This window comes from Streptomyces beigongshangae, assembly GCF_019710745.1.
Classification (GTDB): Bacteria; Actinomycetota; Actinomycetes; order Streptomycetales; family Streptomycetaceae; genus Streptomyces; species Streptomyces beigongshangae.
Genome location: NZ_JAHKJW010000015.1, coordinates 57,672 through 170,801, shown reverse-complemented (window position 1 = coordinate 170,801; position 113,130 = coordinate 57,672). Strand labels below are relative to the sequence as shown.

Sequence of the window (113,130 nt, the reverse complement as noted above, 5' to 3'; positions counted from 1 at the left end):
CCGCGCCCACGGCGCCGGACCCGGCTGAGGCCGCGGCCGCCCCAGCCGCGGCCGCCCCTGCCGGCGCGCAGGAGGTCAAGGCGAGGCCCGGTCCGGACGCGGACCCGAAGTTCGCGAAGCTGAAGAAGGACGTGGGGCACAAGAAACGCACACTGGCGGCCTCCCACCCGCCGCCGCGGACCGAGGCGGCCGCGGCGCAGGACGCGGCCCTGCCGCCCAAGGACGACGCCGAGGCGCAGGGCAAGACCGCCAACGCCGAGCAGATGAACGAGGCCGAGCCCAAGGAGTTCGACAAGGACGCGTTCATCAGGGCGGTCGAGAAGGCGATCGCCGACAAGGCGCCCAAGAACCTGGACGAGGCGGACAAGTTCGCCGACTCGGGCAAGGCCGACGAGGTCCGCGCGGAGGTGGACGGCAAGGTCGGCGAGGGAAAGTCGGACTCGGCCCAGCAGATCGCCACCACGACCGCCGCGCCGCCCGACACCTCGGCGGCCGTGCCCAAGAAGGTCGTACCGATGACCGCGGACCGGCCGCCCGGCGCTCCGGGGGCACCCGATGCGGCACAGGCCGTACCGGACAAGCTGCCGCCGTCGGCCACCGATCTGTCCGCCGGCCCCGCGGCCGTCGACCGGCAGATGGCCGGCGCCCAGGTCACCGAGACCCAGCTCCAGAAGTCCAACGAGCCCACCTTCAGGAAGGCGCTGGGCGAGAAGAAGGCCGCCGAGCGCCATTCCGCGGTGGCGCCCGGCAGGATGCGCGGGCACGAGAAGAAGGAGCTGAACTCCGCCACCGCGCGGGCGAAGCGGCTGGGCACCGCGGCGATGGGGGCGATGGGGGCCCGGCGGAATCTGACCGGGCAGCAGGTCGACGCGGGCAAGGGCGGCGCGAAGGGCCGGGACGAGGAGAAGAGGGTCCAGGTCACGACGCTGCTGCAAGGCGTCTTCGACACGATGCAGAAGGACGTCCAGGGCATCCTGGACGGGCTGGACAAACTGGTCGACACCCAGTTCAGCCGGGGCGAGAAGCAGGCGCGGGACGCCTTCACCGCCGAGCACAAGCGGAAGATGGAGGAGTACAAGGACCGCCGGTACTCGGGCTGGGACGGCAAGGCTCGCTGGCTGCGGGACCTGTTCGCCGGGCTGCCCAAGGAAGCCGACACGATCTTCGAGGAGGCGCGCGCCAACTACGTACGCCGGATGCGCCAGGTCATCTCCGACGTCGCCGACACGATCGGCGCGGAGCTGAACCGGGCGAAGCGGCGTATCGCGCAGGGCCGGACCGAGATGCGGGACGCGGTGCAGAAGCTGCCCGCCGACCTGCGGGCGATCGGCCGGCAGGCGGCGGCCGAGTTCACCGACAAGTTCGACGAACTCACCCGGTCCGTGGACGACAAGGGCACCGAGCTCGTCGACACCCTCGCCACCAAGTACACCGACGCGCTGAAGTCCGTCGACGACGAGATCGCGGCGGAGAAGGAGAAGAACAAGGGCCTGGTCGCCAAGGCCGTGGACGCGGTCAAGGGCGTCATCAACACCATCATCGAGCTGAAGAACCTGCTGCTGTCGGTGCTGGCGAAGGCCGCGCAGGCGGTGATGCTGATCCTCAAGGACCCGATCGGCTTCCTGAAGAACCTGGTGACGGCGGTCGGCGCGGGCCTGAAGCTGTTCCTGCGCAACATCGGTCGCCACCTGCAGCAGGGCATCATGTCCTGGCTGCTGGGCAGGACGGCAGAGGCCGGCATCCAGCTGCCCGCGAAATTCGACACCCAGGGCATCGTGACGATGCTCGGCTCGCTGGCCGGCCTGACCTGGACCAGCATCCGCTCCAGGATCGTGCGCAAGGTCCCGGGGATGGAACCGGCCGTCACGGCGGCGGAGACGTCGGTCCCGCTGGTCGCGGAGGTCCGCAAACGCGGCGTCGCCGGCATGTGGAACGACCTCAAGTCCCGCGTCGGCGACCTGAAGAAGGACCTCCTGGACAAGGTGATCAAGTACGTCACCCCCACGATCGTCCAGGCCGGGATCATGTGGGTGCTCTCACTGCTCAACCCGGCGTCCGCGTTCGTCCGCGCGGTCAAGCTCATCATCGACATCGTCACGTTCGTGGTCACGCAGGCCCGCCAGATCTTCGAGTTCGTGAACGCGGTGCTGGACGCGGTCATCGCGATCGCCCGGGGCGGCAGCGGAGGCGTCCCCGCCCTGATCGAACGCGCCCTGGCCCGCTCCGTCCCGGTCCTCCTGGGCTTCCTCGCGGCCCTGGTGGGCGTAGGCGGCATCGCCTCGAAGGTCAAACAGATCGTCCAGACCCTGACCAAGCCGGTGAACCGCGCGGTGGACTGGGTGATCGACAAGATCGTGGGGCTGGTGAAGAAGCTCTGGGCCAAGATGGCGTCGAAGTTCAAGAAGAAGGACAAGCGCACGACGCAACAGCAGAAAGAGGCCCTGGACGCCTCGCTCCGCGACGCGCGCGGGCTGGTGAAACCGGACTCGACCGTCGACCGTGTACGCAAGGGACTGCCGGCGATCCGCCGCCGTCACAAGTTGTCGTCCCTCACCCTCGTCGTCGAAGGGGGTGAAGGCCATCAGGGCTCCGGGTCCGACCGGACGAGCAGAATCACGACCATTCACTTCGAGGCGGTGATCAACCCTCGCAGGAAGAGTCCTCCGGACCAGATCAAAGGTGGCGGCCCCGGCCTCTACAAGGCGAAGAAGACCGGACCCAACGCCTTCACGGGGAAATACGCGGACCTCGTTCCCGCGGCCTGGAGCAGGTACGACGCCCTGCGCCCCGTCGACAAGCATCCCGGTAACGCCTTCCTCAACCGCGCCAACGGCAATGTCCCGCGCCCGGCGGGTACCTATACCGTCCCCAGCGGCGCCACCGGCGGTGCCCAGTTCACGGCCACCTGGCGAGCGGAGCTGACTCGCCTCAAGGAAGTGGAAAAGGACGCCCTCATCGCAAAGAATCCCAGCTGGAAGGTGGCGGGGAGTCGCCACCTGGCAGAGAACGGCGCCAAGAACGAGGTGGCCCGACGGTACGGGATGCACTGGCTGGAGTTGTGGCTGGACGGGAGCCGGCGCTGGGAGGAGCACCACATCAACCCGGTCAACTGGGGCGGCTCCAACGACCTCCACAACCTGATCTTCATCAGGAACCACCAGCACAGCCCGATCACGACATTCTTCGAGAACTGGCTCAAGCCCGAAATCAAGAAGGACATTCCCTAGGTGCTGCATGAGCGGACATGAAAATCTTGTGAACGAAGCGCTCGCTTCCGAGGCGGCGGGGGATGCAGCCCGCGCCGAGCAGGCGGTCCGGGCCCTGCTCGCCGCCGGTCCCGGGGCACTGCGCAGCGTCCTCGACATCGCCGGGGAGCGCGCGGACCGCCATCACCCCCTGCTCCATGAAGTCGTCCGACGCAGCACCGCTCCCGAGGCCGTTCCCGTCCTGCTCGCACACACCGGCACGGGACCCTTCGCTCTGGTCTCGGCCGTCCTGTGGGCGCTGGCCCGCAGCGACGGTTCCGAAGGACCGGACGAGGTCGAGGCCGTCCTCGCCGACCGCACGGCGCCGCACAGTGCCCGGGCAGCGGCGGCAGAAGCCCTCCAAGGGGTGGTCCGTCCGGCAACGGCCGAGGTCCTCCGTGCGGTCCTCGCGGAACAGCGCCGCGAGGCGACCGACCCGCAGTGGCCCCTGCTGCTGGTCGAGGCGGCCATNGCGAGGCGACCGACCCGCAGTGGCCCCTGCTGCTGGTCGAGGCGGCCATCGCGCTCTCGTCGACCGGCGACCACAGCGGAGCGGCGGCCGTCCGCCCCCTCCTGGCCCATCGCTCCGAATCGGGCCGGGCCCTCGCCGTCGGCGCCTTCCGGTGGGTCCTTGACGAGGACACCCTGCACCGGTTGACGCAGGCGCTCACCGACCCGGGCGCCGAGGTCCGTCGGGCAGCCGTCGACCCCGTCTTCCTCATCGGGTCGCCCGCGGCCGCCGACTTGCTGCTGCGGAGCGCCCGGGAAGACCCGGACAACCAGGTCCGGTACAACGCTCTGATCCGTTTCGGCGACCTCGCGGGCCTCGCCCTGAGCGGCGATCCGCAGGAGGTGCCGTTCGCGGACGAGCAGTGGCGGGAACTGCGGGACACCCTGGACCCGACGGTTTGCCACCGCTTCGGCGTGCCCGTCGCCCTCACCGATCTGATCGAGGAGTTCACCGACGAGGAGCGCTTGCGGATCTCCATCGCCGCGGAACTACAGGTCCTCACCGGCGTCGACGTCCCCGCCTCGTACGCCCGGCACGGCCTCGAAGCGGCTCTGCATTCCGTACGCGATGTCCCGTTCACCCCTGGCCGAATCCACAAGTGGGGCCGTCCCCGGCCGATGCCGCCCCCGAGCCGGGAATAGGGTCCGGGGATTGGTCATGGAGCAGTCCCACGCTTCGGTGCCACGATCGCCAGGGGCGGTGACATGGTCGGCGCCGTACGAAGGGCCGACCTGACCACTGCCGCGTTGCCCGTCTGGTCATGAACTGCCAGGAGCATCGGTCCTCCTGAGGCCGGATGGTGCGCCGCACGGGCCAGCGCCGCGTTGCTCACGGCCACGGGTGCCACGGCCGCCGGTTTGACCTGGCGGGCGGCCGTCCCTGCGTCCTGCGCACGGGCCGGCGGCACAGGTGCCACCAACCGGTGCAGCGACAGTGGTGGTTCGGTGGGCAGCATCCGTGTCACCCCTGGGACATGTCGTCGAGCAGATGGGCGTGAGGGCCGAGTTCGGCCGGGCGGAGCAGGCGGGCCTCTCGTTGGAACTGGCGGGCCACGCCCTGTACCACGTGGCGCATGCCGATCGTAGCGCTGTCGGTGTCCGCCGCCGCCAGTGCCGCGGTGCGGGCCGCGGCGGCGATGCCCGCGCCCGTCATGTCCAGGCGGGCCAGGACGTCCAGGTCCACGTCGGGGGCGAGCGGGGCCTCCGGGGGGAAGGCCAGGCGCCACAGCCGGCGGCGCTCCGGCGCGGTCGGGCGGGGGAAGTGGACCACGAAGTGGAAGCGGCGCGTGAACGCCGGGTCGATGTTGTCCTTCAGGTTGCTGGTGAGGATCACCAGTCCGTCGCTCGCCTCCAGGCGTTGCAGGAGGTAGCCGATCTCCAGGTTGGCGTAGCGGTCCGTGCCGTGCTTCACCTCCCCGCGCTTGCCGAACAGGGAGTCGGCCTCGTCGAAGAGCAGCACCGCCTGGCTCTCCTCCGCCTGCCGGAACGCCGCCTCCATGTTCTTCTCCGTCTCCCCCACCCACTTCGACACGACCTGGGCGAGGTCCACCTTCAGCAGTTCCAGGCCCAGCATGCCGGTGACGATCTCCGCCGACATCGTCTTGCCCGTGCCCGGTTCCCCCGTGAAGAGTGCCTTGACGCCGCCGTGCGCCGTGCGGCGGGCGAAGCCCCACGTCTCGGCGATGCGCGGCCAGGCGCGGCAGGCGGAGGCGATCTCCAGGATCTGGTTCAGCTGGGCCTCGGGCAGGACCAGGTCCTCGACGGTGCGCCGCGGCACGAGGGCCTGGACGCCGCTGCCGCTGCGGCCGCGGGTGACCGTGGCGATGGCGGGTTCGACGTGGCGGGAGACGGGTTCCGGGCGGCCGTTGCCGGCCAGCCGGGCGCCGGCGCCGGCGACCGCCGCCACCGCGCGCAGTTCGCCTCCGCTCATCCGGTAGCGGGTGGCCAGGTCCTCCAGGAGAGGGCCCTCCAGGGCCGGCAGCGCGGACGACCACATGGCGCGCCGGTCGGTCAGGGCCGGTACGGGGACCGTGAGTTCGGCGTACGCACGGGACGCCAGGAGGCCCGCGGGGCGCCAGGGCCTCAGCCCCGTCAGGCACACCGGTACGCGGGAGTGGAGCAGCGCGGCCGACACCAGCTCGGCATGCTGCCCGTACTGCCCGTGCTGCCCGTGCTGTCCGTCGGGCGGTCCGCCGTGCAGGTCGTCCGTCGGGATCCACAGCACCGCGCCCAGCGCCGCCGCCGTCCGCAGATCGGTCCAGGGGTCCGCCGTCAGCTGCCGCAGCGGTGCTCCCGCCGCCCGCGCCAGGGCCTGTACGGCGTCGAGCTGGCCGTCCGGCGGGGACCCCCAGAGCCCGGCCAGGTCGATGTCGCCTGCTCCCAGCGCGCGGCCGAGCCGGACGAGGCGGTCCGAGGACAGGTGCGGGGCGCGTACGCGGGGGTCCGGCTCCGCCACCTCGCCGGGGTCGTGGCCGAGCAGACCGACGTCGCCGGTCCAGCCCAGCAGGAACTCCAGTACGCCCGGCCCCAGGAGCAGCTCCTGGGAGAGTTCGATCGCGGCCTCTCCGTGGGCGCGCAGGAGGCCGTACCGGCGCAGGGGTCCGGTCGGGCCGAGGGTGCGGCGCAGGGCGAGCCGGGCCGCCGCGCTTCCGGCGCCGTCCGTGTCCCCCGCACCCGCCGTGTCCCCCGCACCCGCCGTGCCCGCCGTGCCGAGCGCGCCCACCGTGACCAGCAGTTCGACACTCGGCAGCCGCCGGTTCAGGTTGTCCACGATGTAGGCGTAGATCCGCTCGTACCCGCGGTCCAGTTCGGGTGCGGCGACGAGGAGCAGTGCGTCCTGGTCGGCACGGGTCAGACCGAACCGGGTGGCCAGCGCGTCCAGCGGGAGGGTGGCGCCCGCGGCGGACACACGCCGTCTGAGCAGTTGCTCGGACTCCGGCTCGGGGTGCTGCGGTGTGCGGGGCCCGGTCATGGCCTCCGTCAGGCCGTGGACCTCGTCGAGGAGGACACCGACCTGCTCGTCGGTCACGCAGTACGGCGTGAGGTCCGGCCGGGTGAGTCTGGCCGCGATCCGTGCCTGCCGTTCGACGGCGGTGCGCAGGGCCCGGTGCAGGGCCCCCAGGCGGATCCGCAGATGTTCGGCCGCCGGTTCTCCCATGTCCGTCGCCCTTCCCGTCGCCCTTCCCGCAGTCCTCCCCGTCATCCTCCCCGTCACCCGCCCGAGAACGTCAGGGTCCGGCCGGCCAGCCACACCACGTCGGGGACGTCGGTGAGCAGTCCGCCGCGCAGCAGGTCGGCGTGGCGGCGGCCCAGCGGGACGCGCACCCGTACGGCGTCGGCCTCGAAGCGGACCGTGGCGTCCAGGTCGGCGAAGCGGTCCAGGGCCGGCAGGGGGTGCGGTGTCTCCCGGCCGCGCCACAGCGTCCAGGCGATCGTGGACAGGCCCAGTGCCGCGGCCAGGGTGACGGTCCGCTCCAGGGAGCCGTCGTCCGCGAGCGGTACCGCCCTCCGTTCCACGGTCAGCGCGGTGACCAGGTCCGCGAGCCGTGCCGCGTGGCCGGGCAGTTCCGCGGCGAGCCGTGGGTCCGGGGGCCGGTCTCCCGCCGCCCACAGCGGAGGGCGCAGGGGCAGCCGGGTCACCGGGTCGCCACGCAGGGGCGGTACGGCGGTCGTGAACGGCACGCCCGCCGCCGCCAGTTCGCGCATCGCCCCGGACGGGAGGGGGCCTTCGCAGATCAGTACGGGCGGTCGTCCGCACGTCCGCCAGTACGGCAGGAGCCGTGCGGTGTCCTCCGCCCAGGCGATCGGGAACATGCCCTGGGCGTCGACGAGGAGCAGCCCGTCGTCCGTCCCGGTGATCAGCAGGGGGTCGGCGGGGTCGTGGCCCCGGCACACCGAGAGCGCCAGGACGCCGTCCAGGAGCGGGAGCGCGGGACGCGCGCGCCGGGCGAAGTCGGTGAGGTCCTCCTCGGGCACGGGCGGGTCGAGGCCGGCAAAGGCGGCCGCCGCCACCCTGTCCTGCTCGGTGCGGCGCCAGCCCCGCGGGGTGGCGCCCAGCACCTTGTACGCCAGGGCGGCCGCGAACAGCGGTGCCCGGCCGGCCAGTTCGATGCCCGCCAGGGCGGGCCCGACCGCGTCGAGGTATCCGATCCGCGCCAGCGGTCCGGCGAGCAGGAACGGCAGCACGGAGCAGACCCGCACCTCCTGCCCGGGAGCGCACGGCACCGGGGCGCCCCCAACCGGCCGGGGCGGCTCCCCGGCGGCCCGGTCCGGCTGCCCCGGGCCGTCCGGCCCCGCGGACAGGGACCGTACGAGCCCGGTGATCTCCTCGCGGGTCGCCGACGCGGCGTGATCCGCCAGGAGCCGGTTCGGGTCCGCTCCGGGGGCGGTGGCGCGCAGGTGCCCGGGCAGCGCCCCCGCGGTACCGGCCAGGAGGGCCCGCCGGGCGAGTTCGGCGAACAGCGGACCGGCCGACGCGTCGTCCTCCGCGAGCAGGGCAAGGAGGTAGACACGCAGCGACCGGTCGGGGAGGAGTGCCAGGAACGCGTCCAGTTCGTCGCGCTCGGCGAGTTCGCGGAAGAGCGCGGCGGCCGGTGGCGCGGCCCACGGCGGCCGGGCCGGGGCGAAGGACTCCCCGAACGGCACCGGCCGCGCGGCGGACGCGTCCACCGGTGGTTCCGCCCCGCCCGCCGGGGTGATCCGCACCTCGGCGGGCGTCCCGTCCGGCCGGACGGTGACGGTCACCGGTTCGGTGATCTCCACGTCCGGGCCGTCGCCCGCGAGCTGCTGCGCGAAGTGGTCCCGCAGCGCCTCGGGGAGGGCGTCGACGACCTGGTCTACCAGGGCGCGCGGGTCCGGTCCCCAGCTCCAGCCACCGCTGCGGACCACCGTCACCGTGCAGTGGCGCACCGCGATCTCCCCGGTCGCCCGGGGGCCGGGTGCGGTCATGTCCGTGCCGTCCTCTCCGGTTCCGTCTTCTCCGATCTCACCTTCTCCAGCCGGCCCGCCCAGCCGCTCACCAGTACCAGCACCCCGTACGGGGTGTCCTTGTCGAGGGTCACCGGCAGTTTCACCTCGTTCCGGCCGGCGGGGATCTCCCCCGCGAGCACATGGGTGACCTGGTCGTCGCAGACCAGTGCGGTCAGCCGGGCGGTGGAGGGGACGGGTGCGGGCAGGGTGACGGTGAGGTCCTTCGCCGTCAGCAGGATCCCGTCCTTCCACGCCTGCAGGCGCAGCAGCGCCGGCTTCGGGCCGGAGCCGCTCCCGGACCCCTGCTCGACCGCGAAGGCCGACGGCTCGTCGAACGCGCCCGGTTCGGCGTCCACGGCCGCCACGGCCAGGTTCCGCGCGTCGACCGGGAGGGTCGCGGTGCGGCCGGCGCCGAGGAGGACCCGCAGGGGCAGGACGGGGCCGACGAGTGCGGCGGGGTCGGTCGCCGGGGCTTCGGCGCCGGTGAGCGCCAGCGCGCCCAGGACATGGCCGGTGTCGGGCGCGTACACGACGCAGAGGGTCATGTCAGCCACCGCCGTTCGTCACGGGGAGCGTCGTCGTCAGCATCGTCGGCCACCGCCGTTCGTCGTGGAGAACACCGTCGCCGGCATCGTCAGCCACCGCCGTTCGTCGCCGGGACCGCCGCCACGACGAGGAAGTCGACCGCGCCGGGCCGCTCGACGACCTCGCCCGGGGCGTTCAGGGGGTCGTACAGGCGTGCCCGGCACCGCACGCGCAGGTCGGCGTCGACGGTCGCCTCCGCGGGGACGTGGAGCACCGACTCCTCCCGGGCGGGCGAAACGCGCGGGGTCAGGTGGACGTGCACGAGGGCCCGGCCGTCGGCGACCTGTTCCGCCGTGATGCCCGCGGGCAGCGGCAGGAGCATGCCGTCGGTGGCCGTCCCCGAGGTCACGAGGGTGCTGCCGACCGGCATCCGGCCGCTGAAGCTGCCCTCGATCGTCAGGTTGCCGTTGGCCGCCACGGTCATCAGCGGAGCGACCGTGCCACTGCCCTGGTACAGGCCGAAGACCAGACTGGGCTGGTCGCCGCCGGACAGGACGATCGCGGGCCTGCCCTCCTGCACCGCCGTGCCCGTGCGCAGGGTCAGTGCGCCCGACTGGGCCGAGACGGTGTCCGCGCGCACCCCGGCGAAGCGCACGGGGACGCCGCGGGCCCTGGTCGCGACGCCGCCGAAGTGGCCGTCCGTCCAGTGGACGTAGCCGAGGAGGACGAGCCAGCGCACCGGCGGGTCGGCGGGGGCGGCGCCGATCGCCGGCGGCCGCTGGCCGTCGACCAGCAGTTCGTCGCCGAGCCGCCCGAAGAGGATCTGGTACGACTCCTCCACCCGCGTCCTCGCCCCCGTGCCCCCGCACGAGTCCGGCCGGGGCGGCGCGGCCGGCTCGCGGTCGACGGCGGCGAGGAAGACCGGGTAGGGCTCGTCCTGCGCGTCCTGCGCCGAGCTCGCGCCGTTGACCTCCTCGAAGTCGCTCTCCCGCAGCACGACCGGTTCGGTGAGGACCAGCTCGCGGCCGGTGCCGTCGACGGCGTACCCCGCCGACACGCTCACCTCCACGTGGCGTGCGCCCGTCACCGGGTCGGTGCGCGGCTCCGTGACGAGGGCGAGTCCTTCCGCGATCCCCCAGTCGTGCAGGTGGCGCGCGTGCCGGCCGGACAGGCCGCGCGCGTACTCCACCGTGGCCGACAGGTCCGCGGCGGCGAGCACCTGCCCTTCGGAGAAGACAGGGCGCAGCGGGCCCGTCATGGCGTCTCACCGGGCTTCCGGTTGCGGGGCGACCTGGCCCGCTTCGCCGGAGGGACGGCCGGACCGGGCGGTTCGGCCGGATCAGCCGGATCAGCCGGATCGGCCGGATCCGTGGGTGGCTCGTCGTCGCCCCGCGGTGCGCTCTCGAGTTCCTCCAGGCGGGAACCGAGCCGTTCCGGCACCCGCTCCGCCACCCGGGCCACCTGCTGCTGCGCGCTGCCCAGCTGGGCCCGCAGACCCTCCAGCGCCGCTGTCAGGTCCGTGACCCGCGTCCTGAGCACGGCCAGTTCCTGCATGCTGTCGGTCACTTCGCTGGGGGTCGTGTAGACCTGCTCGTGCAGGGACTTGGGCGGGGTCTCGCCGGGGGCCGGGGTGAGCAGCAGGGAGAGCATCTCCTCCAGGTCCCCGGTGCGCGGCCAGTCACCGAGCAGCCCTTCGGCGTACGGACGCGAGACGGGGCCCTGCGACGACAGCTGCGGTTCCCCCTCGCACGGCGGGGGCTCGCAGCACAGCCGCTCGGCCAGCTCCCGCAGCCGGTAGAGCTTGGGCAGCCACTCCCCGTACGCCGATCCGCCCGGCAGCACCTGTTCCCGGGTGGCGGAGCAGATCCGTACGACGTCGCAGCCCTTCAGTTCGATCCGCGCGAGCAGGACGTCGGGGTCGGTGCTGTCGCCGCACGGCGGGTTCAGCGTGGCGCACGCCGTGTCGGTCACGAACCGGCGTACCGCCGCGGTCAGCCCGGCGGCCGCCTTGGCGATCCACCGGAGTTCCGCGGGGGTGGTGCGCTCCACGCTGTCCGGTGGCGGGGACGGCAGCGGCGGCGGTACGTCGAGGGCGGCGACCTTCGTGCGCAGCGTGCAGTCGCCGACGCCGGGGCCCTCCTCCAGACGGCCGAGGAGCCACTTGCGGATCAGGACGAGGTCGGCGCGGAACTCCACCCGCAGTGCGTGGCCGAGCGGTGTGCCCTGGGCCAGCAGGCGGACTTCCAGCGGGGCCTCCGCGTCCCCGCCCTCGGGTACGACCCGTGCCGCGGTCTCGGTGACCACCGTGCGGGCGAGCGAGCGGCGCAGCGGGTCCGCCGGCCACGCGGCCTCCCAGTCCGCGTCGCCCAGCCGGGCGCAGGCCGTGCCGAGCACCCGCCGGGCCTCCTGGACGGACGCGAGCTCCTGGTGCGTGCGTGTGAGTTCGTCCTGTCCGGCGCGGTCGTGGGTGTCGAACCGGGCGACGGCGCCGGCCAGTGCGCGGACGTGCTCCGCCATCTCCCGGGCGGCGGACGGCGGCGGCGCCCCCTCCCCGGCGGCGTTCTCACGCAGCCAGGCCAGCCCGTCGGTGTACCGCTTCGCGTCGGCGTCGTCGAACCGGAACGGGCGGTCCGTGCCGAGGAACGCGGCGAACAGGGCGTCGGTGTAGAAGCCGAGCCGCCGGTCGCGGTCGCGGGCCTCGTCGGCCCGGCGCACGGGGCCGAGTCCGGCGAGCAGCCTGGTGCCCGGGTTGTGGCGGTGGTCCTCGAAGTCACCGTGCCTGACGAGGAACCGGTAGCCCTCCCGGACCCGGGAGGGGACGCACCCCGGAGAGGGGCAGGGCTCCTCCGTGGCGTACGGGGCCACCGGGTCGACCGGCAGTTCCCGGTAGCGCACGAAGAGGCCGTAGCCGCGTGCGCCGTCGCCGTCGCAGGGGTCCTCGCAGTCCACCCCGAGGGCGGCGACGCGCTGCTCCCGCACCAGGGCCTGCACGTCGACCTTCTCGGCGCAGGACACCACGATGTCGTTGCCCGAGCTGTCGAGGGCGTGTCCGGGCTGCACCGTCACGGTGCCGCCGCCACAGGGCGCGCAGCCGACGTCGAGTCCGCAGACGACGCCCGGCCCGGACAGGGACCGGTTGTGCAGCCTGTCCTTCGCCGTCATGTAGTCGACGAGCAGACCGAGGTCGTCCTCGGTCAGCAGTTGCCCTGCGAAGAAGCGGGGGCGCACGAAGGCGGAGGCACGGGTGGCGTCGCCCCCGCATCCGCATCCGCAGTCGGTTCGCATGATCAGCGCTCCTTCACGAAGAACCAGCTCTCGAAGACGTCCCCGCCCACACCGGTGCCGGACGTCCAGGGCCCGACACCGGACGGCGGGACGTCGTGTCCCCCGTGTCCGGCCGTCTCCGCCGGGGGGTCGGCCGTACCGGCCGGGTCGGTCGCACCGGTCGTGCCGGCCGGGTCAGGGGTGCCGGTGGTGCCCGCGTCCCGGTGGTGCGTGTCGATCAGCGGTACGCGCCCGCCGACGTGGGTGCCGTCGACCGGGCGGCGGCAGCGGTCCAGGACGAACGCGGTCCGGACGGTGACCAGCACGCGATCACCGTCCTGCAGCGACTCGCGCGTCGTCTGCCGGTAACGGAACTCCCGGGTGAACTCGCCGCAGTCGTCGCCCGGTTCGGCGAATCTGCCACCCATGTACCAGGTCGAGGCGTTGCGGCCGCTGCCGCCCTCGATCACCTGGAGATCGACCACGCCGGGGCGCAGCGAGTCGGTCCGGACGTCGTCGGAGAACCGCACCACCAGTCCGGCGTCCTCGTCCTGGGTGCCGAGCAGGGCCCTGGCCTCGTCGACGGTGTAGGTGTGCCCGTGGATCCAGTTGACGCCGGTCACCACCGTGGGGACGTGCCGGCCGAACGGGCGGCGGACGTCCATGCGGATCCGGTCCTCGCGCACCGGTTCGTGCCGGTCCGCGCAGTCGATCCTGGCCAGCCAGAGCACCTCGTGCCCGCACGGGGAGCAGCAGGTGTCGCAGCGTTCGTCGACCGGGGGCTCGCACCCGGTGACGCGTACCGTGTAACACTCCTCCGTCCAGCCGTACTCGCAGTCCGGGCTCTCCGCGCAGGCGTCGTCGTAGACGGCGCGGGTGGCCTCCACGGCCCGCTCGGCGTACCGGATGCCGACCCAGACCGTGTCGGTGTCGCGTTCGTCCCGGGGCAGCGCCTTCCACAGGTCGACGACGCAACCGCCGCGCACCACGACCTCGTTGCCGTCGCAGTCCACGGCGAGACCGGGGGTGAGCCGCACCCTGGCCCGGTGCCGGGTGCGCTCCGCGTCCGTGTCGTCCCGGTCGCCCTGGTCGGTCTGCCGGGTCCCTTCGGCCCGCCCCGTCTGCCCCGTTTGCTCCGCCCGCTCCGCCCGCTCCGTCTGCTCCGTCTGCTCCGTCTGCTCCGTCCGGTGGTCGTCGTGATCGTGTCCCGCCGGCTCCACCAGCAGGCCGCACACCACGCCGTACCCGAGCAGGTACCGCATGCGCAGCTTCAGCTTCTCGCGGTGGTACTCCTGTTCACGCTGGAAGTCCCTGGCGCCCAGCATCTGGCCGTGGAAGTACCGCAGCCTGCGCAGCGGCGGCGCGTCGAACCCCTCCGGCCCTCGCGTCCCTGTCTCCGTCATCGCTGTCCTCTCACCATGCCTGCGTATGCACACCGACGGCGGAGGCGACTCCCACGCCCACCCCTCGGCGCGGCCCTCTCGGCCCTGGTCCGATCACCCCGTCGCGGCCCAGCCGCAGCGGGTGTCCGCCGCCCAGTACGGGCGGCGGCAGTGGTACGAACGCCGTGTCCACACCGACGGTGGACCGCGAGCCGACCACGAAGCCCCCGCGCCCGGTCCGTACCGACCCCACCGTGTGCGCCGGCGCCTGCCGCTCCACCAGCCGCCGCAGTGCCCGCTCGTCCACCGTCGCGGTGGGCAGGAGCACCCGGAACCGGTGCGCGTGCGCGGTGAGCGGGTCGCCGTCCGGTGCTCCGAAGGCGCGCAGCGGCGCCGCGCCCAGCGGCGAACCACCGATCCGGAACCGGCTCGCCGACCGGCTGAACAGCCGTACGGAGCCCAGTCCCGGCCCTCGTCCCTGCCTCTGTCCCTGTTCCTGTCCCGTGGGACCGACGGCCTCGCGCAACGACGCCCACCGGCGGTCCGCCGCCAGCTCGTCGACGACCGGGCACACCCCGAACACGATGCGTACGGCCTCCTTCAGCGCCCACGGCGTGCCCCGGCGCCGGTACAGCTCCGGGGCCGCCTCCAGCAGCGCGCGCCGGGTCCGGGCGTCCCAGCCGGCCTCGAAGGACAGCCCCAGCAGTCCGGCCAGCCACGGCAGCACCCGGTCGGGGGCACCGGCCGGGTCGAGGAGCGCCGGATACCGTTCGACGACCCGGTCGAGGTCGGCGAGCGAGGCGTCGAACAGGGACAGGAAGCGCTCGGTGAAGTCGTCGGCCGCCGGGTCCACGCGGTAGGCGGGCGGTAGCAGTTCGGCGCTGGTGGACCGGGGCAGGTCCAGGCGGATCCGGCGTACGACCGGGGTCGCGCCGCCGTCCCCGGTGAGCCGCAGCCGCAGCCGCAGGAGGCGGCCGGGCGGCTGGTCGACGAGGAAGTCCGTGACTCCGGGAGGCGCCGTCTGCCAGTCGCTCTCCTCGTACCGGTCGTCCTCGGAGACCACGACCGCGACCGCGACCGCTGTACCGGCGGGCACCTCGGCGTCCACGCGGACGCGGTGCCAGCGGCACCGTGAGACACCGCTGTCGATCGGTCCGGTGAGGAGCGAGCCGCTGGTCGCATAAGGCGCGGTCGCCGTCGGCGGGGTGGTGCGTGGCCGCCCCCGCCAGGTGTGACAGGTGGTCACGGTGCCGTCCGGGGCGGCCTCCCGCAGGCAGAACCCTTCCTCGTCCACCGAGACGAGCGCCGACGGGGGCAGTGCCGCGGCGAGTTCCCCGACGGTGGCGGTGCGGAAGGCGCCGCGCCGCCTCCCCCCGCCCGTGGTGCCCCGGTGGACCGTCAGCCGGCCGTGGTCGTCGGTGAGCAGCCAGACGGTCCGGCCCGGCCCGGCGCGCAGCCCGGCGACCTCTCCTCGCACGCCGGTGCGCAGCACACCGCGGAAGGCGCCCGTCGAGTCGAACCGGCGCAGGTCCGTGTCGCCGCGGCGGGCGACGAGGACCCCCTCCCCGGCGGTGAGCGCGGCCCACCGGGGCCCGTCGGTCTCGATGACACCGGCGAGTTGCTCCCCCTCCCAGCGCCACACCAGCACCCGGTCGCCGTCCACCACGGCCAGCCGGTGGTCCCGCGCGGCGACGGAGACGGGCTCGCGCAGCGGCCCGGGGCCGCACGCGTTCGGCCGTACGGGGATCCAGGTGCCGGTGCCGGCGTCGCGGCGCAGCAGCTTCGGCCCGTCCGGGACGAGCAGGTACCAGGAGCGGGGGGCGTGGCCCGGCGCGAGGCGAGGGTCGGGGAACCAGGGCAGCAGCTGCTCCCTGGTGGGTCCGTCCGGTGCGGGACCGCGGTGGGCCAGCCGGAGGCCGGCCGGGTCGTCGAACCCGACGATGCCGTCCGCGCCCGGCTCGCCGCCGGCCGGCTCCTCCCAGCCGACGTGGGCGTCGAGGAGGCGGAAGGTCGCGGGGTGCGGGGTGCACGTCATGTCCGGTCTCCTACCGGGATCAGCAGCGGGCGTTCCGGCCAGAGGAGGGTGTGGGGCGGGATCGCGTGGTCGGTGCAGGCCGGCTGCCGTACGCCGTCGACGACGAGCGAGAGCCGGGACACGGCCAGGACGCCGTCGGCCGCGAGGAGCCGCCGCACCAGCGGCGTGTGCCGCAGCGCGCCGCCGAACGGCCAGCCCGCGCCGTTCTCGCCGCCGGTGAGCGGGTCCAGGTAGGTACGGATCGCGTCGCCCGCCCCGGCCAGGACGGCGGCGCGGTCGAGGTCCGGGTCGAGGGCGACCCATGCCTCCACGGCGACCCTCCGGTACGGCGCGGGGGCGGCGACCACGGTGACGCCGGCCGGGGCGGCCTCGCGGGTCAGGTACGCGGTGACGGCCCGCAGCGTGGCGGCGGTGGGCACCGGTGGCTCACCGGTGCCGCCGTCCGGCGGTACGACGAGGACTCCCACGACGCCCGGGATGCGCGTTCCGGCCAGCCCGGGGTGCAGGCCCGCCACGCCCTGGGCGCGGGCCACCGACGCGCCGGGGGCCTGCGTGGCGAGGAGGCCGTAGTCGGCCGGCGCCACGGCCCGCCCCCGGGCCCGCAGCTGGCCGACGCCCCGGCGCATCGCGTCGGCGTCGGGCTCGGCGTCCGTGCCCCCCGTGGCCGGGAAGGGGTTGGTGACGCCGGTGACGAACGGCAGCGCGGTCACCACCCCGTTGACGGCACCGGCCCGTACGGCGCCGGCGCTGCCGCCGCCGACCCGGTAGCGCACGGCCCGTACGTTGCGGAAGCCGGGCGGGACGGCCGCGCCGTTGACGCCGTCCCCGAAGGTCACCTCACCGCTCGCGTGGTCCACGGTGAAGACCCGGTCGTCGGCGCCGTGGGCGGCCAGGCTCTCCACCTCCCGCCAGCGGGAGGGACGGCCCGCCGTGGTGCCGAACACGTCGCCGTCCCCGTCGTCGTCGACCTCGATGACGACGGATCCGGCGAGGACGGGCGTCTGGCTGAGCAGCATCCTGCGCAGGCCGTCGGCCTCCGGCGTCCGTACCGGTTGCAGCGGTTCGTCCCGGAACGTGCGGGCGGCGGTGGCCGCGACCGTGTTGAGCCGCAGGCCGGACAGTACGGGCGCCGGGCCGCCGAAGGTGCCGTGGGCGATCCGCAGCCGCAGCCAGCGCAGCCGGGGCCGGGCCCGGGAGCCGGGCGGACTGCCCGGCTCCCAGGAGCGCGGGACCCTGAGTTCGACGGTCCCGTCGGTGCTCAGGCCGCCCGTGGAGTCGCGCACCAGTTCCGCGGGCACCAGCCGGGTGCCGTCGAGGACGTCCCAGCGCAGCAGCGGCGCGGGCGGCAGCGGAAGGGGCGCCGGGCCGCCGGAGTCCACGGGCGCCGGGGACGCGGCGACGAGCACGAAGCCCAGCGAGAGGCGGGGCCGGGGGGCGGCGGTCGCGGCGAGGCCGATCCACAGGCCGTTGCCGGGCTCCGGGTCCCGGCCGAACGGCGCGAACGGGCGGCCGGGGCCCGCGGGTCCGAGCGGCAGGTCCTCCAGCGTCCCGGACTCCTGGACCGCGAGCGCGCCCAGGGTCGCCGGGGTGACGTACAGGTCCTGGTCCGTCTCGTAGAAGACCTGGCCCGACGGGGTGGAGGCCACGCTCTGGAAGCCGGCGGGCACCAGTACGGAGGCGCCGTCCGGCGGGTTCGCGCTGAACTCCAGCAGCGCGGCGGCCGCGCCGGCGGGCCGCCTGCGCACCCCCGCCGTGGCCAGGTGCTCGGCCAGCACCTTCTCCGGCAGCCGGTTGACGCGGGAGAGCACGGGTTCGGCCAGGGTGCCGAAGAGGCGTACGAGCGCCACACCGGCGTCCTGCCGGTCGGGGTCGGTCCAGTCCGGGGTGTACCCGGCGATCCGTCCGCGTACGGCGGCGCGGACCGCCTCCCGGGTCGCCTCGACCAGTTCCGGCTGGACTCCGGAGGGTCCGGGTCCCGGGACGACGTCCCCCTCGGTCCGCGCGTCCTTCTCCCACCACGGTCCGCCCGTCATAGCAGCCCCTCCCCCGGTTCGGCGGCGGGCACGACCCGGGTGCGGACCGACCGCAGCACGGGCAGTTCACCGGCGTCCAGCCGCACTTCGTCGCAGTCCTCCCGCGGGTCGGCCCCGTCGAGTCCGATCGCCACCCCGGCGACGTCCGCGAGGTCGCCCAGGGCCCGCTGCGCGGCCCGCAGGACGGCCGACGGGCGCAGCGCCTCCCCGAACGGCCAGCCCTCCTGTTCCTCGCCGCCGACGAGCGGATCGAGGAAGCGGCGCAGTGCGGCGGTGACCACGCCGGACACCCGGGCGCGGTCGGCCGGGCCGCCGGACAGGTCGACGCGGAGCGTCACGTCGCGGTAGCGGGGTCCGCGCACGAACACCTCGGAGGTGAGCAGCCGGGCCTCGTCGAGCCGGGCGGTGACCGCGCACAGCATGCCCGGGTCGGGCCGCGGCGCGGCGGCGAAGTCCTCCCGGTCCGGGTCGGTCCGGGGGGCCGACGGGACGATGCGGACGGTCACCGCGCCGGGCACCGGGTCGCACGGGAAACCCGGGTGCTCGCCGGGGGAGGCGTGGGCGCGGGCGACCGCGACGCCCGGGGTCGTCCGGGCGAGGGTGACGAAGTCGTCCGCGGTGACCGCGCGGGTCACCTCACCGAGGGAGGCGGCCGCGCGCCGTCGTGCGGCGGCGACCGTCTCGGGTTCCTCGCCGCCCTCGGCCCGTACGAGGTTGGCGGCCGAGAGCGCGCCGATCTCCGCCGGGGTGTCGGGGGTCGCGGTCCAGTTGCCGGTCAGCCCGCCGTTGCCCTCCCGGCCGCCGCCGAGCACGTAGTCGACCACGACGTCGGGGGCGGGGGCGGGGTCCGGGTGCGGGATGCGGGCGGTGAGTCCGTCGCCGAAGACCACCGCGCCCTCGGTCCGGTCCAGCAGGTACACGCGGTCGGCAGGCGTGCCGAAGGTGAAGTCCGGTACGGGCGACCAGTCGTCGCCGGCCAGGCGTACGTCCGCTTCGAGGAGACGGCCGGCGGCGTCCGGCAGGACGAGGTGCTGGCCGGGGAGTTTGAGCCATGCGTGGATCTGCTCCGCCAGGCCGGCGCCCCGTGCCGTGTACGACCGGCGGTGGCGGGCGGTGGAGACGTTGACGGCGAGCGCGGTCAGCAGGGGTGCTGTCGCGTACGTCGCGGCCCGCGTCGACACCGTCACGCCGCGGTCCCGGGTGGTCCAGCCGGCGGGCGGGTGCAGCCGGACGATCCCCGACCGCCGCAGTCCGCCGGTGCCGTCCTCGACCTTCTCGAACGGGCCCGACAGGCCGGTGTCCGGCCGGAACCAGGACCAGGTCAGCTCCGCGGGCGGCGGTACGCCGTCGACCGCACGGGGCAGCCAGGACGCCGCGGAGGCGGCCGGGGCGTCCAGTTCGAGAAGGAGGCTGATCGGGCCGGGCGCGGGCTCCGCCCCGGTGAGCGGCAGGGTGAACCGTGCCTGCGCGGGTGCGCCGTCGCCCGCCAGGAGCGCGACGCCCCGGCGGGCCCGCAGGTCCGCGGTGCGGTCGCGGTCGGTCCACACCGTGACCGCTGCGTCCGCGCCGTCCGCGCCGTCCACGGCGAGCGGAAGGACGGTGACGTCGTCGTCGAGGGTGAAGACGACGCGTCCCGTGGGGTCGCGGGTCAGCGCCGTCCCGGCGGGGACGACCGGGACGGCCGTGTCCGGCTGCCGGGCGGACAGGCGCAGCACCGTGGCCGCGGGCCGGGCGGGGCGCGGCGGTTCGAGTCCGAGCAGCCGCAGGATGGCGACAACCAGTGCGTCGGGTGCCTGGTCGAGCCAGTACAGCCGCTGTTCGAGGAGGTGGGCGAAGAGTTCGAGGAGGGTGACGCCGGGGTCGGCGGGTGCGTGCAGGGTCCAGGTGCCGTCCGACTCGGCGGGGATGCGCCGGCGGACGGCCGCCATCATGTCGGCCCAGGTGAGGTCGTCGAGCTTCGGTGCGGGCAGGGTCACGGCGTGCTCCCCGCGGGGCCGGTGAGACCGGTGAGGCCGACGTAGAAGGGGAACACCAGGTTCGCCTTGGTGTTGCTGCGCCGGACGCGGTAGACGACCGAGACGGTGACCCGCGACTCGTCGGCCGGGTCGGTCTCCGCGCGCACCTCGTCGAGTTCCACCCGGGGCTCGTCGGCGCGCACGGCCTCGGCGATCGAGTTCTCCAGATCGCGCAGGCTCTGCACGCTGCCGGGCGCGAACAGCGACTCCTGTGCGCGGGTGCCGAACCCGGGCCGCATGACGCGTTCGCCCCGGCCGGTGAGCAGCAGCGCCCGCAGGCAGTGTTCGATGCTCTCCTCGCCGACGGCGTAGCCGAGCCGTCCGGTCTCGTCGGGCAGGAGCGGGAAGCGCCAGCCCGTTCCGAGGAACTCCGCGCTCATGCCGTCCTCGCCTTCTTGGCCAGTACGGCGGGGGTGAGGGGCGCGGCCGGCGGGCCGGTCGGCCCGGCGGCAGAGGGGTGGACGTGGGTGTTGAACGCCGTCAGCAGCGCATTGCCGAGCACGAGCGGTTCGGTGGCGCCGGCGCCGAGTTCGATGGAGGAGGAGTCGACGGTCACCTTCGGCGCCTTGAGTGTGATCTCCCCCTGCGCGGACACGGTCACGCTGCCGCCCTCGGCGGCGGTGATCCGGATCTCCCTGCCCCGGTCGTCCAGTTCCACCACGTGCCCGGCGGCCGAGGTGATCCGGACGGCGGCCTGGGACGCGGTGTCGTCCAGGAGCACCTGGTGGCCGTGTTTCGTCCGGATCGTCTTCTGGTCGCGTCCCTGCGTGCGCGCGGTGGGCGGCCTGTCCCGGCCGTTGTACAGGCCGCCCAGGACGACGGGGAAACGCATGTCGCCGTGGACGAACCCGACGAGCACCTCGTCGCCCGTCTCGGGGACGAACACGGCGCCGTAGCCGTTGCCCGCGTACAGCTGGCTCACCCGGCACCAGTCGGTGACGGTGGTGGTGTCGAACCACGGGAAGCTCAGCTTGACCCGGGCCTCGTCGTCACCGTCGCTCTCCACGACGAGCGCTTCGACGACCCCGTAGTACCGCTTGTCGGCGGAGCGGGCCCGTGGCGTGGTCCTGGCCGTCACTGGTCCCCCTGGTGGATGCGTCGTCCGGTGAACTGGGTGAAGAAACCACTGGTGTTGAGCGTGTGCTCGACCCGCTTGACGAAGTACGTGCCGGAGAACCGGCGGCCGAGTCCGTAGATCTCCAGGTTGTCGCCGGGCCGCAGCTCGGGCAGGCCGGCCACCTTGCCGGTCGCGGTGATGAACTCGTAGGCGCGTTCGCGCAGCAGGCTGACCGCCAGTTCGCGGGCCTCCTGGTCGCTGGTGACGGGCGCGTCGACCATGACCTCCTGGCGGCCTCCGAGCGTGGACTCGGCGGCCTCGGGTCCGCTCTGGCCGTCGGCCGTGTTCTGTCCGGCCGGGAGGTTCTCGGCGGTCGCGGTGAACGCGATCGGCTGTTTGGCACGGGGGTCCCAGCCGCGCACGGTGACCTTGCTGACCTGCTGGGAGATCGTCATCGTCGGGGTGAACTCGATCAGGTTGGGGACGAGCCCCGCGGGCTGGTCCGTGGGGCCGGTGGACAGTCCGGGCGCGTAGGCCAGCCGGTACACGCGGATCGGCCGGCCGTCCCGGCCGTCGGTGGGCCTGATGAAGTACAGCGTGTCCTCGCCGGTGGCCGGGTCCGGCAGGATGTAGCAGTCGTAGTCGAGCCGTTTGGCGCGTTCCAGCAGGAAGCTCGCGTCGTCCTGGTTCTTCTGCACCACGCGGTCGTGGACCGGGCCCTCCCGGGTGACCTGGATGCGCAAATGGTTGCGCTGGGCGATCTGCTCGGCGATCCGCCAGTCGGGCATGTCGCGGTAGATCTTGGTCTCGTTCTCGGTGGGTTTGCGGTCCTTCAGCCGCAGCAGCCCGTCGACGCCGCTGACCGCCACGGTGGGGGACGCGCCGTCGGTGAACTTGGGGCTGAGCGTGGAGATGGTCCCGGTGGCGACGGTCAGCAGCTGGTCGGCGTAACCGAGCCGGATGGACACCCGGCCGCCGAGCTGGAGACTCTTCGAGTCGCTGTGCTTGAACTTCAGCTCGGCGTCGTCCCAGTTGTTCAGGGTGAGGTCGAAGCCGGACATCTCGTCGATGTCGCGGTTCACCTTGATGTCGATGATGTCGTTCTTGGTGGAGGGATCCATCTCCAGCCCCTCGATGCGCACCTCGAACTCGGGCGCGTACCGGTCGGGGGAGGCGACCTCGGGCGTGGGGGAGCTCATCGCGGCCCCCTCACGGCAGCCGGGGCACGGTCAGCACCCGGCCCGGCCGCAGGTCCCGTGGGTCGTCGATCCCGTTGGCGCGCGCCAGTTCGCGCCAGGCGTCGGGGCGCCGGTACAGGGCGGAGGAGATGGAGCTGAGGGTGTCGCCGCGGCGCACCACGTAGCTCTTCTCCACCGTGGGCGAGGAGCGGGGTGTCTCGGCGGCCTGCACGGCGGCGGGGCGGAACTCCTTCAGGGAGAGGTCCAGCACGGCCCGCAGCGGCACGCCGTCCGGGCGGAACAGCTGGTAGTTGACGTCCAGTTTCTCGACGACGCCGGTGAAGACCTCCTCGTCCCACACGAACCGCACGACGGGCGGGGCGTGTTCGCGGCTGTCGGGCCGCAGCAGGTCGCGCAGGGCGGCGACGTAGGCGGTGCGTACGTTCTCCAGGGTGTCGGAGGTGTCGACCAGCGCCTGGACGGTGAGGGTCTCGGTGCCGCCGCGCACGTACTGCAGCGGCGGTGTCTCCAGGCCGGGGATGGTGACCTCGGCGAAGGTGTTGCTCTTGCTGAGCTTGTAGTCGGTGGGGTTGAACCGCAGCGGGATGCGCCGCCGCCGCTCGTCGGCGATGACCGGCCGGACGATCTCCAGGCGGGCCCGGGCGGCGCCCTGACGGGCGAAGGAGACGGGCGTCACGCTCACAGCGGGCCCTCCCCGTCGCCGAAGCGGCGTTCGGCCTCGGTGTGCCGGGCTCGGGCGCACTCGTCCTCGTACAGTTTCGCCCAGGCCCGGATGTGCTTGTTGAACAGCCGGGTGAACACGGCGGCGTCGTCGCCCTCCACCTGGTACCGGACTTCGAGGTGGTGAATGGTCACCTTCGGCACGCCGGTCACCTCCCTTGGCTCGGTCGCGGCAGGCCGTTCGCCGCGGTGTCCTGCAGGACCTTGGTCAGTCCCTCGTGTGCGATCTCCAGCGACTCGACGGCGATCGCGTTCTGTTCGGCGTGCAGGTCGGGGCCGCTCCACTTCGCGGCGAGCCCGCCGTGGAACGCCCAGGCCGCCGCGGGTGTCCCGTCCGGGGCGAGCACGATCACCGCGCCGTCGCGACGGGCGCCGAGGGAGTCGGCGAGCCCGGCCTGGTACCAGGCCCACAGGCCCGGATCGCGCAGCACCCCACGTTTGAGGGTGATCCGGTTCCAGGAGTGGCGCAGCGGGAGCTGGTGGACGGAGTCGTTGCGGCCGCCCTCCGGATAGCTCGTCACCTCCAGCTGCGCGCCGAGGCCGGCGACCTCCTGGAAGGCCCCGGCGGCGACCAGGGGCAGCAGCAGGGCCTGCGCGGAGGGCAGGTACGCGTCGCCGGGGTCCAGCGTCACGAGGAAGCGGTACTTCGGCAGCGGGTCCTGGCTCATGCCTCGATCACCTCCAGGCCGCGGTCCTGGCCGAGCACGAGGCGCAGCCGGATGAACTCCATGGGGACGGCGGGGGCCACCTCGACCTCGCAGACCAGTTGTCCCGGGTCCTGTTCCGGCGGGTTGTTCGTGTCGTCGCACACCACCCGGAACGCCTGCTCGGGCCGGGAGCCTGCGAGCGCGCCCGCCCGGAAGGCGGACAGGAGCACGGAGGTGATCGCGCGGACGAGGGTCAGCCGCAGTTCGGGCGAGTTGACGTCGAAGACGAGCGGTCCCGTCACCCGCCGGACCGCGCGCACCAGGAGGTGCAGCAGTCTGCGGTGCGCGATGTGGCGGGTACGGGGGCCGGCGGACAGGGTGCGCCCGCCCCACACCGTCAGGCCCCGGCCCCGGGTGCACCGGATCAGGTCGACGCCCGCCTCGAACAGCCGGACCTGCTGGGGGTCGGGGAGTTCGGCGGCGAGGTCGACGGCCTCCAGGACCACGGCGTTCGCGGGGGTGTGGTGCGCTCCGCGTTCGGTGTCGAGCCGGGCGATCACGCCCAGGACGTGCCCCGAGGCCGGGACGGTGCGCAGGGCCGGCCCGTCGGGGATCCGCAGCGCGGGATGGTACACGGCCGCGCAGCCCAGCAGCGCGTCGTCGCCGGTGCCGGTCAGCGACCGCACCCACTCCAGCGCGGCGTCGGCGGACGCCTTCCCGGGCGGGACGTCCAGGACGACGAGCCGGTCGAGGAGCGGGGACACGGCCGTCAGCAGTTCCCGGACGACGTCGGTGTGCGCGCCGCCGGTCAGGTCCGTGCCCAGGTCGGGCAGCGCCACCAGAGCCGGTTCCGGCAGGTCGCACTGCGCGGTGACGGCGTCCGTGTACTCCTGTCGCGCCGGCGGGGTGTCGGTGCCGCCCGCGAGCGTCAGGTCCCAGGACGTCGAGAGCGGGCCGGGCCGGCCGGGGGACGGCGGCCGCCCGTCGGGCACCAGCCGGAGGTAACGGGACGCGCCCAGCCCGTCGTCGAGGGCGGCCGGGGGCAGGCCGGAGAAGGTCTCGGGCGCCTCGCCGGGGACCGTGACGCGCAGGCTCACCCCGGGCGGTCCGGCGACGGTGCTGGCCTGGTGACGGACGGCGACCCGCATGCCGTTGGCCCAGCTGCCCGGGCTGGTGGCCGTCACCCGGTAGCCCGTGGCCCCGAATCCGGCGATGTCCCCGACGGTCCACCGGGTCCGGGCGGTGGCGGCGGGACCGGACACCCGCAGCACCCAGGCCGTGCGGCCGCCGTTCTCGAAGAACCCGCGCAGTGCGTACGGGGTGGCGAAGGCGCCCTCCGGCGGTGGCGGTCCGAAGGTGTCCACGACGTCGTTCCAGCTCTCCACCCGCACCGGACCGCCGACCGGGCCACGACGGAACCTGCCGAGGAACGCCGCCACGTCCGTGCGCAGCGGCTCCGCGCCGGAACCGGGCGGCGCGAGTGTCAGGGATACGCCGGGAAGCGCTTCGCCGGCCATGTCAGACGTCGATCTCCAGCTTCTCGACCGCCAGGACGAGCGTCTCCATGGCGATCTCGTTCTTGGTCGCGCTGAGCGTGGGGCCGGTGTACTTGGTCGGCCAGCCCCGGTCGAAGTTCCAGCGCATGGCCTCCTGGCGGTTCTCGTCGAACAGCACGATGGAGCCGGAGGTGCGCCGCACCTTGCCGTTGAGCGCCTCGACCACCCAGTTCCAGAAGCCGACGTGGCCGGTGATGCCGCGTTTGAAGGTGAGGTTGGTGAACTTCTTCAGTCCCGGGATCTTGCGGACGGTGATGTCCTCGCTGCCGGTGCGGTACTCGATCGGCGGGATCTCCAGCTCCAGACCGCTCATCTCGGTGAAGGAGCCGCTCACCGCGACGCCGTCGTCGCTGACGTTGGTCACGATGATCTGGAAGTTGTAGGAAGCGTATGGATCTTCCCTGGTCACGGGTGGCATGGTGGTCTCTCCTCAGTCGGGCGCCCGGGCCCGGTCGGACGTTCAGGCGAGCTGGGTCTCACGGGTCGTCTGCTGGATCCTGAAGATCACGAATTCCGCCGGGAAGACCGGCGCGACGCCGACGACACAGATGAGCCGGCCGTTGGCCAGGTCGTCCTCGGTCATCGTGCTGCGGTCGCAGGCGACGAAGAACGCCTCGTCGGCGGTGGTTCCGGCGAGCGCGCCGCTGCGCCAGACCGTGGTGAGGAAGTTGGTGACCGTCTGACGGACCAGGGCCCACAGCGACTCGTCGTTCGGCTCGAAGACGACCCACTGGGTGCCCTCGTCGATCGACTCCTCCAGGAAGAGGAAGAGCCGCCGGACGTTGACGTACTTCCACGAGCTGTCCGAGGACAGGGTCCGCGCGCCCCACACCCGGTGGCCGAGGCCGGGGAAGAACCGCAGTGCGTTGATGCCCTGCGGGTTGAGCAGGTCCTGGTGGCGTTTGGTGATGTCCTGGGCGAAGCCGTCGGTCTGCCGGACGCCGCGGACGACCACGTTGGCCGGTGCCTTGTGCACCCCCCGCTCCACGTCCACCCGGGCGTAGATCCCGGCCATGTGCCCGGAGGGCGGCACCTCGACGTCACGGCCGCTGGACGGGTCCCGGGTGACGAGCCACGGGTGGTAGAGCGCCGCGTACCTGGTGTCGAACGACTCGCGGAACGCCCGGACGCCCTCGATGTCCAGGCCGTCGCGCGGATCGAGGATCGCGAACCGGTCCTTGAGCAGTTCGCAGTGGGTGACCAGCGCCGATTCGACGGTGCCCGACCACATGCCGGGCACCGCGCAGACGGCCACCTCGTCGATGTCCTCCAGTGCGACGATCCCGGTGCGCCTGCCGCTGCCGCCGTCCGTCCCGACGAAGTCCGCGACGCTGAGGCTGTCGTACGCGTCGTCGCCGCCGGCGAGCGTCAGCCAGGAACCGGTCGCGGGCACCGGGAACTTCGCGGGGTCGGGGAGCACACCGGGCGGCGCCGTGGCCCGCACCAGCTGCGACCGGCTCGCCAGGGCGTTCACCAGGCTGGACGGATGGTCGCCGGTGAGCCGGAGGTTGGGGAACGTCTCGGTGACCGCGGCTCCGCCCGGGTCCGTGAACCGGGTGTCCACCTGGACCTCGACCAGATGGATCCGGTCGGTCTCGAAGAGCGTTCCGGGTACGTCCTGGTCGAAGGTGACGAGGTCGTCCACGACCGACCGGACGGTCAGCACGGTCAGGGCGGTGCCGTCGTCGGTCTGGACGACGGCACCCTCGTACAGCCTGCTCGCACCACCGACGCGCAGGGTGCGGCCGGCCGCGGGGCCGTCGGCCGGGGTGTTGTCCGCCGTGGTGCTGCCGGCCGTGGTGGCCCGGCGCACCCGGCGCACCGTGAGTCCGGTCTCCCACCTCGCGTGGGTCGTGCCCGCCGGGAAGGTCAGCGTCACCCTGCCGTCGGCCGGCCGGCCCACCTGGACCCCGAACCGGCGGGGGCCGATCTGCACCGTCACCGGTGCCCCGGCGGGCAGTTCGTCGGGGTCCAGCCCGTTCACCGCGGCCACCTCGACGGTTCCGCTGTCCGCGGGCGCGTCCGCGACCAGGCGGGTGACGAACAGCGCGCCCTCGTCCGGATCCGGCAGTACCGGAAGCGCCGCGCCGACCATCGGCTGGACACGGACCCGGACGCCGCCGCTCCACGCGCCGGGGCTCACCGCGGACAGCCGCAGTGTCTGCTCGGCCCCCCGGTCCCCCAGCTGTACGTAGTCCCCGCGGGCCGTCCTCACCTCGGCAGGCAGTTCCGCCTGCAACTCGATCCGGCGGGCGGTCCTGTCGTAGCCGGCGACCACCGCCGCGCCGATCTCCTCGCCGTCCCCGCGGAAGACCCTGATCTCCTGCCCGACCCCGGAGAAGCCGACCAGGTGTCCGACCTGGAGGCTGGTCGCCCCGGGGGCGGCGTCGGACACGACGGGGCTCACCTGCCCCTGGACCAGTTCGCCGGAGGCGGGGCGTGCGTCCGCGCCGACGACCCGCTTGACGTAGAGCCGCTGGCCGCCGTTGTCGAAGAAGCCCTTGACCGCCAGCGGGAACAGCCACCAGCGGCCGCCTTCGGACGGGTTGTCGACCCACGCGTCGCGTACGCCCGCGTCCGGCTCGGGCAGGAAGCCGCCGAAGACCGTCTGGAACTCCAGGAAGTTGGTGACGAGTTTGGGCTTACCGGTGTACGGGCCCCGGGCGGTCACCCCGACCATGCCGGCGGTGCTCGTGCTCACGCCCGCGATCGGCCGCGGCCCGGCATCGATCTCCTCGATGTAGACCCCGGGGCTCAGGTACTCGGCCATGGACGGCTCCTTCACTGCTCACGGATCTCGATGACGTGCGGGTGCTCGGCGTCCCGGGGCAGACGCACGGTCAGCGACCCCGCGCGGCCCGGCCGTTCGGTGGCCCGCAGCCGGAATGTCTCCTCGACGGCTTCCTCTGCGGCCTTCTCCCCCTCCCAGCGCAGGGCGAGCCGGAACACGCCCGTGGTCTCGGAGAGGGTGCGTTCGTGCCATGTCGTCAGGCCCTGTCCCGTACGCCCTTCGGCCTCGACGAGCGCGTTCGCGACGGGGGTCCCGGTGGTCGCGTCGAGCACGGCGCCGTGAACCGTGCGCACGTGCGGCGGATAGGGGAAGGCGACTCCCGGCAGCAGCCGGACCAGGCGCGGGGATGCCTCCGCGGACGGCGGGCGGGTGTCGTCGTACGGGTGCACGAGGAACTCGACAGCGGTGAGACCGGCCGAGAAGGGCTGCCCGTCGGCCGGGTACAGCGGCCGGTATCCGGCGGCCGTGAACCGGACCCGGTGGCGCTCGGGCCGGGCCGTCCAGGGCTCCGCCCGCCTGCCGAGTCCCGGGAAGGCGAGGGCCCCGCTGGGGGTGCGCACCGCCCTGTCGTCCAGCGGCACCCAGCCGCCCTCGTCGTCGGACCGTTCGAGGCGGACCTCCACCCCCGCGGAGCGCACCCTGCGGGCGAAGTCGTCGTACGGCACCAGCCAGACGGGGCTGTAGAGCGCCGACCGGGCGAGAGGCAGGAAGGGACTCACGGCGTCGCCGTCCCCTCGATGATCCGGCTCCGCACCGGACGCACCGGCGTCTCGACCGCCGAGTCCAGGTCGACGACGCGGATCTCGTAGTTCAGCGAGAGCCGGTAGGGCTTCTGGATCGCGTACCAGACCCAGGACTTCTGATCGAGCGTCAGCGGTGTCAGGGTCACGTGCAGCGAGTCGACGCCGCCGGCCAGGCTTCCGGACAGCTGCGCGCCGTCCAGGATCGCGTCGTCGTAGAAGGTCTGCAGCGCACGCCCGAGCATCCGGTGCTGGGTCTCCTGGTCGCCGCCCCAGGGGGTGATCAGGTACCGCAGCAGCAGGGCCATCGGCGGCCGGCGGGTGGTCGGCGGGTCGGGCGGCTGGGAGCGCACCGGGGGCCGGTTGCGCGAGGCGGGGTCCTCGGCGATCTCGTAGAGGAACACGGTGAGTTTCGGGGGTGAGGTCTGCACCGCCTCGGACAGGTCGTGCAGTTCCGCTCGCGGCGGTTCCATCCGGCCCTGGCCCAGGTCGCTCAGGGACCGCGTCAGCGCGCTCACGACAACTGACGAGACATCGGCGATCACACCGAAGTCACCCATGCGAAGCCCCCCTCGGCCCGGCGCGTACTGACGACCTGCACCGACGAGGATGCGGAACCCGTTGTGATCCGCCCGCGACCCGTCCGTCACTCCGGCGTCACCGCCGCGTCCGCGCGGGCGTCCTCCCGGGCCGCGACGACGTCATCGGACACGGATCGGCGACGCCGGAGTGACAGCGGCGGGGGACACTCGGTCGCTCATGGAGACCCCCTCAACGCGGTCCGGCGTCCTGATACTCCGGGTATGGATGGAAAGCGGCAGGGAGGACGGCTTTCGCGCACGCATCGTCCAGAGCGTCGACGGGCAGCAGGAACCGCCCTCGGCGGTGAGCAGGGCCGCCGACGCCCTCGCAGCGGTGCGGACCTGGCTCGACGAGCTGGAGGAAGGCGACGGGTGACGTTTTCGCGACGCCCCGGTGATTCCTTTTTGACGCCTGTCACGTTAATAGTCGAGCCTACGATCACCACTTGCTCGTAACATGGCATCAGGAACCTCTGGGGCCACACCGAAGATCACCGAAGCCGACATCGGTACCGGGGGCGTCGATGAACGGACAACATCAACTGACCACCCTGAGGCTGCTCAAGGGATTCGCATTAACGGTTAATCATACTCGTATTCCAGTTTGCTCCAGCACTCAACGACTTCTCGCATTCCTTGCCCTGCAGGACATGCCGCGATCCCGTTCCTACGTGGCCGGGACGCTCTGGCCGAACGTCACCACACCACGCGCCAACGCAAATCTGAGGTCGTCCCTCTGGCGGGCGGCCCGCACGGGCCACCCCATCATCGACGCCTCCTCGCACGAGCTGGCCATCTCCAAGGACATCAGCGTCGACCTGCACAAGGCCGTCGCACACGCACACAGACTGCTCGACAACTCACGCCCGTGCGACGACATCCTCACCATGCGGACCCTGGCGGACCTGTCGGCGGATTTGCTGCCCGAGTGGCCGGAAAACGACTGGATACTGATTGAGCAGGAGCAATACCATCAGCTCCGGCTTTATGCCCTGGAAGCGATGACGGAGCGACTCACCGCAGCACAACGACACGGTGAAGCCGTCGCCGCCGGACTCACCGCCGTGCGTACCGAACCCTTGCGGGAAAGCGCTCATCGCGTACTGATGGAAGCGCATCTGGCGGCCGGCAACAGAGGCGCGGCCCTGCGCCAGTACGAGAATTGCCGCCGCACCCTGCGGGAGGAATTGGGACTGGAACCCTCCGCCTCGCTGAGGGCCCTCCTGCCGGCCCGCGCCGAACACGACGGGCGGCCGAGACTTCAGCCCTCCGGGACCTGAGCCCGGCCTCCGTCCGGCCGGACGGGTCGCGGTCGGACGGGTCGCGGCCGGCACAGCTGTCCCATGGCGGTCCAGGTGTTCGCCACCGGACGGCTCACCGGTCACCTGCGTGACACACCGGCCGGGTCGCGGCGGATCCGTCGGCGAAACCCGTGTTGTCGCCGGTGACGCAGAGCCGGAGTGGCCCTATGGTGTTGCTGCTCCAAAAGGCACGGGTCCCCACGGCCCGGTCGTATGTCGTGCCGTCGGGGCCGTTTCGCACACAGCACCGCGCACCGCCCATGCGACATCCGAGACATCCTCGTTGCTTCCGTGAGGTGACACCACGTCCTTCGACCCGCGTCGGGTACGGCCGGGCGATCCGGGGCTCGACCAGCCACGGACCCGCCCGGCCGGCCATGAGCAGGACACGCACCGCCGGAGCCACCGCTCCCGTGCCACCCACGGAACCTGGTGAAAGGACCGTTCGTGCAAGCATCCCCCACACCCGTCCCCGCTCCCCGTTCCTCCCCCGCCCCCGGGCTCCCCGCACGGGGGGCGAGCGCGCCGCGCCGCCGCGGGACGCGCAGCCGGCTCGTGTCGCTGCTGGCCACGGCCGCCGCCCTCGTCGGTCTGACCACGTCCTTCACCGGTGTCGCGGACGCCGCGGAGAACCCCTACGAACGTGGCCCGGCGCCGACCAACGCCAGCATCGAGGCCGCGCGGGGCCCGTACGCCGTCTCGCAGACGACCGTGTCCCGGTCCAGCGTCAGCGGCTTCGGCGGCGGCACCGTCTACTACCCGACCAGCACCAGCGACGGCACGTTCGGGGCGGTGGCCGTCTCGCCCGGGTTCACCGCCTCCCAGTCGTCGGTCTCGTGGCTGGGTCCCCGGCTGGCCTCCCAGGGCTTCGTCGTGATCACCATCGACACCCTCAGCACCCTCGACCAGCCGGCCAGCCGGGGCGACCAACTGCTCGCGGCCCTGGACTACTTGACGAACACCAGCAGCGTCCGTACCCGGATCGACAGCACCCGGCTCGGCGTCATGGGGCACTCCATGGGTGGCGGCGGCTCGCTCGAAGCGACCAAGGACCGGCCGTCGCTCCAGGCCTCGATCCCGCTCACCCCGTGGAACACGGACAAGACCTGGCCGGAGGTCAGGACACCCACCCTGGTCGTCGGAGCGGACGGTGACACGGTCGCCCCGGTCTCCTCGCACGCGGAGCCCTTCTACACCAGTCTGCCGTCCACCCTGAACCGCGCCTACCTGGAACTGAACGGCGCCTCGCACTCCGCCCCGACCTCGTCGAACACCACGGTCGCGAAGTACAGCGTCTCCTGGCTGAAGCGGTTCATCGACAACGACACCCGCTACGAGCAGTTCCTGTGCCCGCTGCCTCCGGCGAGCACCACCATCGAGGAGTACCGCGGCAACTGCCCGCACACCGGCTGAGCCCGTCACGCCCTGTCCGCCGGCCCGTCCACCGGGCCGGCGGACAGGTCCTGCCCCCACGTCCTGACCGGCCGTACGGCGGGGCAGCCGCCCCGTCCCCTGCGGGCGGCCGGCCGTGCACCTGATCCGGCGACAGGTGCGGTGACGCTTCCGTAGCCTTCCGACGTGAGCCTTTGGACTTCTTTGGAGCCGGCGTCGACGACGGTGGACCCCGGTGGCAGTACCACCGTGCGCCTGCGTCTTCGCAACACCGGCGACGTGGTGGACGAGTACCGTTTCGAGCCCGTGGGCGATGTCGCGCCCTGGACGACGGTGGAGCCGCCGACGCTCCGGCTGTACCCGGGGACGACGGGCTCGGTCGACCTGACGTTCGCGCCGCCGCGCACGCCGGACGCCACGGCGGGGGCGAATCCGTACGCGGTCCGGATCACGCCGACCGAGCATCCGGAGGCGGTCACCGTCCCGGAGGGCAACCTGACCATCACCCCCTTCACGGAGCTGCGGGCGGAACTGGTGCCGCCGACGGTCAAGGGGCGGTTGCGGGGGCGGCCGACGCTGGCCGTCGACAACCTCGGCAACACGAAGGTCACCGCCTCGGTCGGCGGCAGTGACAACGGCGGTGAGCTGTCCTACGACATCCGTCCGGGCAACGTGCAGATCGAGCCGGGCCGCGCCGCGTTCGTGAAGACCGTGCTGAAGCCGCCGGGCGTCATCTGGTTCGGGTCCAAGGAGGAGCGGCCGTACACCCTCGCCGTGCAGCGCTCGGGGGTCGCGCCGCTCGATGTCCAGGGCACCTATGTGCAGCGGGGTTTCCTGCCGCGCTGGCCGGCCACCTTCCTCGGTGTCCTCATGGCGCTCGCGATCACCTTCGTGATGCTGTGGATCGCCTATCAGCCCAAGGTCCGCAGCGATGCGAAGGAGAAGTTCGACGAGGCCGGCATCAGCACACTGGCACCCGTCCCCTCGGTGTCGCAGGCCCCGGTGGTGAAGCCGCCGGCACCGAAGCCGGAGGTGGAGCCGGCCGAATCCGCGCCGGCGGACGAGGGCGGGGGCGGCGGCGGCGCGCCGGCACCGTCACCGCCGGCCGAGGAGAAGCCCGAGAGCGTACTGCCCGCGAGCAACGTCCTCCTCCGCAACCTGACCACCAAGCGGTGCGCCGATCTCCCCGGCGAGGGCGGCGGCCGGAAGACCGGACGGGTCCAGCAGTACACCTGCGACGAGGGCACCGCCGACAACCAGCTCTGGAACCTGGAGGTGACGGATCCGGAAGGGGGACCCGGTGGCACCGCCCTCTTCCAGATCCGCAACGTCAGGGACCGGCTCTGCATGGACCTGGACGGCTACGGCGCGAAGCCCGTCAGGACGCCCGTCGTGGAGTTCACCTGTGACGGTACGACCGCCGACAACCAGCTGTGGTGGCTCGCCGAGCAGAGGAGCGGCGGCCACTGGATCCGCAACCTCGCGAGCAACAACAAGTGCCTCGACGTCTCGGGCTTCAGCACCGGTGTCGACGAGGCGAAGCTGACGATCTACGACTGCTCCACCACCGACGACCAGGAGTGGCAGATCGTCCACCCCGGCGACGGCTGAGCACCGTTCCCCGCGGAGCACCGCGGCGGGCGCCGGTCGGCAGGAGCCGGGCGGTGCCTACCCGGCCTGCGCGGGTCGAGCACGCGAAATAGGCAACCGTTGCCGACGCCGTCCCAGGTGGGACGGGGGATATTCGAAGTGCCGGGAGTCACCGCGGACATGACCTCATGCGGGTCCACGCGGCCTCCCGCCGCACGGCATCCTGAGATCAGCGACGGAGAACCACCATGAGACACCGCAGGACCGTGCCCGCGTCCGACGACGCGGGCACCGCAGGATCCGGATGTTCCCCCCGCGGCCTCCCGGGCGCTCTCCCCCGGGCCCGCCGGGCGGACTGCCCGGTCCGGTCGGCGGGGACGGAGAGGCCGTGAAGGAAGGTCACTCCGCCCCGGTGGAGGAGCGGAGCCCGGCGGAGGAGCGGAGAAGGATTCCCGTGGTCGTCCACGCCCCGGATCCGATCCTGCGGGAAGGAACGGTCGCCCATCTCCGCCGGTACCCGGAGGTCGACCTCGTCGGCGAAGCCGCCCCGCACGGCGACGGCGTCGCCGTACTGCTCGCCGAATCGATCGACCAGGCACTGCTGTCACAGTTGCGCAGAATGGTCCGCAGCGAGGGCCTGCGCCCCGTCCTGGTGATCGGTCTCATCCGTGAGGCCGAGTTGCTGGACGTCATCGAGAGCGGTGTCGGCGCCATCGTCTGGCGGCACGAGGCCACCGGCAGCCGACTGCTGCGGGCGGTGACCGCGGCCTTCCACGGCGAGGGCGACCTGCCCTCCGATCTGCTGAGCCGGCTGATGAGCCAGGTCAAGGTGTTGCGTCCGGGAGCGGCGGTCGGTCCCGCCGCTCGGAGCGGTTATCTCACCCCTCGCGAGATCGACGTCCTCCGGCTGATATCGGAGGGAATGGACACGAACGAGATCGCCGGGAAGCTCTCCTACTCGGAACGGACCATCAAGAGCATCATGCAGGGACTCACCACACGGATGAACCTGCGCAATCGCGCGCACGCCGTGGCCTACGCGATGCGCGAGGGATACATCTCGTGATCCACGGAGGACGGCCGGCGGCTGCCCGCCCGGACTACCGGTCGTGGACGAGCAGGTCGGGATGGTCCTTGAGCTGCCGTCGCGAGGTCAGCTCCAGCTTGCGGAAGATGCTGCGCAGATGCGCGTCGACGGTGCGCTTGCTGATGAAGAGCTGGCCGGCCACTTCGTTGGAGGTGGCGCCGGCGGCGACCAGGCGGGCGACGGCGACTTCCTGCATGGTGAGTTTCTCGTAGGGCTGTTCGGAGCGGGAGCGGACCTTCTCCCCGGTGGCGCGCAGCCCTTCGGCGGCCTGCCGGGTGAATCCCTCGTTGCCGGCCCCGGACAGCAGTTCGTGGGCGGTGTGCAGGTGCCGGCGGCAGTCGCGGCGGCGGCCCCTGCGGCGCAGCCACTGCCCGTACGACAGGTGCGCCCGGCCCAGGTACGGAACCAGACGGCTTTCGGCGAGGAGTTCGACGGCTTCCGCGAAGTGGTGCTCGACACCGGTCACGAGCCCTCGCGCACAGGCGGCGATGCCCCGGCCCGCGGTGGCTCCGCTGGCCTCGGTGCGCTCGGTCAGCGACGCCAGCGCCTCCACCGCGGCAGCGTGGTCGTTGCAGTGGACGGCCGCCTCGATGAGTTCCGGCAGGGCTGATCCGGTGAGGAAGATGTCGTCGTGCTCGGTGGCCCTGCGGGCCGCCGCCAGCGCGGCCGGGTGGTCGGCGAGTCCGTTGTACAGGGTGGCCGCCGTCGCGTGCAGGTTCGTCACCCGTCCCGTGCGCCGCGGGGCGTTCCCGGCCGCGTGGGCCAGTTCGAGGAACTCCTCACGCCGGCCGCGCTGTGCGGCCAGGTGCAACCGGTGGTAGACGAGAGGAGGCAGGCCGACCGCGTCGGCGATGGCCGCCTCCTCGGCCGTGGCGGCGATCGCCTGACCGATGTCGCCGGTCATGACGGCGTCGACGGCCTTCTGTGCCAGACCGAGCCGGAGCACCAGCGGGGAGCCCGAGGCGCGGCCCTCCTTCAGCAGCCGGTCGGCGATGACGGTGTGGGTCTCCGGATCCCACAGCTCGATGGCGATCATGGTCGCGAGGGCCGGCCGCCGTACCCACAGCGGCTCGTCGTCGCCGTGCAGGGTCCGGCGGAGAAGCGGAGCCGCGGTCGAGGAGCCGTTGGTGACGAGTTCGATCAGCGCGTCCAGCAGGTCGGGTGAGTCGGAGGGCGGCGCCGCGGACCGGGCCACGGCCACCACCTCGCGGATGACACCGCCGCCCCGGCCGACCACCAGGCTCATGTCGAGGGCGTCCAGGAAGGAGTCGCGTGCCTGCTCCGGATCCAGGGCGGACAGCCGTTGCGCGGCGCGCGTCATGAGCATCGGGCCGTCGTCGCGTTCCTGGGTGAACGCCGTCCGGCCCCGCAGGAGATCGACCCGGGCGAGCTGGTACTCGTCCAGCGCGGTGGTCTCCAGCGTCGCCAGCAGGTCCCCCACCGTGTCCGTCGTCCCGGCGTCGAAGTGGGCCTGCGCCGCCGCCAGGGTCCGTTCGATCCGGCGCCCGGGGTGCAGTGACAGCGCCACCGAGCGTTCGAGGAACGCTGCCGCCGCGGCCACGCCGCCACGTGCCCGCGCCCGTGACGCGCAGCGCTCCAGTTCGGCGGCGACGTCGTCGTCAGGGCCGGCCGCGGCCTGGGCGCGGTGCCAGACCCGCCGGTCCGGCGCCACCCGCGCGTCGGTGGCCCCGGCCAGCGCGGCGTGCGCGGTGCGGCGTTCGGCGGCCGGGGCGGCCCGGTACACCGCCGATCGCGCGAGCGGGTGGCAGAACCGGATGCGGTGGCCGAATTCGACCAGCCCCGTCGTGGCCGCTTCCTCACCGGCCAGGGCCAGGTCGAGGCCGAGATCGCGCGCGGCCGCCCAGAGCAGGCCGGGGTCGCCGGTCGGATCGGCACCGGCGACGGTCAGCAGGAGCCGGGCCGCCGCGGACAGGTCCGTCAGCCTGGCCTGGAAACCGCGCTCGATACGGGTCGGTACGGAGGACGCGTCCGGCGGCAGGAAGCCCCCGGCCCGTGGCAGCTCCAGCAGCGCCAGCGGGCTCCCCTGGGCCTCCGCGATCAACCGGTCGCGCACCTGGTCGTCCAGCGGGAACGCGCTGCGCGTCGCCAGCAGCACCCTCGCGTCCTCGTCGTTCAGGCCCCGCACGACCAGCCTCGGCAGCTCGTCGAGCTCACCCGCCCGGTACCCCGGCCGGGCCGCGAACAGCATCGCGATCGCGTCGCTTCCGACCCGGCGGGCGAGGAAGAGCATGACCTGCAACGACGCACCGTCCAGCCAGTGCGCGTCGTCGATCAGGCACAGCAGCGGCCGTTCCTGCGCCGCGGCCGTCAGCAGCCCCAGGGCCGCCAGGCCGATCTGGAACGAATCGGGTGTCCCCTCGACCAGACCGAAGGCCACCCGCAGGGCCTCGCTGTGCCGTTGCGGCAGACCGTCCAGGTGTTCCAGCACCGGTACACACAGCTGATGCAGTCCGGAGTACGGCATCTGCTGCTCGAATTCCGAGCCGCAGGCGCGAATGGCCCGGAACGCCGGCGCCGCATGGGCCGCATGGGCCAGCAACGCGCTCTTGCCGATGCCCGCCTCGCCCAGGAGGGTCAGCGCGCCGCCCTGTCCCGAGGCCGCCCCGCCGGTCAGCTCGTCGATGCGGCGCTTCTCGCCGAGCCTGCCGAGAAGACCGGCGGATCGAGCCGACCATGCCACCATGAGGAACACCCTAGTTGATCGGCGGACGGGGAAACCGGCAGGCCCGGACGGCCTTCCCGGGGCTGCCGGCAGGTCGGGGCGTACCGGCTCGTCAGTGCGCCGGAGTCCCGTGCGCCGGCAGCACTCCGTCGAGCTCCCCCGCGGGCAGCACCCTGGTCGAGTTGTGTTCGCGGACGATCCGCCAGCCGGCCGGTGTCCGGCGCCAGACCAGCGACGTCGTGGTGCGGATGTCCGTGACGGCGTCGGGCGTGGTGATCCGGGCCACGAACACCAGGGTGGACGCGGCCAGGTCGTGGTCGGTGACGACGTGCGGGCCGTCGTCGACGGCATGGTGCGCGGTGGTCATCCTGCGGAAGCCGGGTTCCCAGATCGAGCCGTACTCGGCGGCCGTTCCCGCCACACGCTGCGCGGGGTCGAAGTCGTCGTAGAGGCGGACGTCCGTGGAGCCGAAGTCGTAGAACCCGCCGAAGGTGCGCCGGAAGTCGAACGGCGGGTCCCCCTCGTTGCGCTCCCATCCGAACACCCACCGGTGGTGCAGGTCCGCTATCACTTGTTCCTCGCTGGTCACTTGTTCCTCGTTCATGACTCGACGCTAGAGCCGTGAGCGGGACTCAGGCAGGGCCTGTCACACCCACCCATCCGTCCGCCGGTGCTCCTGCGGGGAGTCGCCGAGCGGCTCGGGCGGCAGGGCGGGCAGGTCGGCGGCCACGGTGCCGAGCAGCGCGAGAGCCTGCTGGGAGGGGCTGTCCGGCTCGGCCTGGTACACGACGAGCTGCTGGCCCGGCGCGCTGTCGACGGTGAACGAGTCGTAGGTCAGGGTCAGTTCGCCGACCTGCGGGTGGTTGAAGGTCTTGGCCTCGTGAGCCTTGCCCCGTACATCGTGCCGGGCCCACAGATCGCGGAACTCCGGGCTCTTCAGCGACAGTTCGCCGACCAGTTCGGTGAGCCGGCGATCGTCCACCAGGTCGCCGCTGCCCGCGCGCAGGGCCGCGAGCCCGGACCTGGCGACCCGTTCCCATTCGGGGTAGAAGTCCCGGGCGGCCGGGTGCAGGAAGATGAACCGGACCAGGTTGGTCTCGCCCTGTTCCAGCATTCCGGCGAAGAGGGCCCGTCCGAGGTGGTTGCCGGCCAGTACATCGAGCCGGCGGTCGAGGACCAGCGCGGGTGTGTGCAGCCAGCCGTCCATCAGGCGCAGCAGACCCGGGCTGACGGACCGGCCGCCGCCCCGCCGGACCGGGCCACGGGGGGTTCGCGCCAGCCCGTGCAGGTGCGCCGTCTCCTCGGGGTCCAGTCCGAGGGTGCGGGCCAGGGCGTGCACCACCTGTGCGGAGGGGTGCTTCTCCCTCCCCTGTTCCAGCCGGGCGTAGTAGTCGGTGCTGACTCCCGCCGACTGGGCGACCTCCTCCCGGCGCAGACCCGGTGTCCTGCGCCGGCCCGACCAGAGCAGTCCGGCCCGGTCCGGACTCGTACTCTCCCGCCGCGCACGGAGGAATTCACCCAAGAGGTTGTCCTTGTCCATACCGCAACGGTAGGCGCCCCCGTGAGCGGCTACCTGGGTGTGGCACACCCAGGACAAGGCCGTCCTGGCCGGCCTCCGCCCCACCGGACATGCTCGGTGCCATGACATACGACGTTTCGCACACCTCCACCTCGCATACTTCCCCCTCGCACACCTCCCCCCTGTCCGTCGCCGATGTGCCCGCGAACCTGCTGAACGGCCGGGTCGCGGTGATCACCGGAGCAGGCGCCGGGATCGGCGCCGCGACGGCACAGCGGTTCGCCGCCGCGGGAGCGGCGGTCGCCCTGCTCGGCCGGCGGTCCGGTCCGCTGGACGACCTCGCCGCCACCCTGCGGAAGGAGCACTCCGCCGAAGTCCTGCCGGTGCCGGTCGATGTCACCGACCCGGCGGCGCTGACCGCCGCCGCGTCGGCGGTCCGCGCCGCCCTGGGACGGCCCGACCTGGTGGTCGCCAACGCGGGGGCCATGCTCGGAGCGCCCTTCGAGGAGGCGGACACGGCCGAGTGGGACCAGATGATCGACGTGAACCTGCGGGGCCTGCTGATGACCGGCCGGGTCTTCATCACGGACCTGCTCGACGCGGCCGAGGCGGGACGCGCCGCGGACCTGGTGCACCTCGGCTCGATCGCGGCGGAGGTGATCTTCGCCGACTACCCGGTCTACGGCGCGACCAAGGCGGCGGTCACCCAGCTGACCCGCAACCTGCGCGCCTCCCTCGGCCCCCGCGGTGTACGGGTGCGGTCGGTCGACCCGGCCTTCGCCGTCACGGAACTCGGCGCCGGCATGGCGCACGAGGCCACGCGGGCCGGGCTGGAGAAGATGCGGTCGGCCATCACGACCATCACCGCGGAGGACGTGGCCGACGCCATCACGTACTCGGTGGCGGTGCCGGCCCGGGTCAACATCGCCGAGCTGACGGTCGTGCCCACCGAGCTCGGCTGACAACGGCGTGCGGGACGTCCACCGCGGTATGCCGTGGGCGTCCCGCGGCCGGCCCGGTCCCTCCCTTCCGCGAACCGGGTGCCGGCACGCAGGTGTTCACCCGTGCGGGAGGATCACCGCGCGGCCGTCGGTCCTTCCTTCGTGCAGCGCTCGCAGGCGAGCGGCGCCCTGCACCGCTACGCCGAGAACATCGTCACCGTCAACCGCACCTGGCCCGTGGACCTCACCCGCATGCTCACCGACGACGCCGTCCGCGCCGGCCAGGCGGCGGACGTCGCCGTCGGTACCCTGCTGAACGGGCGGCCCCTCATCGCATGAACTCCAGAATCCGCCGGGCGGTGACGCCGGGTCGGCTGAAGTGCACCGCATGGGCCGCGCCGGGCACCACGGCGAGCCTGCCGCGCGGCAGGTCGGCGGCCACCCGCTCGGTCCAGGCCTGAGGGGCCAGGCGGTCGTTCGCCCCCCTCAGCACCAGGGTCGGCGCCTCGATCCGGCGCAGGCGTGCGGCGAACGGGCCCGACGCGTCCTGTCGCGCGTGGTGGAACTCCGCGAGGAACCGGACCGCTCCGGTGATCAGGTAGTCCGCGGCGGCCACGGCGAGGAGGGACGGCGGCTCCTCCGGCGCGTCGGCCAGCAGGCGCAGCAGCTGCCGGGCCGGCGACAACTGCGTCGCGTCGAGCGCGGGGCCGATGAACACCATCCGCTCCACCAGGTGCGGGTTGTCCGCGGCGAGCGCCGCGGTCACCTGGCAGCCGACCGAGTTGGCCACCAGGACACAGGGGCCGATCGGCGCCGCGCTCTGCCAGCGCAGCAGCGCTTCCGCCGTGCCGTCGATGCCGGGGACGCGCCGGACGGCCCGCCGGGAGCGTACGTTCCCCGGCAGGTCGGGCACCAGCACGGTGCGTCCCGCGGCCGCCAGCGACCGGGCGAGAGGGGTGAAATAGCGTCCCGACAGACCCAGTCCGTGGACCATGACGACCACGGCTCCGTCCGGGGGCCAGGGACCGAAGCGCCGGGTGTACAGGCCCGCGACGCGCCCTCCGTGCCGGACCGCCGGCCGCGCGGCCCGCTCAGCCACGCCGAGCGGAGCAGGGGCGGACCCGTCCCCGCCTCCGCCGCCAGGGGTTCAGGACGTTCCGGAAGGCGGCCCGCATGACCTGTTCCCTCCGTTCAGCCGTTCCTTGCACCGTGCCCCGGACGAGTCACCGTGCCGGAACGTTCCAATCATCGTGTTCATCGTGTCCACGGTCACGCGAGGGGCCGGCCGGACACCGGGGCGCCATGGGCGGGGCGGGTTTCAACCGCCCCCGGCGAGGCACTCCGGTTCCCGTGGCAGGCACCCCGGTGGCTGCTGCGTACGGGCCCGGTCGCCGCGCCGGGGCCGGGCCGCCGCTCCGCACCTCCTTCCGGAAGGGACGTACGACATGATCACGCCTGAGCACGTGGAGGCCCTGCTCGGCTCGGACGCCGAGGAACCCGTACTGGTCGTCGTACTCGGTGCGGCCGAGGTCGTTCCCAGGTCGGCGCTCGGTACCGATCAGTACAAGGGAGCCCTGGAGGTCGCCTCCCGTGAGGATCTCGTCGGCCGGCTCGGGCCCGGCGCACCGTCCCGGAACGATCTGGAGGAGCTGTCCGCCCGGCTGGACAGCACGGTGGCGCATCTCGGCGCCTGAGTCGGTTCCTGCGGCGGTTCCCGATTCCGTGGCAGGGTGTCGCGGTGCGCCGAAGGCCCGGTCCTCTCAGGCCCTCGGCGCCGTGGAACGGTCACGTCCCGGTGGAACGGTCACCTCCCGGTGGGACTCCTACGGAACGAGCCACTTCTGGCTCTGCTGGGCGTGGCAGGTCCACAGGTGGACGGCCGTGCCGTCGTTCGATGCGCCGCCGACCACGTCGAGGCACTTGCCGGACTGCGGGTTGCGCAGGGTGCCGTCGGACTGGGGCTGCCAGACCTGGGCCGCGGTGCCGTTGCAGGTGTAGAGCTGCACCTTCGTACCGTCGGCCGAGCCCGCGTTGTCGATGTCCAGGCATTTGCCGAGGGCCCGCACGGCGCCGGTGCCGAGCAGGTTCCACTCCTGGGCGGCGGTGCTGTTGCACGTCCACACCTGGACCTTCGTACCGTCGGCCGTGTTGGAGTTGTCCACGTCCAGGCACTTGCCGTTGAGGCCCTTCACCTCCCCGGCGCGGGACGGTGTGCCGGGAAGCTGGTTCATGGTGTACCAGGCCTCGGTGCTCCAGAGCGACTTGCCGTCGGTGGAGCTGAAGGGGCGGGCCGAGCGGACGTGGACCACCCGGTTGGGCTTGAGACCGGGAACGGCCAGGGTGACCGTCTTGCGGTCGGCGGAGAGGGTGGCCGACTGGACGGTGAGGGTCTCCTCGTCGACCTTGGGGCCGCCGTAGTCGGCGCGGGGGACGTAGCGCCACTGCTTGGCCTTGTAGCGGGCGGCCAGGTCGGCGGCGGTACCGGCCGACACGGGCTGGGTGTACTCGATCGCGAAGCCGCCGGTGACGGCGCGCATCTCGCGGATGTCGAAGGCGCCGGTGCCGTTCGGTGTCAGCTTCTGCAGGCCGTGCTTGAGCTTGCCCTCCTGGCCCCAGTTGCCGTCCGCGCCGAGTCCGCCGGCGTAGATCGCGCCGTCGGGGCCGATGCTGATGCGGTTGACGCCGGCCTCCAGACCCTGGGTCATGCGGAACACCGCGCCCTGGTACTCACCGTTGACCTTCTCCAGGTACCCGCGCTGGATACCGCCGTAGGTCACGTCACCGAAGAGCATCTGGCCGGCGAAGGGCCCGTCCTTCACCTGCAGGGGTGTGCTGGGCGAGTTGGCGATCTCGTTCTGCGGGAGCCACAGGACCGGCTTGGTCACCTGCCGGGAGTCGAAGGGACCCGCGGGGTTGGTGTAGTGGTTGAAGAAGCGGTCCTGCTTGACCTGGACCAGCTTCGACGAGGGCAGCCAGCCGCCCTGGTTGTCGGTGACGAAGATGTCGCCGTCCGGGCCCCAGCCGATGCCGTTGGGGGTGCGCAGACCGCCGGCGACGTAACTGACCGCCCCGGTCGCCCGGTTGACCTTTATCGTGGTGCCGCGGTTCGGTGCGGGCTGCGGATTCGTCGTCGCGCCGCCGTAGTTGATGGACACGGACAGGTTCAGGTAGAAGAACCCGTCCTTGTACAGCAGGCCGAAGGCGAATTCGTGGAAGTTGCCGCCGTAGGGCCAGGTGGCGACCCGCCGGTAGGTGTCGGTGACCTCGTCGCCGTTGGTGTCGTTGAGCTCGGTCAGCTCATGCTTCTGCGACACGTACAGCTTGCCTTCCACGTACTTGATGCCCATCGGCTCCCTGAGACCGGAAGCCACCTTCTTGAACGTCACCTTGTCCGGTCCGGTGCTGCCGGTGACATTGCTCAGCAGGTAGACCTCGCCGGTCGTCTTCTCCGAGCCGCCCCAGGTGGCCACGGCGAGCCTGCCGTCGGGAAGCCAGTCCATGGCGGAGACCTGCGGCTCGAAACCGCTGGGCCGCAGGTTGGTCAGGGTGTAGTTCGGGTGCACGCCGGTCAGCGGCAGCCCGTCCCCCGGCGAGTCGCCGGCCAGTTCGCATTCCTTGCGTCCGGGGGCCGTGACCCGGACGACGTCGGCGTCCGTGCTCAGCACCGAGTTGGGCACCACGGTGAAGCCGGAGGCGGACGGGGGCTTCCAGGCGAGGGTGACCTGCTGGCCGCCGTCCCTCTCGAAGTGGTCGATGCGGATCGAGTGGTACCCGGCTGTCAGGTCCACCGTGCCGTCCTTGGGGTCGGCACCGTGCAGCCCGTCATGGCTGATGACGAGCTTGTCGTCGATGTACAGCCGGGAGCCGTCGTCGCTGGTGAGCCGGAAGGTGTGGCTCCCGGCGGTGGGGACGTCGAGGTTGGCGATCGTCTGCGACACGAAGTTGGCGCCGAGGCCGAAGTCCGCGTCGGAGGACCAGTCGATCACCGGCATCAGTTTGTCGATGTTCGGCGTCTGTCCGGGCTTGAGATCGCACAGTTTGTCCAGCGGTACCTGCACGTCGAAGACGCGCAGGGTGACGCCCGGCTCCTGCGGGGGAAGGGCGGCGGCGGACGGGGCCGCCGGAGCGGCGGCCGTGCCCGCGGGGGCGGACAGCCCGAGTGCCAGGAGCGAAGTGACGAGCGTTGCGGCCAGGCGTCTGCCGAGCCGGACGGATGACAGCCGTGGATACACGTGACCTCCTGTTCGCTCCCCGCGGCACGGGAAACGCAGATGGACGAGTAGGGGGGATCCACCGCTGCCGGTGCGCGCCGTCGCACCGGATACGGAGAGTGGCGAACGGGACGTGTGAGGTTTCGTGCCGCCGCGACGGACAGAGTAGGGACTTTCCTTCAAGCCGTCCATACTCTGTCCTCGCCGTGGAAAAAGGCGTGCCGACGAGCGCGTGACGCCGGTCGGCCGGGGCTCAAAGCCTTACGGGGTCCGGGAGTTGGACGGACCGGCGGCCGACCCCCGGGCACATCCGGCGATTCGGCACGAAAGCCCGGGGACACTCCGGGCGACGGCTTCCGTCCTCGTGCGCGACGCGCCCTCATGTCGTACGTGACGCATCCTTGCGCTTTGTTTTTTACGACGGTTCGTCGTAATCTTTACGACAGGTTGTCTCGTAAACAAGTGCGGGACACTCGGCGGGCACCACCCGGGCGCGGCAGGGCGAACGCTCCGCCGCCGTCGAAGCGAACGAGAGGGACTTCCCGATGAACACAGACAGTGACCGCGCCGATCTCGTCGAACTGATGGGCCGGTACGCGGACATGGCGGATCTGAAGGAGTTCACCGACCTGCCCGGACTCGTCCTCACCGATCCGGTCACGCTCGATTTCGGATCGGTCGCGGACATCCCGCCGATGACCATGCCGCTCGGCGAGTACACCGCGGTCCTGCGTTCCGCGTTCGCGCCCTACACGGCGACCCACCACGCCGTCACCGGTCATGTCGTCGACATCGAGGGCGACAACGCGACGATCCACGCGCACGTCCGCGCCGAGCACTGGGTCCCGGACGAACTCGCCGGCGGTGGCCCCGATCGCTGGCTGGTGGTCGGCTTCTACGACAACGAGGCGGTCCGCACGGAGCAGGGCTGGCGCCTCACCCGGGTGAAGCTCACCTCGGCCCACCAGGAGAACCCGCACCTGTCGAGCGTCAACCTCGTCCCCCAGCAGACACCCCGGTGAGCCCCGGCGAGGAGGACCCGGGCTGATCCGTCCACGCCCCGGTGAGGGAGAATGGCCGGATGCCGCGGATTCGGGGAGCCAGCCTGGAGGAGCACCACGAGATGGTGTGGGCCGACCTCGACAGGGCACTGCGGCAACTGCTGCTCGAACGCGGCTACGACTCGATCACCATGGGGCACATCGCGGCCCGGGCCGGCCTCGCGCGCAACACGCTCTACAACTACGCCCGCGACAAGAGCGCGCTGGTCATGGCGCTGACCCGACGGGCGAGCCGCCCCGCGGTCGGGCGGGTGGCCGCGATCGCCGCGCGGTCCTCGGAGCCGGCCGCGCAGCGCATGCGGGAGATCATCGAGGCGGTCCTGGAGGCACTCACGGGACAGGCCGCCCTGCAACTGCTGTTCCGGCCGGACGCCGGCGTACCGGTCAGCGAGGTGCCGAAGGGCCCGGAGAACCCGTTCAACGCACTCGTGGCCGAGGTGGAGAACGTCGTCCGGGACGGCATGGCGCGCGGAGAGTTCCGCGACGTCGGCGATGTGCACCTCGCGGTGGAACTGCTCTCCGGTGCCATACGTGCCGGCGCCGAACGCGTCGGCCGGGACCCGGCCTCCTTCGCGGACACGGTCCGTGCGGCGCAGGAGATCGTCCTCGCGTCCCTGGCCCGCCGCCCGGATCCCCGGTAGGTCGCCGGGCGGAGCGGCAGCGGTCCAGGACACCGCGGAGGACTTCACCCGCATCTGCGGCGGGGCGGCCGCCCCGCGCCGCCGGGGGGCGGCAGAGCCGGGACATCCGCATCGGGCTCGACCGGCGCCGACGGCGTCGCCTGCCCGCCGTCGTCCCCGGCGACCGCCGCGTCGGCCTGCACCGGATCAAGCACCTGTACGACGCCGCCGGTGCCGCGCTCGCCGCGCCGGACGTCGCGGAACGGCTGAAGGGCTGCGTCCGCGGCCCGACCATCCCGTTCAGCTTCCACCCCGAACTGCAGCTCGTGGCCGATCCGCGGCTGCTGGACCACTCCGAGATCTACTTCAACGCGGCGTGCCTGGACCGCTCGCTCGCCCTGTCCACCCACGACCACGTCCGCGTGGCCCGACCGCGGCTCGTCCCCCCGAGCGCCGTCTGACGACCCGCCTGCCGGGCCGCCGCGTGTCCGGATGACCGCACACAGGCGTCACGGGCACCCGGGTCGCCTCCGGGGAACGAGGTGATGCGGGTGGCACCGTCCTCACGTCCGTCGGGGGCGGCCACGCACCGGGCCGGTCACTCCTCGGGCTCTTCCTCGTCGGGTTCGTTCTCGTCGGGTTCGTTCTCGCCGGGCTCATCGCCCTGTCGGGGCGCGGACGCCGTCCCTCCGGCGGAGGGCGACCCGGACGGCGGGGCCGCGCCGTCCGGTGAGGCCCCGGGCACCGGTGCCGCCGGCGCGTCCGACGACTGCGACGTCCCCTGCGTCCCCGGGGTCTCCGGCGTCCCGGCGGAGGAGTCGGGGCCCGCGGAACCGGACCCCGGCTCCGCGGAGTCCGGGGACGTGGTGGAGGGGGACGACGACGAGCCGTCCGGACCGCCCGTCCCGGCCCGGCCGTCATCGGGTGAGAAGAGGGTGATGCCGACGAACAGCGCCGCCACGAAGAGCGCCACCGCGGCGACGGCCCCGACGACGCGCGACCGCCCGCTCGGGCGCGCCCCCGCGCCGTCGTCGTGACCGCCCGTCGCGTGTGCTCCGCCGTTCCCGTCGGTCCGGTCGCTCCGGCGGGTCGGGCCCGTGGCCGCGGAGTGCGCCGCGTGCCCGGGCCGCGGGGTGCGCCCGTCGGCCCGCGGCAGCCGGTACGTCGTCGCGGGCCCGTTCCCCGCACCGGTGTGCGGCACGCCCGTCCCGGCCGCGTACGACGGCCCGGACGTCGTACGCGGCCCGTACGGGTGCTCCGTGTCCGGGGCGGGCAGCGGCTCGGCGTGCCCGCGCCAGGCGCCGCTGCCGAACCAGTCCGCGACCTGCTGGGCCGTGGGCCGGTCCTCGGGCTGCTTGGCGAGCAGGTCGAGGAGGTAGTTCTCGAAGGCGGGCGGCAGCCGGACGCCCTTCTCCCGTGGCGGCACCGGAGCCTTGTCGATGTGCTGGTGCAGGGTGATCGTCGCCGACTCGGCCCGGAACGGCGGCTCACCGGTCAGCAACTGGTAGAGCACGCAGCCCAGCGAGTACACGTCGGAGGCGGCGCCCGCCGGGCTCCCGAGCGCACGCTCGGGAGCGAGGTAGAGGCTCGTGCCGACGATCTGCCCGGCGGTGGTGAGCGCGGAGGCGGGGTCGTCCACGAAGCGGGCGATGCCGAAGTCGCCGATCTTCACCGTGCCCTCGGCGTCCGTCATCAGGTTCCCGGGTTTGATGTCCCGGTGCACGATGCCCTGCCGGTGCGCGGCGGCGAGCCCGGCCGCGGTCTGCTCGGCGATCCGCGCGACCCGCTCGGGCGTCAGGGAGCCCGCCGCGGTCAGCTCCTGGGCCAGGCTCCGGCCCTCCACCAGCTCCATGACCAGGTAGAAGCGGTTGTCCCAGAGGCCGAAGTCGAACACGGCCACCACGTACGGGTGGCTCAGCCGGGCGGCCGTCTGCGCCTCCAGCCGGAACCGCGCGGCGGCCGCGGAGTCGGCCTCGTCGCCCAGCAGCAGTTTGACGGCCACGGCCCGGCCGAGGACCTCGTCGGTGGCCCGCCAGACCTCGCCCATGCCGCCCCTGCCGAGGGACGCGCCCAACCGATACCGTTCCGCCACCAGCACCTGCGCGTCACCCTCACACCCGATGGACCATCACGACGACTGCGTACGGCACGTCACTGCACGCAGAAGCGCAGACAGGGCGATCCACAGTGTGATCAGCCTACCGGCCCCGTGGTGGGCGGCGTGATCCCGCGGGACCGGTGGGCCGCCTCCGGGGGATCCGGTACGAGCCGGTTGCACGGTGAAGGGCGGGAATTCGTCCGCAGGGGCCCCGGCGTACACCCGCGTACCGGAATAATCCCGGTACGCGCCTCAGCAGGGCGGGCGGTACTCCTGCTGGGCGAAGTACTGGCGCCACTCGGCGTGGCTGATCCCGGGGGCGGCGGTGTCGCAGATCCGGGAGGCCACGCGCCGGACGTCGGGGTCCCACAGCAGTGCGGTCCAGTCCTCGCTGCCGGTGGCGAGGGTGCGGCCGTCGGGGCTGAAGGCGAGGGTGTCCACCGCTTTGGTGTGGCCCGTCAGCATGGCCGTCTCCCGGGCGTCCCCGCGGCCGGTCAGGCCGTACAGCCGCACGCTGCTGTCGGAGCTCGCGGCGGCCAGCGTCCGTCCGTCCGGGGCGAAGGCGACGGACATGACCCCGTCGGTGAAACCGGTGAACCGGTCCCGTGGGACCGGACGGCGCACGTCGCCGAGGTCCCACAGCCGGACGGTGCGGTCCTCGCCGCCGGTGGCGAGGGTGCGGCCGTCGGGGCTGAAGGCCACCGACTTCACGGCCCCGGTGTGGCGGGCGAGGACGGCCAGCCGGACGGGACGCTGCCGCTGTGCCACGTCCCACAGGACGACCGTGCGGTTCCGGGCGGCCACCGCGAGGGTGCGTCCGTCGGGGGCGAACGCCACGGAGTCAACCGCGGCGCTCCCCGGCATCGTGGCCAGGGGGCGGCGGGACAGCCGCGGGCCGTTCGTCTCCCACAACCGCACACCGCCCCGCTCGCCGCCGGTGGCGAGGGTGCGGCCGTCGGGGCCGAACGCCACCGAGTTGACGTGGCCGACACCCCCCGGGACGACAGCCGGCCGACGGGCGCGGTGGGGGTCCTCCACGTTCCACAGGCGCAGTGTGCCGTCGGCGCTGCCGCTGGCCAGGACGCGCCCGTCCGGCCGGAAGCTCACGGAGTTGACGGGGCCCGTGTGCCCGGTGAGTTCGGTGAGCCGCCGGGGGCGGCGTACGTCCGCGAGGTTCCACAGGCGCACACCGCGGTCGTAGCTGCCGGTGGCCAGTACACGTCCGTCGGGGCTGAAGGCGACGGAGTAGACCGAGCTGGTGTGGCCGCTCATGGCCGGTCCCGGGAGGTCCCACAGCCGCGTGGTCTGGTCCTCGCTGCCGGTGGCGAGGGTACGGCCGTCGGGGCTGAAGTGCAGCGAGGTGACGCTTCCGGTGTGGCCCCTGAGGACGGCCTGCTCGTGGCCGGCATCGGGTCCGGTCACCTCCCACCGGCGTACCGTGGCGTCGACACCGGCGGAGGCCAGGACGCGGCCGTCGGGACTGAAGGCCACGGTGTTGACGGCGTCGGTGTGCCCGGAGAACACCTTCGTCACGCGAGGGCGGCCGGATCCGGTCAGGTCCCACCGGCGCACCGTGAAGTCGGCGCCGCCGCTCGCCAGGGTGCGGCCGTCCGGGGCGAACGCGAGTGCCCTCACCTCACCCTCGTGGCCGGCGGAGGGCTGCCGCAGCTGCCGCAGCCCTCCGCCCGACGCGGTGGCCCTCCACAGCCGCACCGTGCGGTCGGAGTGGCCGGTGGCCAGCGTCCCCCCGTCCCGCCGGAACGCCGCCGCGGTCACGGGGGCGGGCGCACGGACCGTGTCGAGGAGACGCGGCTGGCGGGAAGCGGGCAGGTGCCACAGGCGGATCGCACTGCGGGAGGCCGTCGTCAGGGTCCGTCCGCCGGGGGCGAAACCCAGTCCGACGACCGGGCCGGCACCGGCGCGCAGGCGTGCCGCGAGCCGCGGGTGCCGTGCGTCGCGGATGTCCCACACCACTGCCGTCCCGAGGTCGTCCCCCGCCGCCAGGAGGCGTCCGTCGGGGCTGACGGCGACCGTGCGGACGGGGCCCGCCAGACGGGGCAGCGTACTGAGCCCGCGCGGCCGGTGGACGTCCGGGGCCCACCACAGCCGTACGGTCCGGTCGCTGTCGCCGGTGGCCAGCACACGGCCGTCGGCGGCGAACGCCGTCGCCGTGACCGCGCTCCCCCGTCCGGGCAGTTGTGCGGCGTACGGGGTGGCGAAGGTGCTGAGCAGGCTGCCGCGGGCCTCGGGGGTGGGCGACAGGCGGTAGGCGGCCAGGCTCAGCTGGGCAGCCAGCGCGGGGTCGGCCGCCCGCAGCGCCGCCGCCTTCTCCGCGACCCGCTGCGAACCGGCCGCGTCACGCTGGCGGTCCGCCGCCCGCTGCGCCCGTACGGCGAGGACCGCGGTCGTGCCGGCCAGGACGAGCAGAACGGCCAGCAGCGCCGTCGCCCCGCGCCGCAGCCGGGCGCGGCGTCTCGCCGCCGTGCGTTCGGACGCCCGGGCCGCCAGACTCGCGTCGAGGAACTCCCGCTCCCGCACGGACAGGGACACGGCGTCGAGGGCGCCGGCCAGGTCGAGGCGGGTGCCGCGGTAGAGCGCACCGGGGTCCCGGCCCAGTCCCTCCCAGGTCTCGGCCGCGTCGGTGAGCTGGCGCAGGGTCCGTACGACCTCGCGATCCTCGGTGAGCCAGCCGTGCAGTCTCGGCCAGCACCGGATGAGGGCCTCGTGGGCCAGTTCCACCCGCTCGTGGCCCAGCGTCAGCAGCCGCGCTCCGGCCGCGCGCTCCAGGACGGCGTCGAGCGCGCCGTCGCCGGCCCCGTCCAGCCCTTCCAGTTCCTCCAGGCGGGCCGGCCGCCGGGTGTCCTCCGTGCCCTCGCCCAGGGAGGTCAGCCTGACGAACACCCGCCGGGCCAGGCCCTGCTGTGCCGTGTCCAGCCGCCGGTAGAACTCCTCGGCGGTGCGGGACAGGCCGCCCTCCAGCCCGCCCGCCGCCTCGAACGCCTCCAGGGTCAGCGCGTTGCCCCGGCGCCGCCGCCAGGTCTGCAGCAGCGCGTGCGACAGCAGCGGCAGCACTCCGGCCTGTCCGTGCGCCTGTGCGGTGAGGGACGCCAGCAGCGCGCCCTCGACGGTCAGTCCGGCCTGTCGTGCGGGCTTCACCACCGCCTGGCGCAGCTCGTCCAGGGTCATCGGCCCGACCGGCACCTGCGCGTCACGCATCGCCTCCACCAGCGGCGGATGGTGGGTGCAGTGCGCGTAGAAGTCGGCGCGCACGCCCAGGGCCACCCGGCACCGGGCGCTCTCGTCGGAGGCGGCGGCGACCAGTGACTCGATGAAACGGTCCCGCTCGGCGTCGTCCGGGCACAGCGTGAAGGTCTCCTCGAACTGGTCGACGACCAGGACCAGTCCGCCGTCGGGGTCCTCGGACCGGGCGGCCGCCTGGCGCACCGCCCTGCCGAGGTTCGCGGGATCCCCGCACAGCTCCTCGTACAGCCCGCCCGGTGTGACTCCCGCCAGTGCGCCCAGGCGTACCGCGCACTCCTCCAGCGGCCGGGGGCCCGGCGTCAGCACCACCGTCGTCGCCGTGCCCCGCAGACGCGGCACCAGACCCGCCCGCAGCAGCGAGGACTTGCCCGACCCGGAGGCCCCGATCACCGTCACGAACCGCTGCCGCTTCAGCCGTTCGGCCAGTTCCTCCACCAGCCGCTCCCGGCCGAAGAACCACTGCGCGTCCTGTTCCCGGAACGAGCGCAGACCCGCGTACGGGGCGGGGGTGCCGGACTCCTCCGAGGGGCCGGGGCCCTCCTCGCCGAGGTGCTCCGCCGTCTCCCGCCAGCGGCGCTCCCACTCCCGCGTGTCACCGCCACAGGCACGTACGTACGCCAGTGTCACCGCCAGGGTCGGCAGACGCTGTCCGGACGCCGCGGAGGACAACGTCGAGACCGAGTAGTGCGCCAGGTCGGCCAGTTCCCGGTAGGGCGGGTTGCCGCACTCGCGCCGCAGACGGCGCAGCCCCGCGGCCAGTTCCCGTAACGGACCGTCACCCGGGTCCAGCGGTCGTTCCCTGCGCGGCATCACCGCACCTCCCCCCAGGCGTTTCCCGCTCCCGTGCCGCGGTGGTCGCTGCGCCGTCGATTTTTCAGGACCTGTCTCCCCAGTACCAGTGATTTCCCCGACACCAGTGGCTGAACCCGAACGATGTGCGCGCCGGCGTGACCCGTCCGGCCTCCCGTGGGCCCGCCCCGGACAACCAGAACACATTGACAATCATTTTCATTGTCGGGATGCTGTCGGGGCCCCGGCCTCCGCCTCGCGCGGCTGTCGCGGGGGAACGCGTCGTCATCCACTCAGGGGAGCAGCATGTCCACATTCCGTGACCGCAGGGAGTTCCTCGCTCTGGCCGGTGCCGCCGGTTCGGCCGGAGCGCTGGCGCTCACCGGTTGCGGGGCCGGGTCGGGGGGCGGCGCGGCCGGGGACACCGGTGACAAGGGGGCCCCCAGGCGCGGCGGGCAGTTCCGGGCCCTGTTCACCGGCGGCGGCGAGGCCGAGACCATCGACCCGCACGCCGAGGCCCTGGCGATCGACATGGCCCGCACCAAGGCCGTGTTCGACCGGCTGGTGGACCTGGACGCCACCATGACACCGGTTCCCGGGCTCGCCGAGAAGTGGGAGTCCGACGCCGAGGCGACCGTGTGGCGGTTCACGCTCCGCGACGCGCTCTTCCACGACGGGAAGAGACTCACGCCCGAGGACGTGCTGTTCAGCTTCGCCCGCATCCTCGACCCGAAGGCGACCACTCACTTCGCACAGGGCCTGCTGTCGGTCATCGACCTGAAGAGGAGCCGGGGGGTGGGCAGGAACGTCGTGCAGCTCGCCCTCAGCAGACCGAGCGCCGAGTTCCCCGCGCTGCTCGGCACGCTCGGCACCGCCGTCGTCAGCACCCGCTACCGCGACCCGGCCCGGCCCGTCGGCACCGGGGCCTTCCGGCTGAAGTCCTTCCGGGCGGGCCGGTCGTTCACCGCCGTGCGGTTCGACGACCACTGGGGCGGCGGGGCGTACGTCGACGAACTGCGCATCCTGTCCGCCGACGCCGACGCCCGCGGCAACGCGCTGCGCGGCGGCGAGGCGGAGTACGGCCACGAGATGACGCCGACCTTCGCCCGTACCGCGCAGGCCGACAGGTCGGTGCGGATCGTCGCCGCGAAGGGCAGCACGGCCCACGCGATCGTCATGAAGTGCGACCGGAAGCCCTTCGACAACCCCGATGTCACCCTGGCCCTCAAGCTGCTCGCCGACCGGGAGAAGCTGGTGGAGGTCGTCCTCGCGGGCCGGGGCGCGGTCGGCAACGACATGTTCGGCAAGGGGTACCGGTACTACCCCGAGGACGTCCCGCAGCGGCAGCGCGATGTCGCCGAGGCCCGCGCGCTGCTGAAGAGGGCGGGCGTGCTCAACAAGCCCCTGTCCCTCTACACCTCGTCCGTGGCCACCGGCTTCGTCGAGGCAGCGACCCTCTTCGCCGAGCAGGCCGCCGACGCCGGGCTGCGCGTCAGGGTCACCACCGGTTCCTCGGAGACGTACTTCAAGGACCAGTTGTCCAAGGGAGTGCTGGGCAGCCACCGCTCGGGGGCCATGTCGATCCCCACGTACATCAACGACCGCCTGCTCACCACATCCTCCTTCAACGCGTCCGGCTGGCGCCGCGAGGACTTCGACGCGCGGTTCGCGAAGGCGCAGTCCAGCACCGACGAGGCCGAGCGCACCCGGCTGTACGGAGAGCTCCAGCGCACCGTCCACGAGGAGGGCGGTCTGCTGATGTGGGGCCATCCCGACTGGCTGAACGCCGTGTCCTCGCGGGTGCGCGGGGTGACGGCGGCCCCGCCGAACACACTGGACTCGGCCCGTTTCGACAAGGTGTGGCTGGCCTGACCGTGCGAGGTTACGCCCTGCAACGGCTGGCCGTCGGAGCCGTGCAACTGGTCCTGCTCGCGGTGCTGGTGTTCCTGCTGACCTCGCTGCTGCCGGGTGACGCGGCCGAGGTCCGCAACAACGAGGACGCCACCCCCGAGCAGGTGGCGGCGCTGCGCGAGCAGCTCCGGCTCGACCGGCCGGCCTGGGAACGCTTCACGGACTGGGCACAGGGCGTGCTCGCCGGCGACCTCGGCACGTCGCTCGTGAGCGGCGGCCCGGTGCTGGACGTCCTGACCAACTCGGCCGGTGTCACGCTGCTGCTGGCCGCGGTGACCTTCATGGTCGTCGTGCCGCTCGCGGTGCTGCTCGGTGTCGTCTCGGGACTGCGGGAGGGCGGCCGTCTCGACCGGACGGTCACCTCCGTGACGCTCACGCTGAACGCCGTACCGGACTTCGTGCTCGCCCTGCTGCTGGTGGCCGGTCTGTCGCTGCGACTGGGCTGGCTCCCGGCGACCTGGGTCGGAGTGGGCCCGGCCGACCTGCTCGCCGAGCCCGCGCTGCTGGTGCTGCCGGTCACGGTCGTGGCGGCCCGCCTGGTCTGTCTCCTCTCCCGGCAGGTACGGGCGGGCGTGGTGACCGTCCTCGGGGCCGGTTACGTCACCCAGGCCCGGCGCCTGGGGGTGCCGCGCCGGACGCTGCTGCTGCGGCACGTGCTGCCCAACGCCGCGGTCCCCGGCATCCAGGAACTGGCCCGGGTGGGCGACAACCTGGTGGGCGGTGTGCTGATCGTGGAGGCGGTCTTCGCGGTCCCCGGCGTGGCGACCGCGCTCGTCGGGGCCGTGGAGGCGCGGGACGTCCCCACGGTGCAGGGGCTGGCCCTGGTGGTGGCCGTGGCGGCGCTGCTGTTCAGTCTCGCGGCGGACCTGGTCTGTCATCGACTCGTACCACGGACGGAGGTCCTGCGGTGAAGTCCTCGAAGGGTCGGCGGCCCGGCCGGACGGGCACGGCACCGGCGTCCGTGGGCGGGATGCTGCTGGTGCTGCCGTCGGGTCTCGCGCTCGTCGGACCGCTGCTCACCGGGCCGGCGGCCCCCGGGGCCTTCGCCCCCTACGCGGGCGGCGGCGGTGCGCATCCGCTCGGCACCGACGGGCTGGGCCGTGACGTACTGGCCCTGCTGCTGCACGGCGGACGGAGCGCGCTCGGGATGGCGCTGGGCGCGGTGGCGGTGGCGTACCTGGCCGGCGGGCTGGTGGGGCTGCTGGCCGCCTCCTCCCGCCGCCGCTGGATCGACGAGCTGCTGATCCGCCCTCTGGACGTGCTGCTCCCCGTGCCCACCCTGCTGGTGATCAGCGTGGTGGCGGTGGGCTGGCGCGGCTCCCCCGTCGCCATCGCCCTCGCGGTGGCGGCGGTCAACGTGCCCCCCGTGGCGCGGCTGGTGAGAGCGGCCGCCCTGGACGCGGCCAGCGGCCCGGTCGCGGAGGCACTGCGGGTGCAGGGCGAGTCCCGTGCCCGTGTCCTGCTGGACCATGTGGCGCGCTCGGTGCTGTCGCCCGTCGCCGCCGACATCGGCACCCGTGTCACCCTCGCCGTCTTCCTCGTCGGGTCGGCCAATTTCCTCGGGCTGGGCCTGGACCCGACCGCGCCCGACTGGGCGGTGAGCGTCGCCCGCAGCCGGGAGGGCCTGCTGCTCCAGCCGTGGGCCGTGCTGGCACCGGCCTCGATGCTCGTCATGTTCACCGTGGGGCTCAACCTGCTCGCCGACCGCCTGCTGGCCCGCTCCCGCCGTACGCAGGAGGCTGTCCGATGACCCCGCAGGCCCCGCAGACCCCACCGCCACCATTGAACCTACAGGCCACACAGGCAACACAGGACCCGCAGGACCCGCTGGTCACCGTGCGCGGACTCACCGCACGGGCCGGGGACGCCGTGCTGCTCGACTCGGTCGGCTTCGACCTGTACCGGGGCCGGGTGACCGCGCTCGTCGGTCCCTCGGGCAGCGGCAAGACCACGGCCGCCCTGGCGCTGCTGGGCGAGGCGGGTCCCGGTGTACGGCTCAGCGGCCGGGTGGCGGCCGGTCCCGTCACCGTCGTGGACGAGGACGGGGTCACCCGGGAGGCGGCGGGACTGCGCGGGCGGGTGGTCGCCTACCTGCCCCAGCACCCGGGCAGCGCCCTCAACCCGGCCCGCCGCACCGGCGCCGTCCTCGCCGAACTCGCCCGGCTGCACCGTTCCGGGGCAGCCGCCCCGGTGACCGAAGCGCTGCGGGCCGCGCAACTGCCTACCGGACGCGACACCGAGCGGCGCTTCCCGCACCAGTTCTCGGGAGGACAGCGCCAGCGGGTGGCGCTCGCCCAGACCCTGGTGTGCCGGCCGCGGGTCCTCGTGCTCGACGAACCGAGCACCGGGCTCGACACGGTGACCCGTATGCGGCTCGCCGGCGAACTGGCCCGGCTCGCCCGCACCGGCCTGGCGATCCTGCTCCTCAGCCACGACCACGACCTGGTCCGGGCCCTCGCCGACCACGTGGTCGTGCTGCACCGGGGACGCGTGAGCGCGTCGGGCGACGCGGCCGGCGCCCTGCCCGCCCGGCGCCCGGTGACCGCCTCGCGGCACACACCCCCCGACCCCGGCGGTCCCCCGGTGCTCGACGTGCGGCGACTCTCCGCCCACCTGCGCCCCCGGGGCCGCGGCCCGGTCCTGCACGGGATCGACCTCCGGCTGTCCGCCGGGGGGTGCGTCGGCGTGGCGGGCCTGTCGGGCAGCGGCAAGACCACCCTGGCCCGCTGCGTCGCCGGACTCCACGAACGCCACCGCGGCCGGATACTCCTGGACGGCCGTCCGCTGCCGGTCCTGCGCCGCCGCACCACCGGGGAGAAACAGCGGGTGCAGTACGTCTGGCAGGAGGTGCGCGGCTCCTTCGACGAACGGCGCCCGGTCGTCGAACAGGTCGCCCGCACCGCCGTACGGCTGCGGGGCCGGACCCCCGGTGCGGCCCGGCAGGAGGCCATGGAGCTGCTGGAGCGGCTCGGTCTCGACTCCGGCACCGTCGAGCGCGGGCCCGGCGGTCTGTCCGGGGGCGAGCTCCAGCGCGCGGCGCTCGCCCGTGCCGTACTGGCCGCGCCCGACGTCCTGGTCTGCGACGAGATCACCACGGCCCTCGACACCGGCGCGACCGAGGCGGTCCTGGCCGAACTCGCGCTGCTCCGCGAGCGGCGGGGCACCGCGCTGCTCTGGGTCAGCCACGACCTGGAACTCCTCTCCGCCGTCGCCCACCACATCGTCGTCCTCGACGGCGGACACGTCGTCGAGACCGGCACACCCGACCAGGTGCTGCACGCCCCCCGGGCCGCCCTTACCCGGCACCTGGTCAGCGCCATGGACCTCGGTAGGGCCCCGGCGTCCACCGGCCCGGCCTCCTCGTCCGTGCCCGGCGTCTGACGCCGCCGCACCCGTCCGACGCGCCGCCCGCTCCCCCGGGCGTCCGTCCACCGCGCCACCCGTTCCCCCGCGACGTCCCACCACGCCCTCGTCACCCCCTCACGCTCCCACCACGGAGGACACATGACCGACCGGACCGCGGCCGACGGCCCGACCTCGCAGACCGGCACCGCGGCAACGACAGCGGCAGCGGAGGCGGAGGCCGACGCCCGGGCACTGATCGACGAGCTGCCCGACACCCTGCCCCGGGCCGAGATCCTCGCCATCAACAGCTCCAAGTCCGACATCCACACACACCGCACCTACACCTACAACGGCTGGACGTTCCGGCTGCCGCCGGGGGTCTTCAGACCCGGCGACACCAGCCGCATCATTCACGACCGGCTGCTGGACGGCACGATCCCGGTCGAGGGCCGGTCGTACGCCGCCATCGGCGCCGGCCTCGGGGTCGAGGCCGTCATCGCGGGTGTCATGGGCGCCCGCGAGATCTACGCGGCCGACATCCACCCCGACAGCGTCGCCACGGCCACCGCGCACTACGGGCTCATCGTCGGCGCCGACCGTCCCGGGACGGTCTTCCGCCCCCTGGTCTCCAACCTCTTCGAGGAGTTCCCCTCCGCCGCCCGCCTCGACGTCATCACCTTCAACCCGCCCGCGGTGTCCACGCGCACCAGCGACGACCCGACGGTCGTCCGCAACGTCTGCGTGGGCACCGGCATCGTGACGCGCTTCTTCGACCAGATCACCGACCGGGACCTGCTCGCTCCCGACGGGGTGATCCACCTGGTCGTGTCCAACACCTCCGAACTGAGGGACATCGTCGCGTACGCCGTCCGGGCCGGGTTCCGGCCCGAGATCACGCACCGCCGGACCTGGGCGGGCGACAACTGCCGGGCGTACCTCTTCGCACTGCGCCACGACCACGCCGCCTGAGCCGGAACCACGCCCGTCCGACCCGGAGGAACAGGACATGCACGAACACATAGCCGAAGCGGTCAAGGAACCCGACGTGGTGGCCGTCCCGCCCGGCGCGGTCTGTCTGCGCTTCGAGACGATGAAGCTCTACTCCGCGCTCGGGGCCGTACGCCACCTCCTGGAGACCGGGCGGATCGAACCCGGTGACACGCTCGTCGACAGCTCCAGCGGCATCTACGCCCACGCGCTGGCCCTCGCCTGCCACCGGTACGGACTGAAGTGCCACATCGTCGGCTCGACGACGGTCGACCGCACGCTCCGCGTCCAGCTGGAGATCCTGGGCGCCACCCTGGAACAGGTCCGTCCCTCCAGGAACCTGCGCCTGGACCAGAACCTGCGGGTCGAGCGGATCGGCGCGCTGCTCGAGGAGAACCCCGGCTACCACTGGATGCGGCAGTACCACGACTCCGTCCACTACCTCGGGTACCGCGACGTCGCCGACCTGATCGGCAAGGAGGTCCCCGTCGGGCCGCTGACCCTGGTGGGCGCAGTGGGCACCGGCGCGTCCACCGGGGCCATCGCCACGTATCTGCGCGAGGAGGGCCGCGAGGTGACGCTCGTCGGGATCCAGCCCTTCGGCAGCGTCACCTTCGGCGCCGAGCACGTCACCGACCCGGACATGATCATCGCCGGTATCGGCAGCTCCATCCCCTTCCGGAACGTCCGCCAGGAGCTGTACGACCGCATCCACTGGGTCAACTTCGACTACGCCATGTCCGGCGCCGTCGGACTCCTGCGGGCCGGCGGCATCTTCGCCGGCCTGTCGACCGGAGCGGCCTACCTCGCCACGCTCTGGGAGCGCGAACGCGACGACTCCAGGACGTACGTCTTCCTCGCCGCCGACACCGGCCACCGCTACGTCGACAGCGCCTACGCCCACCATTCCCGGGCCGCCGGACTCGGCTCGCTGCGCCCGCACGAGGTCGTGCGCCAGGACGAGTTGCGCCACCCCTGGTCGGCGATGGACTGGCCACCGCGCGAGGGTGCACCGCCGCACGGCGATCCGCTGCTCGTTCCGGGGGCCGCCTAGCCGCGTACGTCCCGGACGGGGTGCCCCGGGCGTCCCCGTCCCGCCAGTCCCCGTACCAACACCCTTACCTCCGTACCCGTACCCGTACCGAAAGGTGTCCTGCCGTGCCCCTCAGCGACCGGCACACACGCGGTTTCGTCCTGCTCCGCCGGCTCCTCGGCCCCGCCGAGACCGCCGCCCTGGCAGAAGTGGCGGAGTCCGTGCTGGCACGAGTGACCCGGCGAGCCCTTCGAGGGGAGTCGGAGGTCACCGTGTGGCCGGACGGGCACCGGCTGGAGACCGTGGACGGCACCACGGTCCACTGGGAACCGGACGCCCGTCCGCCCGCGGTACGGAGTCTGTCGCCGGTCACGCACCTGGCTCCCGGCCTGGACGCCCTGTGGAGCGACGAACGGCTGACCGGGCCCATGGGCCGACTGCTGGGCACCGACCGGCTCGGACCGTTCACGTCGAAGCTCAACTTCAAGAGGGCGGGCGTCGGTTCGGAGTTCCGCTGGCACCAGGACCATCCGTACTGGTACTGCTGCGCGGGGCCCGACGCCCAGGACATCGCCACCGCGATGATCTTCCTGGACGACGTGACCGCCGGCAACGGCGCCCTGGAGATCGTGCCGGGAAGCCACCTGGCCGGACCCGCGCCGCGCGACCGCGCCGAGCCGACCGGGCTGCTCGTCGACCCGGCGCGGACCGACGTCACCGGCGCGGTGACCGTCGAGGCCCCGGCGGGATCCGTCCTCATGTTCCCCGGCCTCGTCGTGCACCGGTCCGGCCCCAACAGGACCAGCGGGGACCGCCGTTCCCTGCTCCTGTGCTTCCAGCCCGCCGGCCGTCCGGCCCTCGCGCAGCTGCCGTACCGGCCGGAGCGGCTGGCGGACCTGCCCTGAACCACCCGTCCCACCACCCCCGACCCATGCGAAGAAGCCGAGGAAAGAAGCCGACATGTCTCCTTCACCACCGCACTCCGTACCGGAACTCCAGCAGGCGGTGCTCGACGGCGCCTACGGACCCCCTCCCCGGGAAACGGTCGCCACCAGCGCGTTCTGGCTCCACCACACCACCCGGCTGGCCGACAGCCAGGTCACCTACCGCAACCACTACCTGCTCCTGAGGTCCGGTGACGCCTTCGGCGCCTGCTCCTTCGAGCAGGGCGAGCTCGCGCCCGACCTCTGCGCCGACGCCTCCGGCCGGACGCTCGACCACCTGATCCGGCACGGCTCGGCCACCGTGCGCGTCGCCGCCCTCGACGCCTACCTCGCCCGCGTACGGCCGCACCGCACCGAGGCCACCGCGGAAACGGTCACGCTGCCGACCGGCACGCCCGAGACCCGGGCCAGGGCGCGGGACACGGCCGTCGCCGGACTGCTCGACATCGCGCCCGGCGCCCGGGTGGCCCTCATAGGCGTCGTCAACCCGCTGGTCGCGGCCATACGCGAGCGGGGCGGTGTCCCGCTGCCCTGCGACCTCAACCTGCGCACCACCCACTGGGGCGACCCCGTCACCGACGACATGACCCGGGTACTGGACGGGGCCGACGCGGTGGTCGCCACGGGCATGACCCTCGGCAACGGCAGCTTCGACCTCGTCCTGGAGCACTGCCGCAAACACGGGACACCCCTGGTGGTGTACGCGCAGACCGGAAGCGCGGTCGCGCGCGCCTTCCTGGGCGCGGGTGTCACCGCGCTGTCCGCGGAGCCCTTCCCCTTCTCCCAGTTCAGCGCCGACCGGACCACGCTGTACCGGTACCGGGTGGGACAGGCATGAGCAACCGGACCGGGCACCCGGCAAAAGCAGCGGCGGGAGCGGACGCCGTACCGGGCGACTGGCACATGACCCGCGTCCTGTGGCCGTTCATGCTGGCCTCGGCCGTGGGCCTGGTGCCCTTCACCGTCTACAGCACCTTCCTCGTCCCCATCGCGGACACGGCGGACGGCAGCGTCGCCGCCCTGGGCCAGCTGCGCGGCCTCGGCGGACTCGCCGCCCTGGCGGTGGGCACCGCGCTGGCCCCGCTGATCGACCGCGTGCCCAAGGACCGGGCGGCCGCGGGCGGACTCGCCGTGCTGGCTCTCTCGGCGGCACTCGGTGCCACCGGCGAGTTCCTGCTGCTGACGGCGTTCTGCCTGCTCGTCGGCGCCGGTACGGCGGTGCTCAATCCGGCGCTCACGGCGGCCGCGGCCGACCGCTTCGGCAGCGACGCCGCCGCGGGCCGGGCGGCGACCCTCGTCACCGCCACCCAGTCCCTCACGGCGCTCCTGGCCGCACCCCTGGTGGCCCTGCCGGCCGTGCTGTGGGGCTGGCAGGGCGACCTGTGGGCGATCGCCGCCGTCACCTCCGCGCTGGCCCTGTACTTCCTCCTGCGGGGCCGCCGCGGCCGGCACGCCGACCGGGAGGCCGGCGCCGGCCAGGAGCACGCGGAGGACGGGGAGCGGGCGGAGGACGAGGAGCGGGCGGCGCGGCCGGGCTACCTCGCGTCGTTCCGGTCGCTCGGCGCCCTGCCCGGCGTGGTCCCCCTGCTCTGCGTCGCCATGCTGCGGACAGCGGCGTTCATGGGGTACCTCGCCTACCTGGCCGCCTTCTACGACGAGCGCTTCGGGCTGGCCCCCGGCCCCTTCGCCCTCGTCTGGACCCTGAGCGGCACCGCGTTCTTCCTGGGCAACCTGCTCGCCGGGCGGCTGCTGAGCACCGGCCGGCCGGGGGTCCCCGCCGAACGGCTCATGACGTTCGCCCTGCTGGTGGCGCTGGCGGCGCTCACGGGTGTCTTCTTCACCCACTCCCTGTTCGTGGCCCTCCCCCTGACCGCGCTCGTCGGTGCGGGCCACGCCACGGTGGCCGCCTGTGTCACGACGCTGCTGGTACGCCGCTGCGGCTCCCTGCGGGGCACGGCCCTGAGCCTCAACGCCGCCGGAATGAGCTTCGGCGTCTTCCTCGGCGCCGGAGTCGGGGGCACCGGGCTCGCGCTCGGCGGATATCCGGGTACGGCCGCGGCGCTGGGCGCACTGACCCTCGCGGCGCTCCTCTTCGCCCGCGCGGCGGCCCGCTCCACCCCGGGAACCGGTCGGCCGCCGACGCCGTGACCGTCGTCCGGTCCCCAGGCTGCCCGGACGCCCTCTCCCCGTACCCGAAACCGAACCCGAACCCGAACCCGAATCCGAATCCGAGAGGAACCCTCATGGCCGTTCCCAAGCGCAGGATGTCGCGCAGCAACACCCGCCACCGTCGCGCCCGCTGGAAGGCGACTGCGCCCGATCTGGTGTCCGTCACGGTCGACGGCGTCACCCACCGGGTGCCGAAGCACCTCGTCCCGGCCTGGCGGCGCGGCCTGCTGCGGCCGGACGACTGACACCGGCGCATTCGGCGTCATCCGAGCCGTCCGGCGGCGCCTGCCCGCACTCCGTCCTGTCCGGCGGGCCGCGTGCAGCCCGCCGCCCCGGTGCCGTACCAGGTCATGGCACCGGGGCGAACCCGGGCAGGGCGAGGGCCGAGTAGGCCGGGCGGACCGGGGCGGAGGGCAGGGTGGTGAGGTCGCGCAGCATGGTGTTGCGCCGCTCCAGGGCCTGCGCCGTGGCGGGGAAGAGGGTGGCCGCACCGTTGTCGACCAGGGCCTGGTTCACGGCCACGAACCCGCGCATGCCGCGTTCGTAGGCGGCGAAGGCCGCGGTGTGGTCCCGGTCCGCGGCCAGGGCGCAGGCGAGCACATAGGCGCCGGCCAGCGCGAGGCTCGAACCCTGCCCGGTGAGGAACGAGGGTGCGTACGCGGCGTCGCCGACGAGCGCGACACGGCCGCTGGACCAGTGGGGCATACGGATCTGGCCGACCGTGTCGAAGAACAGGTCGTCCGCGTCGCGCAGGGCGTCGACCATGCCGGGGACCTGCCATCCCGCACCCGCGAAGACCCCGGCGACCAGGTCCCGTTGTGCGCCGGGGTCCCGGAGGGCCTCCGAGGGTGGTTCCGGCCGGTGGAAGGCCAGGAGGGCGTGCAGCTCGTGGTGGTCACCGACGGCGTAGAGGGCAGCCGCTCGGCCCGGGGTGTTCCACAGCACGGCCTCGCGGGCGAGTCCGAGGGTGTTCTCCATGGTGAACAGGGCGAAGCAGTGGCCCAGGTAGCGGTGGAACCGCTCCTCGGGACCGAACAGGAGCCGCCGGGTGTGCGAGTGCATGCCGTCGGCACCGATCACCAGGTCGAACGTACGCCGCCGCCCGCTGCGGAACGTCACGTCGACCTCTTGTCCGCACCGGTCGAGGGTCTCGATGGAGTCGCCGAACAGGAACTCCACGTCGTCGCGCACCCTCGCGTGGAGGATCGCGGTCAGGTCCCCGCGACGCACCTCCAGGTCCTGTCCCCCGACGCCGCCGGCGACGGCGCTCGGGGGGACCGAGGCCACTTCGCCGCCCTCGGCGTCGAGGAAGGTGCAGCGCAGTGAGTCGATGTGCGCGTCCCGCAGTTGCGGCAGTATCCCCATCCGCCGGACCACCTCCACCGCGGCGCCGCGGATGTCGACCGGGTAACCACCGTCGCGCGGTGCGCCCGCCTTCTCCACCACCGTGACCGCGCAGCCGGACCGGTGCAGCCAGTACGCCAGCGCGGGCCCGGAGACACTGGCCCCGGAGATCAGGATCCTGCGCTTCCCGGCGGTGCTCACGTCCGTCGACGTACCGTCATGTGTCATGCCATGTGTCATGCCCGGGCCTCCTTCCCCGTGATGCGGACGACGAGCAGTGACATCGCGGCGACGAGGCCGGCGACGACGAACCCCGTGGTGAAGGCCGATTCGGCCGGCCGGCCCGTCATCGGGTCGGTCCCGGCGGCGAGGATCGCGCCGCCGGACTGGGCGCCCAGGGCGACACCGATCACGCGTGTCACCACGAGCAGACCGGTGGCGATGCCGGTGTCCCCGGCCTCGACGGCGGTGGCGGTACCGGCCAGCAGCGCGGTGGTGCCGACGCCCGCGGCGAACGCGGTCAGCACCTTCGCGAGGACGAGCTGCCACGCCTCGGTGTGCAGCGACGCCAGGGCGATCATCGTGACCGCCGTGACGGCGGCCCCCGCGACGATCACGGCACGCGGGCCGAAACGCCGTGCCGCGACCCCGCCGACCGAGTCGCTCACCGCCCCGGCGACGGCGCCGGGCAGCAGGAGCAGTCCGATGTCGGTGGTGCCGGCCCCGAAGCCGTACCCGTCGGCCGGCGCCCCGAACAGCTGCGGGAGCAGGAAGACCACCATCCCGAAAGCGGTGGTGACGACGAGGGTGAGCACGCACGCACGCCACATCGCCGGTATGGCCAGCATGCGCAGGTCGACCATCGGCGAGGCCGCCCGGCGCTCGACGGCGACCCATCCGGTCGCGAGGACGGCCACGGCCACCACGAGGGCACCGACCGCGAAGGGCGGCAGGCCGCCGTCCCCCGTCACCGTCACCACCGCGAGCATGAACGCGAGCAACGTGCCGCTCAGCAGGACCACTCCGGGCCAGTCGATCCCGCTGTCCGGCCGGACCGGCGGGTCATGGGGCATCAGGCGGGCCACGGCCGATGTCGTCGCGATGATCGCGATCGTCGGCAGCGCGAACATCCAGTGCCAGGACAGCCCTTCCGCGAGCGGCCCGGCGAACAGCATGCCCACCATGCCGCCGCCCGTGAACAACGCGACGACCAGCCCGATCGCCACCTGCGACGCTCCTGCGGGGAGGTGTTTGCGCACCAGGATGAAGGAGAGGGGCAGCGCGCCCACCATGGCACCCTGCAGCACCTGGCCGAGCAGCAGCACCGGCAGGTTCGGCGCCAGGCAGGCCAGCAGGCCACCCGCCGAGACCACGGCCATCAGCCGGACCAGCACCCGTTTCCCGCCGTAACGGTCACCGAGCTTGCCCACGACGGGGGTGATGACCGCACCGGTGACGAGCAACGTGTTGCCGATCAGGGCCCCTTCGGCAGGGCCGACACCCAACTCACGCTGCAGCAACGGCAGCGCGGGCTCCACCACCGACTGCAGGGCACCGAGGGCGAGTGCCAGGACTCCGAGGGCACCGATCGCCGCCCTCCCGATGGGGACCGGGGACATCACAGCCGGGGACACCACACCCGGGGACACCACAGCTTCGGACATGGACGCCCTTTCCGTCGTCGCCCGGACACGCCCGGGCAGGGAGAACGCGTGAGGTCCACGCGCCGCCCACCCTTCCCTCCGGCGCCCCGCCGGGCATCGTCCCCGGTCACCGTCCTCCCCTGGTGCACCCGGACCAGCCGCCCACCTGCCCTGGTGCCCGCGCACCGGACCGGCGGAGGCGCTCACGCATCGGCCATGACAGGCATCTCGCCATTTGCCTAAATCTATTAGGCAATAGACAATGGATTAAAGTCTGTAAGGAAAAGGATTCAGGAGGCTGGGACGATGAGTACTGAGCACGGGTGGATCACCACACCTGTCACCACGGACATCCTGCGCGGTCTTCTCGACGCGGAGCCGACCGCGCACGGACTGCTGCCGCACCGGCTGCCCGCCCGGGCGCGCCGGCAGATACCCGACGGTCGACTGGCCGTGGCCGAGGCCCAGCCCTCCGGTGTGCGGTTGGTCTTCCGCAGCCGGGCGACCACCGTCGAACTGGACACCCTGCCCACCAAGCGGGTCCACCGGGGCTTCCCGGCCCCCGCGGACGGTGTGTACGACCTGCTGGTGGACGGCCGCCTGACCGCCCAGGCCACCGTGGCCGGCGGGAACGTCCGCACGGTCGTCGACCTGGTCACCCAGTCCTCCGAGCTGAGTGAGGGCCCTCCCGGCACCGCCCGGTTCGCCGGTCTGCCCGCGCACGACAAACAGGTGGAGATCTGGCTCCCGCACACGGAGACCACCGAGCTGATCGCCCTGCGCACCGACGCTCCCGTCGAGCCGGCGCCGGCCTACGGGCGCAGGGTGTGGCTGCACCACGGCAGTTCCATCAGCCACGGCTCGAACGCCTCCCACCCCACCGCCACCTGGCCCGCCCTGGCCGCGGCACGGGGCGGCGTGGAACTGGTCAACCTGGGTTTCGGCGGCGGCGCGCTGCTCGACCCGTTCACCGCCCGTGCGATCCGGGACACCTCCGCGGACCTGATCAGCCTCAAGATCGGCATCAATGTCGTCAACACCGATGCCATGCGCCTGCGCGCCTTCACCCCGGCCGTCCACGGCTTCCTCGACACCGTCCGCGAGGGGCATCCGACCACGCCGCTGCTGGTCGTGTCCCCCGTGCTGTGCCCGGTCCAGGAGGACACCCCCGGTCCCCTCGCGCCCGACTTCAGCGACGGGACCCTGCGGTTCAGGGCCACGGGCGACCCCGCCGAACGCGCCGCCGGGCGGCTGACGCTCAACATCGTCCGCGACGAACTCGCCCGGATCGTCGAACAGCGGGCGGCCGACGACATGGACCTGTACCACCTCGACGGCCGTGACCTCTACGGCGAGGAGGACCACGCCGAAATACCGCACCCCGACGGGATCCACCCCTCCCCCGCGGGGCACCGCCGCATCGGCGAGAACTTCGCCCGTCTCGCCTTCGGCGACGGCGGTCCCTTCACGGCGTCGGACCCGGCGGGACTCTAGTCGTCGTTCCCGGCGTTCTCGCGCGGCAGGAACCGCTGCCGCGCCCAGAGACTCAGCAGCGCCGTCGCGCCGACCAGCAACGGCACCGGGTCACGGGCAGGGGGCGCCACCACGTACCCCAGCGCCGTGACCGTGCAGACCGTCAGGGGGATGAACGCCGCCGCACCCTCCATCCCCCATCGCAAGGTCGGCCGAGCGGGGTCCAGGACGCTCGCCCCGCCGGGTACCCAGGGGCCGACGGCGAGCACGAGCAGACCCACGGTGGTGCAGGTGTCGGCCGACCGGCAGAACAGCGCCCCGGGATCACACGGACCGACCGTCCACAGCCGGAGGGTGTCGCCGGCCAGCATGAGGGACAGCCCGACGATCCCCACCCACAAGGCGGTCCTCCGGTCGCTCCGCACAAGACGGCGCAGGGCGAGCAGGAAGCTGAGGAACACGACCTCCGCGGCCCACAGGAGACCGACCATCCCCGTCCCCAGCCGCCAGCCGTCACCGGCCCCCCGCAGCAGCACCCATCCCGTCATGAACACGGCCCCGGCCGTGACGACCCCGTCGAGCACGCGCCGCAGCAGCACGCGCCGCCCCTTGCCGGCATCGGCCGCGACCAGCAGACCGGCCGTTCCCAGGCCGACCGCCAGGGTCACCGCGGCGGCCACCACCGAGCCCGGCAGCGGCCGTGCCTCCCGCCCCGGCCCCGAAGGATGCACCGACAGCACCGTGACCGCCGCCCGGTACACGCTCCCGGCCAGCGCCGAACCGCCCATCAGCAGCAGGCGCGTCCGCACCTGCCCGCCGGCCTTCCGCGCGCGAAGCAGCAGGGAGGCCGTCAACGCCCCGCAGCCGGCGGCCGGACCGAAGGCCGCCATCCACGTCGCCGCGCTCCCGGCCGTCCACGGCCCGCTGAAAGTCAGTGCTGTTCCCAGCAGACAGGCCACGGCCACCGCGCCCCAGGTCCACGCCCCGGTGCGATCGCAGCGGCCCGTCCGGGCCCCGAGCAGGTCCGGCGACTTCCCCAACCCCGACATCAGGTGTGCCTTTCCGCCGGTCCCCGCCCGCAGGGTCTTTCCCGCGACCCCGGATCCATTCAGAGACCGTAGAAGACTCGTCACCTGTCCTGAAACAGACAACCGTCTCATTCACTCGTACTGCGTAAGCGACGCCTCGGGACGGCCACCGTGCGCGCGGCCCTCACGAGGCGCTGTGCGACGGCCGGTCCGTCATCAGCGAGCGGGACACCGGCTGGACGCCCTCGGGGAGGTCGTCCGGCCGGCACCAGCGGGCCTCCAGGATCTCGGAGGGGTCGAGGCGCAGTTCACCGCCCACCAGGACGGCCTCGTAGACCACCTCCACACGGGTGCGGAACCCGCTGTTCAGCATCACCAGGCGGCCCGTCTCCACATCGAGACCCGTCTCCTCCTTGACCTCGCGCACCACGGTCGTCCGGAAGTCCTCGCCCTTGTGCGCGAAGCCGCTCGGCAGTCCCCACTGACGTCCGGGAGGCCACATCCGGTGCCGGAGCAGCAGGACCCGTCCCTGGTCGTCACGGACGACACCGGTCACACCGACCACGAACTTGGCGTTCAGGAGCCACATGACACGGCTCTGGACAGGACGCAGGAGCCGCCAGAGACGGGCGAGGAGCTGTCGCACGGGGCCTCGGAAGGGTAGGAGGAGCGGGAGGTGTCACCCGCGGGAAAGGGAGGAGGACGCCACCGCGGGGCTGCCCACCTGGACGGACGGCAACCGGAGCAACGGGCGGGACGTGGGCATACATCGGTACTCCTGAGGATACTTGCAGGTCATGGAGCTGCTGTCAGAGGTGTACCGAGCGGACCGGAACATGACCAAGAGGATTGCCGCCGGTGCCCCGCCGGGCCTTCACCAGGCGCTGTCGATCGTCGAGGAGATGGCGCAGGGCTCCAAGCTCTGGTGCGCGGCGGCCGCGGTGATGGCCTGCACGGGCGGCCGCCGGGGCCGTACGGCGGCCGTGGCGGGCCTGGCGTCCGTGGCGGCGGCCCAGTTGCTCTCCAACGGCGTGGGCAAGCAGCTCGTGGAGCGGCGCCGGCCGCCCAAGGAGTGGATACCGCACGACGAGGTCGAAGACCGGCCGGACTCCTCGTCCTTCCCCTCCGGGCACACCGCCGCCGCCCTCGCCTTCACCGCCGCGGTCGTCCCCACGTGGCCGGTGGCCGGCGCGCTGTGCGCGGTGCCTGCCGCGATGGTGGCTGTCGAGCGCGTGCAGTCCGGTGCCCACTACCCCAGCGACGTCGCCGCCGGCGCCGCCATCGGCCTCGCCAGCGCCTGGTTCGTCCGTCGCACACCGCACCTGGTGGTGCGCCACCTGCTGTGACCCGCCGGCCCTCACGGCGTCGGGTGGCCGCGGCGCGGCGGACCGGTGGTGGTCCGCCGGCGGGAGAAGTGGCGGGTGCCGGGCACGAGGGCGGCGACCGCGGGGGCGGCGAAGCAGGTCACCGCGCAGACCAGCAGAACGGGCCGGGAGCCGAAAGCGTCGATCGCCGGGGCGATGAGGACCAGCCCGAGGGGCGCGAGGCCGTAGGAGAGCAGGAAGTCCAGGGAGGAGACCCGGGCCAGTTTGTCGGCCGCCACCTCGCGCTGGGTGGCGGTGAACCACGGCACGTTGAACAGTTCGATGCCGATCCCGGCGACGGCGTAAGCGGTCATGACCACGGCCGGGTGCACGGCGAACACGAGGCTGAGCGGGGCGAATCCGTACACGGCCAGACCGGCCAGGGCGGTCCAGCCCTGCGCGCGGGGCCGCCGGCGGGCGATGAGGAGGGCGCCGGCCAGCGCCCCGGCGGTGTAGGCGGTCATGGCGCCCGCGAGCACCGCCTCGGTGCCGTACTCGTCGCGACTGACCAGGGGCAGGGCGACGCCGGTCGCGGAGTAGCCGGTGGCGATGACAGCCGTCAGCGCCCCCAGGCCCGCCAGGAACCAGGGGTGCCGTCGGGCCTCCCGGACACCGTCGGCGAAGTCCGCGAGGAAGGAGACCTTCCGCGGGCGTCCGGCAGCGGAAGCCCGTTCGCTGCCCGCGCCGGTGCCGGGCGCGGTGCCCTTGTCCGCGCCGCGTCCGGGAACGAACGCGGCGACGAGCCAGAGCAGCCCGATGCCCGCCAGGAGCGCCCGGACGTCGAAGAACACGGCGAGCAGGGCGGCCAGTGACGGCCCCACGAGCGTGGTGACCCGGACCGCCAGCGTCATGGCGGCGTTGGCCTGCTGCCTGCGGTCCGCGTCGACGATCTCGGCAGTCAGGGCCTGGAAAGCGGGGCGGCAGGCACCCTGGCCCGCCCCGGCCACGGCGGCGGCGACCGCCATCAGCGGAACGGAGCGGCCGAGTCCGACGGCGATCAGCGGAGCCGCGATCCCGGAGGCCAGCCCCGCCCACAGGACCACGCCCCGACGGGAGTACCGGTCCGCCAGCACTCCCGCCACCGGCACCGCGGCGAGGAACCCCACCGTGCGGACCGCGAGCAGCAGCCCGAGGTCGGCAGCGGTGAGAGTGCGGTCGAGCACCCCGAGTCCGAGCACGAACGGCAGGGCCCAGGTGGCCAGCCCGGACGCCGTGGCCCCCGACCAGAGCCGCAGGAAGGCCACGTCGAGCAGGATGGGCCGGTGCTTTCCGGGCGCGGTTTCGGAGGCCGCGGCCGGCACGGGTGGTATCGGCACCGTGGTGACGCTCCTACAGGTCGTGGATCGGCTGGTGTCCGCCCGTCCGGACGCGGCGGACCGGCCGACCAGCATCACACAGCAGATGTTCCGCTGTTGCAAGTTGGTTGCAACAACGGCACTACGGCGAGCGATCGGCGCGGTCGGCGTGACCGGTGTCGTCCCGGGTGGCGGGGGCCAGCCCTGTGCGGTAGGCGATGACGACGAGTTGCGCCCGGTCGCGGGCTTCCAGTTTCGTCATGGCGCGCTGTACGTGGGCGCGGACGGTGAAGGGGCTGAGGAACATCCGCTCGGCGATCTCCTGGTTGGACAGGCCGGTCGCGACCGCGGCCACCATCTCTCGTTCGCGCGGGGTGAGCGCGGCGAGTTGTTCGGGGTGGCGGGGCGGGACCGGTTCCGGCGTGGCCAGGAAACGGGCGATCAGGGAGCGGGTCGCGGCCGGGGACAGCAGGGTGTCGCCGTCGGCGATCGTACGCACGGCGTCCAGCAGGTCCTGGGCCCCGATGCCCTTGCCGATGAATCCGCCGGCTCCCGCGCGCAGTGCCTGGGCGACGTACTCCTCGGTCTCGTAGGTGGTGAGGATCAGGATGCGGCTGGCCCGCAGTTCCGGGTCCGCGCAGATCTCCGCCGTGGCGGTGAGACCGTCCACCCCGGGCATGCGGATGTCCATGATCACCACGTCCGGGCGCAGCTGCCGGGTGAGTGCCACCGCCTGCCTGCCGTCGGCGGCCTCGCCGACCACGGTGATGTCGTCGGCACTGTCGAGGAGTATCCGGAAGGCACCCCGCAGCAGGGCCTGGTCGTCGGCGAGCAGCACCCGGAGCGTCATCGCGCGCCTCCCGTCCCACCGGTCCCGTGCGGCGTGTTCCTGACGGGCGGAAGGGGCAGTCGGGCGCGGACGAGGAAGCCGCCCTCCGGCCGCCGGCCCGCGGACAGGTGTCCCCCGACCGCGGTGGCACGTTCACGCATCCCGATCACACCGTAACCGGGCGGACGGTCCGTCCCCGTGGACGCGGTCGGTGCCGCGGACGTGGTCGGTGCCGTGCGGGCGGGTCCTCCGTCGTCGGTCACGGTGAGGGTCACCCGGTCCCGGGTGAAGGCGAGGCCCACCCGGGCGCTTCCGGTACCGGCGTGCTTGGTCACGTTGGTCAGGGCCTCCTGGACGATGCGGTAGGCGGTGAGGTCCACTCCCGGCGGCAGTGGCCTGGCCGTGCCCTCCTGGTGCACCGACACCTCCAGGCCCGCGCGGCGGAAGGACGCGAGGAGTTCGGGGAGCCGGGACAGTCCGGGCGCCGGTTCGGCGGGCGCGGCCGCGTCCCCGGACTGGCGCAGCAGACCGACCGTGGCCCGCAGTTCGTCGAGCGCGTCCCCGGTGGTCCCGACGAGCTCCTGCAGGCTCCTGCGGGTCTGCTCCGGGCGGCTGTCGAACAGGTGGGCGGCGACCGTGGCCTGTGCGTTGGCCAGGGTGATCTGATGGGCCACCAGGTCGTGCAGTTCCCGGGCGATGCGCACCCGCTCCTCGGCCACTCTCCGGCGCGCCTCGCTGTCCCGCGTCTCCTCGGCCCGCCGGGCCCGCTCCTCCACGGCCGCCAGGTAGGCCCGCCGGTTGCGCACCGAATGCCCGAGTACGCCGGCCACCAGCGGGAGCGCCGCCACCGTCCCCACCCTGCTCGCGTCCTTCCACGAGAGGTCCCCGAACAAGGGGGTGGAGGCGACCAGCAGCGCCACGGAGGTGAGCAGCACCGCGCCGGCCGCGCGCCGTTCGTCGCGCATGCCGAGCGAGTAGGAGTAGGCGGTGATCACGGCGGGTGCCACGACGAGCGGGCTCAGCAGGAGCCCCAGGGGCGGCGCCAGCACGCCGCTCGCGGTCGTGACCGCCGCCGTGACCAGGGGCGCCCGGTGCCGCGCCGGCAGCACGGCACAGGACACCACCGCGACGAGGTAGGCGGCGGCCGGGGGCGCCGACAGCGTGCTGCCGTCGGCCTGCAGCGTGCCGCCGAACAGACAGAGCGCGAACGCCGTCACCGTGATCGCCGCCTCCCGCCACCACGTACCGCGTGGTCGCGGGCCGGCGCCGCCCGGTTCCGTCGTCTCCGGTTCCGTCACGCGCTGTTCCGTCATGCGCGGCTCAGTCATGGCCGGCTCGGTCCCGAACGGCGGGGAGCCGCCGTACCGCGGCGTCCCGCCCGGTCGCGGAGGCCGGGACACGCCTGTCCAGTGCCTCCCCCTCGATGTCCACGTCCGGCAGCACGCGCCCCAGGATACGGGGCAGCCACCACGCCCGGTGGCCGAGCAGTGCCAGGACCGCGGGTGCGATCGTCATCCGGACCGCGAAGGCGTCGAAGGCGACGGCGGAGGCCAGGCCGACACCCATCGTCTGGATGGTCGGACTGCTCATCCCGATGAATCCGGCGAACACACTGACCATGATGACCGCCGCCGCGGCCACCACGCGTCCGCTGTGCCGGAACCCGTTGACGACGGCCTCGTCGGGGGACGCGCCGTGGACGTACGCCTCCCGCATCCGGGTGAGGAGGAAGACCTCGTAGTCCATGGCCAGGCCGAAGACTATTCCGATGACGAGGATCGGCATCAGCGACATGACCGGTCCGGTCTGCTCGATGCCGATCAGGTCCGCCGCCCAGCCCCACTGGAAGACGGCGACGAGGACGCCGAAGGCGGCACCCACCGAGAGCAGGAAACCGAGCGCGGCCTTGACCGGGACCAGGACCGAGCGGAAGACCACCGTCAGCAGGAGCACCGCCAGGCCGATGACCAGGGTCAGATAGGGGACGAGCGCGTCGGACACGGCTTCGGAGATGTCGATGTTCAGCGCGGTGGTGCCGGTCACCAGGACACCGGCACCCGTGCCGGCCTCGACGCCGGAGACCGCGCCCCGGATCGCGTGCACCAGGTCCTTGGTCCCGGCGCTGTTCGGCGCGGTCCGCGGGACGGCGGTGAGGACGGCCGTGTCCCCGCTCCGGCCGAGAACCGGTTCGCCGACCGAGGCGACCCCGTCCACGGCCCGTACGGTCTTGACGACCAGGTCCGTGGTGACCCGGGTGTCCCCGGACCGCGAGGTGTCCACGACCACCGTCAACGGGCCGTTGAAGCCGGGTCCGAAGCCTTCCGCCAGCAGGTCGTAGGCGCGGCGCTGGGTGGTCTCCACCGGCTTGGACTCGTCCCCGGGCAGCCCCAGTTCGAGGCTGAGCGCCGGCAGGGCGACGGCGCCCAGGCCGAGTCCGGCGACCATCAGCACGGCCACGGGCCGGCGCAGTACGAACCGTGCCCAGCGGGTGCTCATCCCGGGCCGGTCCGTCGCGGGCCGGTCCGTCGCGGGGTGCGTCCCGGGCCGGCCTGCCGTGGCGTGCGCCGCCGGGTGCGGGCGCCCGCCTCCCCGCCGCACGGTCCTGCGGACGGCACGGGACAGCACCCGGGGGCCGAAGAAGCCGAACAAGGCGGGAACCAGGGTCAGTGCGACGAGTACGGCGAGGGCCACGGCGCCCGCGCCGCCCATGCCCATCCTGGTGAGTTCGGGGATCCCGACGACCCCCAGCCCGGCCAGGGCGATGAAGACGGTCGCGCCGGCGAAGACGACGGCGGACCCGGCCGTGCCCACCGCCCGGCCCGCGGCCTCCTCCGGCTCGTGGCCCCGGGCGCGCTCGTCGCGGAAGCGGGAGGTGATGAAGAGCGCGTAGTCGATGCCGACCGCCAGTCCCAGCATCAGCGCCAGGACGGCGACGGTGGACGTCAGGCCCAGTGGTAAGGCCAGTGCGGAGATCAGACCCAAGGCGACGGCCACCCCCAGGAAGGCGGTCAGCAGCGACAGTCCGGCCGCGGCCAGCGAGCCGAGGGTGAGGACCAGCACCACCGCCGCCACCGCCACGCCGACGATCTCCGTCGTACCACCCGGCGAGACCTCCGCCTCCAGGGCCGAACCACCGGTCTCCACGGTCAGTCCGGCGTCCCGGGCCCGGCTCGCGGCGTCCTCCAGAGCGCTCTTCGTCGGCTCGGTCAGGTCGACGGCGTCCGCGGTGTAGGTGATCGTGGAGTAGGCGATGGTGCGGTCCTCGCTGACAGCGCCGGTTTCATAGGGGTCGACGACCGACGCGACTTGATCACCCCCGCCCCCGTCCCCGCCCCCGTCCAGTGAGTCGAGCGCGTCCTCCACGGCCTTCCTGTTCTCCCCGGCCGTCACCCGCTGCCCGTCCGGGGCCCGGAACACCAGACGGGCCTCGGCGCCCTGGGAGTTGCTCCGGGGGAAGCGCTCGTCCAGCAGGTCGAACGCCCGCTGCGACTCGGTGCCGGGCATGGACAGGTCCTCCTCCTGCCCCGCCGGCGCCACGGCGGCCGCGACCCCGGCCACCACCAGGACACCCAGCCACACGGCGCTGACGAGCCGGCGCCGCCGGAAGGCCCACCGTCCGATCCGGTAAAGAAACATCGCCACTTGTCGATCACTCCAGACACCGTCGGGCAGGGGGAACGCGCGGGATCCGCGCGCCTCCCACACTTCCCCGAGGCGCCTCGCCGGACATCGTCCCGCGCCCTCGTCCTCCCCTGGTGCTTCCGGACCAGCCGCTCCCCCGATCCGGTGCCCACGCACCAGATCCGGGCCGGCCCGGGCCCCGGCCGGGCCGGCCCGCGTCCCGGCCGCCGCGCGAAGTCCTCGCGCGGCGGAGGCACGGGCGGCCGTCGACTCATCACCGTGGGCGCATCCTTGGCGTCCCTAGACTGCGCCCCATGCAACTGGACCTGAATCTCATGGCGGTGCTGGACGCCCTTCTCGAGGAGGGCAGCGTGACGGGGGCGGCGGAGCGGTTGCACCTGTCCGCTCCGGCCACGAGCCGCAGTCTCGGCCGGATCCGCCGGCTCACCGGGGACCAGATCCTGGTCCGCACGGGCCGGACGATGACACCGACGCCCTACGCCCTGGAGATCCGCGACGCCGTGCACCACCTCGTCGAGCAGTCGCGCGCGATCCTCGCACCGGAACGCACACTGGATCTCGGCACCCTGCGGAGGACGTTCACCGTCCGGGGGAACGACGCCCTCACCACCGCCGTCGCTCCCCGCCTCCTCGCCGCGGTCCGGCAGGCCGGACCCGGCCTGTCCGTGCGGCTGCTGGCGGAGGCCGACACCGACACGAACGATCTGCGGCACGGCAGGGTCGACCTGGAGATCAGCTCGGCCGCCCCGGAGCTGCCGGAGATCAGCCACGAGACGCTCGGCGAGGACCGGCTCGTGGTCGCGTTCCGTCCCGGCCACCCCTGCGCGGACGGTCCGTTGACCGCCGAGCGCTTCGCTGCCGCGGAGCACGTCCTGGTGTCCCGTCGCGGCCGGACCGAGGATCCGGTCGACACCGTCCTGGACGGCCTCGGCCTGTGGCGCAGAGTCGTCGCGTCCGTCCCCACCAGTGCCGCGGCACTGCACATCGCCAGCCGGAGCGAGCTGCTCGTCGTGGTGTCCGAACAGATCTGCCGGCCGATGCTCGACGCCCACGGACTGCGCACCGCCACGCCGCCGTTCGCCCTCGCCCCCGTGCCGGTGACGCTGGCCTGGCACCAGCGCTACGACAACGACAAGGCCCACGCGTGGCTCCGCGCCCGGGTACGGGACGTTCTCGCCGCGTTCCTCGGGGGCGGCAGCGTGAGCCACGAGTCACCTGCATACGGGTAAATGACTCGTTGACTGAATCGCATTTGAAGCAGGTGACGGTTTCTCATAGTGTCGAGGTGTTCCTCCGGCGCCATATATCGCCGACGAAAAGGACCGTCCAACGCGTCGGTATTCACCGGCGAACCAGTAAATCGGCGACCTCGGCACCCCCTGCCTCCAAGGCGAAGGAGTACATGAATTGTCCACGCAATCCACTGTGATAGTCGGTGGCGGTCTGGTGGGGCTCACCGCCGCGGCCTCCCTCCAACGCATCGGCCATGACGTCATCGTGCTGGAACAGGCGGACCGGGTCCGGGCCGCCGGCGCCGGCATCGGCCTGTGGGAGAACGCACTGCGGGAGTTCGACCACCTCGGCATCGGGCAAGCAGTCCGCGACATGGGCATCGAGCAGAACACCTGGTTTTTCGGTCCGGCCGGGGATCCGGTCCGGGCTCCCGGACACACCGACGCCGACCACCGGTTCCTGCTCGTGCCGCGCCCCGAGTTGAACGACCTCCTGGCCGACACCGTCGGTCACGGCCGAATCCGCCTCGGCGCCCGTGTGAGCGGATACACCGAGACCGGATCGGACGTCGTCGTGCACCTCGCCGACGGCGGGGCACTGCGCACGGATCTGCTGATCGGCGCGGACGGCGTCCACTCCCGCGTGCGCAGGCAACTGGTGCCGGGGAGCCACGCCGTGACGCACTCCGGCCACTACGCATGGCGCGGGGTCGTGCCGACCGGTCACCACGATCCCGCGGCCACCGTGCTCACCGTCGGCCACCACCGGACCCGCGGCGGGTACGCGCGGATCGCCCACGACCGGATCATGTGGATGGTCAACCAGTTCGGTGCCGGACCGCTCACCGGAAGCAGACGCGAACGGGCGCTGGAACGCGCACGGAATCTGGCCGAGGCGGGATGGAACGACGGTCTCCTGGCCATGATCGCCGAGACGCCGGAGGAGTCCGTCCTGGAGAACCAGATCGTGCTGGTCCCGGAGCTGTCCCGGTGGGCCGGCGCGCGCGTCGCCCTGGTGGGCGACGCCGCGCACGGGCTGTCCCCCCACATCTCCGCGGGCGGCACTCTCGGCATCGAGGACGTCGGCGTCCTGCGCGGCGTCCTGACGGCCGGGACCGACCTGGAAAAGGCTCTCAGTACCTACGAGTTCGTTCGCAGCGCCCGCTTCGCAACGGTGCGCGAGCACTCCGCCGCCGTCGAGAACGCCGGCGACGCGGTCGAATTCGCACGGCGCTACGCCGCGTTCAGCCACTGGATGCTCACCACCGCTCCCACCGCCTGACACCCGATACCTGAGACCGAAAGGCGGAATGTCGATGGCGGGCGATCACCCGCAGGGATCGAGGGAGAGAAAGCACTCGTGAATTTCCGTGTCCGTACGACAGAATGCGGGTAGTAAATGCCGGACTGGATCAACCTCGCGGAGTCGTTGACGTCATCGCCCGCTCTGTACGCCGTCCTCATCGCGGTGTCCTTGCTCGACTCCTTCCTCCCGCTGATCCCGAGCGAACCCGTCGTGATCCTCGCGGGCGTGGCCGGCGCGGCCGGGCAGACGAACATCGTGCTCGTCATCGCCGCGACGACGGTGGGCGCCTTCCTGGGCGACCTGGTCCCCTACTCCGTCGGACGTCTCCTGGGGGAGCGCGTGGTCGAGCGGCTTCCCGCCGGCACCAGACGCCGCGCAGCGTATTCCTGGTTCGAGCGCGAACTCGCGTCACGCGGCGGTTTCGTACTCGTCTCCACGCGCTTCGTCCCGGTCGGACGCTACCTCGCCACAGGAACGGCGGGAGTGGTGAGGTACCCACTGCGCAAGTTCATGCTCTACGTCGCCATCTCCACCTCCACCTGGAGTGCCTACACCGCGCTGTCGGGCTACGCCGGCGGCGTCTTCTTCCAGGAGAACACGCTTCTCGCCGTCGCCGTGGGTGTCGGGTTCGCCTTCGTGGTGACCGGTGCGGTGGAGTTCTCGCGCCGTGTACGGCGCCGCAGGAACCCTGCCGCGCCGGACGACGTCCTCGCCGAAAGACGTTGAGGCAGTTCCCCGAGCCTCCCTGGAGCCGTCACCGCACGGCGGGCAACGCGGGGCACGCACGGAGAGTCCGCGGTTCGGGGGTCCGCGGACGGTCCGGGCGGCCCGATCCCGCGGGTCCGGCGCACCCGCCCCGGCGGCTCGCGCTCCGCCGGACACTTGCCCGGTACCCAGCGCCGTGGCCGTACGCACCCCGGCCGCCCGGCCGGCCGGGACCGACGCGCCCGGCACCGCGGTCACCACTCCTCCCACCACCGGCGGGAACAGTCGAACGGGCTCGTACACATCCAGGACCGGCGACGGGAGGCCGGTGCCCGCGGCACGCCCCGTCACCGGCACACTGCCGGTTCGTACGGGGCCGAGAGGTAGCGGGGGTCGCCGCGAGACGTACGCCGCCTGAAAATCGATCGTCGTCCGGCACTGCGGCGGACCTTCTCCGAAGCCGGTGCTCAGCGTCGCTGCCGGGAGTCCGGCCCCTGCCCCGCACGCGTCCCGCGGTGACCGCACCGGCGCCCGGGCGCGAGGCGGCCCCGCCCGGCGGGGAGGAGAAGCGGAGCCGCCTGCGGGAGCGCCGTGAGCTCTCCGGTCCTGCGGTCCTCCACACGGCCGCGGGGACCGGCGGCGTCCCCGGCGGCAACTATTCCATCCGCTTTGATACCTCTGGCATATTCCAGCCACATGAGGGATGCCGGGCTCCGAGTCGAAGGGGCGCCCCGGGCCGCGTCACTCCCGGACCACGACGTGGCGCCGTACGGGCACCGTCGGAGCACCGGTGGCGAACCGTCCGGTCCCGGTGCCTTCCACCGGGCGCACCGGGCCGTGTTCACCGAGCACGCCGCCGCCCGCCCCGGCGGACCCCGGGCATCACCGCGGTCGCGCCCCGGTCGACCGCGACCGTGCGGGCACTGCGTCACCAGGACCGCCTCGGCTCGTACCGTTTCGCCGAGGAGGTCGACGAAGCGCCGCGTACGTCCGGGGGACGGTCTGGACGAGCCCGCCGATCACCCACCGTTTCCCGCTGGAACGGGCCGGGGAGGCACTCACCGTCGTCGCCGGCCCGCAGAGCGGGAGCAGCAAGGTGATGTCGTCCCTCACCGCCGGGAGCGCCGCGCGACGACCCGCGGCGGGCACCGGCCTGACGCCGGTGCCCGCCGGTTCTGCGTGGATTCCGCGTGGGTTCCGCGCCGGTTCAGCTGTAGGGGATCACCAGGACGGAGGAGTCCGTACCGGTCTGCAGCTTCGAGGTGCCGTTGCCGATGGCGTTCCACACCTCCAGGCGTACGGTGCCGCCGTCCAGGTCGCCCGGTGTGCCCGTGGCCGCCTTGAGGCCGCGTGCCTGTGTGTACTGCTCCCACCCGGCGACCGGGTCGGTCGCGAAGTAGTGGTACGTCTCGGTGCGGTCGAAGCTGCCGTTGCCGGTGAAGTCGTAGCTGATCCGGGCCTGCTGGCCGAGACCGACCGACGTGCCCGCGTCCACCTGGAGCCGGAACGCGCTCTGCGCGCCCGGGGTGAGCGTGCCGTCGACGCCGCGGACCTCGTAGACGAGGGGCTGGTACGGGGTGCCGTCGTGGTTGGCGCCGCCGCCGGAGGCGATGGTGTCGCTGCCGGCCGTGCCGCCGGTCGCCGTGGTCAGGGTGCCGCCGGTGCGCAGCTGGAAGGTGTTGCCGGCCGGCGGGTCCGGGTCGGGCTCTCCCGAGCCGGACCCGGTGCCGGTCGCGGTGGAGCGGGCCGGCACGGCGAGGGTCTTGCCGTCGGAGAAGGTGACGGTACGGGCGGCCGAACCGAAGTTGTGGGCCGCGTACGTCCGGGTCGTCCCCTTGGTGAAGACGGCGGAGGTGGGGATGTCACCGGTCACGGTGGCGTCCGGGGCGCCCAGGGCGTCGAGGGTGGCGATCCAGTGGTAGGTGTGCGCCTTCGACTCCCCCTGCTCCGGGGTGTAGCCGGCGTGGCCCGCGTCCCACTTCGCCTTGGCCGCGCCCGGGTCGGCGAGGGACTGGAACTCCCAGAGGATGTCCCGCCATTCGACGGCCGGACCGCCGTTCTCCCGTTCCAGTTCGGCGAGGTTGCGCCGGATCGCGGCCTTCTCGCCGCCGAGGTGGAGCGAACCGCCGGTCACGGGCAGGACGTTGATGCCGTGGATCTCCTCGGGGTTGGCGGTCCACCAGGTGGAGTAGGCGGCGCCGCTGCCCCACACCATGCCGGCCGTGTCGTGGCCGAACGAGGACGGGAAGACCTGTTCGTCGGCGTCGAACCAGTACTGGGCGATCGCCTCCGCCTCGGTGGTCAGCAGGAAGGTGCCGAGGTCGCGCAGCGAGGTGTCACCGGTCGCGGAGCCCCACAGGACGAGTGCCGCGCTGAGGTTGGTGGACTCCGAGGAGGACTCCTGGTTGTTGCCGGCGGCGAAGCCCTGGTGGCCCGAGGCCCAGCTGTGGCCCGCGTAGACGTCGAAGCCGCGCAGGAAGGGGAAGGCGGTGTCGGTGCGGCTGGGGTTGGCGGCGTCCCGTACGAGGGTCTTGACCATGCCGCCCCAGGCGGAGTCGGCGGCCCATCCCTGGTCGTACTGGGCGACGATCGCCGCCGCGTAGACGTAGTAGCTGTAGTGGAAGTGGTGGTCGTTCAGCTCGGTGTCGCTGCCGTAGGAGGCGGGGTAGCCGGTGAGCGTCTTCCAGTCCTTGTCGTAGCTGAACTCGTTCGCGCCGCCCGCCGTGAACCAGTCCTGGAGCTTGCCCTTGAGCAGGCCGAGGAGCTTGTCGCGGGTGCCGGTCTCGCCGATCTGGTCGGCCACGGGCACGAGCTGGGCGAGGCGGCCGAGGGCCTTGCCTGTCCAGTAGGTGTCGGAGGCCCCGGAGAAGGGGTCGGCGGCGTTGACGACCTCGTTCAGGTAGCCGCGCAGCCGGGCGGTGTCCACACCGCTGGACTTCGGCAGTCCCGGCAGCACCGCGGACGCCTTCTGGCTCGTGGTGAAGGAGGCCGACTCGCGGACCTTCATGGTGCCGCGCGGCGAGACGTAGGTGTAGGAGGTGAGGGGGTCGGTGGTGTTCAGCCACTGGTGGCGGTAGAGGGCCTGGAGCGTGCCGCGCTCGGTGCCCTCCTTCGCCTCGGTGGTGACCGTGTAGGTGGCCTTGACCGTGCCCCCGGTGTAGCTCCAGGCCGCCTTGGAGCCGGTGACGAAGCTGTAGGCGTACTTCTGGAAGGTCGCCAGCGCGCCGGTGGACGGCAGCACGGCGACGGAGAAGTAGTCCTTGGAGCCGAGACCCGCGGTGACGGTGGAGCCGGCGACGTTCCAGTCGCTGCCGGTCGGTGCGAAGAGGGCGTAGTGGTGCCCGGCGACGGTGATGCCGAGGACGTTGCCCTGGTCGGCGAAGACGGCGGGCGTGCCGGCGGTGGTGATCTGGGCGTTGCCGCCCGTGCCCTTGGCGTACACGAACGGCGAGCCGTGGCCGATGGTGGTGCGCAGGGTGCGGGTGCCGTCGGACCAGTGGGGGGTGACCGTCCAGTCGGACCAGTCGTCGGCCTTGGTGTCGGGCGAGTTGAGGCCGGTCAGCCCGATGGTGAGGTCGCGCTTGTGGGCGTACTCGTACTGGCGGCCGTCGCCGACGATCGCGGGGGCCGTCGGGTAGCCGACGTCCAGTCCGCCGGCCGTGGCCTGGTAGGTGAGGGGGTGGCCGTACATGGGGGTCGAGTACGGGTTGTCGCCGTAGCGCTGGAAGGCGAGGGAGGACCACCAGTCGTTGGTGGGGACCGGCCGGTTCCTGGCGGCGGCCGTCACCTTGGGCGTGACCGGCGCCCCGGTGTTGGTGGTGGGGCCCGACGTGCCGGCGGGCCGGGTGTCGGAGTAGCTGCCGGAGCCCACGGGTACGGTGGCGGCCGCCGCCGGTGCGGCGGCCGGGCCCAGGCCCACGGCGGCGAGGGCCGAGGCCAGCAGCAGGACGGCTGCCGGTCTGGTGCGGGGGGATGGCATACGGGTACCTCACGTCTCACGCGACGAGTGTCTGAGAGCGCTCTCAGATGGCCGAAACGTAAAGCCCTTGCAATGTACGTGTCAATAGGTTGAACACAGCGCCCGTCCGCCGCGGGAGTGCGCCGGTCCTCCGCTTCACTACCTGTCGGCGGGCGGGACCGGGACGGGGACGGCGGGCGGCCGTCCCCGTCCGGGGTCCGGGTGCCGTCAGGTCGCCTCCGTGGTGGGGACGACGACCATCCGGGACACCGTGCCGTCCTCGCCGACCACGTCGCGTACGTGCCGGAAGCCCAGCCGCCGGCACAGGGCCAGGCTCGCCGTGTTCCCGGCGCCCACCATGCCGTAGACCTCCTTGAGCCCCAGGTTGTCGGAGGCGTGGCGCAGCAGGCCGTGCACGACCTCGGTGCCCATGCCCCGTCCCCAGTACTCGGGGACCAGGGCGACGACGAGTTCGTGGCCGTCGACGTTGCCGGTCTTCTTCACCTCCGCGTGGCCGATGTACGTCCCCTGCCACCACACCCCCCACACGTCGAACCGCCGGGTGGGGTAGACGTCGGTGAGGATCGCGCGGAACACCGTGCGCAGGTCGGCCTCGGGCACCATGTCCTGGCCCATCCAGTGGCACACCTTCTCGTCGCGCAGCAGGGCGACGAAGTGCTCCTCGTCCTCGGGGCGGTAGGGCGTGAACTCCAGGCGGTCGGTTTTCAGGACAGGTGTCAGGACAGGTGTCATCGGCGGACTCCTGGGGTGGGGCGGAGGAGGTGACCTCGTCCCGCGGGGCGCGGCAGCGACGGGTCTCCGTGAACGAGTCCCAGCGTAGAAGGCCCGGGGCCCGGAGGGAGGGAGTCCTCTCCCTCCGGGCCCGGAGCGGCTCCCTCCGGGCCCGGGGCGACGGCGGTCACCGCCGTTCCGTGCCCGTGCCGCGGCTTCGTCGCGGGCGGGTCAGGCCTCGGCGTTCTCCATCCGTTCGCGCAGGCTGCGCGGGCGCATGTCGGTCCACACCTCGTCGACGTAGGCGGAGCACTCCTCCTCGGTGCCCTCCTTCCCGACGGGCTGCCAGCCCGCGGGCACCTCGACGTCGACCGGCCAGAGGGAGTACTGGTCCTCGTCGTTGCGCAGTACCTGGTAGCGGGTGTTCTCGTCCATGTCGTTCTCCTGTCGTGGGCGGGGTCGGTCCGGGCGGGGGGCTGGCTCCTCGGGGCCGCCGGTGCACGGTCCCCTCGGGGCGCCGTGGGTGCGCGGTGCCGGGGCACCGGGGCGGTGTGCGGTCACAGGCTCTCCCTGGCGTGCCGGGCGATCTGGCGCAGGGCTTCGGCGAACTCCCCGGCGACACGTCGCACGGTCGCCGGGTCGTGCGTCCCGGAGCGGTGGTTCCAGGTGAAGGCGAGGCGCCCGTCCCGTACCGCGCCGACCACCTCCAGCGGATGCGAACCGCTGTCCCGGGGGTCGTGGTCCTGGCCGAAGGAGCCGTGCTCGGACCGCACCAGGCCACCGCCGGAGGCGGCGGGGCGGGCGTCCCACTGGCCGAGGTAGTTGAAGACCACCTGTCCGTGGGCCGCGGGGCCGAGCCGCTCGCGCACCTCGGGCGGCCCGAAGGTGCGCAGGGCGCCGAAACCCAGTCCGTTGCCGGGTACGGAGCGCAGCTGGCGGCGTACCGACTTCACCAGGGCCCGCCAGTTCCGGTCGGCCCCGGTCCGCTCCGGCTCGGGCACCTGGAGGGCGACCGGGTGGACGGTGGTGAACCAGCCGACCGTGCGGGAGAGGTCGACGCCGTCGAGCAGGTCCTCGCGGCCGTGGCCTTCGAGGTCCAGGCGGACGCGGTCGCTCCCGGTCCAGCGGGCCAGCGCCAGGGCCAGCGCGGCCAGCAGGACGTCGTTGACGCGGGTGCGGTAGGCGGCCGGCGCGGCACGCAGCAGCGCCGTCGTGTCCTCCTCCTCCAGTTCGACGGTGAACGCGCCGGCCTCCCGCGCGGCCGCGCCGGGTTCGGTGGCGACCGGGAGCTGTCCGGCGGTCACGGCCTCCTCCCAGTAGGGGAGTTCGTGGTCCAGGCCGCCTTCGGCGACGTACCCGGCGAGTCCGCGGGCCCAGTCCCGGAACGAGGTGGTGCGCTCGCCCAGGCCGACGGGTTCGTTCCGTACGGCCTGTCCGTAGGCGGCCTCCAGGTCGTCGGCGAGGATCCGCCAGGACACGGCGTCCACGACCAGGTGGTGGGCGACCAGGAGGAGGAAGACCCGGCGGTCGCCCTCCTCTGCGCCCGCGCCGGTGAACAGGGCCGCCTTCAGGAGCGGGCCGCGGGCCAGGTCGAAACCGGTGTGCAGGTCGTCGGCGGCCCTCTTCATGGCCGGGCCGGTCTCCGCCGCCGGCAGGTCCGACAGGTCGTGGCGGACGAGGAGCCCCCGGGCTTCCGCGGGCGGCGGGTTGAACTGGTGCCAGCCGTCGGCGTCCCGGGTGAAGCGCATGCGCAGCGCGTCGTGGTGTTCCAGCAGGGCGTTCAGGGCCGTCTCCAGGGCGGCGGCGTCGGGCGGGCCGTCGAGTTCCAGCAGCGCCGACTGGTTGAAGTGGGTGTGGTCGGCGCGCGGTGTGGCCAGGAACCACTCCTGGATCGGGGTGAGGGGCACCGCGCCGGTCGCCGGGCCGTCACCGGTGTGCTGGGGGGCGGTGCCGACGACGGTGGCCAGTTCGGCGACGGTCTGGTGGGTGAACAGGTCCCGGGTGGCCAGGTGCAGGCCCTCACGCCGCAGCCGGGAGACCACCTGCATGCTCAGGATCGAGTCGCCGCCGAGGTGGAAGAAGTTGTCGTCCACGCCGATGTCCTCCACGCCGAGGACGTCGGTCCAGACGCCGGCGATACGGCGTTCGGTGTCGGTACGGGGCGCGGTGCGCGGGCCGGTGGCCGCCTGCGCCGGTCCGGGCGCGGGCAGGGCCTGCCGGTCCGTCTTGCCGTTGGGGGTCAGCGGCAGCCGCTCCAGCGGCACGAACACGGCCGGCACCATGTGCGGGGGCAGCAGTCCGGCGAGGTGCTCGCGCAGCGCGGCGACCGGCAGGCTCCCGGCGCCGGCCTCGACCGCGGCACCGGTCCCGGCGGCGGCACCGGTCCCGGCGGCATCCGTCTCGGCGCCGGCGGCGGTACCGGGGGCGGCAGCGGCGGTACCGGGGGCAGCGGGGACGACGTACGCCACCAGCCGCCCGTGGCCGTCGGACGGTTGCCCGTCCGGGCCGTCGGTGCGGACGACGACCACCGCGTCGCGCACGTACGGGCTGCGGCGCAGCGCGCTCTCCGTCTCCCCCGGCTCGATGCGGAAGCCGCGCAGCTTGACCTGGTCGTCCGCGCGGCCGACGAAACGCAGTTCGCCGTCGCTGCCCCAGCGCACCAGGTCACCGGTGCGGTACATGCGTTCCCCGGCCGCGCCGAACGGGTCGGCGACGAACCGCCGGGCGGTCAGGCCCGGCCGGTGGAGGTAGCCGCGGGCCAGTCCGGGACCCGCCACGTACAGCTCGCCCGTCACACCGGCCGGGACGGGGCGCAGGACCGCGTCGAGGACGTACGCGCGGGTGGTACCGGCCGGGCGGCCGATGGGCGGCGCGCCGCCCGACGGGGTCAGCGGGCCGGTCCAGGTGGCGACGACGGTGGCCTCGGTGGGTCCGTAGGAGTTGATCATCCGGCGGCCGGGGGCCCATCGCTCCACCAGATCGGCGGGGCATGCCTCGGCGCCGACGATCAGGGTGCGCAGGTGCGGCAGCGTGCCGGAGGTCTCCGGCGCCACGGTGGCCAGCGCGGCCGGCGGGATGAGGGTGTGGCTGACGCGGCGCTCGGCGAGCACCTGGGCCAGCCGCTCGCCGATCAGCGGCCCCTCCTCGCCCGTGACCAGGGTGGCGCCGCTGAGCAGGGAGACGCACAGTTCGAGGACGGAGGCGTCGAAGCTGGGCGAGGCGAACTGCAGCACCCGGTCGCCGGGGCCCGCCGCGTACCGCTCGGCGGCGGCCGCGGCGAAGCCCGCCAGGCCCCGGTGCGTCACCGTGACGCCCTTCGGGGTGCCGGTGGACCCGGAGGTGTAGATGACGTACGCCGGGTGGTCGGGGGTGAGGGGGATGGTGCGGTCCGCGTCGGTGGGCGCGGTGTCCGGGCCGTCCGCCACCCATATCCGCGCCGGGTCGTCGAGGACCACCCGGGCGCCCGCGTCGCGCACCATGAACTCCCGCCGCCGCTGCGGGTAGTCCGGGTCGACGGGCAGGAAGGCGGCGCCCGCCTTGGCGACGGCGAGCTGCGCCACCACCGTCTCGGCGGCCCGCGGCAGGACGAGGGCCACGACGTCCTCGGGGCCGACCCCGCGGGCGATCAGCCGGTGGGCGAGCCGGTCGGCGGCCCGGTCGAGCTCGGCGTACGACAGGTGCCGCCGGGTGTCCTCCAGCGCCACGGCGTCGGGTGCGGCGGCCGCCTGCCGCTGGAACAGCTCGGGCAGTGTCGCCACCGGTACCGGCCGGGCCGTGCCCCGTCCCTGCTCCAGCAGGGCCTTGAGCTCCTCGTCGGAGGCGAGCGGCAGGGCGCCGAGGGGGCGGTCCGGGTCGTCGGCCACGGCGGTCAGCAGCGTGGCGAGCCGGTCGGTCAGCTGCTCGGCCGTGGCCGCGTCGAACAGGTCCGTGTTGTAGGTGAGGAGGCCGTGCAGCGCGCCGGAGTCCGTCTCGGCGAACTCCAGGGTGAGGTCGAACGCGGCGTGCTGGAGCTCCGTCTCGACGGCGGACACCTCCAGGCCCGGCAGGTCGAGGCCGGCGGCCGGGGTGTTCTGCAGGACGACCATCACCTGGAACAGCGGGGTGCGGCTGGTGTCGCGCACCGGGCGCACCTCGTCCACCACCTGCTCGAACGGCACCTCCTGGTGGGCGAAGGCGTCCAGCACGGTCCGCCGGACGTCGTCGAGGAACTCGGTGAAGGGACGGTCGGCGTCGACCCGCGAGCGCAGCACCAGGGTGTTGACGAAGAAGCCGATGAGCTGCTGGACCTCGGCCTGCTCGCGGCCGGAGGTGACGGTGCCGACGGCGACGTCCCGGCTGCCGCACAGCCGGGCGAGGAAGGTCTGGGCGGTGGCGACCAGCGTGGTGAAGAGGGTGGCGCCCCGGTCCCGGCCCACCTGCGCGAGGCGGCGTGCGGTGCGGGGCGGCAGGACCAGCCGGGCGCTCGCGCCGGACCGGGTGCGGATCGGCGGGCGGGGCCGGTCGGTGGGCAGGTCCAGCGGTTCGACGCCGGCCAGTTGCTCCTTCCAGTAGGACAGCTGCCGCTCGCCGCCGCTCGCGGTGCGCTGCCAGTGGGCGTAGTCGGCGTACTGCACCGGCAGCGGCGGCAGCGGACCGGTGGCCGGGTCCAGCTCGGCCCGGTAGAGGTGGGCGAGGTCGCCGGTGAGGACGGCGGTCGACCAGCCGTCGGTGACGATGTGGTGCAGGGTGAGGGTCAGGACGTGCTCGTCGTCGGCCAGCCGGATCAGGCCGGCCCGCAGCAGGGGTCCCTCGCGCAGGTCGAAGGGGCGGGCGCGGTCGGCCGCGAGCCGCTTCTCCAGGCGCGCCGTGCGCTCGCCCTCCGGCAGTGCGGACAGGTCGTCGAGCGGCAGCGGCACCTCCCGCGGCGGGTGCACGATCTGGACGCCCCGGCCGTCGACCGTGTCGAAGGTGGTGCGCAGCGACTCGTGCCGGGCCACCAGCCCGTCCAGGGCCGCGGTGAGGGCCCGGGTGTCGAGCCGGCCCCGCAGGCGCAGCGCCAGGGCGGTGACGTACTCGGTGCCGCCGGGTGCGAACTCCTCCAGGAACCAGAGGCGTTGCTGCGCGTACGACATCGGTGCGGCCCCGTTCCGGGCGACCGGCCGTACGGCGGGACGTCCCTCGTCCGCGGTCCGGTCCCCGGTGAGCAGCGCGGCGAGCCCGGCGGGCGTCGGGTGGGTGAAGACGGCGCGCGGGGACAGGACGGTGCCGAACTCCTCCGCCAGGCGGGAAGCGAGACGGATGCTCAGGATGGAGTCGCCGCCCAGCGCGAAGAAGTCGTCCTCCACGCCCGGGGACTGTCCGCCGAGTACGTCCGCGAAGACGTCGGCGGTACGGCGTTCGGCCTCGGTGCGCGGCGCGCGGCGCGTGCTCCGTGCGGCGCCGGTGGCGGCGTCCGGTGCCGGGAGGGCGGCGTGGTCGACCTTGCCGTTGGCGCTCAGCGGGAGGGCCGCCAGCGCGACGACCGCGGAGGGCACCAGGTAGTCGGGCAGCGTGCGGCGGGCGTACGCGCGCAGCTCCTGCGGGTCCTGTCCGGCCGGGCCGACGACGTAGGCGACCAGGCGGCGGGCACCGGGCCGGTCCTCGCGGGCCACCACCGCCACGTCCGCGACGCCGGGGTGGGCCGCGAGGACGGCCGCCGCCTCGCCGGGTTCCACCCGGAAGCCGCGGATCTTCACCTGGTCGTCGGCGCGGCCCAGGAACTCGACCGTGCCGTCCGGGCGGCGCCGGGCCAGGTCGCCCGTGCGGTACATCCGGGTGCCGGGCGGCCCGAGGGGGTCCGCGAGGAAGCGGCGCGCGCTCTCGCCGGGGCGGCCCAGGTAACCGCGCGCCACGCCCTCGCCGGCGATGTACAGCTCGCCCGCGCAGCCCGGCGGCACGGGGCGCATCCGGGAGTCCAGGACGTGGACCCGTTTGTCGTCCAGCGGCCGGCCGACCGGGACGGTGTCGGGGACGGCCGCCGCGTCGTCGAGGGCGTGGGACGTGGCGAAGGTCGTGGTCTCGGTCGGTCCGTAGCCGTCCACCACGGTCAGGCCGGGGCAGGCGGCCAGGACCCGGCGCACGGCCGCCGCGGGGACCACGTCGCCGCCCGTCCACACCTGGCGCAGGCCCGCGAAGCAGTCCGGCGCGTCCTGGGCCAGCAGCCGGAAGACACCGGCCGTCAGCCATACGGAGGTCAGCCCGCCGTCGCCGGCGGGTCCGGGGTCCCCGGCCGGCCGTCCGTCGGCGGCGGGGCCGCCCGGTGCGTCGCCCCCGGTGCGCGCGCCCGCGCCGGCCAGCTGCCGCAGCAGGGCCGCGTCCACCGCCCGTCCGGCGGCCACGACCACGCAGCCGCCGGTCAGCAGGGGTGCCCACACCTCGAAGGTGGCGGCGTCGAACGCGACCGGCGAGTGCAGCAGCACCCGGGCGCACACCCCGTCGGCGAAACGGCTGTCGGTGGCCAGCGACGCCACGTCGCGGTGGCGCACCGCCACGGCCTTCGGCAGTCCGGTGGAGCCGGAGGTGAACATGACGTAGGCGGACCGGTCGGGGTCCGCCGGCCGGCCGGCCGCCCCCGTCAGGGGTGCGTGGCGGGCCGCGGCGACGTCCTCGGCGGTGAGCCGGGCCCTGACGCGCGCCTGGTCCAGCATCGTGCGGCGCCGCTCCTCGGGGGCGCGGGCGTCGACGGGTACGTAGGCGCCGCCCGCCTTGAGGACCGCGAGCTGGGCGACGACGAGTTCGGCGCCGTGCTCCATGAGCAGGGCCACCCCGTCCTCGGCGGCCAGGCCGCCGGCGAGCAGCCGGGACGCCACCCGGTCGGACCAGTCGTCGAGTTCGCGGTAGGTCACCCGCCGGTCGCCGTCGTGCAGGGCCGGGGCCCGCGGGGTGCGGCGGACCTGCTCGGCGAACAGGTCCACCGGGCTGCGCGGCCGGGCCGGGCGGGCGGTGGTGTTCCACTCCTCCAGCAGCAGCCGGTCCCCGTCGGTGAGCGGTTCGAGGTCGCCGACGTCGCCGTCGAGGCCGTCGGCGAACCGCGTGAGCAGGGCGGCCAGGCGGGCCGTCGCCCGCTCCACCGTGGCGCGGTCGAAGAAGGCCGGGTCGTAGGCCAGGTCGAAGCCGAGCCGGTCGGTCAGGTGGGCACGCAGGCACAGCGGGAAGGTGGTGGCGTCGTCGGCGCGCACCTCGGCCACCCCCACACCCGTCCGGGCGGCGGCCGACTCGTCGACCGGATAGTTCTCGAACACCACCATGCTGTCGAACAGGGCCTGCCCGGTGGGCACCTCGGTCAGCGCCTGGATGCGCGCGAGGGAGAGGAAGTCGAAGCGCCGGTCCTCGCTCTGCTTCTCCTGGAGACCGCGCAGCCAGGGCAGGACGCCGTCGCCGCCCCGGACGCGCACCCGGGTGGGCACGGTGTTGATGAACAGGCCGATCATGGTGTCGACGCCGGGCAGTTCGGCGGGCCGTCCGGAGACGGTCGTACCGAACACGACGTCGTCGCGTCCGCTGTGGCGGGCCAGCAGGAGGGCCCAGGCGGCCTGCACCACGGTGTTGACGGTCAGGCCGCCGCGGGCCGCCGTCTCCCGCAGCCGCTGCGACAGCCGCTCGTCCAGCTCGTGGTGGACGGACCCGGTGGAGCGGGCCCGGTGTGCCTCGGCGGGGGTGCGGTCGTACGGCAGCGGGGTGCGCTCGCCGAAACCGGCGAGGACGCCGGCCCAGTGGCGTTCGGCCTCGCTCTCGTCCTGTTCCCGCAGCCAGTGCAGGAAGTCCGCGAAGGGCCGGCGGACGGGCGGTGCGGTGTCCCGGCCGCCGGTGAGCGCGGCGTAGCGCTCGCAGACCTCGGTGAGCAGCTGGCCCGTGCTCCAGCCGTCCAGGATCAGGTGGTGGGAGGACCACAGCAGGAGGACCTCGTCGCCGGGCAGGGCGGCCAGGGTGATCCGGGTGAGCGGCGCGCTGGTCAGTTCCATGCCGGCCGCGCGGTCCTCGGCGAGCAGGTGCTCGATCGCCGCCGCCCGCTGCCCCGGTTCCAGGTCGCGCCGGTCCAGGTGGGTGACGGGCAGTTCGACGCGGTGGTGGACGACCTGCACGGGGTGCGGCAGGCCCTGCCAGTGGACGCTGGTGCGCAGGGCCGGGGTGCGGTCGGCGACCTGCTGCCAGGCCGCCGCGAACGCCCGCGGGTCGGCCACCCCGGTCAGCCGGACCGCCGTGCGGTCGAAGTAGGCGCCGGCCGTGTCGACCAGCCCGTGGAAGAGCATGCCGGACTGCAGGGGGGTGAGCGGCAGGACGTCGGCCACGTGCCGTCCGTCGCCCACCAGCCGGTCGAGCTGCTGCTGGGAGAGGCCGGCGAGGGGGAAGTCGGAGGGGGTGCGGCCGCCCGCGTCCGGGTCGGCGCAGTGCGCCACGATGTCGCGCAGCGCCCCGCACATCTCCTCGGCCAGGCGGCGCACGGTGGACTCGTCGTAGACGGCGGGCGGGTAGGTCCAGCCGAGTTCGAGGCGTCCGTCCTGGACCACGCCCGTGATGTCCAGCAGGTAGGGGCGGGTCTCGTCCGGGTCGGTGTCGCGGCCGGCCGGCGGGAGTGCCGCCCGGTACAGGCCCTGCGCGGTGCCGTCGCCCCCCGCGTCCCAGCGGCCGTGGTAGTTGAAGCCGATCCGCGGCTGCGGGGTGTCCGTGAGCGGGCCGTCCGGCAGGAGCCGGTGCAGTGCGCCGTGGCTGAGGCCGTGCAGCGGCACCGCGCGCAGCTGCTCCTTGACCGAGCGCAGGGTGGTGCGCCAGCCGGCGTCGGGCGCGGCGGTCAGGGCGAGGGGGAACTCGGCGGTGAACCAGCCGACGGTCCGGGACAGGTCCATGTCGTCGAAGAGGTCCTCGCGGCCGTGCCCCTCCACCCCGACGAGGACCGTGTCGCGGCCGCACCAGCGGGCCAGTGTGCGGCCGAGCGCGCTGAGCAGCACGTCGTTGACCTGGGTGCGGTAGACGTCGGGGACCCGGCGCAGCAGCGCCTCGGTCTCCTCCGGTGCCAGCGTGACGGTGACGGTGGCGGCGGTGCCGTGGGTGTTGGGGCCGTGGGTGTCGGTGCCGGGCCGCCCGGCGGGCAGGCCGGCCGGGGCGGCGGCGGTGCGGGTCCAGTGGGCCAGGTCGGCGTCCAGCGCACCGGCGCGGGTGTGCTGTTCCAGCCGGGCCGCCCAGCGGCCGTACGCGGTGCCCGCCGGGGGGAGTTCGACGGGCCGCCCGGCGGCGGCGGCGCGGTGGGCGCTCTCCAGGTCGGCGAGCAGGATGCGCCAGGAGACGCCGTCGACGACCAGGTGGTGCGCGGTGATCAGCAGCTGGGCGGGGCGCTCCGGGCCCCGGTCGAAGAGCAGGACGCGGACGACCCGCCCGGTGAGGGGGTCGAGCGAGGTCTGCGCGGCGTCCGCGGCCCGCTGCACCTCGGCCTCCAGCTCCGGGCCGTCGAGGTGGGCCGCGGCGTGGCGCGTGGTCACGCCGTCCGGCGCCGACGGGAGGACCTCCTGGCGCCAGCCGTCGTCGGTGTGGCGGAACCGGGTGCGCAGCGCCGGGTGGTGGCGTACGAGGGCGTCGGCCGCCCGCTCCAGCGCCGGCAGGTCGGTGCCGGGGGCCAGTTCCAGGCGCTGGGTCATGGTGAAGCGCAGGGGGTCGCCGGGCCGCCGGTGGTCGAGGTACCAGTGCTGGATGGGTGTCAGGGGTGCCTCGGCGGGCGGGGCGGCGTCGGTGTCCGCCGCCGGTGGGGCGGCCTTCTCGCCGACGCGCAGCGCGAGTTCGGCGACGGTCTGGTGGCGGAAGACGTCCTTGGTGGTGAGGGCGAGTCCCGCCCGGCGGGCGCGGGAGACGATCTGGATGCTGAGGATCGAGTCGCCGCCGAGGGCGAAGAAGTTGTCCCGGGCGCCGACCCGCTCCACGCCCAGCACCTGTGCCCAGACGGCGGCCAGCAGTTCCTCGGTGCCGGGCCGGGGTGCCACGTACGCGGTGGCGCTCTCGGGGCGGTCCGGCGGGGCGGGCAGGGCGCGGCGGTCGGTCTTGCCGCCGCTCGTGCGCGGAATGCGTGCCAGCGGCACGAACGCGGTGGGCACCATGTGGTCGGGCAGGGTCCGCCGCAGCCGCACCCGCAGGTCGTCGGCCGGCGGGGCGCTCTCCCCGGCGGGCACCACGTACGCCACCAGCAGGGTGCGTCCGGCCTGTTCGCGGGCGGCCACGGCGGCGTCGGCGACGTCCGGCAGCGCGAGCAGGGCGGCCTCCACCTCGCCGGGCTCGATGCGGAAGCCCCGGATCTTGACCTGGTCGTCGGCCCGGCCGAGGAACTCCAGCCGCCCGGACGCGTCCCAGCGGGCGCGGTCGCCGGTGCGGTACATCCGCTCCCCGGGGGCGCCGAACGGGTCCGCGAGGAAGCGGGCGGCGGTCAGGCCGGGCCGGTTCAGGTAGCCGCGGGCGACCTGCGCGCCGGCGAGGTACAGCTCGCCCGGTACGCCGGGCGGCACCGGGCGCAGGGCGCGGTCCAGGACGTGGGCGCGCAGGTTGCGGCCGGGCCGGCCGACGACCGGGCGGCCGGGGCCGTCGGCGCAGCGGCCGTAGACGGCGTCGACGGTGGTCTCGGTGGGGCCGTACATGTTGTACGCGGTGACGCCCAGCCCGTCCTGGGCGGCGCGCAGTTCGGCCCAGGTGTCGGGGCCGACCGCCTCGCCGCCCACCAGCAGCAGGCGCGGGTGGTGGCGGCCGGGGGCGAGGAGCCCGGCGGCGGTGAGTTCGCGCAGGAAGGTCGGGGTGACGTTCACCAGGTCCAGTTCCCGGTCCGCGACCTGGGCGCAGAACGCCTCCGGGTCCAGGCGCACGTCCTCGTCGACGAGGTGCACCTCCTGGCCGAGGGCGAGCAGCAGCGGTCCCTCCCAGGAGGTGTCGAAGGAGAAGGAGGCGCTGAGCGCCGCCTTGAGCCGGTGCCCGTCCGCGGTGTGCGGGGCGACGAGTCCCTCCCGGTGGTCGTGGCAGAGGTTGACCAGCTGGCGGTGTTCCACCGTGACGCCCTTGGGGCGGCCGGTGGAGCCCGAGGTGTGGATCAGGTAGGCGGCGTTGGCGGGGAGCAGCGGGGCGATCCGGTCGGCGTCGGTGGGATCGTGGGCGGGCAGCCGGTCCCAGTCCACCTCGCGCAGCGTGTCGGCGGTCAGGAGGATGCTCGGGGCGGTGTCCGCGAGGAGGAAGGCGGTGCGTTCCTCGGGCAGTCCGGGGTCGAGGCAGAGCAGGGTGCCGCCCGCCTTGAGCACGGCGAACAGGGCGACCAGCGCCTGTGTGGTGCGCGGCAACTGCACGGCGACCACGCGTTCGGGACCGACACCCTGTGAGATCAGGTGGTGGGCGAGCCGGTTGGCCCGCTCGTTCAGGGCCGCGAAGGTGAGCGTCGCGTCCCGGGCCACCAGGGCGGTGGCGTCCGGTGTGCGCGCGGCCTGTGCCTCGAACAGGGCGGGGAAGGCGGTGTCCGGTACGGGCAGGCGGCCGCCCTGCCACTCGTGGAGCACCTGCCGCCGTTCGGCGGCCGTCATCAGCGGCAGCGCGCGGACGTCCCGGTGCGGCTCCGAGGCCGCCGCCTCCAGCAGCAGCCGCAGGCGTACGGCCAGCCGTTCGGCGGTGTCCGCGTCGAACAGGGCGGTGTCGTACTCCAGGTGACCGGTGACGCCGCCGTCGCCCTCGACGAAGTCGAAGGCCAGGTCGAAGGCGGCGTGCCGGACCGGCGGGGTGAGGGGTTCGACGTCCAGGCCCGGCAGGCCGGGTGCCTCGGCGCCCAGGTTGTGCAGCGCCACCATGACCTGGAACAGCGGGGTGCGGCTGGTGTCCCGCTCGGGCTGGAGGGCGTCCACCAGGTGCTCGAACGGCACGTCCTGGTGGGCGAACGCGTCCAGGACGGTGGTGCGGACCCGCTCCAGCAGCGCGCGGAACGACAGTCCGGGCTCCACCCGGTTGCGCAGCACCAGGGTGTTGACGAACATGCCGACCACGTCGTGCAGTTCGGGCCGCTCCCGGCCCGCGGTGACCGTGCCGACGGCGATGTCCTCCTGCTCCGTCCAGCGCGAGAGCAGGACCGTGCAGGCCGTCAGCAGCGTCATGTAGAGGGTGGCGTCGGCCTCGCGTGCCGTCGCGCGCAGCCGGTCGGTGAGCGCGGCGGGGAGGGTGAAGGTGACCAGCGCGCCCTCGCGGGAGCGCACGGCGGGGCGCGGCCGGTCGGTGGGCGGCTCCAGCGGGGTGAGCCCGGCCAGGGCCTGCCGCCAGTAGGCGAGTTGCCCGTCGGCCTCGTCGGTGCGGGCGCGCTGCCAGGCGGCGTGGTCCGCGTACCGGACGGGCAGGTGGGGCAGCCGGGGCGCGCGGCCCTCGCGGGCGGCCGTGTACAGCTCGCCCAGGTCCCGGCCGAGCACGCCGGCCGACCAGCCGTCGGTGACGATGTGGTGCAGGGCCAGGACCAGCACGTGCTCGTCCGCGGCCAGGCGGGCCAGCCGGGCCCGCAGGAGCGGTCCGGTGCCCAGGTCGAAGGGGCGGGACGCCTCGGACTCGACGAAGGCGTCCAGCCGGTCGCGGGCGCCGGTGAGGTCGTCCAGCGGCAGGTCCACCGGGTACGGCGGGTGCACGGTCTGCCGGGCCCGGCCGTCGTGCTCGGCGAAGGTGGTGCGCAGCGTCTCGTGCCGGGCCACCAGCCCGTCGAGGGCGGCGCGCAGGGCGTCCGTGTCGAGCGGGCCGCGCAGGCGCAGCACCGACAGGGTCGTGTACTCGGTGCCGCCGGGCTCGAAGCGGTCGAGGAACCACAGCCGCTGCTGCGCGTACGACAGCGGCGCCGGGGTGCCCGGGTCCGCGGCCGGGATGGTGCCGGCCGGCGCGGCGGCGTGCTCCGCCGGGTCGCCGAGCGCGGCGGCCAGGGCGGACACCGTCGGGTGGGTGAACAGCAGCCGGGGCGAGACCTCCGTGCCGAAGGCGGCGCGCAGCCGTGAGACGACCCGGACGGCGAGGATCGAGTCGCCGCCGAGGGCGAAGAAGTCGTCGTCGGCTCCCACCTCGCCGGTGTCGAGGACGTCCGCCCAGGCGGCGGCGACCGCGCGCTCGGCGGGCGTGCGCGGCGCGGTGCGTCCGGCGGACGCGGCGAAGCCGTCCGGTCCCGGGGCGGGCAGCGCGCGCCGGTCGAGCTTGCCGTTGGCGGTCAGCGGCAGGGCCTTCATGGGCACGTGGGCGGCGGGCACCATGTGCGCGGGCAGCAGCCGCTCCAGGTGGGCACGGAGTTCGGCGGCGGACGGCGGCTCGGCGCCGCCCCGGCCGACGACGTGGGCCACCAGGCGGCGGGTCCCCGAGCCGTCCTCGTACACGCCCGCCGCGGCGTCGCCGACGCCCGGGTGGGTGTGCAGGGCGGCCTCGATCTCGCCGGGTTCGATGCGGTAGCCGCGGATCTTCACCTGCTGGTCGGCGCGGCCCAGGTACTCCAGTGTGCCGTCGGACCGCCGGCGGGCCCGGTCGCCGGTGCGGTACATCCGCTCCCCCGGCCGCCCGAACGGATCGGCGAGGAAGCGCGTCGCGGTCAGTCCCGGCCTGCGCAGGTAGCCGCGGGCCAGGCCCTCCCCCGCCACGTACATCTCGCCGACGGCGCCCGGCGGCACGGGGGCCAGGTCGCCGTCCAGGACATGGACACGCAGGTCGGGTATGCCGGTGCCGATGGGGCTCGCGGCGCCCGCGCGGGCCGCCGTCGTGCGGTCCAGCGGCAGGTGGGTGACGTGCACGGTGGTCTCGGTGATGCCGTACATGTTGACCAGGCGCGGCGCGGTGTCGGGGTGGCGGGCGTACCAGTCGGCGAGCCGGCCCGGGTCCAGGGCCTCGCCGCCGAAGACCACCGTGCGCAGGGCCAGGCGCGCGCCGAGCTCGGGGTGTTCGGCGTCCGCGCGGACCAGGGGGTAGAAGGCGGACGGGGTCTGGTTGAGGACGGTCACCCGCTCCTCGGCGAGCAGGCGCAGGAAGTCCTCCGGGGAGCGCGCGGTGTCCTCGGGGACGACGACGAGCCGGCCGCCGTGCAGCAGGGCGCCCCACAGCTCCCAGACGGAGAAGTCGAAGGCGTACGAGTGGAACAGCGTCCACACGTCGCTGCCGTCGAAGCCGAACCAGTGGTGGGTACGGGTGAACAGGCGCACCACGTTGGCGTGCGGGACGACCACGCCCTTGGGGCGGCCGGTGGAGCCGGAGGTGTAGATGGCGTAGGCGGGGCTCTCCGGCAGGGGGCGGCGGGGGTGGTCCGGTCCGGTGGCCGGGCGGCGGGCGAGGTCGGCCCGCACGGCCGGGTCGTCCAGGGCCACGACCGGGACGGCCGCCGGTGGGTGTTCCGCGGCCCCGGTGGTGGTCACCAGCGTCACCGGGGCGGCGTCGTCCAGCAGGTGGGCGACGCGTCCGGCGGGCAGCTTCGGGTCGATCGGCAGATAGGCGGCGCCGGTCTTCAGCACGGCCAGGACCGCCACGACGAGGTCGACCGAGCGGGGCAGGGCGAGGGCCACGTACCGCTCGGGTCCGGCGCCGGCCTCGGCCAGCCGGTGGGCGAGGCGGCCCGCGGCGGCGTCGAGGGCGGCGTAGTCGAGGCGGTCGGTGCCGCAGGTGACGGCGGTGGCGCCGGGGGTGCGGGCGGCCTGGTCCTCGAACAGGTCCACCAGGGTCCGGGCCGGCCGGCCGCGCTCGGCGCCGTCGAGGTCGGCCTGCGTCCGGCGCCGTTCCTCGGCGGTCGTCCAGGCCAGGGCGCGCAGGGGCCGGTCCGGGTGCTCGGCGATCCCCGTGAGGAGCAGGCGGAGCCGGCCGGCGAGCGCCCGGACGGTGCCGGCGTCGAACAGCCGCGGGTCGTAGGCCAGGTCGAAACCGAGCCGCTCGCCCTGGTAGGCGCGCAGCACCAGCGGGTAGTTGGTGGCGTCCCGGGAGGTGACCTCCGCGAGCCGCACCCCGGAGCCGGAGGTGCGGGCCGCGTCGAAGGGGTAGTTCTCGAAGGCGACCATGCTGTGGAAGAGCGGGGTGCCGGACGGCACGTCGCTCAGGGCGGTCAGCTCGGCCAGGGAGGCGGCCGCGAAGCGCCGCGACTCGGCCTGCGCCTCCTGGAGTTCGCGCAGCCAGTCGGCGGCCGGGCGGTGGCCGTCGACGCGGACGCGGGTGGGCACGGTGTTGATGAACATGCCCACCATCGACTCCACGCCGGGCAGTTCCTCGGGGCGGCCGGAGACGGTGGTGCCGAACACCACGTCCGGTTCGGCGCTGTACCGGGACAGCAGCAGCGCCCAGGCTCCCTGCACCACGGTGTTGACGGTCAGTCCGGCCGCGCGGGCGGTGCGGGCCAGGGCGGCGGTGCCGGTGTCGGACAGCTCGGTGGTGCGGACGTCCGCCGAGCGGGCCTCGTGGGTGCCGGTGAGGGGGCGGTCGACGGGCAGCGGCGTGGGGGTGGCGAACCCGGCGAGGGTCCGCCGCCAGTGGGTCCGCGCGGCTTCGGTGTCCTGGCCGGCCAACCAGTGCACGTAGTCGGCGAACGGCCGGCGCACCGGCGGGTCCGGTTCGCTCCCCGCGGTGAGCGCCGCGTACTCCTCGCAGACCTCGGTCAGCACCTGGGCCAGGCTCCAGCCGTCGAGTATCAGGTGGTGGGAGGTCCACAGCAGGTGCAGCCGGGCGTCGGGCAGCCGGACGAGGGTGAGCCGCATCAGCGGTGCCGAGGCGAGGTCGACGCCCCGGGCGAGGTCGTCGGCGCGGAGCCGCTCGAAGCGGCGGGTCCGTTCCGCCGGGTCCGTGTCCCGCCAGTCGAGGTGCGTGAGCGGCACCCGTACGTCCCGGTGCACGACCTGGAGCGGTACGGGCACGTCCTGCCAGACCACCGAGGTCCGCAGCGCGGGTGTGCGGTCGGTGACCCGCTGCCAGGCCGCGGCGAAGGTCTGCGGGTCGGCCACGCCGTCCAGGAGCAGGGCGGCCTGGTCCACGTACACGTCGTCGGGGCCGCCGACCAGGCGGTGGAAGAGCATGCCCTCCTGGAGCGGGGTGAGCGGGAGCAGGTCCTCCACCGTCCGGCCGTCGCCCGCCAGCCGGTCCACGGCGGCCTGGTCCAGCCGGGCGAGGGGGAAGTCGGACGGGGTGCGGCCGCCCGCGCCGGGGCGGGCGCAGTGCTCGGCGATCGCGGCCAGCGCCGCCACCATGCCCCGCGCCAGCTCCCGTACGGTGTCCGGGTCGTGCGCCTGCTCGCTGTAGTGCCAGGTGAGCTCCAGCTCGCCGTCGGCCACCACGGCGGAGACGTCGAGCAGGTGGTCGAGGGGTTCGTCGGGCGCCATGTCCCGGCCGGGCACCTCCGCGGCGGGTGCGAAGTCCGCCCCGGCGGTCGTGTCCCACTGGCCGTGGTAGTTGAAGCACACCTGCGGCAGCGGCGCGTCCCGCAGGGCGCGCGCGGCCGGGTCGGGCGAGCCCAGGCGTGCCAGCGCCTCCCGGCTGAGCCCGCGCCGGGGCACGGCCCGCAGCCGCTCCTTCACGGCCTTCAGCGTGCCGCCCCAGTCGGGTGCGTCCGGCGGACCGGCCGGGGTGAGGGTGACGGGGTACTGGGAGGTGAACCAGCCCACCGTGCGGGACAGGTCCAGGTCCTCGGCGAGTCCTTCCTCGCGCCCGTGGCCCTCCAGGGTGACGCCGACCCGTTCGCCGCCCGTCCAGTCGACCAGGACCCTGCTCAGCGCGCTGAGCAGCACGTCGTTGACCTGGGTGCGGTAGACGGCGGGCACCCGGCGCAGCAGCGCGGCGGTGGTGGCGCGGTCCACCCGAGTGCGGACGGTGCGCACGGTCGCGGCGATCGGGGTACCCGGGCGGTCCACCGGCAGCGGGGTGCCGGGCGCGGCGGCCTCGGCGGTCCAGTACGGCAGGTCGTCGTCCAGGTCGCCGGCCCGCACCCGGCGGGAGAGGCGCGCGGCCCAGTCGGTGAACGGCGTGGCCACCGGCTCCAGGCCGACCGGTTCGCCCGCCGCCGCCTGCCGGTACGCCTGCTCCAGGTCGGTGAGCAGGATCCGCCAGGAGACGCTGTCCACGGCCAGGTGGTGCGCCGTGAGGAACAACTGGGGGCGTCCGCCGGTCCCGGAGCGTCCGCCGGTCCCGGAGCGTCCGTCGTGCGGGGGCAGCAGCAGGGCGGCGCGCAGCAGGGCGCCGGCCGCCGGGTCGAGGGCGGCGCGGGCGGCGTCGGCGGCGGCGCGGCGGGCGTCCTCGAAGTCGGCCGCGCCGGACAGGTCGTGACGGGTCATCAGCCCGGTGGCCGGTCCCTCGCCGGGGTGCTGGCGCCAGGTGCCGCCGGTGCGGGCGAAGCGGGTGCGCAGCGCCGGGTGGTGGGCGGCCAGCGCCTCCACGGCGCGTTCCAGGGCGGGCACGTCGACGTCGTGGGGCAGGTCGAGCAGCATCGACATGCTGAAGGGCCGCAGGCCGCCGTCCCGGTCGCCGTGCGTGGCGGCGTACCACTCCTGGACCGGGGTCAGCGGGGCGGGTCCGTCCTCGCCCGTCCGGCGGGCGGCGGGCGCCTCGGCGGTGCGCCGGGACGCGGCGGCGGCCAGGTCCGCGACGGTCTGGTGGCGGAAGACGTCCTGCGAGGTCAGGCGCAGACCGGCGGCGCGGGCGCGGGAGACGGCCTGGATGCTGAGGATGGAGTCGCCGCCGAGCTCGAAGAAGTTGTCGGTGACACCCACCCTCGCGACGCCCAGCACCTGCGCCCAGACACCGGCCAGCGTCTCCTCCTCGGGGGTGCGCGGCGCGACGAACTCCCGCTCGCGTGGGGCCGCGTCGAGGTCGGGGGCGGGCAGGGCGCGGCGGTCCAGCTTGCCGCTGGTGGTCAGCGGCAGCGCGTCGAGGACGGTGAACGACGACGGCACCATGTGGTCGGGCAGCACGCGCCGGCAGGCCGTCCGCAGGTCCGGGGCGGTGGGCGGCCGGGTGCCCGCGGCGGGTACGACGTAGGCGGCCAGCCGCAGATGGCCGTGCGCGTCGGCGACCGCGACGACCGCGGCGCCGGTGACGTCCGGCAGGTCCAGCAGGGCCGCCTCCACCTCGCCCGGCTCGATGCGGTGCCCGCGCACCTTCACCTGGTCGTCGGCGCGCCCGAGGTAGTCCAGGCGCCCGTCGGCGGTCCAGCGGGCCAGGTCGCCCGTGCGGTACATACGGGTCCCGGGCGGGCCGAACGGGTCGGCGGGGAAGCGCGCGGCGGTGAGTCCGGGCCGCCCCGCGTACCCGCGGGCCACCTGCGCCCCCGCCAGGTACAGCTCGCCGCCGACGCCGGGCGGCACCGGCCGCAGGCGGTCGTCGAGGACGTACGCGCGGACGTTGGGCAGCGGCCTGCCCACCAGGGGGCGCCCCGTGCCCTCGATGCGGCAGGCCAGGGCGTCGACCGTGCACTCGGTGGGGCCGTAGAAGTTGTACGCGGCCACGTCCCGGTGCCCGGCCAGCTCGCGCCACAGGCCGGGGCCGATCGCCTCGCCGCCGAGCATCAGGACGCGCGGGCGGTGGCGCGGGTCGGTGAGCAGTCCGGCGGGCAGCAGCTGGCGCAGGTAGGACGGGGTCAGGTCGAGGAAGTCGACGCGGTGCTCGACGACGTACTCGACCAGGGCGGCGGCGTCGAGCCGGGTCGTCTCGTCGACCAGGTGCAGCGGGTGGCCGTCGGCCATCAGCAGCACGCCCTCCAGCGAGGTGTCGAAGGAGAACGACGCGGTCAGCGCCACCCGCAGCGGGCCGCCGCCCGCGTCGGCGACGAAGCCCTCGCGGTGTCCGGCCAGCAGGTGGGCGAGCGAGCGGTGGGTCACGGCGACGCCCTTGGGGCGGCCGGTGGAGCCGGAGGTGTGGATGACGTACGCGGTGGTGTCCGGGTCCACGGGGGCGAGCGGGCCGGTGTCCGGCGGGTCGGCGGGCAGCGCGCGCAGCGCGGCCTCGTCCAGCACCAGCGCGGGGCGCGCGTCGTCGAGCAGGAACCGTACGCGCTCCTCGGGCAGGCCGGGGTCCAGGGGCAGGTAGCCCGCGCCGGACCTCCAGACGGCGAGCATCGCCACGATCATGTCGGCGGTGCGCGGCAGCCGCAGCGCGACCAGGCGTTCGGGTCCGGCGCCCCGCGCGACGAGGTGGCGGGCGAGCCGGTCGGCGCGGGCGTTCAGCTCCGCGTAGTCGAGGCGTTCGTCCCCGGCGACCAGGGCGGTGGCGTGCGGGATGCGCTCCGCCTGCCGGGCGAGCAGCTCCGGGCAGGTGGCGGCGGGGACGGGCAGCTCGGTGGCGTTCCACTCCTGCGTGATGCGCCGGGCCTCGTCCGGGCCGAGCAGGGGCAGCGAGCCCAGCGGGCGGTCCGGTGCGGCGGCGGCACCCTCCAGGGTGCGCAGCAACTGGTCGGCCATCCGTTCGACGGTGGCCGGGTCGAACAGGTCGGTGCGGTACTCCAGCAGGCCGGTCAGCCCCGGCCCGCCGGAGCCGTCGCTCCCGTCGGTGCCCTCGGTGTCCCCGGTGACACCGGTGTCACCGGGGACGAACTCGATGCTGAGGTCGAAGGTGGCCGCCTGCCGGGGCACGGCGACCGGGGAGGCGGTCAGCCCGCTCAGGGCGGGGGCCGCGGGCGGGGCCGGGTGGAGCAGGACCATCACGTCGAACAGGGGGTTGCGGCCCGCCTCGCGGGTCGCGCCCGCGGCCTCCACCAGCCGCTCGAACGGCGTGTCGCCGTGCGCGAAGGCGTCGTTGACGGTGGTCGCGGCGGCCGCGAGCAGGTCCCGGAAGGAGCCGTCCTTGTCCACCGGCGTGCGCAGGACGACGGTGTGGGCGAAGAAGCCGACGGTACGTTCCAGGTCGGTGCGGGAGCGGCCCGGGGTCAGGGAGCCGACGGTGATGTCGTCCTGCCCGGACCAGCGGGCCAGCAGGGCCTGGCAGGCGGCGACCAGGGAGGTGAACAGGGTGGTGTGCTGCTCGGCGGCCAGCCGGCGCAGCCGTGCGGCGGTGTCCGCGGGCACGGTGAAGGTGTGCACGGCGCCCGCGCCGGACTCCTCGCCGTCGCGGGGGCGGTCCAGCGGCAGCCGCGACGGCGCGGCGCCCGCCAGCTGCCCGGTCCAGTACGCGAGCTGCCGCTCCATGCGGGGGCCGGAGAGCTGCTCGCGCTGCCAGGCCGCGAAGTCCGGGTACTGCGTCGCCACCGGCCGCAGCTCCGGCGCCGCGCCCCGGGCCAGGGCGTCGTAGGCGGTGCACAGCTCCTCCAGCACGATCCCCATCGACCAGCCGTCGGTGACGATGTGGTGGGCCGTCAGCAGGAGGGTGTGCGCGGTGTCCGACTCACGCAGGAGCAGGGCGCGCAGCAGCGGGCCGGTGCCCAGGTCGAAGGGGCGCCCGTACTCCGCGAGCAGGGCGGCCTCCAGGGCGTGCGGCGGTGTGTCGGCCACCGGCAGCGGCACCGGCGCGGCCGGCCGCACCGTCTGCGCGGGCCGCCCGTCGCTCTCCTCGAAGACGGTGCGCAGCGCCTCGTGCCGCTCGACGACGGTGTCCAGGGCGCGGGAGAGCGCGGTGCGGTCCAGCGGGCCGGTCAGGCGCAGGGCGACGGCGCTGTTGTAGCGGGCGTCGCCGGGGCGCAGCCGGTCCAGGAACCACAGCCGCTGCTGGGCGGAGGACAGCGGCAGCGGCCGGGTGCGGTCGGCGCGCGGGATGTCCCGGCGGGCGGCGCCGCCCGGGGCGCTCGCGGCGCGGCCCGCGAGCCGGCGGCGCATCACCTCCTGGAGGTCCTGGGGCAGGGCCGTGCTGCGGTCTCGCTTCGAAGACGTCATGGTCTGCGGGTCCTCACCGTTCGTCGTGGTCGCTGTCGCCGCGTACGGCGTCTTCGAGTTCGCTGAGCACCTGTTCCTCCACCAGTTCCGCCAGCGCGGCGACCGTGCGGTGGACCAGGACGTCACGGGGTGTGAGGGCCGTGCCGAAGGCGTCGTTGGCCCGTGAGCTGATGTGCAGGGCGCGCAGGGAGTCGCCGCCGAGGTCGAAGTAGTCGTCCTCGGCGCCGACCGGCGTCTCCAGCGCCTCCTCCCAGAGGGCGGCCAGGACCTCCTCGGCGGGGGTGCGGGGGGCGACGCGTTCCGTCGTCCGCGGGGCCTGCGGCGCGGGCGCGGGCAGGGCGGCCCGGTCGGTCTTGCCGTTCTCGGTGAGCGGGAAGCGCTCCAGGACCACGTACGCCGTGGGGACCATGGGGCCGGGCAGGGCCGCGGCGGCCAGCGCCCGCAGTTCGGCGGCGGCGGGCGGCTCGGTGCCGGGTGCGCCGAGCAGGTGGGCGACCAGCCGCGGCAGGCCGGGCTCGTCCTCCCGTACGCTCACCACGGCGTCCAGCACGGCCGGGTGGCGCACGAGCACGGCCTCGACCTCGCCCGCCTCGATGCGGTGGCCGCGCAGCTTGAGCTGGTGGTCGGTGCGGCCCAGGTAGTGCAGTTCGCCGCGGGCGTCGCGCCGTACGAGGTCGCCGGTGCGGTACATGCGGCTGCCGGGCGGCCCGAACGGGTCGGCGGTGAACCGGCTCGCGGTCAGCCCGGGCCGGCCCAGGTAGCCGCGGGCCAGCGCCGGTCCGCTCAGCCACAGTTCGCCCGCCACGCCGTCGGGGACCGGCCGCCGCCGGGCGTCCAGGACGTAGGCCCCGGTGGCGGGCAGCGGGCGGCCGATGGGCGGGGCGGCGCCGTCCGGCTCCAGGGGGTCCGACCAGGTGGCGACGACGGTGGCCTCGGTCGGCCCGTAGGAGTTGACCAGGCGGTGGTGCGGGGCCCAGCGGGCGACGAGGTCGGCGCCGCACGCGTCGGCGCCCACCGTCAGGGTCTTCAGGTCCGGCAGGGTGCCGGGGGTGTCCGGCGGCAGGGTGGCGAGCGCGGCCGGGGGCAGCAGGGTGTGGGTGATCCGCTCGCCGCGCAGCACCCCGGCCAGTTCGGCGCCGAGCAGCGGGCCGGGCCGCGGTACGACCAGGCGGGCGCCCTGCGGCAGGGACATGCACAGCTCCAGGACCGAGGCGTCGAAGCTGGGCGTGGCGAACGCCAGCACCCGGTCGCCCGGCGCCACCCGGTAGTGCGCGGCCTCGGCGGCGGCGAAGCCCGCCAGGCCCCGGTGGGTGACCACCACGCCCTTGGGGGTGCCGGTGGAGCCGGAGGTGTAGATGACGTAGGCCGGGTCGTCCAGGTCCAGCGGACGGCCGCGGTCGGCGTCGGTGGGCCGGTGGCCGGGTGTGCCGTCCGGTCCGGCCCCGAGCAGGGCGGACACCTCGGCGGCGTCGAGGGTGACGGCGGGCGCCGCGTCCCGCAGCATGAACTCCACCCGCTCCGGCGGGTAGTCGGGGTCCACCGGCAGGAAGGCGGCGCCGGTCTTGGCGACCGCGAGCTGGGCGAGGACCATGTCCGCGGAGCGCGGCAGGACCAGGGCGACGAGGGTGCCGGGGCCCGCGCCGCGGGCGAGGAGCCGGTGCGCCAGCCGGTTGGCCCGCGTCTCCGCCCCGGCGAAGGTCAGGGTCAGGCCGGGCGCGCTCAGTGCCGTGGCCGCCGGGTGGCGGTCCACCGCCGCTTCGACCAGGGCGGGCAGGGTCGCCGGGGTCACCGGTGCGAGCTGCGGGCGGGCGGGGCCGTGCAGCAGCCGGGCCCGCTGCGCGGGCGGCAGGACGTCGATCGCGTCCAGCCGGCCGGTGTCCGCGGCGGCGGCCAGTTCGCCCAGGGTGTGCAGGAGCTGGTCGGCCAGGGAGCGTGCCGTGGCCGCGTCGAAGTGGCGGGGGTCGTGGCCGAGTTCGACGGTGAGCCGCTCGCCGGGTGAGATCACCACGGTGAGGGGGTAGTTGGTGGCCTCCCGGGCGTCGAGGTCGCGCACGTGGACGCCGTGCGCGCCGGCCGTGGCGTCGCCGACCGGGTAGTTCTCGAAGACCAGCAGGCTGTCGAACAGCGGCGTCCCGGCGGGCAGGCCGCTCCACGCCTGGAGGTCGGTCAGGGGGACGTGGTCGAAGCGGCGGTCCTCGGCCCGGGCGGCCTGGGTGTCCCGCAGCCAGGTGCCGGGGTCGGCGGTGCCGTCCACGGCGACCCGGGCGGGCAGGGTGGTGATGAACAGGCCCGTGATGGTGTCGGCGCCCGGCAGGTCGGCGGGCCGCCCGGAGACGGTGGTGCCGAAGCACACCTCCCGTTCGCCGCTCCACCGCGACAGCAGCAGCGCCCAGGCGCCCTGCGCCACGGTGTTGAGGGTCAGGCGGCCCCGGCGGGCGAAGTCCTCCAGGCGCTTGGTCTCCTCCGCTCCCAGCTGCCGGGACAGCCAGGTGCCGGAGCGGGCCGCGGTGTCCTGGGCGGGCCTGCGGTCGTAGGGCAGCGGGGTGGGGGCGGTGAGGTCCCCGAGGACGCTCCGCCAGTGCTCCTCGGCCGGTGCGGTGTCCCGGGCGGCGAGCCAGGCGGCGTAGTCGGCGAACGGGCGGCGCCGCGGCAGCCGGGGCTCCTCGCCCCGGACGAGCGCCGCGTGCGCGGCCATGACGTCGGCCAGGACGTGGAAGACGCTCCAGCCGTCCAGCAGGACGTGGTGGAAGGTCCACACGACCCGCACCCGGTCCGGGCCCAGCCGGACGAGGGCCAGGCGCAGCAGCGGGGCACGGTCCAGGGGCAGGCCGCGGGCCTTGTCCTCGGCGAGCAGCCGCTCCAGTGCCTCCTGCCGCGCGTCCGGGGCCAGGGCGCTCCAGTCGTGCTCGGTGACCGGCAGCACGGCGGTGCGGCGGACGGCCTGGAGCGGGACGGGCACGCCGCTCAGCACCACGGCGGTGCGCAGGACGGGCGTGCGGTCGACCACGTGCTGCCAGGCGGCGGCGAGCAGGCGCGGGTCGCGCGCGCCGTCCACGACGAACGTGATCTGCTCGACGTACAGGCCCTGTCCCGTCCCGTCCAGGCCGTGCACGACCATGCCGGCCTGGGTGGGGGTGAGCGGGTAGAGGTCCTCGACGTCGCGGCCGGTGCCCACCAGCCGGTCGACGGCCGCCTGGTCCAGCGGGACGAGGGGGAAGTCGGACGGGGTGCGCCCGCCGGCGCCGGGCTCGGCGCAGTGCCGTACGAGCTGCCGCAGCTCGTCGACGAGGCCGGCGGCCAGTTCGGCCACCGTGTCCCGCCGGTGCACCTCGCGCGAGTACGACCAGGTGAACTCCAGACGGCCGCCGGCGACCTGCCCGAGGACGTCGAGGAGGTGCGGCCGGTCCGCGGTGCGGTCGATGCCGCCGGCCAGTGAGGCGTACGGGGTGTGCAGCAGGCCGTCCGAGGCGGTGCCGCGGTCCTGCCGGCCCAGGTAGTTGAAGCCGATCTGCGGCAGTTCCGGCAGGCGGAGCCGGTCGCGGCCGGGGTGCAGGTGGCGCAGGGCGCCGTAGCCCAGTCCGCCCCTCGGCACGGCCCGCAGGCACTCCTTGACGGACTTCAGCGCCGCTCCGGTGCCCGCGTCCCGGGGCACGTCCAGCGCGACGGGGAACAGGGTGGTGAACCAGCCGACGGTACGGGCCAGGTCGACGTCGTCGAACAGCTCCTCCCGGCCGTGGCCCTCCAGTGCCACCGTGACGCGGTCCCGGCCGGTCCAGCGGGCCAGGACGCGTCCCAGGGCGTACAGCAGGACGTCGTTGACGCGGGTGCGGTAGACGTCCGGTACGTCCTGGAGCAGCCGCCGGGTCTCGTCGGCGTCCAGGGCCACCGTCACGGTCTCCTCGCACGCGGCGGTGTTGGCCCCGTCGAGGTCGGTGGGCAGGGGTGTGGTGCCGGCGGACAGGGCCTGCCAGTGGGCGAGTTCGTCGTCGAAGCCGCCGGCCGCGGTGCGGTCGGCCAGCCGCCGGGCCCACTCCCGGAAGGAGGTGGTCTTCGGGCCGAGGTCGGCGCGCCGCCCGGCGCGCAGCGCCCGGTAGGCGGCGTCCAGGTCGTCCAGGATCACGCGCCAGGACACCGCGTCCACGACCAGGTGGTGGGCGGCGAGGAGCAGGACCGGCCGCCGGCCGCCGCCGGTCCGGCACAGGGCGGCCCGGAGCAGGGGTCCGCGGGCGAGGTCGAACGCGCCGGACAGGCGGTCGGCGAGTTCCCGCACCGCCGCGTCGCCGCCTGGAGGTCCGCCGTCCGGGAGGCCGCCGTCCGGGAGGCCGCCGTCCGGCAGGTCGTGGACCTCCAGGTGCGGCTCCTCCCCCGGTGCGGTGCCGTACTGGCGCCGGCGTCCGTCGCCGGCCGGCTCGAAGCGCAGGCGCAGCGCGTCGTGGTGGTCCAGGACGGCGGCCAGGGCGGCCCGCAGCAGGCGCTCGTCGGTGTCGGCGGCCAGCTGGAAGGAGACCGTCTGGGTGAGCTGCGCGGGGTCGCCGGCGAGGGTGTCGAACAGCCAGTGCTGGACGGGTGTCAGCGGTACCTCCCCGGTGACCGGGCCCTGTTCCGCCGCGGCCCGCGGGGCCGCCGGCGCTTCGGCCGCGGCGGCCAGTTCGGCCACGGTCTGGTGGCGGAAGAGGTGGCGGGGGGTCAGGGCGAGCCCGGCCCGGCGGGCGGCGGAGACGATCCGGATACCGAGGACGGAGTCGCCGCCGAGCGCGAAGTAGTTGTCCTGCGCGCCCACGTCGGGCACGCCCAGCACCTCGGACCAGATCGCGGCGAGCGTCCGCTCGGCCGCGGTGCGCGGCGGGCGGTCACCGGCCTCGCGCGACGCCGACCACACGGGGTCGGGCAGCGCGCGCCGGTCCAGCTTGCCGGTGGCCCCCAGTGGCAGCCGCTCCAGCGGCACCACGAGCGCGGGGACCAGGTGGTCGGGGAGGGAACGCGCGAGGAAGTCGCGCAGGCCGGCGGGGTCGGGCGATTCGGTGCCGTCGGGGACGGCGTATCCGACGAGGCGCTTGTGGCCGTCGTGCTCGACCACGCGGGCGGCCGCCGCGGACACCCGGGGGTGGCGGGTCAGCGCGGCCTCGACCTCGCCGAGCTCGATGCGGAAGCCGCGGACCTTCACCTGGTCGTCCGAGCGGCCGAGGTAGACCAGGTCGCCGTCGGCCGTCCACCGTACGAGGTCGCCGGTGCGGTACATGCGGCTGCCGGGCGGCCCGAACGGGTCGGCGGGGAAGCGGCTCGCGGTCAGCCCGGGCCGGCCCAGGTAGCCGCGGGCCACCCCGGTCCCGGCCAGGTACAGCTCGCCCGGCACACCGGCGGGCACCGGGCGCAGCCGGTCGTCCAGGACGTGGGCGCGGGCCCCGCCGACGGGCCTGCCGATGGGCGGGACCCGGTCGGGGTCGGCCGGGTCGCAGGTGAAGGCGGTGGCGTAGACGGTGGCCTCGGTGGGGCCGTAGATGTTCATCACCCGGGCGCCGGGCACCGCCGTGCGCACCTCGCGCACGGTCCGTACGGGCAGTGCCTCGCCGGCCAGGACCACGGTGTCGGCGTCGACGCGGACGGTGTCCTCCGCCAGCAGCTGGCCCAGCGCGGAGGGCACCGCGCTGAGGAGTCCCGCCCGCCACGGCTCCGTGCGCTCGGCGAGGGCCAGCAGGTCGCGGACGATCTCGACGCGGCCGCCCGCCAGCAGCGGCGAGAAGATCTCGAACACCGACACGTCGAAGTTGAGCGAGGTGGAGGCCACCACGTGCTCCAGACCGCGCCCGCCGAACCCGGCGGCGGCCCAGTCGGTCAGTGCGAGGACCGACGCCTGGGCGACGACGACTCCCTTGGGCCGGCCGGTCGAGCCGGAGGTGTGGATGACGTAGGCGGGGTGGTCCGGCAGCAGCCTGCCGCGCCGTTCGGCGTCGGTGACGTCGCCGCCGGGCAGGGCGGCCAGGCGTGCGGCGCAGGCGGGGTCGTCCAGGGCGATCCTGGTGAACGGCCCCCGCGGCAGCCGCCCGTTCGTCTCCGCGCAGGTGACGACCGCCTCGGGCCGCACGTCGTCGAAGAGGAAGGCGATGCGCTCGGCCGGATGGCCCGGGTCGACGGGCAGGTAGGCGGCGCCGCTCTTGAGGACCGCCAGCATCGCCACGATCAGGTCCGGGGTGCGCGGCAGGGCGAGCGCGACGAACCGTTCGGGTCCGGCCCCGGCCTCGACGAGCAGCCGGGCCAGCCGGTTGGCGCGCTCGTCGAGCTGCCGGTAGGTGAGCTGTTCCGCGGCCGGGCCGTCGCCGAGCACGGCCGGGGCGTCCGGGGTGCGCGCGACCTGGTCCCGGAACGCCTCGGGCAGGGTGCGGCGGGGGGCCTCGGTCACCGGGCCGCCGAAGCGGTCGAGGAGCCGGCGGCCCTCCTCCTCCGGCATCAGCGGCAGGTCGGCCAGGGCGCGGTCCGGGTCGGTGGCCATCGCGGTCAGCAGCGTGCGCAGGCTCGCGCCGATGCCCTCCACGGTGGCGGCGTCGAAGGCGGCGGGGTCGTAGTCCAGGGTGACCGTCAGGGTGTCGCCGGGCGCGACCACCACGCTGAGCGGGTAGTTGGTGGGCTCCACGTCGCGTTCCTGCTCCATGGCCAGGCCGTGCCGGGCCAGGGCGTCCGCGTCGAACGGGTAGTTCTCGAAGACCACGATGCTGTCGAACAGGGAGGTGCCGCCCGGCACCTCGCTCCAGGTCTGGAGCTGGGCCAGGGAGACGAAGTCGTGGCGCCGGGACTCCGACTGGGCGGCCTGGAGTTCGTCCAGCCAGTCCGCCAGCCGGCGCCGTCCGTCGATCCGTGCCCGGGTGGGCAGGGTGTTGATGAACAGGCCGACCATGGAGGTGACGCCCGGCAGGTCGGCGGGGCGGCCGGAGACGGTGGTGCCGAACACCACGTCGTCCCCGCCGCCGTAGCGGGACAGCAGCAGCGCCCAGGCGCCCTGGAGGACGGTGTTGACGGTCAGGCCGGCCGTCTGCGCCGTCTCCCGCAGCCGCGCCGACACCTCGGCGTCGAGCGTCACCCGCACCGATCCCGAGGACGAGGTGCGGTGCGCCTCGGCGGGCCGCCGGTCGCGCGGCAGTTCGGTGGCGGCGGGGAAACCGGCCAGGGCCTCGCGCCAGTACGCCTCCGCCCGCCCGGTGTCCTGCCGGCCCAGCCAGGCCAGGTAGTCGCCGAAGGGGGCGCGGTCCGGCACGTTCGGCGGGCGCCCGGCGGTGAGCGCCGCGTAGCGCTCGCACACCTCGTCGAAGACCTGGGCCGCGCTCCAGCCGTCGAGCAGCAGGTGGTGGAACGTCCACAGCATCCGTACGCGTTCGGGCGAGAGCCGGATCAGGGTCAGCCGCATCAGCGGGGCCGTCTCCAGGTCGAGGCCGGCCCGCCGGTCCTCGTCGACCAGCCGCGCGAGTTCGCTCCCGCACCACTCCTCGGGCCGGCCGGACCAGTCGTGCCGGGTGACGGGCACGGCCGCCCGCCGCAGCACGGCCTGGAGGGGTTCGGCGGTCTCCCGCCACACCGGGCGGGCGCGCAGCATCGCGTTGGCGTCCACCGTCCGCTGCCACGCCTCGGCCAGGGCCCGCGGGTCGGTGACGCCGGACAGCACCAGCTGCACCTGGTTGACGTAGGTGCGGCTGTCGGGGTCCAGCAGGCTGTGGAACAGCATGCCCGCCTGCATGGGTGTCAGCGGGTACAGGTCCTCGACCGCACGGCCGTCGCCCACGACCCGGTCCACGACCGCCTGGTCGATCCGGACCAGCGGGAAGTCCGACGGCGTACGGCCTCCCGCCGCCGGGTCGGCGCAGTGCGCGACGATCTCCTCCAGGGCCCGCAGCATGGCGTCCGCGAGGCCGGTGACGGTCTCCGCGCGGTGCAGGTGCCGGCTGTGGTGCCAGGTGATCTCCAGTTCGCCGTCCTCGACGCGGGCCACCACGTCGAGCAGGTGCGGGCGCACCGAACCGGGCGCCTCGGCGCCGTCCAGGCCGCCCGGCACGGAGCGCACCAGCGCGCCGCCCCCGGCGGACCAGTCGAAGCGGCCCAGGTAGTTGAAGCTGACGCCGGGCATCGGCGCGTCGGCGAGCCCGCCGTCCGCCGCGAGGTGACGCAGGGCGCCGTGGCCCAGGCCCCGTCCGGGCACGGCCCGCAGCTGCTCCTTGACGGACTTCAGGGCGGTGCCCCAGTCCCCGTCGGGGAGGTCGAGGGCGACGGGGAACAGCGTGGTGAACCAGCCGACCGTACGGGACAGGTCGACGTCGTCGAAGAGCTGGTCCTCGCGGCCGTGGCCCTCCAGACCGAGGGTGACGGTCCGCCGTCCGGTCCATCCGGCGAGCACCCGGCCGAGGGCGGTCAGCAGGACGTCGTCGACGCGGGTGCGGTAGGCGCCGGGCACCCTGCGCAGCAGGTCGTCGGTGCGGCGCCGGTCCAGGCGTACGGTCACCGCGTCCACGTCGGCCATGGTGTTGGGGCCGTCGCCGTCCACCGGCAGGGGTGCGGCACAGTGCCGCGCCACCGTCTCCCAGTGCTCGCGCTGCGCGGCGAACCCGCCCGCCGCGGTGTGCGCGCGCAGGCGCCGCGCCCACTCCTGGACGGAGGTGGTGCGCTCCGGCAGGCGTACCGTCTCCCCGGCCAGGGCCTGTCCGTAGGCGGTGTCCAGGTCCTCCAGCAGGACGCGCCAGGACACACCGTCCACGACCAGGTGGTGCACGACGAGGAGCAGTCGGGCGCCGGTGCCGCCGGCGGTTCCGGTGCCGGTGCCGGTTCCGGTGCCGCCGGCGGTCCCGGTCCCGGTGAACAGGCGGGCCGTGAGCGGCGGGCCGCTCGCCAGGCGGAAGGAGGCGTGCGCCTCGGCCGTCACCCGGGCCTCGGCCGCCGCGGCCTCCGCCGCGCCGAGGCCGCGCAGGTCGTGGACCTCCAGCAGCTCGGGGGGCGTCTCGTCGGCCCCGGGGCACTCCTGGTGCCAGGTGCCGTCGGCGGACCGGGTGAAACGGCAGCGCAGGGCGTCGTGGTGGGCGTACACGGCCGCCAGGGCGCGGCGCAGGGCGACGGGGTCGACGGCGGCGTCGACGTCGCCGTCGGGTGTCTCCACGACGACGGACTGGTTGAAGAACTCCGGCCGCCGCGGCCCGGGGTCGAGGAACCAGTGCTGGATCGGGGTGAGCGGGACCTCGCCGCTCACCGGGCCGGTCCCGGCGACGGGCACGGCGGTGCCGGTGGCCGCGGCGGCGGCCAGGGCGGCGACCGTCGGGTGCCGGAACAGGTCCCGCGGGGTGAGCGCCAGTCCGGCGGCGCGGGCACGGGAGACGACCTGGATGCTGAGGATCGAGTCGCCGCCCAGCATGAAGAAGTTGGCGTCGGCGCCGACCCGTTCCACTCCGAGCAGTTCCGCCCAGATCCCGGCGAGGATCCGCTCGGCCCCGGCGCGCGGCGCGCGGTACCCGGCGTCGCCGGCCGCCGTCCAGTCGGGGGCGGGCAGCCGGCGCCGGTCCACCTTGCCGTTGGCCGTCAGGGGCAGCTCGGCCACGGTGACGAA

General features: G+C 74.0%; 67 protein-coding genes and 1 pseudogene (1 of these 68 cut by a window edge). 28 read left to right on the top strand and 40 right to left on the bottom strand.

The window, feature by feature from the left end; all coding sequences use genetic code 11:
• Positions 1–3,227, top strand: a pseudogene (locus KM933_RS14525) (hypothetical protein); the annotation flags it as partial.
• A gap of 270 nt (positions 3,228–3,497) precedes the next feature.
• Positions 3,498–4,397, top strand: coding sequence for a HEAT repeat domain-containing protein (locus tag KM933_RS14520; RefSeq protein ID WP_430727314.1), 900 nt, complete (start codon positions 3,498–3,500; stop codon positions 4,395–4,397).
• Between the two features lie 319 nt (positions 4,398–4,716).
• Here the strand turns inward: KM933_RS14520 and KM933_RS14515 are convergent, their stop codons facing one another.
• From KM933_RS14515 to KM933_RS14420, 20 genes are all read right to left on the bottom strand, one after another.
• On the bottom strand, positions 4,717–6,912 hold the full coding sequence (locus tag KM933_RS14515) for an ATP-binding protein (protein WP_221352084.1): 2,196 nt from the start codon (positions 6,910–6,912) through the stop codon (positions 4,717–4,719).
• A gap of 53 nt (positions 6,913–6,965) precedes the next feature.
• Complete coding sequence (locus tag KM933_RS14510; RefSeq protein ID WP_221352082.1) at positions 6,966–8,702, bottom strand: hypothetical protein; 1,737 nt, start codon at positions 8,700–8,702, stop codon at positions 6,966–6,968.
• Positions 8,699–9,268 carry a hypothetical protein gene (locus tag KM933_RS14505; RefSeq protein ID WP_221352080.1) on the bottom strand — a complete coding sequence of 190 codons (570 nt, stop codon included), beginning with the start codon at positions 9,266–9,268 and terminating at the stop codon, positions 8,699–8,701. The genes KM933_RS14510 and KM933_RS14505 overlap by 4 nt, the downstream gene beginning before the upstream one ends.
• Positions 9,269–9,357: 89 nt before the next feature.
• Complete coding sequence (locus KM933_RS14500) at positions 9,358–10,506, bottom strand: hypothetical protein (protein ID WP_221352077.1); 1,149 nt, start codon at positions 10,504–10,506, stop codon at positions 9,358–9,360.
• A complete protein-coding gene (locus KM933_RS14495; protein ID WP_221352075.1) occupies positions 10,503–12,533 on the bottom strand; it encodes a hypothetical protein in 2,031 nt (676 codons plus the stop codon). Before KM933_RS14495 ends, KM933_RS14500 begins: the two co-directional genes overlap by 4 nt.
• A 2-nt stretch (positions 12,534–12,535) precedes the next feature.
• Positions 12,536–13,915, bottom strand: a complete 1,380-nt coding sequence (locus KM933_RS14490; RefSeq protein WP_221352073.1) for a hypothetical protein — start codon at positions 13,913–13,915, stop codon at positions 12,536–12,538.
• Positions 13,916–13,925: 10 nt separating this feature from the next.
• On the bottom strand, positions 13,926–15,929 hold the full coding sequence (locus KM933_RS14485; RefSeq protein WP_221352072.1) for a phage tail protein: 2,004 nt from the start codon (positions 15,927–15,929) through the stop codon (positions 13,926–13,928).
• Positions 15,926–17,962, bottom strand: a complete 2,037-nt coding sequence (locus KM933_RS14480) for a putative baseplate assembly protein (RefSeq protein WP_221352070.1) — start codon at positions 17,960–17,962, stop codon at positions 15,926–15,928. Before KM933_RS14480 ends, KM933_RS14485 begins: the two co-directional genes overlap by 4 nt.
• A complete protein-coding gene (locus tag KM933_RS14475; RefSeq protein WP_221352068.1) occupies positions 17,959–19,938 on the bottom strand; it encodes a putative baseplate assembly protein in 1,980 nt (659 codons plus the stop codon). Before KM933_RS14475 ends, KM933_RS14480 begins: the two co-directional genes overlap by 4 nt.
• Entirely contained in the window at positions 19,935–20,357 is a 423-nt protein-coding gene (locus tag KM933_RS14470; protein WP_221352066.1) for a GPW/gp25 family protein, read from the bottom strand. The genes KM933_RS14475 and KM933_RS14470 overlap by 4 nt, the downstream gene beginning before the upstream one ends.
• Complete coding sequence (locus KM933_RS14465) at positions 20,354–21,055, bottom strand: phage baseplate assembly protein V (RefSeq protein ID WP_221352064.1); 702 nt, start codon at positions 21,053–21,055, stop codon at positions 20,354–20,356. The genes KM933_RS14470 and KM933_RS14465 overlap by 4 nt, the downstream gene beginning before the upstream one ends.
• A complete protein-coding gene (locus KM933_RS14460) occupies positions 21,052–22,233 on the bottom strand; it encodes a phage late control D family protein (RefSeq protein ID WP_221352062.1) in 1,182 nt (393 codons plus the stop codon). Before KM933_RS14460 ends, KM933_RS14465 begins: the two co-directional genes overlap by 4 nt.
• 10 nt (positions 22,234–22,243) lie before the next feature.
• Positions 22,244–22,915 (bottom strand): CIS tube protein, encoded by a 672-nt coding sequence (locus KM933_RS14455; RefSeq protein WP_221352060.1) that lies wholly within the window; start codon positions 22,913–22,915, stop codon positions 22,244–22,246.
• A complete protein-coding gene (locus KM933_RS14450) occupies positions 22,912–23,097 on the bottom strand; it encodes a putative phage tail protein (RefSeq protein WP_260333529.1) in 186 nt (61 codons plus the stop codon). Before KM933_RS14450 ends, KM933_RS14455 begins: the two co-directional genes overlap by 4 nt.
• A gap of 5 nt (positions 23,098–23,102) precedes the next feature.
• A complete protein-coding gene (locus tag KM933_RS14445; RefSeq protein ID WP_221352055.1) occupies positions 23,103–23,621 on the bottom strand; it encodes a phage tail protein in 519 nt (172 codons plus the stop codon).
• Positions 23,618–25,117, bottom strand: coding sequence for a phage tail sheath family protein (locus tag KM933_RS14440; protein WP_221352053.1), 1,500 nt, complete (start codon positions 25,115–25,117; stop codon positions 23,618–23,620). The genes KM933_RS14445 and KM933_RS14440 overlap by 4 nt, the downstream gene beginning before the upstream one ends.
• A gap of 1 nt (position 25,118) precedes the next feature.
• Positions 25,119–25,574, bottom strand: a complete 456-nt coding sequence (locus KM933_RS14435) for a phage tail protein (RefSeq protein ID WP_221352050.1) — start codon at positions 25,572–25,574, stop codon at positions 25,119–25,121.
• Positions 25,575–25,616: 42 nt separating this feature from the next.
• Positions 25,617–27,926, bottom strand: coding sequence for a phage tail sheath C-terminal domain-containing protein (locus KM933_RS14430; RefSeq protein ID WP_221352048.1), 2,310 nt, complete (start codon positions 27,924–27,926; stop codon positions 25,617–25,619).
• Positions 27,927–27,937: 11 nt separating this feature from the next.
• Positions 27,938–28,666 carry a carboxypeptidase regulatory-like domain-containing protein gene (locus KM933_RS14425; RefSeq protein ID WP_221352046.1) on the bottom strand — a complete coding sequence of 243 codons (729 nt, stop codon included), beginning with the start codon at positions 28,664–28,666 and terminating at the stop codon, positions 27,938–27,940.
• Positions 28,663–29,247 carry a Pvc16 family protein gene (locus tag KM933_RS14420; RefSeq protein ID WP_221352044.1) on the bottom strand — a complete coding sequence of 195 codons (585 nt, stop codon included), beginning with the start codon at positions 29,245–29,247 and terminating at the stop codon, positions 28,663–28,665. Before KM933_RS14420 ends, KM933_RS14425 begins: the two co-directional genes overlap by 4 nt.
• A 247-nt stretch (positions 29,248–29,494) precedes the next feature.
• Here KM933_RS14420 and KM933_RS14415 point away from each other — a divergent pair, with 247 nt between their 5' ends.
• From KM933_RS14415 to KM933_RS14395, 5 genes are all read left to right on the top strand, one after another.
• On the top strand, positions 29,495–29,644 hold the full coding sequence (locus KM933_RS14415; RefSeq protein WP_260333528.1) for a hypothetical protein: 150 nt from the start codon (positions 29,495–29,497) through the stop codon (positions 29,642–29,644).
• Between the two features lie 295 nt (positions 29,645–29,939).
• Entirely contained in the window at positions 29,940–30,548 is a 609-nt protein-coding gene (locus KM933_RS14410) for an AfsR/SARP family transcriptional regulator (RefSeq protein WP_308013388.1), read from the top strand.
• 576 nt (positions 30,549–31,124) lie between these two features.
• A complete protein-coding gene (bdeA, locus tag KM933_RS14405; protein ID WP_430727316.1) occupies positions 31,125–31,982 on the top strand; it encodes a bis(hydroxyethyl) terephthalate hydrolase in 858 nt (285 codons plus the stop codon).
• A 165-nt stretch (positions 31,983–32,147) separates the two neighbouring features.
• On the top strand, positions 32,148–33,572 hold the full coding sequence (locus KM933_RS14400; protein ID WP_221352036.1) for an RICIN domain-containing protein: 1,425 nt from the start codon (positions 32,148–32,150) through the stop codon (positions 33,570–33,572).
• Between the two features lie 367 nt (positions 33,573–33,939).
• Positions 33,940–34,617: a helix-turn-helix transcriptional regulator gene (locus tag KM933_RS14395; RefSeq protein WP_308013387.1), complete on the top strand. Its 678-nt coding sequence runs from the start codon at positions 33,940–33,942 to the stop codon at positions 34,615–34,617.
• 34 nt (positions 34,618–34,651) lie between these two features.
• On the opposite strand, the gene KM933_RS14390 is transcribed toward KM933_RS14395, so the two are convergent.
• From KM933_RS14390 to KM933_RS14380, 3 genes are all read right to left on the bottom strand, one after another.
• Positions 34,652–37,342: an AAA family ATPase gene (locus KM933_RS14390; RefSeq protein WP_221352032.1), complete on the bottom strand. Its 2,691-nt coding sequence runs from the start codon at positions 37,340–37,342 to the stop codon at positions 34,652–34,654.
• Positions 37,343–37,433: 91 nt separating this feature from the next.
• Positions 37,434–37,925, bottom strand: a complete 492-nt coding sequence (locus KM933_RS14385) for a nuclear transport factor 2 family protein (protein ID WP_260333527.1) — start codon at positions 37,923–37,925, stop codon at positions 37,434–37,436.
• A 42-nt stretch (positions 37,926–37,967) separates the two neighbouring features.
• A complete protein-coding gene (locus KM933_RS14380) occupies positions 37,968–38,861 on the bottom strand; it encodes a helix-turn-helix transcriptional regulator (RefSeq protein ID WP_221352030.1) in 894 nt (297 codons plus the stop codon).
• A 101-nt stretch (positions 38,862–38,962) separates the two neighbouring features.
• Here KM933_RS14380 and KM933_RS14375 point away from each other — a divergent pair, with 101 nt between their 5' ends.
• Complete coding sequence (locus tag KM933_RS14375; RefSeq protein WP_221352028.1) at positions 38,963–39,802, top strand: SDR family oxidoreductase; 840 nt, start codon at positions 38,963–38,965, stop codon at positions 39,800–39,802.
• Positions 39,803–39,904: 102 nt separating this feature from the next.
• Entirely contained in the window at positions 39,905–40,120 is a 216-nt protein-coding gene (locus KM933_RS14370) for a hypothetical protein (RefSeq protein WP_221352026.1), read from the top strand.
• On the opposite strand, the gene KM933_RS14365 is transcribed toward KM933_RS14370, so the two are convergent.
• The gene (locus KM933_RS14365) at positions 40,110–40,880 is read right to left on the bottom strand and encodes an alpha/beta fold hydrolase (protein ID WP_308013386.1); all 771 of its coding nucleotides are present in this window, start codon (positions 40,878–40,880) and stop codon (positions 40,110–40,112) included. The genes KM933_RS14370 and KM933_RS14365 overlap by 11 nt on opposite strands.
• A gap of 346 nt (positions 40,881–41,226) precedes the next feature.
• Here KM933_RS14365 and KM933_RS14360 point away from each other — a divergent pair, with 346 nt between their 5' ends.
• Positions 41,227–41,475 carry a hypothetical protein gene (locus KM933_RS14360; RefSeq protein WP_221352024.1) on the top strand — a complete coding sequence of 83 codons (249 nt, stop codon included), beginning with the start codon at positions 41,227–41,229 and terminating at the stop codon, positions 41,473–41,475.
• A 129-nt stretch (positions 41,476–41,604) separates the two neighbouring features.
• Here KM933_RS14360 and KM933_RS14355 read toward each other — a convergent pair whose 3' ends face one another.
• Positions 41,605–43,974 (bottom strand): ricin-type beta-trefoil lectin domain protein, encoded by a 2,370-nt coding sequence (locus KM933_RS14355; protein ID WP_430727315.1) that lies wholly within the window; start codon positions 43,972–43,974, stop codon positions 41,605–41,607.
• Between the two features lie 563 nt (positions 43,975–44,537).
• Here KM933_RS14355 and KM933_RS14350 point away from each other — a divergent pair.
• The 3 genes from KM933_RS14350 (at position 44,538) to KM933_RS14340 (ending at position 46,134) form a co-directional block, all read left to right on the top strand.
• Positions 44,538–45,014, top strand: a complete 477-nt coding sequence (locus KM933_RS14350) for a nuclear transport factor 2 family protein (protein WP_221352020.1) — start codon at positions 44,538–44,540, stop codon at positions 45,012–45,014.
• A gap of 59 nt (positions 45,015–45,073) precedes the next feature.
• Complete coding sequence (locus KM933_RS14345) at positions 45,074–45,694, top strand: TetR/AcrR family transcriptional regulator (RefSeq protein ID WP_221352018.1); 621 nt, start codon at positions 45,074–45,076, stop codon at positions 45,692–45,694.
• 104 nt (positions 45,695–45,798) lie between these two features.
• Positions 45,799–46,134 (top strand): YbaK/EbsC family protein, encoded by a 336-nt coding sequence (locus KM933_RS14340; protein ID WP_221352113.1) that lies wholly within the window; start codon positions 45,799–45,801, stop codon positions 46,132–46,134.
• Positions 46,135–46,271: 137 nt separating this feature from the next.
• Here KM933_RS14340 and KM933_RS14335 read toward each other — a convergent pair whose 3' ends face one another.
• Positions 46,272–47,765 carry a serine/threonine-protein kinase gene (locus tag KM933_RS14335; RefSeq protein WP_430727313.1) on the bottom strand — a complete coding sequence of 498 codons (1,494 nt, stop codon included), beginning with the start codon at positions 47,763–47,765 and terminating at the stop codon, positions 46,272–46,274.
• A gap of 258 nt (positions 47,766–48,023) precedes the next feature.
• The gene (locus KM933_RS14330; RefSeq protein ID WP_221352014.1) at positions 48,024–51,842 is read right to left on the bottom strand and encodes an nSTAND1 domain-containing NTPase; all 3,819 of its coding nucleotides are present in this window, start codon (positions 51,840–51,842) and stop codon (positions 48,024–48,026) included.
• Positions 51,843–52,127: 285 nt separating this feature from the next.
• On the opposite strand from KM933_RS14330, the gene KM933_RS14325 reads away from it, so the two are divergent.
• From KM933_RS14325 to rpmF, 10 genes are all read left to right on the top strand, one after another.
• On the top strand, positions 52,128–53,693 hold the full coding sequence (locus tag KM933_RS14325) for an ABC transporter substrate-binding protein (protein WP_221352012.1): 1,566 nt from the start codon (positions 52,128–52,130) through the stop codon (positions 53,691–53,693).
• Between the two features lie 2 nt (positions 53,694–53,695).
• Positions 53,696–54,643, top strand: coding sequence for an ABC transporter permease (locus tag KM933_RS14320; protein ID WP_221352010.1), 948 nt, complete (start codon positions 53,696–53,698; stop codon positions 54,641–54,643).
• A complete protein-coding gene (locus tag KM933_RS14315; protein ID WP_308013385.1) occupies positions 54,640–55,482 on the top strand; it encodes an ABC transporter permease in 843 nt (280 codons plus the stop codon). Before KM933_RS14320 ends, KM933_RS14315 begins: the two co-directional genes overlap by 4 nt.
• A complete protein-coding gene (locus KM933_RS14310) occupies positions 55,479–57,113 on the top strand; it encodes an ABC transporter ATP-binding protein (protein ID WP_221352008.1) in 1,635 nt (544 codons plus the stop codon). Before KM933_RS14315 ends, KM933_RS14310 begins: the two co-directional genes overlap by 4 nt.
• A gap of 123 nt (positions 57,114–57,236) precedes the next feature.
• A complete protein-coding gene (locus KM933_RS14305) occupies positions 57,237–58,046 on the top strand; it encodes a class I SAM-dependent methyltransferase (protein ID WP_260333526.1) in 810 nt (269 codons plus the stop codon).
• 37 nt (positions 58,047–58,083) lie between these two features.
• Positions 58,084–59,118 (top strand): pyridoxal-phosphate dependent enzyme, encoded by a 1,035-nt coding sequence (locus tag KM933_RS14300; protein WP_221352006.1) that lies wholly within the window; start codon positions 58,084–58,086, stop codon positions 59,116–59,118.
• 104 nt (positions 59,119–59,222) lie between these two features.
• Positions 59,223–60,002, top strand: coding sequence for a phytanoyl-CoA dioxygenase family protein (locus KM933_RS14295; RefSeq protein WP_221352004.1), 780 nt, complete (start codon positions 59,223–59,225; stop codon positions 60,000–60,002).
• Positions 60,003–60,057: 55 nt separating this feature from the next.
• The gene (locus KM933_RS14290; protein ID WP_221352002.1) at positions 60,058–60,879 is read left to right on the top strand and encodes a Rossmann-like domain-containing protein; all 822 of its coding nucleotides are present in this window, start codon (positions 60,058–60,060) and stop codon (positions 60,877–60,879) included.
• Complete coding sequence (locus KM933_RS14285) at positions 60,876–62,189, top strand: MFS transporter (protein ID WP_221352000.1); 1,314 nt, start codon at positions 60,876–60,878, stop codon at positions 62,187–62,189. Before KM933_RS14290 ends, KM933_RS14285 begins: the two co-directional genes overlap by 4 nt.
• Before the next feature lie 95 nt (positions 62,190–62,284).
• On the top strand, positions 62,285–62,455 hold the full coding sequence (rpmF, locus tag KM933_RS14280) for a 50S ribosomal protein L32 (protein ID WP_221351998.1): 171 nt from the start codon (positions 62,285–62,287) through the stop codon (positions 62,453–62,455).
• Positions 62,456–62,558: 103 nt separating this feature from the next.
• On the opposite strand, the gene KM933_RS14275 is transcribed toward rpmF, so the two are convergent.
• Positions 62,559–63,782 (bottom strand): FAD-dependent monooxygenase, encoded by a 1,224-nt coding sequence (locus KM933_RS14275; protein ID WP_221352107.1) that lies wholly within the window; start codon positions 63,780–63,782, stop codon positions 62,559–62,561.
• Between the two features lie 8 nt (positions 63,783–63,790).
• Positions 63,791–65,218 carry an MFS transporter gene (locus KM933_RS14270; protein WP_221351996.1) on the bottom strand — a complete coding sequence of 476 codons (1,428 nt, stop codon included), beginning with the start codon at positions 65,216–65,218 and terminating at the stop codon, positions 63,791–63,793.
• Between the two features lie 285 nt (positions 65,219–65,503).
• Here KM933_RS14270 and KM933_RS14265 point away from each other — a divergent pair, with 285 nt between their 5' ends.
• Positions 65,504–66,691 (top strand): GDSL-type esterase/lipase family protein, encoded by a 1,188-nt coding sequence (locus KM933_RS14265; protein WP_221351994.1) that lies wholly within the window; start codon positions 65,504–65,506, stop codon positions 66,689–66,691.
• Here KM933_RS14265 and KM933_RS14260 read toward each other — a convergent pair.
• Both KM933_RS14260 and KM933_RS14255 read right to left on the bottom strand, forming a co-directional pair.
• Positions 66,688–67,719, bottom strand: a complete 1,032-nt coding sequence (locus KM933_RS14260; protein ID WP_260333525.1) for a hypothetical protein — start codon at positions 67,717–67,719, stop codon at positions 66,688–66,690. The genes KM933_RS14265 and KM933_RS14260 overlap by 4 nt on opposite strands.
• Positions 67,720–67,882: 163 nt before the next feature.
• Entirely contained in the window at positions 67,883–68,344 is a 462-nt protein-coding gene (locus tag KM933_RS14255) for an NUDIX hydrolase (RefSeq protein WP_221351992.1), read from the bottom strand.
• A 190-nt stretch (positions 68,345–68,534) separates the two neighbouring features.
• Here KM933_RS14255 and KM933_RS14250 point away from each other — a divergent pair, with 190 nt between their 5' ends.
• Positions 68,535–69,044: a phosphatase PAP2 family protein gene (locus KM933_RS14250; protein ID WP_260333524.1), complete on the top strand. Its 510-nt coding sequence runs from the start codon at positions 68,535–68,537 to the stop codon at positions 69,042–69,044.
• A gap of 11 nt (positions 69,045–69,055) precedes the next feature.
• Here KM933_RS14250 and KM933_RS14245 read toward each other — a convergent pair whose 3' ends face one another.
• From KM933_RS14245 to KM933_RS14230, 4 genes are all read right to left on the bottom strand, one after another.
• Positions 69,056–70,378: an MFS transporter gene (locus KM933_RS14245; RefSeq protein ID WP_308013384.1), complete on the bottom strand. Its 1,323-nt coding sequence runs from the start codon at positions 70,376–70,378 to the stop codon at positions 69,056–69,058.
• Between the two features lie 121 nt (positions 70,379–70,499).
• Positions 70,500–71,207 carry a response regulator transcription factor gene (locus tag KM933_RS14240; protein WP_221351988.1) on the bottom strand — a complete coding sequence of 236 codons (708 nt, stop codon included), beginning with the start codon at positions 71,205–71,207 and terminating at the stop codon, positions 70,500–70,502.
• Complete coding sequence (locus KM933_RS14235; protein ID WP_430727312.1) at positions 71,204–72,514, bottom strand: sensor histidine kinase; 1,311 nt, start codon at positions 72,512–72,514, stop codon at positions 71,204–71,206. Before KM933_RS14235 ends, KM933_RS14240 begins: the two co-directional genes overlap by 4 nt.
• Positions 72,507–74,828 (bottom strand): MMPL family transporter, encoded by a 2,322-nt coding sequence (locus KM933_RS14230; protein ID WP_221351985.1) that lies wholly within the window; start codon positions 74,826–74,828, stop codon positions 72,507–72,509. Before KM933_RS14230 ends, KM933_RS14235 begins: the two co-directional genes overlap by 8 nt.
• A gap of 293 nt (positions 74,829–75,121) precedes the next feature.
• Between KM933_RS14230 and KM933_RS14225 the strand changes: the two genes are divergently transcribed.
• The 3 genes from KM933_RS14225 (at position 75,122) to KM933_RS14215 (ending at position 78,092) form a co-directional block, all read left to right on the top strand.
• Entirely contained in the window at positions 75,122–76,057 is a 936-nt protein-coding gene (locus KM933_RS14225) for a LysR family transcriptional regulator (RefSeq protein WP_221351983.1), read from the top strand.
• A gap of 178 nt (positions 76,058–76,235) precedes the next feature.
• Positions 76,236–77,342, top strand: coding sequence for an FAD-dependent oxidoreductase (locus KM933_RS14220; protein ID WP_221351981.1), 1,107 nt, complete (start codon positions 76,236–76,238; stop codon positions 77,340–77,342).
• Between the two features lie 117 nt (positions 77,343–77,459).
• The gene (locus tag KM933_RS14215; RefSeq protein ID WP_221351979.1) at positions 77,460–78,092 is read left to right on the top strand and encodes a DedA family protein; all 633 of its coding nucleotides are present in this window, start codon (positions 77,460–77,462) and stop codon (positions 78,090–78,092) included.
• Positions 78,093–79,278: 1,186 nt separating this feature from the next.
• Here the strand turns inward: KM933_RS14215 and KM933_RS14210 are convergent.
• From KM933_RS14210 to KM933_RS14190, 5 genes are all read right to left on the bottom strand, one after another.
• Positions 79,279–82,050, bottom strand: coding sequence for a glycosyl hydrolase (locus KM933_RS14210; RefSeq protein ID WP_221351977.1), 2,772 nt, complete (start codon positions 82,048–82,050; stop codon positions 79,279–79,281).
• A 207-nt stretch (positions 82,051–82,257) separates the two neighbouring features.
• A complete protein-coding gene (locus tag KM933_RS14205) occupies positions 82,258–82,782 on the bottom strand; it encodes a GNAT family N-acetyltransferase (protein WP_221351975.1) in 525 nt (174 codons plus the stop codon).
• 210 nt (positions 82,783–82,992) lie between these two features.
• Positions 82,993–83,196 carry an MbtH family protein gene (locus tag KM933_RS14200; protein WP_221351973.1) on the bottom strand — a complete coding sequence of 68 codons (204 nt, stop codon included), beginning with the start codon at positions 83,194–83,196 and terminating at the stop codon, positions 82,993–82,995.
• Positions 83,197–83,318: 122 nt separating this feature from the next.
• A complete protein-coding gene (locus tag KM933_RS14195; RefSeq protein WP_221351971.1) occupies positions 83,319–103,556 on the bottom strand; it encodes a non-ribosomal peptide synthase/polyketide synthase in 20,238 nt (6,745 codons plus the stop codon).
• A gap of 13 nt (positions 103,557–103,569) precedes the next feature.
• Positions 103,570–113,130 carry the 3' portion of a non-ribosomal peptide synthetase gene (locus KM933_RS14190; RefSeq protein ID WP_221351969.1) on the bottom strand. It continues 9,399 nt past the right edge of the window, so only the last 9,561 of its 18,960 coding nucleotides appear in the window; its start codon lies beyond the right edge, outside the window; the stop codon is at positions 103,570–103,572.

Coding starts and splice junctions, on each gene's coding strand:
- KM933_RS14515 (WP_221352084.1), bottom strand. CDS start 6,912: ATGGGAGAACCGGCGGCCGAACATCTGCGGATCCGCCTGGGGGCCCTG.
- KM933_RS14510 (WP_221352082.1), bottom strand. CDS start 8,702: ATGACCGCACCCGGCCCCCGGGCGACCGGGGAGATCGCGGTGCGCCAC.
- KM933_RS14505 (WP_221352080.1), bottom strand. CDS start 9,268: ATGACCCTCTGCGTCGTGTACGCGCCCGACACCGGCCATGTCCTGGGC.
- KM933_RS14500 (WP_221352077.1), bottom strand. CDS start 10,506: ATGACGGGCCCGCTGCGCCCTGTCTTCTCCGAAGGGCAGGTGCTCGCC.
- KM933_RS14495 (WP_221352075.1), bottom strand. CDS start 12,533: ATGCGAACCGACTGCGGATGCGGATGCGGGGGCGACGCCACCCGTGCC.
- KM933_RS14490 (WP_221352073.1), bottom strand. CDS start 13,915: ATGACGGAGACAGGGACGCGAGGGCCGGAGGGGTTCGACGCGCCGCCG.
- KM933_RS14485 (WP_221352072.1), bottom strand. CDS start 15,929: ATGACGTGCACCCCGCACCCCGCGACCTTCCGCCTCCTCGACGCCCAC.
- KM933_RS14480 (WP_221352070.1), bottom strand. CDS start 17,962: ATGACGGGCGGACCGTGGTGGGAGAAGGACGCGCGGACCGAGGGGGAC.
- KM933_RS14470 (WP_221352066.1), bottom strand. CDS start 20,357: ATGAGCGCGGAGTTCCTCGGAACGGGCTGGCGCTTCCCGCTCCTGCCC.
- KM933_RS14460 (WP_221352062.1), bottom strand. CDS start 22,233: ATGAGCTCCCCCACGCCCGAGGTCGCCTCCCCCGACCGGTACGCGCCC.
- KM933_RS14445 (WP_221352055.1), bottom strand. CDS start 23,621: ATGAGCCAGGACCCGCTGCCGAAGTACCGCTTCCTCGTGACGCTGGAC.
- KM933_RS14440 (WP_221352053.1), bottom strand. CDS start 25,117: ATGGCCGGCGAAGCGCTTCCCGGCGTATCCCTGACACTCGCGCCGCCC.
- KM933_RS14435 (WP_221352050.1), bottom strand. CDS start 25,574: ATGCCACCCGTGACCAGGGAAGATCCATACGCTTCCTACAACTTCCAG.
- KM933_RS14430 (WP_221352048.1), bottom strand. CDS start 27,926: ATGGCCGAGTACCTGAGCCCCGGGGTCTACATCGAGGAGATCGATGCC.
- KM933_RS14420 (WP_221352044.1), bottom strand. CDS start 29,247: ATGGGTGACTTCGGTGTGATCGCCGATGTCTCGTCAGTTGTCGTGAGC.
- KM933_RS14415 (WP_260333528.1), top strand. CDS start 29,495: ATGGAAAGCGGCAGGGAGGACGGCTTTCGCGCACGCATCGTCCAGAGC.
- KM933_RS14390 (WP_221352032.1), bottom strand. CDS start 37,342: ATGGTGGCATGGTCGGCTCGATCCGCCGGTCTTCTCGGCAGGCTCGGC.
- KM933_RS14385 (WP_260333527.1), bottom strand. CDS start 37,925: ATGAACGAGGAACAAGTGACCAGCGAGGAACAAGTGATAGCGGACCTG.
- KM933_RS14380 (WP_221352030.1), bottom strand. CDS start 38,861: ATGGACAAGGACAACCTCTTGGGTGAATTCCTCCGTGCGCGGCGGGAG.
- KM933_RS14375 (WP_221352028.1), top strand. CDS start 38,963: ATGACATACGACGTTTCGCACACCTCCACCTCGCATACTTCCCCCTCG.
- KM933_RS14360 (WP_221352024.1), top strand. CDS start 41,227: ATGATCACGCCTGAGCACGTGGAGGCCCTGCTCGGCTCGGACGCCGAG.
- KM933_RS14350 (WP_221352020.1), top strand. CDS start 44,538: ATGAACACAGACAGTGACCGCGCCGATCTCGTCGAACTGATGGGCCGG.
- KM933_RS14345 (WP_221352018.1), top strand. CDS start 45,074: ATGCCGCGGATTCGGGGAGCCAGCCTGGAGGAGCACCACGAGATGGTG.
- KM933_RS14330 (WP_221352014.1), bottom strand. CDS start 51,842: ATGCCGCGCAGGGAACGACCGCTGGACCCGGGTGACGGTCCGTTACGG.
- KM933_RS14325 (WP_221352012.1), top strand. CDS start 52,128: ATGTCCACATTCCGTGACCGCAGGGAGTTCCTCGCTCTGGCCGGTGCC.
- KM933_RS14310 (WP_221352008.1), top strand. CDS start 55,479: ATGACCCCGCAGGCCCCGCAGACCCCACCGCCACCATTGAACCTACAG.
- KM933_RS14305 (WP_260333526.1), top strand. CDS start 57,237: ATGACCGACCGGACCGCGGCCGACGGCCCGACCTCGCAGACCGGCACC.
- KM933_RS14300 (WP_221352006.1), top strand. CDS start 58,084: ATGCACGAACACATAGCCGAAGCGGTCAAGGAACCCGACGTGGTGGCC.
- KM933_RS14290 (WP_221352002.1), top strand. CDS start 60,058: ATGTCTCCTTCACCACCGCACTCCGTACCGGAACTCCAGCAGGCGGTG.
- KM933_RS14285 (WP_221352000.1), top strand. CDS start 60,876: ATGAGCAACCGGACCGGGCACCCGGCAAAAGCAGCGGCGGGAGCGGAC.
- rpmF (WP_221351998.1), top strand. CDS start 62,285: ATGGCCGTTCCCAAGCGCAGGATGTCGCGCAGCAACACCCGCCACCGT.
- KM933_RS14275 (WP_221352107.1), bottom strand. CDS start 63,782: ATGACACATGACGGTACGTCGACGGACGTGAGCACCGCCGGGAAGCGC.
- KM933_RS14270 (WP_221351996.1), bottom strand. CDS start 65,218: ATGTCCGAAGCTGTGGTGTCCCCGGGTGTGGTGTCCCCGGCTGTGATG.
- KM933_RS14265 (WP_221351994.1), top strand. CDS start 65,504: ATGAGTACTGAGCACGGGTGGATCACCACACCTGTCACCACGGACATC.
- KM933_RS14260 (WP_260333525.1), bottom strand. CDS start 67,719: ATGTCGGGGTTGGGGAAGTCGCCGGACCTGCTCGGGGCCCGGACGGGC.
- KM933_RS14250 (WP_260333524.1), top strand. CDS start 68,535: ATGACCAAGAGGATTGCCGCCGGTGCCCCGCCGGGCCTTCACCAGGCG.
- KM933_RS14240 (WP_221351988.1), bottom strand. CDS start 71,207: ATGACGCTCCGGGTGCTGCTCGCCGACGACCAGGCCCTGCTGCGGGGT.
- KM933_RS14235 (WP_430727312.1), bottom strand. CDS start 72,514: ATGACTGAGCCGCGCATGACGGAACAGCGCGTGACGGAACCGGAGACG.
- KM933_RS14225 (WP_221351983.1), top strand. CDS start 75,122: ATGCAACTGGACCTGAATCTCATGGCGGTGCTGGACGCCCTTCTCGAG.
- KM933_RS14215 (WP_221351979.1), top strand. CDS start 77,460: ATGCCGGACTGGATCAACCTCGCGGAGTCGTTGACGTCATCGCCCGCT.
- KM933_RS14210 (WP_221351977.1), bottom strand. CDS start 82,050: ATGCCATCCCCCCGCACCAGACCGGCAGCCGTCCTGCTGCTGGCCTCG.
- KM933_RS14205 (WP_221351975.1), bottom strand. CDS start 82,782: ATGACACCTGTCCTGACACCTGTCCTGAAAACCGACCGCCTGGAGTTC.
- KM933_RS14200 (WP_221351973.1), bottom strand. CDS start 83,196: ATGGACGAGAACACCCGCTACCAGGTACTGCGCAACGACGAGGACCAG.
- KM933_RS14195 (WP_221351971.1), bottom strand. CDS start 103,556: ATGACGTCTTCGAAGCGAGACCGCAGCACGGCCCTGCCCCAGGACCTC.